General features: G+C 64.6%; 109 protein-coding genes, 1 tRNA gene and 1 riboswitch (2 of these 111 running past the window's edge). Of the genes, 51 read left to right on the top strand and 59 right to left on the bottom strand.

The genetic code is table 11. The annotated features are described in order from the left end of the window. The 5 genes in view from PZ895_RS01310 to paaI are tightly spaced (at most 58 nt apart) and all read right to left on the bottom strand, a layout consistent with a single transcriptional unit that may run on beyond the window. Positions 1 to 735 carry the 5' portion of a S8 family serine peptidase gene (locus PZ895_RS01310; RefSeq protein ID WP_275837221.1) on the bottom strand. Its footprint begins 537 nt before the window's first position, so 735 of the gene's 1272 nt are visible here — the first part of the coding sequence; it begins with the start codon at positions 733 to 735; its stop codon lies off the left edge, out of view. 58 nt (positions 736 to 793) lie between these two features. Beyond that, positions 794 to 1696, bottom strand: coding sequence for a PaaX family transcriptional regulator C-terminal domain-containing protein (locus PZ895_RS01315; protein ID WP_275837222.1), 903 nt, complete (start codon positions 1694 to 1696; stop codon positions 794 to 796). Positions 1697 to 1736: 40 nt separating this feature from the next. After that, entirely contained in the window at positions 1737 to 2330 is a 594-nt protein-coding gene (locus PZ895_RS01320; RefSeq protein ID WP_275837223.1) for a TetR/AcrR family transcriptional regulator, read from the bottom strand. Beyond that, positions 2330 to 3640 carry a phenylacetate--CoA ligase PaaK gene (gene paaK / locus PZ895_RS01325; protein ID WP_275837224.1) on the bottom strand — a complete coding sequence of 437 codons (1311 nt, stop codon included), beginning with the start codon at positions 3638 to 3640 and terminating at the stop codon, positions 2330 to 2332. The genes PZ895_RS01320 and paaK overlap by 1 nt, the downstream gene beginning before the upstream one ends. Beyond that, positions 3637 to 4077 carry a hydroxyphenylacetyl-CoA thioesterase PaaI gene (gene paaI, locus PZ895_RS01330; RefSeq protein WP_275837225.1) on the bottom strand — a complete coding sequence of 147 codons (441 nt, stop codon included), beginning with the start codon at positions 4075 to 4077 and terminating at the stop codon, positions 3637 to 3639. The genes paaK and paaI overlap by 4 nt, the downstream gene beginning before the upstream one ends. 97 nt (positions 4078 to 4174) lie before the next feature. Here paaI and PZ895_RS01335 point away from each other — a divergent pair, with 97 nt between their 5' ends. Next, positions 4175 to 5419 carry a cytochrome P450 gene (locus tag PZ895_RS01335; RefSeq protein WP_275837226.1) on the top strand — a complete coding sequence of 415 codons (1245 nt, stop codon included), beginning with the start codon at positions 4175 to 4177 and terminating at the stop codon, positions 5417 to 5419. Positions 5420 to 5430: 11 nt separating this feature from the next. Beyond that, positions 5431 to 7458, top strand: coding sequence for a phenylacetic acid degradation bifunctional protein PaaZ (gene paaZ / locus PZ895_RS01340; RefSeq protein ID WP_275837227.1), 2028 nt, complete (start codon positions 5431 to 5433; stop codon positions 7456 to 7458). A gap of 3 nt (positions 7459 to 7461) precedes the next feature. On the opposite strand, the gene PZ895_RS01345 is transcribed toward paaZ, so the two are convergent. The 7 genes from PZ895_RS01345 to pobA are packed head-to-tail and all read right to left on the bottom strand — an operon-like array spanning position 7462 to position 12020. Further along, positions 7462 to 8523 (bottom strand): 3-carboxy-cis,cis-muconate cycloisomerase, encoded by a 1062-nt coding sequence (locus tag PZ895_RS01345; protein WP_275837228.1) that lies wholly within the window; start codon positions 8521 to 8523, stop codon positions 7462 to 7464. 8 nt (positions 8524 to 8531) lie between these two features. Next, positions 8532 to 9146: a protocatechuate 3,4-dioxygenase subunit alpha gene (gene pcaG / locus PZ895_RS01350; RefSeq protein ID WP_275837229.1), complete on the bottom strand. Its 615-nt coding sequence runs from the start codon at positions 9144 to 9146 to the stop codon at positions 8532 to 8534. Positions 9147 to 9156: 10 nt separating this feature from the next. Beyond that, a complete protein-coding gene (locus PZ895_RS01355; RefSeq protein WP_275837230.1) occupies positions 9157 to 9429 on the bottom strand; it encodes a type II toxin-antitoxin system RelE/ParE family toxin in 273 nt (90 codons plus the stop codon). Continuing rightward, positions 9407 to 9634 (bottom strand): ribbon-helix-helix protein, CopG family, encoded by a 228-nt coding sequence (locus PZ895_RS01360; protein ID WP_275837231.1) that lies wholly within the window; start codon positions 9632 to 9634, stop codon positions 9407 to 9409. Before PZ895_RS01360 ends, PZ895_RS01355 begins: the two co-directional genes overlap by 23 nt. A gap of 59 nt (positions 9635 to 9693) precedes the next feature. After that, complete coding sequence (gene pcaH / locus PZ895_RS01365; protein WP_275837232.1) at positions 9694 to 10449, bottom strand: protocatechuate 3,4-dioxygenase subunit beta; 756 nt, start codon at positions 10447 to 10449, stop codon at positions 9694 to 9696. Beyond that, on the bottom strand, positions 10446 to 10841 hold the full coding sequence (gene pcaC / locus PZ895_RS01370; protein WP_275837233.1) for a 4-carboxymuconolactone decarboxylase: 396 nt from the start codon (positions 10839 to 10841) through the stop codon (positions 10446 to 10448). Before pcaC ends, pcaH begins: the two co-directional genes overlap by 4 nt. Before the next feature lie 9 nt (positions 10842 to 10850). Further along, entirely contained in the window at positions 10851 to 12020 is a 1170-nt protein-coding gene (gene pobA / locus PZ895_RS01375; protein WP_275837234.1) for a 4-hydroxybenzoate 3-monooxygenase, read from the bottom strand. Between the two features lie 92 nt (positions 12021 to 12112). Between pobA and PZ895_RS01380 the strand changes: the two genes are divergently transcribed. Further along, positions 12113 to 13000: a helix-turn-helix domain-containing protein gene (locus PZ895_RS01380; RefSeq protein ID WP_275837235.1), complete on the top strand. Its 888-nt coding sequence runs from the start codon at positions 12113 to 12115 to the stop codon at positions 12998 to 13000. A 52-nt stretch (positions 13001 to 13052) separates the two neighbouring features. Here the strand turns inward: PZ895_RS01380 and PZ895_RS01385 are convergent, their stop codons facing one another. The 4 genes from PZ895_RS01385 to PZ895_RS01400 all read right to left on the bottom strand — a co-directional run bounded on the left by PZ895_RS01385 (position 13053) and on the right by PZ895_RS01400 (position 16665). Next, positions 13053 to 14048: an ABC transporter substrate-binding protein gene (locus PZ895_RS01385; protein WP_275837236.1), complete on the bottom strand. Its 996-nt coding sequence runs from the start codon at positions 14046 to 14048 to the stop codon at positions 13053 to 13055. A 23-nt stretch (positions 14049 to 14071) separates the two neighbouring features. After that, positions 14072 to 14938 carry an ABC transporter permease gene (locus tag PZ895_RS01390; protein WP_275837237.1) on the bottom strand — a complete coding sequence of 289 codons (867 nt, stop codon included), beginning with the start codon at positions 14936 to 14938 and terminating at the stop codon, positions 14072 to 14074. Then, positions 14935 to 15804 (bottom strand): ABC transporter permease, encoded by an 870-nt coding sequence (locus tag PZ895_RS01395; RefSeq protein ID WP_275837449.1) that lies wholly within the window; start codon positions 15802 to 15804, stop codon positions 14935 to 14937. The genes PZ895_RS01390 and PZ895_RS01395 overlap by 4 nt, the downstream gene beginning before the upstream one ends. Positions 15805 to 15870: 66 nt before the next feature. Then, on the bottom strand, positions 15871 to 16665 hold the full coding sequence (locus PZ895_RS01400) for an ABC transporter ATP-binding protein (protein ID WP_275837238.1): 795 nt from the start codon (positions 16663 to 16665) through the stop codon (positions 15871 to 15873). A gap of 112 nt (positions 16666 to 16777) precedes the next feature. Between PZ895_RS01400 and PZ895_RS01405 the strand changes: the two genes are divergently transcribed. Beyond that, positions 16778 to 17188 carry a cupin domain-containing protein gene (locus PZ895_RS01405; RefSeq protein WP_275837239.1) on the top strand — a complete coding sequence of 137 codons (411 nt, stop codon included), beginning with the start codon at positions 16778 to 16780 and terminating at the stop codon, positions 17186 to 17188. 54 nt (positions 17189 to 17242) lie between these two features. Here the strand turns inward: PZ895_RS01405 and hydA are convergent, their stop codons facing one another. The 4 genes from hydA to PZ895_RS01425 all read right to left on the bottom strand — a co-directional run bounded on the left by hydA (position 17243) and on the right by PZ895_RS01425 (position 21642). Next, complete coding sequence (hydA, locus tag PZ895_RS01410) at positions 17243 to 18694, bottom strand: dihydropyrimidinase (protein WP_275837240.1); 1452 nt, start codon at positions 18692 to 18694, stop codon at positions 17243 to 17245. A 70-nt stretch (positions 18695 to 18764) separates the two neighbouring features. Continuing rightward, on the bottom strand, positions 18765 to 20015 hold the full coding sequence (locus PZ895_RS01415) for a Zn-dependent hydrolase (RefSeq protein ID WP_275837241.1): 1251 nt from the start codon (positions 20013 to 20015) through the stop codon (positions 18765 to 18767). A gap of 8 nt (positions 20016 to 20023) precedes the next feature. Then, positions 20024 to 20314 carry a cupin domain-containing protein gene (locus PZ895_RS01420; protein WP_275837242.1) on the bottom strand — a complete coding sequence of 97 codons (291 nt, stop codon included), beginning with the start codon at positions 20312 to 20314 and terminating at the stop codon, positions 20024 to 20026. Further along, positions 20314 to 21642, bottom strand: a complete 1329-nt coding sequence (locus tag PZ895_RS01425) for an aspartate aminotransferase family protein (RefSeq protein WP_275837243.1) — start codon at positions 21640 to 21642, stop codon at positions 20314 to 20316. The genes PZ895_RS01420 and PZ895_RS01425 overlap by 1 nt, the downstream gene beginning before the upstream one ends. A 208-nt stretch (positions 21643 to 21850) precedes the next feature. On the opposite strand from PZ895_RS01425, the gene PZ895_RS01430 reads away from it, so the two are divergent. Beyond that, a complete protein-coding gene (locus PZ895_RS01430) occupies positions 21851 to 22489 on the top strand; it encodes a TetR family transcriptional regulator C-terminal domain-containing protein (RefSeq protein WP_275837244.1) in 639 nt (212 codons plus the stop codon). Between the two features lie 215 nt (positions 22490 to 22704). On the opposite strand, the gene PZ895_RS01435 is transcribed toward PZ895_RS01430, so the two are convergent. The 3 genes from PZ895_RS01435 to PZ895_RS01445 all read right to left on the bottom strand — a co-directional run bounded on the left by PZ895_RS01435 (position 22705) and on the right by PZ895_RS01445 (position 26468). Beyond that, entirely contained in the window at positions 22705 to 23625 is a 921-nt protein-coding gene (locus PZ895_RS01435; RefSeq protein ID WP_275837245.1) for a DMT family transporter, read from the bottom strand. Positions 23626 to 23707: 82 nt separating this feature from the next. Next, on the bottom strand, positions 23708 to 25021 hold the full coding sequence (gene preA, locus PZ895_RS01440; protein ID WP_275837246.1) for an NAD-dependent dihydropyrimidine dehydrogenase subunit PreA: 1314 nt from the start codon (positions 25019 to 25021) through the stop codon (positions 23708 to 23710). Between the two features lie 76 nt (positions 25022 to 25097). After that, positions 25098 to 26468 (bottom strand): NAD(P)-dependent oxidoreductase, encoded by a 1371-nt coding sequence (locus PZ895_RS01445; protein ID WP_275837247.1) that lies wholly within the window; start codon positions 26466 to 26468, stop codon positions 25098 to 25100. A gap of 162 nt (positions 26469 to 26630) precedes the next feature. Between PZ895_RS01445 and PZ895_RS01450 the strand changes: the two genes are divergently transcribed. Further along, the gene (locus tag PZ895_RS01450) at positions 26631 to 27326 is read left to right on the top strand and encodes a fumarylacetoacetate hydrolase family protein (protein ID WP_275837248.1); all 696 of its coding nucleotides are present in this window, start codon (positions 26631 to 26633) and stop codon (positions 27324 to 27326) included. 47 nt (positions 27327 to 27373) lie between these two features. Here PZ895_RS01450 and PZ895_RS01455 read toward each other — a convergent pair whose 3' ends face one another. Continuing rightward, on the bottom strand, positions 27374 to 27916 hold the full coding sequence (locus tag PZ895_RS01455) for a hypothetical protein (RefSeq protein ID WP_275837249.1): 543 nt from the start codon (positions 27914 to 27916) through the stop codon (positions 27374 to 27376). A gap of 332 nt (positions 27917 to 28248) precedes the next feature. Here PZ895_RS01455 and PZ895_RS01460 point away from each other — a divergent pair, with 332 nt between their 5' ends. Then, positions 28249 to 28380: a hypothetical protein gene (locus tag PZ895_RS01460; protein WP_275837250.1), complete on the top strand. Its 132-nt coding sequence runs from the start codon at positions 28249 to 28251 to the stop codon at positions 28378 to 28380. Positions 28381 to 28402: 22 nt separating this feature from the next. Here the strand turns inward: PZ895_RS01460 and PZ895_RS01465 are convergent, their stop codons facing one another. The 6 genes from PZ895_RS01465 to PZ895_RS01490 form a co-directional block, all read right to left on the bottom strand. Next, entirely contained in the window at positions 28403 to 30826 is a 2424-nt protein-coding gene (locus PZ895_RS01465) for an FAD-dependent oxidoreductase (protein ID WP_275837251.1), read from the bottom strand. A 117-nt stretch (positions 30827 to 30943) separates the two neighbouring features. Then, positions 30944 to 32482 carry a trimethylamine methyltransferase family protein gene (locus tag PZ895_RS01470; protein WP_275837252.1) on the bottom strand — a complete coding sequence of 513 codons (1539 nt, stop codon included), beginning with the start codon at positions 32480 to 32482 and terminating at the stop codon, positions 30944 to 30946. A gap of 148 nt (positions 32483 to 32630) precedes the next feature. Continuing rightward, positions 32631 to 35096, bottom strand: a complete 2466-nt coding sequence (locus tag PZ895_RS01475; RefSeq protein WP_275837253.1) for an ABC transporter ATP-binding protein — start codon at positions 35094 to 35096, stop codon at positions 32631 to 32633. A gap of 4 nt (positions 35097 to 35100) precedes the next feature. Then, positions 35101 to 36258: an ABC transporter permease gene (locus tag PZ895_RS01480; RefSeq protein WP_275837254.1), complete on the bottom strand. Its 1158-nt coding sequence runs from the start codon at positions 36256 to 36258 to the stop codon at positions 35101 to 35103. Positions 36259 to 36270: 12 nt separating this feature from the next. Next, positions 36271 to 37305: an ABC transporter permease gene (locus PZ895_RS01485; protein WP_275837255.1), complete on the bottom strand. Its 1035-nt coding sequence runs from the start codon at positions 37303 to 37305 to the stop codon at positions 36271 to 36273. A 98-nt stretch (positions 37306 to 37403) separates the two neighbouring features. Next, on the bottom strand, positions 37404 to 39068 hold the full coding sequence (locus PZ895_RS01490) for an ABC transporter substrate-binding protein (protein WP_275837256.1): 1665 nt from the start codon (positions 39066 to 39068) through the stop codon (positions 37404 to 37406). A gap of 277 nt (positions 39069 to 39345) precedes the next feature. Beyond that, a riboswitch (cobalamin riboswitch) is annotated at positions 39346 to 39550 on the top strand. 146 nt (positions 39551 to 39696) lie between these two features. On the opposite strand from PZ895_RS01490, the gene PZ895_RS01495 reads away from it, so the two are divergent. From PZ895_RS01495 to PZ895_RS01510, 4 genes are all read left to right on the top strand, one after another. Beyond that, positions 39697 to 41592: a TonB-dependent receptor gene (locus PZ895_RS01495; RefSeq protein WP_275837257.1), complete on the top strand. Its 1896-nt coding sequence runs from the start codon at positions 39697 to 39699 to the stop codon at positions 41590 to 41592. 203 nt (positions 41593 to 41795) lie between these two features. Next, positions 41796 to 42629: an ABC transporter substrate-binding protein gene (locus PZ895_RS01500; RefSeq protein WP_275837258.1), complete on the top strand. Its 834-nt coding sequence runs from the start codon at positions 41796 to 41798 to the stop codon at positions 42627 to 42629. An 8-nt stretch (positions 42630 to 42637) separates the two neighbouring features. Continuing rightward, a complete protein-coding gene (locus PZ895_RS01505) occupies positions 42638 to 43615 on the top strand; it encodes an iron ABC transporter permease (RefSeq protein ID WP_275837259.1) in 978 nt (325 codons plus the stop codon). After that, entirely contained in the window at positions 43615 to 44394 is a 780-nt protein-coding gene (locus PZ895_RS01510; protein ID WP_275837260.1) for a heme ABC transporter ATP-binding protein, read from the top strand. Before PZ895_RS01505 ends, PZ895_RS01510 begins: the two co-directional genes overlap by 1 nt. Here PZ895_RS01510 and glpK read toward each other — a convergent pair. The 7 genes from glpK to PZ895_RS01545 all read right to left on the bottom strand — a co-directional run bounded on the left by glpK (position 44391) and on the right by PZ895_RS01545 (position 51457). Beyond that, positions 44391 to 45878: a glycerol kinase GlpK gene (gene glpK / locus PZ895_RS01515; RefSeq protein ID WP_275837261.1), complete on the bottom strand. Its 1488-nt coding sequence runs from the start codon at positions 45876 to 45878 to the stop codon at positions 44391 to 44393. The genes PZ895_RS01510 and glpK overlap by 4 nt on opposite strands. A 24-nt stretch (positions 45879 to 45902) precedes the next feature. Continuing rightward, positions 45903 to 47408 carry a glycerol-3-phosphate dehydrogenase gene (gene glpD / locus PZ895_RS01520; RefSeq protein ID WP_275837262.1) on the bottom strand — a complete coding sequence of 502 codons (1506 nt, stop codon included), beginning with the start codon at positions 47406 to 47408 and terminating at the stop codon, positions 45903 to 45905. A gap of 84 nt (positions 47409 to 47492) precedes the next feature. After that, positions 47493 to 48257 (bottom strand): DeoR/GlpR family DNA-binding transcription regulator, encoded by a 765-nt coding sequence (locus PZ895_RS01525; protein WP_275837263.1) that lies wholly within the window; start codon positions 48255 to 48257, stop codon positions 47493 to 47495. A 56-nt stretch (positions 48258 to 48313) separates the two neighbouring features. Then, entirely contained in the window at positions 48314 to 49324 is a 1011-nt protein-coding gene (locus PZ895_RS01530; protein ID WP_275837264.1) for an aldose epimerase family protein, read from the bottom strand. Next, positions 49321 to 50325 carry an Ldh family oxidoreductase gene (locus tag PZ895_RS01535; protein WP_275837265.1) on the bottom strand — a complete coding sequence of 335 codons (1005 nt, stop codon included), beginning with the start codon at positions 50323 to 50325 and terminating at the stop codon, positions 49321 to 49323. Before PZ895_RS01535 ends, PZ895_RS01530 begins: the two co-directional genes overlap by 4 nt. Continuing rightward, the gene (locus tag PZ895_RS01540) at positions 50322 to 51254 is read right to left on the bottom strand and encodes a hydroxyacid dehydrogenase (protein WP_275837266.1); all 933 of its coding nucleotides are present in this window, start codon (positions 51252 to 51254) and stop codon (positions 50322 to 50324) included. Before PZ895_RS01540 ends, PZ895_RS01535 begins: the two co-directional genes overlap by 4 nt. A 2-nt stretch (positions 51255 to 51256) precedes the next feature. After that, positions 51257 to 51457 (bottom strand): hypothetical protein, encoded by a 201-nt coding sequence (locus tag PZ895_RS01545; protein ID WP_275837267.1) that lies wholly within the window; start codon positions 51455 to 51457, stop codon positions 51257 to 51259. A 161-nt stretch (positions 51458 to 51618) separates the two neighbouring features. Between PZ895_RS01545 and PZ895_RS01550 the strand changes: the two genes are divergently transcribed. Then, a complete protein-coding gene (locus tag PZ895_RS01550; RefSeq protein WP_275837268.1) occupies positions 51619 to 52401 on the top strand; it encodes a GntR family transcriptional regulator in 783 nt (260 codons plus the stop codon). Position 52402: 1 nt separating this feature from the next. Here PZ895_RS01550 and PZ895_RS01555 read toward each other — a convergent pair whose 3' ends face one another. The 4 genes from PZ895_RS01555 to PZ895_RS01570 are packed head-to-tail and all read right to left on the bottom strand — an operon-like array spanning position 52403 to position 56866. Continuing rightward, positions 52403 to 53515 (bottom strand): Gfo/Idh/MocA family oxidoreductase, encoded by a 1113-nt coding sequence (locus PZ895_RS01555; RefSeq protein ID WP_275837269.1) that lies wholly within the window; start codon positions 53513 to 53515, stop codon positions 52403 to 52405. A gap of 11 nt (positions 53516 to 53526) precedes the next feature. Beyond that, positions 53527 to 54924, bottom strand: coding sequence for a hypothetical protein (locus tag PZ895_RS01560; protein ID WP_275837270.1), 1398 nt, complete (start codon positions 54922 to 54924; stop codon positions 53527 to 53529). Further along, positions 54924 to 55964, bottom strand: a complete 1041-nt coding sequence (locus PZ895_RS01565) for a tagatose 1,6-diphosphate aldolase (protein ID WP_275837271.1) — start codon at positions 55962 to 55964, stop codon at positions 54924 to 54926. Before PZ895_RS01565 ends, PZ895_RS01560 begins: the two co-directional genes overlap by 1 nt. Further along, on the bottom strand, positions 55961 to 56866 hold the full coding sequence (locus PZ895_RS01570) for a PfkB family carbohydrate kinase (RefSeq protein WP_275837272.1): 906 nt from the start codon (positions 56864 to 56866) through the stop codon (positions 55961 to 55963). The genes PZ895_RS01565 and PZ895_RS01570 overlap by 4 nt, the downstream gene beginning before the upstream one ends. A 181-nt stretch (positions 56867 to 57047) precedes the next feature. On the opposite strand from PZ895_RS01570, the gene ugpC reads away from it, so the two are divergent. From ugpC to PZ895_RS01615, 9 genes are all read left to right on the top strand, one after another. After that, complete coding sequence (gene ugpC / locus PZ895_RS01575) at positions 57048 to 58133, top strand: sn-glycerol-3-phosphate ABC transporter ATP-binding protein UgpC (protein WP_275837273.1); 1086 nt, start codon at positions 57048 to 57050, stop codon at positions 58131 to 58133. Positions 58134 to 58183: 50 nt separating this feature from the next. Next, a complete protein-coding gene (locus PZ895_RS01580) occupies positions 58184 to 59443 on the top strand; it encodes an ABC transporter substrate-binding protein (protein WP_275837274.1) in 1260 nt (419 codons plus the stop codon). A gap of 63 nt (positions 59444 to 59506) precedes the next feature. Continuing rightward, positions 59507 to 60442 carry a sugar ABC transporter permease gene (locus PZ895_RS01585; protein WP_275837275.1) on the top strand — a complete coding sequence of 312 codons (936 nt, stop codon included), beginning with the start codon at positions 59507 to 59509 and terminating at the stop codon, positions 60440 to 60442. Position 60443: 1 nt separating this feature from the next. Then, positions 60444 to 61274 carry a carbohydrate ABC transporter permease gene (locus tag PZ895_RS01590; RefSeq protein WP_275837276.1) on the top strand — a complete coding sequence of 277 codons (831 nt, stop codon included), beginning with the start codon at positions 60444 to 60446 and terminating at the stop codon, positions 61272 to 61274. A 95-nt stretch (positions 61275 to 61369) separates the two neighbouring features. Then, positions 61370 to 63646, top strand: a complete 2277-nt coding sequence (locus PZ895_RS01595) for a mechanosensitive ion channel domain-containing protein (RefSeq protein WP_275837277.1) — start codon at positions 61370 to 61372, stop codon at positions 63644 to 63646. A 185-nt stretch (positions 63647 to 63831) separates the two neighbouring features. Continuing rightward, positions 63832 to 64053, top strand: coding sequence for a hypothetical protein (locus PZ895_RS01600; protein WP_275837278.1), 222 nt, complete (start codon positions 63832 to 63834; stop codon positions 64051 to 64053). A gap of 163 nt (positions 64054 to 64216) precedes the next feature. Beyond that, positions 64217 to 65707: a CHASE3 domain-containing protein gene (locus PZ895_RS01605; protein ID WP_275837279.1), complete on the top strand. Its 1491-nt coding sequence runs from the start codon at positions 64217 to 64219 to the stop codon at positions 65705 to 65707. Between the two features lie 31 nt (positions 65708 to 65738). Further along, positions 65739 to 66152, top strand: coding sequence for a response regulator (locus tag PZ895_RS01610; protein WP_275837450.1), 414 nt, complete (start codon positions 65739 to 65741; stop codon positions 66150 to 66152). A gap of 5 nt (positions 66153 to 66157) precedes the next feature. Continuing rightward, positions 66158 to 67210, top strand: coding sequence for a response regulator (locus PZ895_RS01615; protein ID WP_275837280.1), 1053 nt, complete (start codon positions 66158 to 66160; stop codon positions 67208 to 67210). A gap of 60 nt (positions 67211 to 67270) precedes the next feature. On the opposite strand, the gene PZ895_RS01620 is transcribed toward PZ895_RS01615, so the two are convergent. Continuing rightward, the gene (locus PZ895_RS01620) at positions 67271 to 68290 is read right to left on the bottom strand and encodes a DNA topoisomerase IB (RefSeq protein ID WP_275837451.1); all 1020 of its coding nucleotides are present in this window, start codon (positions 68288 to 68290) and stop codon (positions 67271 to 67273) included. Positions 68291 to 68507: 217 nt separating this feature from the next. On the opposite strand from PZ895_RS01620, the gene PZ895_RS01625 reads away from it, so the two are divergent. Together PZ895_RS01625 and PZ895_RS01630 are read left to right on the top strand one after the other, a co-directional pair. Further along, positions 68508 to 68738 (top strand): hypothetical protein, encoded by a 231-nt coding sequence (locus PZ895_RS01625; RefSeq protein ID WP_275837281.1) that lies wholly within the window; start codon positions 68508 to 68510, stop codon positions 68736 to 68738. Positions 68739 to 68854: 116 nt separating this feature from the next. Beyond that, positions 68855 to 70276: an amidase family protein gene (locus PZ895_RS01630; RefSeq protein ID WP_275837282.1), complete on the top strand. Its 1422-nt coding sequence runs from the start codon at positions 68855 to 68857 to the stop codon at positions 70274 to 70276. 4 nt (positions 70277 to 70280) lie between these two features. Here PZ895_RS01630 and PZ895_RS01635 read toward each other — a convergent pair whose 3' ends face one another. Then, the gene (locus PZ895_RS01635) at positions 70281 to 71015 is read right to left on the bottom strand and encodes an SIMPL domain-containing protein (protein WP_275837283.1); all 735 of its coding nucleotides are present in this window, start codon (positions 71013 to 71015) and stop codon (positions 70281 to 70283) included. A 120-nt stretch (positions 71016 to 71135) separates the two neighbouring features. Here PZ895_RS01635 and PZ895_RS01640 point away from each other — a divergent pair. After that, positions 71136 to 71211 (top strand) — tRNA-Ile (locus tag PZ895_RS01640). A 133-nt stretch (positions 71212 to 71344) separates the two neighbouring features. After that, a complete protein-coding gene (locus PZ895_RS01645) occupies positions 71345 to 71719 on the top strand; it encodes a DUF305 domain-containing protein (RefSeq protein WP_275837284.1) in 375 nt (124 codons plus the stop codon). A gap of 72 nt (positions 71720 to 71791) precedes the next feature. Here PZ895_RS01645 and PZ895_RS01650 read toward each other — a convergent pair whose 3' ends face one another. From PZ895_RS01650 to PZ895_RS01665, 4 genes are all read right to left on the bottom strand, one after another. Beyond that, positions 71792 to 72148 carry a hypothetical protein gene (locus PZ895_RS01650; protein ID WP_275837285.1) on the bottom strand — a complete coding sequence of 119 codons (357 nt, stop codon included), beginning with the start codon at positions 72146 to 72148 and terminating at the stop codon, positions 71792 to 71794. Between the two features lie 114 nt (positions 72149 to 72262). Then, a complete protein-coding gene (locus PZ895_RS01655) occupies positions 72263 to 72862 on the bottom strand; it encodes a GNAT family N-acetyltransferase (RefSeq protein ID WP_275837286.1) in 600 nt (199 codons plus the stop codon). Positions 72863 to 72865: 3 nt separating this feature from the next. Continuing rightward, positions 72866 to 73279: a ketosteroid isomerase-related protein gene (locus PZ895_RS01660; RefSeq protein WP_275837287.1), complete on the bottom strand. Its 414-nt coding sequence runs from the start codon at positions 73277 to 73279 to the stop codon at positions 72866 to 72868. A 67-nt stretch (positions 73280 to 73346) separates the two neighbouring features. Then, positions 73347 to 73793 (bottom strand): YcgN family cysteine cluster protein, encoded by a 447-nt coding sequence (locus tag PZ895_RS01665; RefSeq protein ID WP_275837288.1) that lies wholly within the window; start codon positions 73791 to 73793, stop codon positions 73347 to 73349. A gap of 179 nt (positions 73794 to 73972) precedes the next feature. Here PZ895_RS01665 and PZ895_RS01670 point away from each other — a divergent pair, with 179 nt between their 5' ends. Then, positions 73973 to 75877 carry an OmpA family protein gene (locus PZ895_RS01670; RefSeq protein ID WP_275837289.1) on the top strand — a complete coding sequence of 635 codons (1905 nt, stop codon included), beginning with the start codon at positions 73973 to 73975 and terminating at the stop codon, positions 75875 to 75877. Between the two features lie 104 nt (positions 75878 to 75981). Here PZ895_RS01670 and PZ895_RS01675 read toward each other — a convergent pair whose 3' ends face one another. Then, positions 75982 to 77643 (bottom strand): Na/Pi cotransporter family protein, encoded by a 1662-nt coding sequence (locus PZ895_RS01675; protein ID WP_275837290.1) that lies wholly within the window; start codon positions 77641 to 77643, stop codon positions 75982 to 75984. Positions 77644 to 77952: 309 nt separating this feature from the next. On the opposite strand from PZ895_RS01675, the gene dnaG reads away from it, so the two are divergent. Then, positions 77953 to 79872, top strand: coding sequence for a DNA primase (gene dnaG, locus PZ895_RS01680; protein ID WP_275837291.1), 1920 nt, complete (start codon positions 77953 to 77955; stop codon positions 79870 to 79872). 326 nt (positions 79873 to 80198) lie between these two features. Beyond that, positions 80199 to 82217, top strand: a complete 2019-nt coding sequence (gene rpoD / locus PZ895_RS01685) for an RNA polymerase sigma factor RpoD (protein ID WP_275837292.1) — start codon at positions 80199 to 80201, stop codon at positions 82215 to 82217. A gap of 45 nt (positions 82218 to 82262) precedes the next feature. On the opposite strand, the gene PZ895_RS01690 is transcribed toward rpoD, so the two are convergent. Continuing rightward, positions 82263 to 82862 (bottom strand): TetR/AcrR family transcriptional regulator, encoded by a 600-nt coding sequence (locus PZ895_RS01690; RefSeq protein WP_275837293.1) that lies wholly within the window; start codon positions 82860 to 82862, stop codon positions 82263 to 82265. A 69-nt stretch (positions 82863 to 82931) separates the two neighbouring features. Between PZ895_RS01690 and PZ895_RS01695 the strand changes: the two genes are divergently transcribed. The 5 genes from PZ895_RS01695 to PZ895_RS01715 all read left to right on the top strand — a co-directional run bounded on the left by PZ895_RS01695 (position 82932) and on the right by PZ895_RS01715 (position 84755). Next, complete coding sequence (locus PZ895_RS01695; protein WP_275837294.1) at positions 82932 to 83354, top strand: VOC family protein; 423 nt, start codon at positions 82932 to 82934, stop codon at positions 83352 to 83354. A 118-nt stretch (positions 83355 to 83472) separates the two neighbouring features. Beyond that, on the top strand, positions 83473 to 83763 hold the full coding sequence (locus PZ895_RS01700; protein ID WP_275837295.1) for a GYD domain-containing protein: 291 nt from the start codon (positions 83473 to 83475) through the stop codon (positions 83761 to 83763). 52 nt (positions 83764 to 83815) lie between these two features. Continuing rightward, positions 83816 to 84244 carry a GFA family protein gene (locus tag PZ895_RS01705; protein WP_275837296.1) on the top strand — a complete coding sequence of 143 codons (429 nt, stop codon included), beginning with the start codon at positions 83816 to 83818 and terminating at the stop codon, positions 84242 to 84244. Between the two features lie 57 nt (positions 84245 to 84301). After that, positions 84302 to 84580, top strand: coding sequence for an HlyU family transcriptional regulator (locus PZ895_RS01710; RefSeq protein WP_275837297.1), 279 nt, complete (start codon positions 84302 to 84304; stop codon positions 84578 to 84580). Further along, complete coding sequence (locus PZ895_RS01715) at positions 84573 to 84755, top strand: hypothetical protein (protein WP_275837298.1); 183 nt, start codon at positions 84573 to 84575, stop codon at positions 84753 to 84755. The genes PZ895_RS01710 and PZ895_RS01715 overlap by 8 nt, the downstream gene beginning before the upstream one ends. Positions 84756 to 85036: 281 nt before the next feature. On the opposite strand, the gene PZ895_RS01720 is transcribed toward PZ895_RS01715, so the two are convergent. Continuing rightward, positions 85037 to 85486, bottom strand: a complete 450-nt coding sequence (locus PZ895_RS01720; protein ID WP_275837299.1) for a GatB/YqeY domain-containing protein — start codon at positions 85484 to 85486, stop codon at positions 85037 to 85039. Between the two features lie 295 nt (positions 85487 to 85781). Between PZ895_RS01720 and carA the strand changes: the two genes are divergently transcribed. After that, positions 85782 to 86981 carry a glutamine-hydrolyzing carbamoyl-phosphate synthase small subunit gene (gene carA / locus PZ895_RS01725; RefSeq protein WP_275837300.1) on the top strand — a complete coding sequence of 400 codons (1200 nt, stop codon included), beginning with the start codon at positions 85782 to 85784 and terminating at the stop codon, positions 86979 to 86981. A 119-nt stretch (positions 86982 to 87100) separates the two neighbouring features. On the opposite strand, the gene PZ895_RS01730 is transcribed toward carA, so the two are convergent. After that, positions 87101 to 88009, bottom strand: coding sequence for a neutral zinc metallopeptidase (locus PZ895_RS01730; RefSeq protein ID WP_275837301.1), 909 nt, complete (start codon positions 88007 to 88009; stop codon positions 87101 to 87103). A 126-nt stretch (positions 88010 to 88135) separates the two neighbouring features. Further along, complete coding sequence (locus PZ895_RS01735; protein WP_275837302.1) at positions 88136 to 88669, bottom strand: TetR family transcriptional regulator; 534 nt, start codon at positions 88667 to 88669, stop codon at positions 88136 to 88138. Positions 88670 to 88762: 93 nt separating this feature from the next. Here PZ895_RS01735 and PZ895_RS01740 point away from each other — a divergent pair, with 93 nt between their 5' ends. From PZ895_RS01740 to PZ895_RS01765, 6 genes are all read left to right on the top strand, one after another. Then, complete coding sequence (locus tag PZ895_RS01740; protein ID WP_275837303.1) at positions 88763 to 89083, top strand: multidrug efflux SMR transporter; 321 nt, start codon at positions 88763 to 88765, stop codon at positions 89081 to 89083. A 161-nt stretch (positions 89084 to 89244) separates the two neighbouring features. Further along, positions 89245 to 92724, top strand: a complete 3480-nt coding sequence (gene carB, locus PZ895_RS01745) for a carbamoyl-phosphate synthase large subunit (RefSeq protein ID WP_275837304.1) — start codon at positions 89245 to 89247, stop codon at positions 92722 to 92724. A 242-nt stretch (positions 92725 to 92966) separates the two neighbouring features. Then, positions 92967 to 93800: a hypothetical protein gene (locus tag PZ895_RS01750; protein ID WP_275837305.1), complete on the top strand. Its 834-nt coding sequence runs from the start codon at positions 92967 to 92969 to the stop codon at positions 93798 to 93800. Between the two features lie 53 nt (positions 93801 to 93853). Next, positions 93854 to 94189 carry a hypothetical protein gene (locus PZ895_RS01755; RefSeq protein ID WP_275837306.1) on the top strand — a complete coding sequence of 112 codons (336 nt, stop codon included), beginning with the start codon at positions 93854 to 93856 and terminating at the stop codon, positions 94187 to 94189. Then, complete coding sequence (locus PZ895_RS01760; protein WP_275837307.1) at positions 94186 to 94440, top strand: hypothetical protein; 255 nt, start codon at positions 94186 to 94188, stop codon at positions 94438 to 94440. Before PZ895_RS01755 ends, PZ895_RS01760 begins: the two co-directional genes overlap by 4 nt. A 155-nt stretch (positions 94441 to 94595) precedes the next feature. Continuing rightward, positions 94596 to 96632 carry an elongation factor G gene (locus PZ895_RS01765; protein WP_275837308.1) on the top strand — a complete coding sequence of 679 codons (2037 nt, stop codon included), beginning with the start codon at positions 94596 to 94598 and terminating at the stop codon, positions 96630 to 96632. A 315-nt stretch (positions 96633 to 96947) separates the two neighbouring features. Here PZ895_RS01765 and PZ895_RS01770 read toward each other — a convergent pair whose 3' ends face one another. Then, on the bottom strand, positions 96948 to 97781 hold the full coding sequence (locus PZ895_RS01770) for an IclR family transcriptional regulator (RefSeq protein WP_275837309.1): 834 nt from the start codon (positions 97779 to 97781) through the stop codon (positions 96948 to 96950). A gap of 127 nt (positions 97782 to 97908) precedes the next feature. On the opposite strand from PZ895_RS01770, the gene dctP reads away from it, so the two are divergent. The 4 genes from dctP to PZ895_RS01790 all read left to right on the top strand — a co-directional run bounded on the left by dctP (position 97909) and on the right by PZ895_RS01790 (position 101671). Then, positions 97909 to 98967, top strand: a complete 1059-nt coding sequence (gene dctP / locus PZ895_RS01775; RefSeq protein ID WP_275837310.1) for a TRAP transporter substrate-binding protein DctP — start codon at positions 97909 to 97911, stop codon at positions 98965 to 98967. A gap of 63 nt (positions 98968 to 99030) precedes the next feature. Continuing rightward, a complete protein-coding gene (locus PZ895_RS01780) occupies positions 99031 to 99582 on the top strand; it encodes a TRAP transporter small permease subunit (protein WP_275837311.1) in 552 nt (183 codons plus the stop codon). Continuing rightward, positions 99579 to 100895 (top strand): TRAP transporter large permease subunit, encoded by a 1317-nt coding sequence (locus PZ895_RS01785; RefSeq protein WP_275837312.1) that lies wholly within the window; start codon positions 99579 to 99581, stop codon positions 100893 to 100895. The genes PZ895_RS01780 and PZ895_RS01785 overlap by 4 nt, the downstream gene beginning before the upstream one ends. Before the next feature lie 8 nt (positions 100896 to 100903). Continuing rightward, complete coding sequence (locus PZ895_RS01790; protein WP_275837313.1) at positions 100904 to 101671, top strand: aminoglycoside adenylyltransferase domain-containing protein; 768 nt, start codon at positions 100904 to 100906, stop codon at positions 101669 to 101671. Positions 101672 to 101681: 10 nt separating this feature from the next. Here PZ895_RS01790 and PZ895_RS01795 read toward each other — a convergent pair whose 3' ends face one another. Then, positions 101682 to 102578, bottom strand: a complete 897-nt coding sequence (locus PZ895_RS01795) for a LysR family transcriptional regulator (protein ID WP_275837314.1) — start codon at positions 102576 to 102578, stop codon at positions 101682 to 101684. A 38-nt stretch (positions 102579 to 102616) separates the two neighbouring features. Continuing rightward, entirely contained in the window at positions 102617 to 103588 is a 972-nt protein-coding gene (trxB, locus tag PZ895_RS01800) for a thioredoxin-disulfide reductase (protein WP_275837315.1), read from the bottom strand. Between the two features lie 252 nt (positions 103589 to 103840). Here trxB and PZ895_RS01805 point away from each other — a divergent pair, with 252 nt between their 5' ends. Continuing rightward, positions 103841 to 104311, top strand: coding sequence for an Lrp/AsnC family transcriptional regulator (locus tag PZ895_RS01805; RefSeq protein ID WP_275837316.1), 471 nt, complete (start codon positions 103841 to 103843; stop codon positions 104309 to 104311). A gap of 1 nt (position 104312) precedes the next feature. Here the strand turns inward: PZ895_RS01805 and PZ895_RS01810 are convergent, their stop codons facing one another. Next, on the bottom strand, positions 104313 to 105116 hold the full coding sequence (locus PZ895_RS01810; protein WP_275837317.1) for a glycosyltransferase family 25 protein: 804 nt from the start codon (positions 105114 to 105116) through the stop codon (positions 104313 to 104315). A gap of 82 nt (positions 105117 to 105198) precedes the next feature. Between PZ895_RS01810 and PZ895_RS01815 the strand changes: the two genes are divergently transcribed. After that, positions 105199 to 106146, top strand: a complete 948-nt coding sequence (locus PZ895_RS01815; RefSeq protein WP_275837318.1) for a hypothetical protein — start codon at positions 105199 to 105201, stop codon at positions 106144 to 106146. Continuing rightward, positions 106124 to 106858, top strand: coding sequence for a glycosyltransferase (locus PZ895_RS01820; RefSeq protein ID WP_275837319.1), 735 nt, complete (start codon positions 106124 to 106126; stop codon positions 106856 to 106858). Before PZ895_RS01815 ends, PZ895_RS01820 begins: the two co-directional genes overlap by 23 nt. Here PZ895_RS01820 and PZ895_RS01825 read toward each other — a convergent pair. The 3 genes from PZ895_RS01825 to PZ895_RS01835 form a co-directional block, all read right to left on the bottom strand. Beyond that, positions 106837 to 108087 carry an O-antigen ligase family protein gene (locus PZ895_RS01825; RefSeq protein ID WP_275837320.1) on the bottom strand — a complete coding sequence of 417 codons (1251 nt, stop codon included), beginning with the start codon at positions 108085 to 108087 and terminating at the stop codon, positions 106837 to 106839. The two genes, PZ895_RS01820 and PZ895_RS01825, sit on opposite strands and share 22 nt — an antisense overlap. Positions 108088 to 108261: 174 nt before the next feature. Beyond that, positions 108262 to 108735 (bottom strand): transcription elongation factor GreA, encoded by a 474-nt coding sequence (greA, locus tag PZ895_RS01830; RefSeq protein WP_275837321.1) that lies wholly within the window; start codon positions 108733 to 108735, stop codon positions 108262 to 108264. Between the two features lie 173 nt (positions 108736 to 108908). Continuing rightward, positions 108909 to 109259 carry a DMT family protein gene (locus tag PZ895_RS01835; RefSeq protein ID WP_275837322.1) on the bottom strand — a complete coding sequence of 117 codons (351 nt, stop codon included), beginning with the start codon at positions 109257 to 109259 and terminating at the stop codon, positions 108909 to 108911. 121 nt (positions 109260 to 109380) lie between these two features. Between PZ895_RS01835 and PZ895_RS01840 the strand changes: the two genes are divergently transcribed. From PZ895_RS01840 to PZ895_RS01855, 4 genes are all read left to right on the top strand, one after another. Beyond that, positions 109381 to 109806, top strand: a complete 426-nt coding sequence (locus tag PZ895_RS01840) for a DUF3775 domain-containing protein (RefSeq protein ID WP_275837323.1) — start codon at positions 109381 to 109383, stop codon at positions 109804 to 109806. Between the two features lie 68 nt (positions 109807 to 109874). After that, positions 109875 to 110777 (top strand): extensin family protein, encoded by a 903-nt coding sequence (locus tag PZ895_RS01845; protein WP_275837324.1) that lies wholly within the window; start codon positions 109875 to 109877, stop codon positions 110775 to 110777. Between the two features lie 88 nt (positions 110778 to 110865). Further along, positions 110866 to 111693 (top strand): extensin family protein, encoded by an 828-nt coding sequence (locus PZ895_RS01850; RefSeq protein ID WP_345803514.1) that lies wholly within the window; start codon positions 110866 to 110868, stop codon positions 111691 to 111693. A 48-nt stretch (positions 111694 to 111741) separates the two neighbouring features. Further along, positions 111742 to 112552, top strand: partial view of a hemolysin family protein gene (locus PZ895_RS01855; RefSeq protein WP_275837325.1) — the 5' portion only. It continues 482 nt past the right edge of the window; 811 of the gene's 1293 nt are visible here — the first part of the coding sequence; its start codon is at positions 111742 to 111744; its stop codon lies beyond the right edge, outside the window.

Raw genomic sequence — 112552 nt, forward strand, 5'->3', positions numbered from 1 at the left:
CACGACGTCGAACGTGTCGGCCGCGTCGTTGCCGCTCGCATCCTTGTGGAATGCCTCGGCGGCGACGATCCGCGCGCCCGAAAGCAGCCCCGGCGTGCGCGTATCCGCCCGGCCAGCCATCAGGATGGCGACCGCGGTGCCGTGAACCGCGCCGCCCGGCTGGCGCCCGTCGGCGATGACCGGAAACGTCTCGATCGGCACGTCGGCCAGCGCGGCGTGGTCGCGATTGACGCCGGTGTCGACCATGCCGATCACCGTGTCGGCTGGGCAGCCATGGGCGGCGCTTTTCCATCCGATCAGGTCGAAGGCGGCGCAGCTCTCTTCCCCGCACGGCATTTCCTCGGGCCGGTAGATCGCATTGACGTCGAAGATCGCCGCCGGCACCAGCCCGGCGATCTGCTGGCGCGCCTGTTCGATGGTGAGGTTCGCAGGCACCACGAAGCGCGCGAGTTCGGATGCCGTCGCGGCGATGCTCGCCTGCGAGAGAAGGTCGTAACCTTCAGCCGAGATGGCGGCGATGGCTGCGGCATCGGGCGCGCTGACGACGATTTCAGGGCGGGGCGGCGGCGGGGCGGCGCGCCGTGCCGGTCGCGCACGGCGAACCGGTGCGCTGAACGACACGGACGATGCGTGCGCCCGTCCCAGCGACATCAGGACCGGCGTCGAATAGACGGCCCCGGCCGCAAGGCCCAGGCGCATCAGCGTCCGCCGGCGGCTCGGGTCGAATTCGGTCATGGCTGTGCTCCCAGGGTTCACGGCCCGCAAACGGATATAGCGCAGCTTTATTCCCGCGTCAGGACACGAGGTCTTGAGGGGCCGGCAGGGACGCGCCGCCCGCAAAGCGCTGCGGCCCTTGCGGCGACGGCAGCCCGGCATCGTCGAGCCAGTCTTCGCTTGGCGCGTAGAGCGCGCCGTAGATTTGCCGGACTCCTCCCCGTGCCTCCTCGCCGGGCCAGTCGGCCGGCAGGAGATCGATCGGCAGGCCGGGGTCGCGCAGGACGATGCGCCGCCAGTTGTGGATGACGAGGATGCGCGCCGCCATCGCGTCGACGCCCGAAAGCCGCGCCCCTCCGTCAAGCGCGGCTTGCAGCGGCATCAGTGTCGCTATCAGCGTGCGATACGCCTCGGCGATCTCGCGCGAGGGCCAGAGTTCATGAAACGCTTCGGGGTGCTCGGCGCTTTCGCCATGCACGATCAGCGCGCCGGCAAGCGCATCGTCGAGCCCGATCGCGCCTTCGGTTTCAGGCCGCAGATAGACGCCGCCATTGATCCGCACGAAACCGAGCCCCGTCGCATCGGCCAGAACATCCGTCTCGCCATTGGGCGGCGCGATCGCCACCGTCCAGGCGCCGTTCCAGGCCGGCGGTCCCCTGGAATAGATGCGCCTTGTCGCCAGATCGAAGGCGTGCCGGCCTTCCTCGGCAAGCCGGTAGTGCGAGTTGCGCCCTTCCCGCTCGCGGATGACCCAGTGGTCGGAGGCAAGGCGCGACATCGCGGTGCGCAACGCTCCGGGCTCGATGCGCAACCGGCCCATCACGTTCTGGAGCACGCCGAGCGGCACCTGTCCGCCGCGCGGAACCACCGCGTCGCCGAACATGGTGATGACGAGCGACCAGACCCGCAGCCGGCCCCTGGCATGGAGCCGGTCGATCAGGCTTTCGAGCGCCTTTTGCGCCGGATTGTGATGTACGCCCATCTTTTCGCATTCGCACGGCGCAACGCCGCCTGCAAGGATGTCAGAGCGATTTGACGCCGCCGACGAGAATTCGCGTGGCAAGCCTTGCATAGTCGGCGCGGCTGACCGGCCCGCCCTCGCGGAACCACATATAGAACCAGTTGAGCATCCCGAAGAGACTCATCGTCACCGGCTTGATCAGCGGCCGACCATCGAAAAGCGCAGGGTGAAGCGTGCGGATCGCTTCGGCGAAGATCGCGACGAGTTCGCGTTCGAGCGCTTTCAGCCTCTCCTGGTCCTCGGCGGGCAGGAGCCGCAGCCCGGTTATCTGAACCTTGTGCTCGGCATCGGCATCCCGATAGGCTTCGAGAAGCGCCGAAACCAGGGCTTCGAGACGCCGCTCGGGATCGAGTTGCGGTTCGTCCGCCTCGCTGACGGCCGTGACGAGATCCTGCAAATGGCTCTCGATGATGTCGAAGAGCAGCGCCTCTTTTGACGCATAATAGTGGTAGAGCAGCGCCTTGGAGACCCCGCATTCGGTGGCAAGCTGCGCCATCGAGGCGCGGTCGTAGCCGTCGCGCGCAAAGACGATCGCCGCATGGTGCAGCATCGCCTGGCGCTTGTCGTCATAGTCCTTGGCGCGGGTGCGGGCCATCAGTTCTTCGGCCGGTTGTCGACGATGCGCTGCGCCTTGCCCTGGCTGCGCGCGATCGTCTCCGGCGCGCCGACATCGACGCGAACGGTCACGCCGACGATGTCCTTGATGAGGTCGCGCAGGCTCGCGGCATTCGCCTTGCGCGCGTCGTCAGAAGCTGCTCCCGCCGTCGCCTCCACATGGACGACCATCTCGTCCATCCGCCCCTCGCGCACCAGCTCGACCTGGAAATGCGGGCTGAGGCCCGGCACTTTCAAGATCTGCTCCTCGATCTGCGTCGGAAACACGTTGACACCGCGCAGGATCATCATGTCGTCGGAGCGGCCGGTGATCTTTTCCATGCGCCGCATCGAGCGCGCCGTGCCGGGCAAAAGCCGCGTCAGGTCGCGTGTGCGGTAGCGGATGATCGGGAAGGCTTCCTTGGTCAGCGAGGTGAAGGCGAGCTCGCCCTTCTCGCCATCGGCGACCGGCTGGCCGGTCTGCGGATCGATGATCTCGGGATAGAAATGATCCTCCCAGATGTGCAGCCCGTCCTTGCTCTCGACGCATTCGTTGGCGACGCCCGGACCCATCACTTCCGACAGCCCGTAAATGTCGACCGCGTGCATGTCGAACGCTTCCTCGATCTCCGAGCGCATGGCGTTCGTCCAGGGCTCCGCACCGAAGATGCCGACCTGCAACGGGCTCTTCCGGGGGTCCAACCCCTGCGCGCGGTATTCATCGAGGATCGACAGCATGTAGGAGGGCGTGACCATGATGGTCGAGGCCCTGAAATCCTCGATCAGCGTCACCTGCCGTGCCGTCATGCCGCCCGAGACCGGCACCACCGTGCAGCCGAGCCGTTCGGCGCCGTAATGCGCGCCGAGCCCGCCGGTGAAGAGCCCGTAGCCATAGGCGATGTGGACGATGTCGCCCGGTCGCGTGCCCGACGCGCGCATCGACCGTGCGACGCATTCCGCCCAGATTTCGATGTCGTTCTTCGTATAGCCGACGACAGTCGGCTTGCCGGTCGTGCCCGACGAAGCATGGATGCGTGCCACCTTCTCGCGCGGGACGGCGAACATGCCGAACGGATAATTGTCGCGTAGATCCGACTTCACCGTGAAAGGAAAACGGGCGAGGTCGGCAAGGTCGTTCAAATCATACGGATGGACGCCCGCCGCATCGAAGCTCGTCCTGTAGAACGGCACGTTGTCATAGGCGTGCTTCAGCGACCATTTCAGACGGGTGAGTTGAAGCGCCGCAATCTCGTCGCGCGAGGCGATCTCGATCGGGTCGAGGTCCTCGCGGCGTGGCGTCAGATCCTTCATTGTCCATCCTCCCCGAAATGCCTGCCCTCGATGGCGCGCGAGGCGCCGCGGAACTCGGCGATCACCTTGCCGGTATCGTCGGTGACGCGAACGTCGTAGAGCCCGCTGCGCCCCGACCGCGTCACCTCATGCGCCTTCGCCGTCAGCCGCGCGCCGAGCCGGCCCGGCCGCAGGAAGCTGATCGTATTGTGCTGCGCGACGACGAGTTGATTGTAGGAATTGCAGGCGAAGGCGAAGGCGCTGTCGGCCAGCGTGAAGATGTAGCCGCCATGGCAGATGTCGTGGCCATTGGTGTGATGCCGCTCGACCGTGAAGGAGGTCGTCGCCGTCCCCGGACCCACAGCGTCGAGGCTCATGCCGAGCCATTTGGAGGCGTCATCGCGCGCCCACATCGCCTCCGCGCTCTTGCGCGCGATCTCTTCAGGGCTCAGCGTCATCGTTCCTCCCCGCCTCTCCTAGAGGAAAGCTTGCATAAACCGGCCGGACGGTCAATAATACATCCGTCGATGCAGGAGGCGTCGCGAGGAGGATCGATTGGCGGACCAACATTCGCAGACGCAGGCGCACGACGGCGATCAAGCACTCGCGCGCGATTTCGATATCGGCGCAGTGACGAGAGCCTTTGCCGACGACCCCTTCCCCACCTATCGCGCGCTTCTCGAGCACGCGCCCGTCAAGCGCTTTGCGGACGGATCTGTGATGCTGTCGCGCTATGCCGATCTCGATCGCGTCTACCGCGACACCAGGGCGTTCTCGTCCGACAAAAAGGTCGAGTTCAAGCCCAAGTTCGGCGACACCCCGCTTTACGAGCATCACACGACGAGCCTCGTCTTCAACGATCCGCCGCTTCATACGCGCGTGCGCAAGATCATGATGGGCGCGCTGACGCCGCGCGCCATTGCCGCGATGGAACCCGGCCTTATCGCGCTCGTCGACGGCCTGCTCGATCGGATGGCGGAGAAGGGAAAGGTCGACCTGATCGAGGATTTCGCCTCGGCGATTCCGGTCGAGGTGATCGGCAATCTCTTCGTCATGCCGCACGAGGAACGCGGGCCGCTGCGCGAATGGTCGCTGGCGATCCTCGGCGCGCTGGAGCCGACGCTGACGGCTGAGCAGCGGGATTGGGGCAACCGCTCCGTCACCGAATTCAAGGCTTATCTTGCAGACCTCGCCGCACGCCGCCGCGCCAATCCCGGCGATCCCGCGACCGACGTGCTCACCCGCCTCATCAACGGCAATGAAGGCGAGCAGTTGTCCCACACCGAACTGCTGCAAAACTGCATCTTCATTTTGAATGCCGGCCACGAGACGACGACGAATCTGATTGGCAACGCGCTCTACGAACTCCTTGAATGGCCTGAAGAAAAAGCGCGGCTAGAAGCCGATCCGTCGATGATCGACACCGCCATCGACGAGTTCCTGCGCTTCCAGTCGCCCAACCAGCTCGGCAACCGGCTGGCGGTCGAGGACGTCGTGTTCGACGGCGAAGCGATTTCCGCCGGAACCCGCATCCATTTGTGCATCGGCGCCGCCAACCGCGACCCGCGCCAATACGACCGCCCCGACACGCTCGACCTCTCCCGCAAACCCAACCGTCACCTCGCTTTTGCCCAGGGCCCGCATCTGTGCGCCGGCTTCTCGCTCGCCCGCATGGAAGGCCGCATCGCGATTGCGCGGTTCCTGAAGCGTTTTCCGGATTATCGGCTGGGTGGTGAGGCGCGGCGGACAGGGCGCGTAAGGTTTCGCGGGTTTGCGACGCTGCCGGCGAAAGTGAACTGAAAGGATCAAACATGACCCTCTCCCTCCAATCCTTCGCCGCCGGCAAATGGATCGCCCCCTCCGGCAGGATCGCGCAACTGAAGAGCGCCGTCACCGGAGACATCATCGCCGAACTCGGCTCCGGCGATCTCGACTTCGCCGCCATGGCCGATCACGCCCGCACCATTGGCGGGCCGGCGCTGCGCGCGCTTACCTTCCACCAGCGCGCCCATCTCCTGAAGGCGGTCGCGCAACATCTCAACGAGCGCCGCGACGCGCTCTACGAACTCTCCTTCGACACCGGCGCAACCAAACCCGATTCGATGATCGACATCGACGGCGGCATCGCCACGATGTTCGTCTATTCCTCGAAGGGCCGGCGCGAACTGCCTGACGACACGATCTATATCGACGGCGGCCTCGAACAACTTTCGCGCGGCGGAAACTTCGTCGGCCAGCACGTCGCCACCTCGCTTCAGGGCGTCGCCCTCCACATCAACGCGTTCAACTTCCCCGTCTGGGGGATGCTGGAGAAACTGGCCCCCACGCTGCTCGCCGGCGTGCCGGCCATCGTCAAGCCAGCCTCCTCCACCGCCTGGCTTGCCGAAGCCGCCTTCCGCATGATCGTCGAGTCCGGCATTCTGCCGGACGGCGCGGTGCAGTTCATCGCCGGCTCGACCGGAGACCTGATCGATCGGCTGACCTGCCAGGACGTCGTTTCCTTCACCGGGTCGGCCGCGACCGCCTCGATGCTGCGCGCCAATCCGCACCTGATGAAGAACTCCGTCCGCTTCGTCGCCGAGCAGGATTCGCTCAACGCCTCCATCCTCGGCCCCGACGCCGAGCCCGGCACCCCCGAATTCGACGCCTTCATCAAGGAAGTTCATCGCGAGATGACGGCCAAGGCGGGCCAGAAATGCACCGCCATCCGCCGCATCATCGTGCCCGGCGCGCACCGCCCGGCGGTCATCGAGGCGCTGTCCGACCGCCTCGCCAAGACGACCATCGGCAACCCGCGCGACGAGGCGACCCGCATGGGCGCGCTCGCAAGCCTCGCCCAGCGCGACGACGTGCGCGAGAAGGCCGGGCAACTGGCGCGTGACGCGCAACTCGTCTTCGGCGCGCTCGACCATGTCGAGGTCGCCAATGCCGACGCGAAGGCCGGGGCGTTTCTTTCGCCACTGCTCTTCGATTGTGCCGATCCCGATCGCGCCACGACCGTCCACGAGGTCGAGGCTTTCGGCCCCGTATCCACCGTGATGGGCTATCGCGATCTCGGCCATGCGCTCGCCATCGCCAATCGTGGCGCCGGCTCGCTCGTCGCGTCGGTCTTCACCCATGACGGCGCCATCGCGCGCAAGGTCGTCGAAACGGCTGGCGCGTTCCACGGCCGGCTCTATTTCGCCAACCGCGACACCGGCAAGGAGGCCACCGGTCACGGCTCGCCGCTCCCCCACATGGTCCATGGCGGGCCGGGCCGCGCCGGCGGCGGCGAGGAAATGGGCGGCATCCGCGGCGTCATGCACTACATGCAGCGTACCGCGATCCAGGCGAACCCGGACCTGATGACCGCGATCACCAGGAACTGGACGGCCGGATCGAAGACCGTCGAAAAGGACACGCACCCCTTCCGCATGAGTTTCGGCGATCTCGACATCGGCCACACGATCTGGACCGAACCGCGCATCGTTTCGCTCGAAGACATCGAGCATTTCGCGGACTTCACCGGCGACACTTTCTACGCCCACATGGACGAGGAAGCGGCGAAGGCGAACCCGTTCTTCCCCGGCCGCGTCGCGCACGGCTACCTGATCCTCAGCTTCGCCGCCGGCCTCTTCGTCGAGCCCGCGCCGGGGCCGGTGCTGGCCAATTACGGCCTCGATAATCTGCGCTTCATGAAGCCGGTCTCCCCCGGCGACAGCCTGAAGGTGCGACTGACGGCGAAGCAGAAGGCCCGCCGCAACGACGAGTATGGCGAAGTGCGCTGGGATGTCGGCGTCTACAATCAGGACGGCGACCAGGTGGCGGCTTATGAACTTCTGACGATGAACGCGATGTAGCGATCAGTCGAGCGGCCGAAACTCCAGCCCATCCAGCAGCGCACCCGTATTACGCAGCGCCACGCCGGTCGCCACCGCCATCTGCGGCAACAGCATCCATTCGAGCGTCCAGGCAGCGCCCGAGCGCTCGTTCTCGTGGACGAGCGACTGGTGCATTCCCGCAAGCAAGGTCGCGTTGAACCGCGCGAGCGTGACCAGCACCTCCGCGCCGACCGGGTTCTGCTTGTGCGGCATGGCGGACGACCCGCCGCCGCTGGCAAGCTTGACCGCGCCGACCTCATTTTGCGCCATCAGCGCGATGTCCTGCCCCATCTTGCCAAGGCTGCCCGTCACCAGCGACAGCCAGTTGGCGAGCGCCGCCTGCCCGTCGCGCTCCGAATGGTGCGGATGCTCGACGTCACGAAGGCCGAGCACGGCAGCCATCCGCGCACGGACCGCCGGCCCCTTGTCGCCGAGCTTTTCCAGTGTTCCGGCAGCCCCGCCGAATGTCAGGACAAGCACGTCGCGGCGCACCGTTTCAAGCCGGTCGAGATGCCGTTCAAGGGGTAGCCTCCAACTTGCAATCTTACGCGCGGCTGTGACAGGGATCGCCGCCTGCATCCGCGTATGCGCCATCACCTCCACGCCGCCCTGCGCGGCTTCGAGGCTTTGCAGCATGGCGACGACGCCGCGCAGCCGCTCTTCCAAAATCCCCAGCACATCGCCCAGCCGCAGCGCTAAGCTCGTGTCGATCGCATCCTGACTGGTCGCGCCGAAATGCACCTTCTCGCCGTGCGGATTGCCAACGGCCTGTCGCATCGCCTCGACCAGCGCCGGTATCACCACGCCGTCCTGCGCCACGCCGTCACGCAAGGCAGCGAAATCAGGCTTGAAATCGGCGAGCCCCCGCTCAATGGCATCGGCTGCATCCGCACCGATCACACCTGCGTCCGCCTCCCCCCGCGCCAAGGTGATCTCGAACCGCACCATCGCCGCGATATCGGCCTTTGCGCTGAACTGTGCGGAAATTTCCGCATCGCCCAGGAGACCGGAAAGAAACGGATGATCGAACGGCAATGCGGTCACGTGGAGCCTCAGATGTCGAAAAAGATCGTTTCCTTCTCCCCCTGGAGATGGATGTCGAAGCTGTAGGTCGAACCCTCGCGCGGCGCAATCAAGGTCGCGACGCGCACGCGATGCTCGACGCGCGCCAGCACCGGATCTTCGCCGTTCGCCTTCTCCTCGTCGCCGAAATACATCCGCGTGTGGAGGCCGATATTGATGCCTCGCGCCACCACCCAAAACGTGATGTGCGGCGCTTGGCTGCGTCCGTCCTTGAAAGGCACGCGGCCGGGCTTGATCGTCTCGAAGCGGAACTCGCCCGTGTCCATGTCGGTCGGGCAGCGGCCCCAGCCGGTGAAATTGGCGTCCGCCGAGCCGCGCATCTCCGACGGCGAATTGTAGAGCCCGTCCGCATCGGCCTGCCAGACCTCGACCAGCGCATCCCGAAGCGGCGTGCCCGTGCCGTCAAGCACGCGGCCGACAATGGTGATTCGCTCGCCCTTGGTCTTGTCGTTGACCATCGACGTGCCGAGGTCTTGCGAATAGACGCCGCCGATTTCGGCGAAGTTCGGCGTCAGGCCGATATGCACGTAAGGCCCCGCCGTCTGCGACGCGCTTTCCTTGAGCTGGTTCAATGGCTGGACCATGATGTTCCTCCTAGCGGTAAACTTTCGAGCGGCGCTCGACATCGATGACGACGACGACCACCCGATGATCGTGTATCTCGCAGATCACGCGATAGTCGCCGACCCTGTAGCTCCAGTACTCGTCCATATTTCCCTGGAGCGGTTTTCCGATCGCGCGTGGATCGGCGGCACCCGCGATCCGCTCGAGCAGGAAACGGGTGACGCGCTTCGCAACGCTTCGATGGAGCTTTGAAAGCTGCCGCTCGGCAGCGACGGAGACTTCAATCGTCCAGGCCGAGTTCACGCATCACCTGCTCCAGGGGCTTCGTTGTCTCTTCTCCACGCCGGATACGCTCCGAAACTTCCTCAGCACGGTAATACGCTTCAAGGTCGTCGAGACCTTCTTCGATGAGGTGCCTTAGATAATATGCCTTCGTGCGTCCGGTCTTTTGAGCAAGCGCGTCGAGGCGGGCTTCAGTCTCCGGCTCCAGTCTGATCGATGTGGGCATATCAGCCTCCATAGTGAATACATGTATTCAATGTATTCACTATCCGTGATCTACGCAAATCAATTCCCGTCCATGCGGTTCTCGAACAGCGTCGAGCGTCTCCCGCGCAGCACCATGTCGAACTTGTACGCCCGCGAATCCATCGGGATCGTCGCGTTCATGTCGAGCGCGGCCGTCAGCCCCTCGATCGCCGCGCGGTCGTTGATCGTCTTCACGATCGGGCATTTCCAGATTAGTGGATCGCCCTCGAAATACATCTGCGTGATGAGGCGCTGCGCGAAGCCGTGGCCGAAGAGCGAGAAATGGATATGCGCGGGGCGCCAGTCATTGACGCCGTTCGGCCAGGGATAGGGCCCCGGCTGAATGGTGCGGAAGGAATAATTGCCGTCCTCGTCCGTGATGGTGCGCCCGCAGCCGCCGAAATTCGGGTCGAGCGGCGCGACATACCCTTCCTTGCGGTGGCGATAGCGCCCGCCGGCATTGGCCTGCCAGAATTCGAGCAGCGCGCCCGGCACGCCCTTGCCGCGCTCGTCGAGCACGCGGCCATAGACGATGATGCGCGGGCCGATCGCCATCTCGCCCGGCTTGGCGAAATTGGTGATGAGGTCGTTGTCGCGTTCACCGAGAATGTTGTGCCCGAAGACCGGTCCGGTGATCTCCGACAGCGTGTTGTCGAGCGAAAGCAGTGCCTTTTGCGGCGAGCGCAGGACGGATGTCTTGTACCAGGGCGTATAGGCCAAAGGATGCCATTCGCGGTCGCGCTGGAAGAACGCGCCCGTTTCCGGCTTGCGGTTGGAAATGTGGCTGTCGCTCACGGGTTCTGCCCTCCGTCCATCTCGTCGAGAACCTGTTTGACGATCTTGATCGCGTGGTTGGCGCGCGGCACGCCGGCATAGATGGCGACATGCAGCATCGCCTCCATGATGTCGTCGCGCGACGCGCCGGTATTGGCGGTGGCTCGCGTGTGCAGCGCCAGTTCCTCGAAATTGCCGAGCCCGGCGAGCAGCGCCAGGGTCATCATCGAGCGCTCGCGCTTGGTGATCGTGTCACGCGACCAGACATGGCCCCACGCGGCTTCCGTGATCAGCGTCTGGAACGGCTCGTCATAAGTGCTCGATTTTTTGGTGGCGGCGTCGACATAGGATGCGCCGAGCACGGAGCGGCGCGTCGCCAGGCCCTGATGATAGCGTTCTGATTTTTCGGTCATCTCATCTCCTCAATAGGGAAGACCCACATAATTCTCGGCGAGCGACGACGAGGCCGCGCGAGAGCCGGCAAGATAGTCGAGTTCGGCTTCCTGGATACGCTGGCCGAACGGACCGGTATCGGGAAAGCGATGCAGGGTCGAGGTCATCCAGGCCGAAAACCGCTCCGCCTTCCAAACCCGCGCCAACGCCTTTTGCGAATAGGCGTCGATGCCCGCATCCGACTTCTCGGCGTAATGCTCGCGAAGCCCGTCGAAGAGGTAGCGCACGTCGCTCGCTGCAAGGTTGAGCCCCTTCGCCCCGGTCGGCGGCACGATATGCGCGGCGTCGCCGACGAGGAAGAGCCGCCCGAACCGCATCGGCTCGGCGACGAAGGAGCGCAGCGGAGCAATCGATTTCTCGATCGACGGACCGGTCGTCATCTTTTCGGCGGTCTCCGGCGGCAGCCGCCGGCGCAATTCGTCCCAGAAGCGCTCGTCCGACCAGTCCTCGACCTTGTCGTCGAGCGTACACTGGACATAGTAGCGGCTGCGCGTGTGCGAGCGCATAGAGCAGAGCGCGAAGCCGCGCGGATGGTTGGCGTAGATCAGTTCGTGATGGACCGGCGGCACCTCGGCGACGATGCCCAGCCAGCCGAACGGGTAGACCCGCTCGAAAGTCTCCAGCCCCTTGCCCTCGACCGCCTTGCGCGAGGCGCCGTGAAACCCGTCGCAGCCGGCAATGAAATCGCAGTCGATCCGATGCCTTGCGCCGTCCTTCTCGTAAGTGACGTAAGGGCTGCCGCCATCGAAATCGTGTGGCTCGACGCCGTCCGCCTCGTAGATGGTGACGCCGCCGGTCGCAAGCCTCTTGTCCATCAGGTCGCGCGTAACCTCGGTTTGCCCGTAGACCATGACGCGCTTGCCGGTCAGTTCGTGCAGGTGGATGTTGTGCTGGCGTCCGTTGAATGTCAGGTCGAAGCCGTCATGCGGCAGGCCCTGCGCGTGCATCCGTTCGCCCGCGCCGGCTTCGTCCAGCATGTGCGTGGTGCCCTCTTCGAGCACGCCGGCACGGATGCGCCCCAGCACATAGTCGCGCGTCTGTCGCTCGAGGATGACGTTGTCGATGCCGGCATTCGTCAAAAGCTGGCCGAGCAGCAATCCCGACGGGCCAGAGCCGATGATGGCGACCTGCGTGCGCAAACGAAATCCTCCCTGTTCCTCACGACGAGCAATGCCGTATCGCGACTTGCCGCTCAATGGACATTCGCCGCATCGGATTGCACAATCCGAACATGACGACGATCCGATCCAAGATTCCTTCCTACCGCCTGTTCGGCGAACATCAGGACGATCCGGCCGATTTCTGGCTCCATTGCGAACCGATTCCCGAACGCACGCACCTGCACAATTGGGAGATTGCACTGCACCGCCACGAGCAGTTCTTCCAGCTCTTCCTGCTGCCGCAGGGCTCGGGCGAGATCGTCTCGCAGACGGGCATCCTGCCGTTCACGGCCCCCGTCATCCTGTTCATCCCGCCCGATGCCGGCCACGGCTTCCGCTTCACCCGCGACATCGACGGGCTGGTCGTGACGGCGCTGGCCGACCGGTTGCGAAGCCTGGCGGCGGCCGACCGCGAGATCGCGCGTTTCGCCGAAAAGCTGCGCATCGTGACATTGACAGGCAAGGACGGCGGCCGCGCTGCCGAGGCGATCGAGCGTATCGATGCCGAACTTTCGGGACGGGCGATCGGCCGGACCCTGCTTCTGGAACCCCTGATGACGCAGGCTCTCGTCGCTCTGACGCGGGCCTCACGTCCCGGCGACCGCCAGCAGGAACAGAGCCGGGACCTCGCGCGCATCGAGGAACTGCTGACGATCGTCGACACGCATTTCCGCCGACGTCTTCCCATCACCTTCTATTCAGAGAGGCTCGGCGTCTCAGCCGCGCATCTGAACCGCATCACCCGCAGCGCGACGGGCCTCTCGATCCAGAACCTGATCGACCGGCGAACCCTCGAAGCCGCACGGCGCGACCTGATCTTCACACCGACGCCGATCAGCAAGATCGCCTATTCGCTCGGCTTTGCCGATCCCGCCTATTTCAACCGTTTTTTCCGCAAGCAGACCGGCCTCACCCCCGGCGCCTTCCGCGACCGCGAGCGCCGGCGACTGGCGGATTGAACGAAAAAGGGGCGGTCGCCCGCCCCTTCCGAACTGTCGATGCGGCCGGGCCTTACTGAAGCTGGTCAGTGACCACTGTCGAGAACGCGCCTTCCGGCTCCGTGGTGATCGCCGGATTGTCGGGCGAGACGGCGGAGAGCAGCGTCTGCACCGTCTGCTCGTAGGCGGCCGGATCGAGCGCCGCGCTGTCGCCGACGAGGCCGGCGGCGACTTCCACCTGCCAGAGCTGGCTTTCCTCGGTCAGCGCACCGGAGAGATCGTTTTCGAGCACGATCCCGGCGGCCTCTTCGATGTTTTCTCCGGCATATTCCCAGCCGCGCATCGAGGCGCGCACGAAGCGAACCATCTGGTCGACGAACTCCGGATCGTCGAGACGATCTTCCATCACGTAGAGGCCGTCTTCGAGCATACCGACGCCTTCGTCGGCATAGTTGAAGACCTTGAGGCTGTCTTCCGGCACGCCCGCGTCAAGCAACTGCTTGAACTCGTTGTATTGCATGGTTGAGATGCAGTCGGCTTGGTTCTGTAGGAGCGGGTCGACATTGAAGGCCTGGCGAAGCACTTCGACGCCCTCTTCGCCGCCTTCGGTCGGCAGGTCGAGCTTGGCCATCCAGGCGTAGAACGGATATTCGTTGCCGAAGAACCAGACGCCGAGCTTCTTGCCCTTGAAATCGTCGGTCGATTCCACGCCGCTTTCTTCCGAGCAGACGAGTTGCAAAGCCTGATTGGCGAAGGGCTGGGCGATGTTGACCAGCGGCACGCCGCGTTCGCGTGCGGCCAGACCTGCCGCCATCCAGGTCGTGATGACGTCGGCGCCGCCACCGGCGATCACCTGCTCGGGCGCGATGTCCGGCCCGCCCGGATTGATCGTGACGTCGAGCCCCTCTTCCTCGTAGAAGCCCTTGTCCTTGGCAACGAGATAGCCGGCGAACTGGCCCTGATTGACCCATTTCAACTGGAAGGTGATCGGATCGAGATCCTGCGCCATGGCCGGCAGAGCGGCCGTGGCGACGGTGGAGGCGAGAACCCCCGCAATAAGCTTCATCATGTCATTCCCCTTTTTTCTTATGTTCACGTCTTTCCACCACGGATCGACGGATGCCAGAAGGTCACGCCGCGCTCGATGAGCGCGATGAGACCGTAGAAGACCGAGCCGGCAAGAGCGGCCACCGCGATTTCAGCCCAGACCATGTCGACGTTCAAGCGCCCGATTGCGGACGAGATGCGGAATCCCATCCCCACGACCGGCGTGCCGAAGAATTCGGCAACGATCGCGCCGATCAGCGCCAGCGTCGAATTGATCTTGAGCGCGTTGAAGATGAAGGGCCACGCCGCCGGCAGCCGCAGCCGGAACAATGTCTGCCAGTGGCTCGCCGCATAGGTGCGCATCAAATCGCGCTCCATCTGGTTCGACGCGTTGAGGCCGGCGACGGCGTTCACCAGCATGGGGAAGAATGTCATCACGACCACGACCGCCGCCTTCGACTGCCAGTCGAAGCCGAACCACATGACCATGATCGGCGCGATGCCGACGAGCGGCAGGGCGGACACGAAATTGCCCACCGGCAGCAGTCCGCGTTTCAGGAATGGCGATCGGTCGATGAGGATGGCGACGAGAAGCCCGGCAAGGCAGCCGATCGCATAGCCGGGCAGAACCGAGCGGATGAAGGTCTGGTGGAAGTCGGCCCAGAGCGTCGGCACGGACGAGGTGATCCGCGCCCAGATCGCGCTCGGCGGCGGCAGGAGCACCGGCGGCACATTGAAGCCCCGCACCAGCCCCTCCCACAGCACCATTAGCGCCGCGCCGAAAAGCAGCGGCACGATGAAGTTGATCGCGCGCGCGGCCGATCCCTTTGCGCGCAGGCGCACCAGCCACTCGTTGATCGCCCAGGCGACGAGCCAGAAGGCGACAGCTCCGAAGACGAGCGATCCGTTCATGGTCGTGCTCCGGTGCGTGCGAGGACGATGCGCTGGACGACGCCGATGGCAAGGATGAGCATGGCCGACAGCGCCGCCGCCATCAGGAGCGCAGACCAGATCTGCACCGTCTGCCCGTAATAGGAGCCGGCCAACAGTCGCGAGCCGAGACCGCCGGCAGCCCCTGTCGGCAGTTCGCCGACGATGGCGCCGACGAGACTTGCCGCGACGCCCACCTTCATCGAGGTGAACAGATAGGGCAAGGCGGACGGAAAGCGCAGCTTCCAGAAGGTCTGGCTCTGGCTCGCATGATAGGTGCGCATCAGATCGAGTTGGATCGTGTCGGGACTGCGGAAGCCCTTCACCATGCCGACGACGACGGGAAAGAACGACAGATAGGTCGAGATCAGCGCCTTGGGCACCAGCCCGGTCATGCCGATCGACGCGAGAACCACAACTACCATCGGCGCGATGGCGAGGATCGGGATCGTCTGGGAGGCGATGATCCACGGCATCAGCGAGCGGTCCATCGCGCGGTTGTGGACGATCAGCACGGCAAGCAGGATGCCAAGCACCGTGCCCATGACGAAGCCGAGCAGCGTCGCCGACAGCGTGATCCAGGCATGGTAGACGAGGCTGCGCCGCGAGGTGACATGCTGGCCGATGACGGTGTTCCACAGTTCCACCGCGATCTGATGCGGCGCGGGCAGAAGCGGCCGGTCCTGGCTCATCGTGCCGGCGAGGAAGTCGACCCAGGTCCAGTCGCCCTCGCCGCGCGCGAAGATCTGCAACTGCCACGCCGAGTTGAGCCAGACGGCGGCGAGATACCAGACTGCGAGGATCGCCATGACGACGATCAGCACCGGGACCGCGGTGCCCTGGCTCATGCGGGTCCAGATGCCGGAGCGGCCGATCGCCCCGCCGGGAACGGCAATCGCACTCATGCGCCGTCCTCACTCATAGCTGTGCCCCGCCCGCAACCCCTCGCGCACCCTCGCCGCAATCGCCAGGAACTCCGGCGTCTCGCGAATGTCGAGCGGACGCTCTTTAGGCAGCGTGCTTTCGATCACGTCGGTCACACGGCCGGGCCGCGGCGACATCACCACGATCTTGGTGGACAGATAGACGGCTTCGGGAATGGAGTGGGTGACGAAGCAGATCGTCTTGCTCGTCCGCGCCCAAAGTTGCAGCAACTGCTCGTTCAGATGATCGCGCACGATCTCGTCGAGCGCGCCGAACGGCTCGTCCATCAGCAGAAGGTCGGCATCGAAGGCGAGCGCGCGGGCGATCGAGGCGCGCTGCTGCATCCCGCCCGACAATTGCCACGGATATTTCTTCTCGAATCCCGTGAGGTTGACGAGGTCGAGCGTGCGCGCGACGCGCGCCTGTCGCTCTGCGCGCGAATGGCCCATGATTTCGAGCGGCAGCGCGACATTGCGCTCGATGGTGCGCCAGGGATAAAGCGCCGCGGCCTGAAAGACATAGCCATAGGCCCGGCTGCGCCGCGCCTCCTCCGGCGTCATGCCGTTGACCGAGATCGTGCCGGATGTCGGCTGTTCGAGATCCGCGATGACCCGCAGGAACGTCGTCTTGCCGCAGCCCGACGGCCCGATGAACGACACGAACTCGCCCTTGGCGATGTCGAGGTCGACATCGGACAGCGCGTGTACCGGTCCGTCATTGGTCTCGAAGGTCAGCCCGAGCCGGCTGGCGGAAATGACGGTATCGGAAATGGGTTTTATGAGCATGGATGACCGCTCTGGCGCGCGTCCGCCGGCCATTGACGGCGCGCGTTCTGGAAGGAATTGATGTGACGTTCGCATAGGCCATGCGCCGTGCCAAGAACAGCGAGGAGGAAGGATGTCCCCATCATCTGCCAGGGCCTGCCGGCTCGTGCGCGCGACGGCGAGTTTCGACGGGCGTCAGGGGCTGACCTATGCCGGGGGCATCACGGCCCAGAGCGTCGGCGCGACGGGCCTGTCGATGCACCTCGTCACCATCCCGCCCGGCGCGCGCGCCAAGGCGCATCTGCACGAAAGCCACGAGACGGCCATATTCGTGACGGCCGGCACGGCGCGCACCTGGTATGGCGAGCGGCTGGAGCACCATGTCGATATGGGTGCCGGCGACATGCTCTACATTCCGGCCGGTCTGCCGCATCTGCCGATCAATATCGGTAGTGAGCCCTGCACGGCCGTGATCGCGCGCACCGACGCCAACGAGCAGGAAGCCGTCAGGCTCCTGCCGGAACTTGACGCACTGGTGCCCTGAAACCCGATGCCGGAAGCGCCCGGCACCGAAGATGGTCCGAGCCGATCCCATGGATCAAACCCCGCTGGCCGGAATGCCCGAGCGCTCGATCTTGCGCGGCGCGACGACTTCCTTCCAGGTCGACAGCGCCTGGCTGACGGAGGTCTTCGCCTCGCGCGCCACGAACTTGCCGTGGCCGGGCTTCGCCTTCACCTCGCCATCCTCGATCGCAACCACGCCGCGCGTGAAGACCGTGCGCGGCAGGCCCTTCACCTCGATGCCCTCGAACACGTTGTAGTCGATCACCGATTGCTGGCTCGAAGCCGAGATCGTCTTTGTCTTCTCCGGGTCCCAGATGACGATGTCGGCATCCGCGCCTTCGACGATCGCGCCCTTCTTCGGATACATGCCGAATATTTTGGCGGTATTGGTCGAGGTCGCAGCGACGAATTCGTTCATCGTCAGCCGGCCGGTATTGACGCCGAAGGTCCACAGAACCGGCATCCGGTCTTCGAGGCCGCCTGTCCCGTTCGGGATCTTGGTGAAATCGCCGATACCGGTCCGCTTCTGCTCGGTCGTGAAGGCGCAATGGTCGGTCGCGACCACCTGAAGCGAGCCGGCCGAAAGCCCCGCCCACAGCGAATCCTGATGCTGTTTCGAACGGAAGGGCGGGCTCATCACGCGGCGCGCGGCATGGTCCCAGTCTTTGTCGAAATATTCGGTCTCGTCGAGCACCAGATGCTGCACCAGCGGCTCGCCATAGACGCGCATCCCTTTCTGGCGCGCACGGCGGATCGCCTCGTGGCTCTGCTCGCACGACACATGGACGACATAGAGCGGCACGCCTGCCATGTCGGCGATCATGATCGCGCGGTTGGTCGCCTCGCCTTCCACTTCCGGCGGACGCGAATAGCCATGCGCCTCGGGGCCGTTATTGCCGGCGGCGAGCAGCTTTTGCTGCAACTGCGCGACCACGTCGCCGTTTTCGGCATGGACCATCGGCAGCGCGCCAAGCTCGGCGCAGCGCTGGAACGACGAATACATCTCGTCATCGTCCACCATCAGCGCGCCCTTGTAGGCCATGAAGTGCTTGAACGAGGTGATGCCCTTCTCGACCACCGCGGGCATCTCATCGAACACCTTCTCCCCCCACCAGGTGATCGCCATGTGGAAGGAGTAGTCGCACGCCGCCTTGGTCGACTTGTTGTCCCACATTTGCAGCGCTTCAATCAGCGACTGCTCCGGCGACGGCAGGCAGAAATCGATCACCATCGTCGTGCCGCCGGCCAGCGCCGCGCGGGTGCCGCTCTCGAAATCGTCGGCCGAATAGGTGCCCATGAAGGGCATTTCCAGATGCGTGTGCGGATCGATGCCACCCGGCATGACATAGCAGCCGGTCGCATCGAAGGTCTCGTCGCCGGACAGGTTCTGGCCGATCGCGGCGATCGTCTCGCCATCGATCAGGATGTCGGCCTTCCAGGTACGGTCGGCCGTGACAATGGTGCCGTTCTTGATGACTTTCGTCATTCTCGTTCCCCTTTTTGATGAGCCGCTTCTTTGGCGAGCGGCTTCAAGGATTTCGTTCAGGCGATTGCGATTACTCCACGATCTCCGCGGTCTCGACGACGGCGTGGAAGAGAACGTCGGCACCCGCGCGCGCCCAGTCCTTGGTGATCTCCTCCGCTTCATTGTGCGAAAGACCGTCGACACAGGGGCACATCACCATCGCGGTCGGCGCGACGCGGTTGATCCAGCAGGCGTCGTGGCCCGCACCCGAGACGATGTTCCGGTGCGAATAGCCCAGACGTTCTGCGGCATCGCGCACCGCCTTCACGCAGCTCTCGTCGAAGGTGACGGGATCGAAATGCCCCACCGCCTCGACGTCGCAGGCGATGTCGAGCGCCTCGCAGATCGTCGCGGCACCGTCCTCGATCCGCTCGCGCATCTGCGTCAGCGTGTCGAGATCAGGCGAGCGGATATCGACCGTGAAGACGACCTTGCCCGGAATGACGTTGCGCGAGTTCGGATAGACCTCGACATGGCCGATGGCGCCGACCGCGTCGGGCTGGAAATCCATCGCCACTTCATGGACGAGTTCGGTGATCCGCGCCATGCCGAGGCCGGCATTGCGGCGCTTCGGCATCGGCGTTGAGCCGGTGTGCGAATCCTTGCCGGTCAGCGTGAATTGAAGCCACCAGAGCCCCTGCCCGTGCGTGACGACGCCGATGTCGATCCCTTCGTCTTCGAGGATCGGCCCCTGTTCGATGTGAAGCTCGAAAAACGCCTTCATCTTACGTTGGCCGACTTCCTCGTCGCCCTTCCAGCCGATGCGCTCCAGCTCGTCGCCGAAGCGCTTGCCCTTGGCGTCCATGCGGTCATAGGCCCAGTCGAGGTCGATTTCGCCGGCAAAGACGCCCGATGCGATCATGGCCGGCGCAAAGCGCGTCCCCTCCTCGTTCGTCCAGTTGGTCACGACGATCGGATGCCTGGTCTTGATGCCGAGATCGTTCAGCGTGCGAATGACCTCAAGCCCGCCCAGAACGCCGAGAACGCCGTCGAACTTGCCGCCCGTCGGCTGCGTGTCGAGATGCGAGCCGACATAGACCGGCAGTGCGTCGGGGTCGGTGCCCTCGCGCCGCGCGAACATCGTGCCCATCTGGTCGACGGCGACGGACATGCCCGCATCCTCGCACCAGCGCTTGAACAGATGACGCCCCTCGCCGTCTTCGTCGGTCAGCGTCTGGCGGTTGTTGCCGCCGGCAACGCCCGGCCCGATCTTCGCCATTTCCATCAGCGAATCCCACAAACGGTCTGGATTGATTCGCAGATTTTCGCCCGGCGCCGCCATGTCTCCCCCTATGCTTTCAGTTCGATCTCGACGAAGGACATCGTCGCATCGCCGTCATTGACGACATTGTGCTCGACGCCCTCGTTCCTGCGGTAGGCGTCGCCGGCCTTGAAGTCGACCCGGCGGCTCGTCCCGCCGGGTTCCTCCAGAAGCATGTTGCAGGGCGTCAGCGTCGTGATCACATAGTCCATGCCGTGCCGGTGCCACCCCGTCTCCGCACCGGGCGCGAAGTCCCAGCGTGTGACGCGCACCTTTTCATCATCGACCAGGACTTCGTGCGTCGCCTGCGCCCGCGCCATCACGCCACCTCGTTCAGCACCGTGCGCACGCAATCGACGATCTCGTCGATCTGCCCCCTTTCGATGATCAAGGGCGGCGAGAGCGCGATGATGTCGCCGGTGGTGCGGATCAAAACCCCCTTCTCGAACGCCTTGACGAAGGCCGAGAAGGCGCGCTTGGTCGGCTCGCCCGCAATCGGCTGGAGTTCGATCGCGCCGACGAGCCCGATATTGCGGATGTCGATGACGTTCGGTGCGTCCTTCAGCGAGTGAAGCGCGTCCTCCCAGTAGGGCGCAAGCTCGGCGCCGCGCGTGAGCAACCCCTCCTCCTTGTATGTGTCGAGCGTCGCGATCGCCGCGGCCGAGGCGATCGGATTGCCCGAATAGGTGTAGCCGTGGAAGAACTCGATCATGTGCTCGGGACCGGTCATGAACGCGTCGTGGATTTCCGACGTCACGAACACCGCGCCCATCGGGATAACGCCGTTGGTCACGCCCTTGGCCGTGGTGATGATGTCGGGCATCACGCCGAAATAGTCGGCCGCGAACGGGGTTCCAAGACGGCCGAAACCGGTGATGACCTCGTCGAATATCAACAGGATGCCGTGCTTGGTGCAGATGTCGCGCAGGCGCTTCAGATAGCCCTGCGGCGGTATCAGCACGCCGGTCGAACCGGCCACCGGCTCGACGATGACGGCGGCGACGGTCGAGGCATCGTGCAGCGTGACGATGCGCTCGAGCTCGTCGGCAAGATCGCCGCCATGCTCCGGCACGCCGCGCGTGAACGCGTTCTTTGCCGGCAGATGCGTGTGCGGCATGTGGTCGACACCGGTGAGCAGCGTGCCGAACATCTTGCGGTTGGTGACGATGCCGCCAACCGAGATACCGCCGAAATTGACGCCGTGATAGCCGCGTTCGCGCCCGATGAGGCGGGTGCGCGCCCCCTGCCCCTTCACGCGCTGGTAGGCGAGCGCGATCTTGAGCGCGGTATCGACGGATTCCGAACCGGAATTGGTGAAGAACACATGGTCCATGCCTTGCGGAGCGACGTCGACCAGCCGGTTCGCCAGTTCGAAGACGATCGGATGGCCCATCTGGAACGCCGGCGCGTAGTCGAGTTCGGCGACCTGGCGCTGCACCGCCTCGGTGATCTTCGGCCGGCAGTGGCCGGCATTGACGCACCACAGACCCGCCGTGCCGTCGAGAATCTCACGGCCATCGGTCGTGCGGTAGTGCATGTCCTTCGCAGATGCCAGCATACGCGGCGCCTGCTTGAACTGCCGGTTGGAGGTGAACGGCATCCAGAATGCGGAAAGATCGTTCGGCGCGACATTGAGCCGGTTCGACATGACCAAGCTTCCCCTTTTTCGTGTTCCCTTTTCGGCCAACGCTTGGTGTGTCGGACGCAGTCGTGCTACGCATTTTTGACCGATTGGACAAACGTTAGCACCGCCACCATGGCGGTCAAGGACATAGTAGGGGAAATGGCGCAGCATCCTCGCGCTCCACACGCGATGAGCAACTGGTCCAGTCAATTGGTCCAGTGGAGATGTCGCCATGGACGCTGAAACACCCGTTCGCAGGCGCCGCACGCGCATCCAGACTGAGAAGCGCGAACTGATCCTGGATGCCGCGCTCGACGTCTTCGCCCAGCACGGCTTTCGCGGCGCGACCATCGACCAGATCGCAGAGGCGGCCGGCATGTCGAAGCCGAACCTTCTTTATTATTTCCGCTCGAAGGAGGCGATGTTCACGACGCTGATCGAGCGCCTGTTGCAGACCTGGCTGGCACCGCTGCGCGAACTCGACGACATCGGCGACCCGGTCAGTGAACTGCGCTCCTATATCCGCCGCAAGCTGGAAATGGCGCGCGACTACCCGCGCGAAAGCCGTCTCTTCGCCAACGAGATTTTGCAGGGCGCCCCCCGCATCCAGCACCTGATCGAGGACGAGTTGAAGCCTCTCGTCGACGAAAAGGCCGCGCTCATCAAGGGCTGGATGAAGGCCGGCAAGATCGCGACGACCGACCCCTGGCACCTCATCTTCTCGATCTGGGCGACGACGCAGCACTATGCCGATTTCGACGTCCAGGTCCGGACGGTCCTCGGGCCGGACAGAGGCGGCGATGGCCGCTTCGAGGACGCGGCACGCTATCTGGAGCAGTTGTTTCTGGAGGGGTTGAGGCCGAAGGGGTGACGCTTGCGCACCTGCCTTGATCGATCTTTCTTACATTTCGCCAGAGATGCCCGCCACGTTGTTGAGTTGATCGAGTTTGCGGAGCGCAACCTTCTCGATCATTCGCCAGCTTCGCTGCCAGACTCCTTCGCCGAATAAAGCCTGTGTGTGCTTGTCTGCGAAGCTTCGGATCATGTTACGTTAGACATAACAAAGCGGATGACCATCTGCAACATCTAGCGGTCCGGCGCCATCGCCAGCACCACCAGCGCCGCCATCGTGAACAGTGCGCCGGCGGCCACCGCGCCACTCGCCCAGCCATGTCCAAGCAGCCCTTCATAGAGAATGATGAAGGACGGCGTCAGATAGGTGTAGGCCATCACCTTCGCCGCTGGCAGGCGCATCGCGCCGAACTGGACGAGAAACGTCGTGCCGGCCGTGGTGAAGACGGCGAGGTAGGCGACCGCGATCCAGACGATCGGCGGCAGCGTCGCCCAGTCGGTCCCGAGGAGTTCGGGCACCGAATAAAGCGTGATCCAGAGGCCGGTGCCGAACAGCGTCCAGAGCGTGAAGACCGGCAGCGCCTCGCCGCGATTGAGCCGGCGCACCAGCGGCGCATAGGCCGCGTGGCAGGCGACGCCGACGAGGAAGATCAGTTCGCCCAGCCCGAGGTCGAAGGCGAGCAACGCGCTCACGTCCCCTCGAAAGATGACCCAGATCGCCCCGCAGGCGGCGACGACGAGGCTGACGAGCACGATCGCGCGCGGCTTTTCGCTAAGAAAGATCAGCCCGAACCCCGCCGCCATCAGCGGCATCAGCGTGAACACGGCGCCCGTCGCCACCGGCGTCGTCAGCCGCAGCGCGATGAACATGGTGATGAAGAACACGGCCATCAGGAAGCCCAATACGCCGTAGCGCCAGATTTCGCGCGGCGCCGGAACGCGGCCCTTGTTCAGGAGCGCCACCACCGTCGCCATCACGGCAATGCCGAAGACGAAACGCACGGCATTGATCGCGCCCGGCCCGATATGAGAAGCAGCCATCGCGCCGATCGAATAGGAGCCGGAAACGAGCGCGGCGAAGCCGAGCATCGCCATATGCCCGATCATCTTGTCGCGGCCCTGCGCGTGCGTGCGCCTGATTGAAATATCCGCCACGCGGCCTCCTCGCCAATGCGAAATCGGGCGCGGATTTCCCGCGCCCGATGCACTTCACATGAGAACCATCCCGCCCGCAAGCCTACTCGGCGGCAACCTTTGCGGCAGGATTGTTCGGATGCGTGGTCCAGTTCGCATAGGTGGGAGAAACCGGCCTGTCGGTCCGCTGGTCCATGACGCCGGCCGCAAGCGGCTCCATGGTGATGCAGTTCTCGACCGGGCAGACATTGACGCACAGATTGCAGCCGACGCACTCCGCCTCAATCACCTCGAAATGCCGCTTGCCGTCCACCATGTTGGTGATCGCCTGGTGCGAGGTGTCCTCGCAGGCGATGTGGCAGCGCCCGCACTTGATGCACAAATCCTGGTCGATATGCGCCTTGGTGACGTAGTTGAGGTTCAGATACTGCCAGTCGGTGACGTTCGGCGTCGCGCGGCCGATGATGTCGTCGAGGTCGCGATGGCCCTTCTCGTCCATCCATTCCGAAAGGCCGGTGATCATCTCCTCGACGATCTTGAAGCCATAGGTCATCGCCGCCGTGCAGACCTGCGCATTGCCGGCGCCGAGCGCCAGGAACTCTGCCGCGTCGCGCCATGTGGTGATGCCGCCGATCGCCGAGATCGGCAGGCCGCGCGTTTCGGGGTCGCGGGCGATTTCGGCGACCATGTTCATCGCGATCGGTTTCACCGCCGGGCCGCAATAGCCGCCATGCGTGCCCTTGCCGTCGATGGTCGGCTCCGGCGCGAAGCTGTCGAGATTGACCGCCGTGATCGAGTTGATCGTGTTGATCAGCGAAACCGCATCCGTTCCGCCGGCAAGCGCTGCCCGCGCGGGCTTGCGGATGTCGGTGATGTTCGGCGTCAGCTTGGTGATGACGGGCATCCGCGTATACTGCTTGCACCAGCGCACGACCATTTCGATATATTCGGGAACCTGGCCGACGGCCGCGCCCATGCCGCGCTCGCTCATGCCGTGCGGACAGCCGAAATTGAGCTCGATGCCGTCCGCGCCGGTTTCCTCGACCAGCGGCAGGATCGACTTCCAGGCATTTTCCTCGCACGGAACCATGATTGACACGACCATCGCCCGGTCGGGCCAGTCGCGCTTCACCTGCTTGATCTCGCGCAGATTGGTCTGGAGGTCGCGGTCGGTGATGAGCTCGATATTGTTGAGGCCGAGCAGGCGCCTGTCCGCGCCCCAGATGGCGCCGTAGCGCGGGCCGTTGACGTTGACGACGGGCGGCCCTTCCTCGCCCAGCGTCTTCCAGACGACCCCACCCCAGCCCGCCTTGAAGGCGCGCACGACATTGTACGCCTTGTCGGTCGGCGGCGCCGAGGCCAGCCAGAACGGATTGGGCGACTTGATGCCGACGAAGTTCGAACGAATGTCTGCCATGCTCATGCCCTCACACCAAAGCATCGGACCGAAAAGTGGAAACCGGTTTTCGGACGGTTCCGATGCGCATTAGAAACTAGATCGCCGCAGGCGATCGGTCGCTGAGTGTCCGGTGAATGCTCTCGGCCGCTTCGCGGCCTTGCGCGACGGCGGAGACCGTCAGGTCGTCACCGCCGAGGATGCAGTCACCGCCGGCCCAGATCTTCGGCGCAGAGGTGCGGCCCTCATCGTCGACCTTGATGCGCCCGGCCTCCATCGCGATTGCCGAGCCCGAGCCGTTGAGCGGCATCGGATCGAAGGTCTGGCCGATCGCCTTGAACACCTGATCGGCCTCGATGCGCACCGTCTCGCCGGTGCCGGCAACGCGGCCGTCGCGGATTTCGGTGTATTCGAGCTCGATGCCGGTCACCTTGCCGTTCTCCGCAAGAATGCGCACCGGCTTCAGCCAGTGGCGGATGGTGACGCCCTTGGACGCCGCCAGGTCCTGCTCGAATTCCGAAGCGTTCATGTCATCCTTGCCGCGACGGTAAGCGATGGTGACCTGCTCGGCACCGAGCAGCTTCGACTGGACCGCGGCATCGACCGCCGTCATGCCGCCGCCGATGACGACGACGCGCCGGCCGACCTGCAATTGCGACAAATCCGGCGACTGGCGAAGCGTGGCGATGAAATCGACCGCGTTCTCGACGCCCTCGAAATCCTCGCCATCGGCCTGCAATGCGTTGACGCCGGTCAACCCCGCGCCGACGAAGACCGCATCGTAATTGGCGGCGAGTTCGGCAAGCGCGAAGTCGCGGCCCATCATCTGGCCGTTCTTGACCTCGATATTGCCGATGCCCAGCACATAATCGACTTCCGCCTGCGCGAAGTTTTCCGGCGCCTTGTAGGCCGCGATGCCGTATTCGTTGAGACCGCCGGACTTCGGCCGCGCCTCGTAGATGGTGACGTGGTGGCCGTGCATGGCGAGACGGTGCGCGCAGGCAAGACCTGCGGGCCCGGCGCCGACGACCGCGACCTTGCGTCCGGTTGATGCAGCCGGCTCGTAGAACTGCACGCCCCGCGCCATCGCGGTGTCGGTCGCATAGCGCTGCAAGCGGCCGATCTGCACCGGCTTGCCTTCGGCCACCTCGCGCACGCAGACCTCTTCGCACAAGGTCTCGGTCGGGCAGACGCGGGCGCACATGCCGCCGAGGATGTTCTGGTCGAAGATCGTCTTGGCCGAGCCGAGCGGATTGCCTGTCGAGATCTGCCGGATGAAGAGCGGAATGTCGATCGAGGTCGGACACGCCTGCATACAGGGCGCGTCGTAGCAGAAATAGCACCGATCGGATTCGACCAGCGCCTCATGCCTGTCGAGCGGCGGATGCAAATCCGCGAAATTCTTCGGATACTGATCGGAGGGAAGCCGCTGTGCGGCAATCCCCTCTTTGTAGAGGCCTTCAGCCATTCGGGTTCCCCATTATTGGTTTTCCCGGAAGGCTAGCACGGATTCTTTTTTTATCAATCGGTCAAAAATTGGCGCAGCGCACACAAACCACTGATTAATATGAGTATTTTTGTCCAGTTATTCCATCTTGGCGGACGCCGCTTATCGCGTTAAGCAAAGCGCATGTCAGAATTCGCCTTCGCCGCCCCCGCCCAGCCCTCGCTCGCCATCGCCGGCAGCCACCAGCGCTTTCCCATCCGCCGCATCTATTGCGTCGGCCGCAACTACGCGGCGCATGTGCGCGAAATGGGCAATGACGAGCGCGATCCGCCCTTCTTTTTCATGAAGCCCGCCGACGCCGCCTTCGACGCGGCGGGCGACATCCCCTACCCGCCCTTGACGGCGAACCTGCACCACGAAGTCGAACTCGTGGTGGCCCTCGGCAAGGGCGGCCGCGACATCGCACCCGAAGACGCGCTCGATCATGTCTGGGGCTATGGCGTCGGCATCGATCTGACCCGGCGCGACGTGCAGGAAGAGGCGAAGAAAGCCGCCCGCCCCTGGGAGTGGGCGAAGGCATTCGATCATTCCGCTCCGATCTCGCCGCTGGTGCCCGCAGGGCGCGTCGGCCATCCGGCGTCCGGCCGTATCTGGCTGTCCGTCAATGGCGAGCCGCGCCAGGAGGGCGACCTGGCCGAACAGATCTGGCCCGTCCCGGACATCATCTCGATCGCCAGCCGCTCGGTCGAACTGAAGGCCGGCGATCTGATCATGACCGGAACGCCGGCGGGCGTCGGGGCGCTCGTCCCCGGCGACGGCATCGAGGCCGGCATCGACGGCATTGGCGCGATCAGCGTGACGATGACCGGCTATCCCTGAGGTCTGGAACCGAACTGCATCAGGCGCCGCAGGTCGTTCACGGCCTTTCAGGAATTGTCGCCGCCGACCACGTCGCGCATCTTCTGCGCCTTGATGATCGAGCGGGCATACTGCTCCCAGGACGAGCGCAGGTGGAGCATCGTCGTCGTCAGATTCTCGGCCACTGCCTCGAGTTCTTCGAGCGCCTTGAGATTCTTGGAAAACTGCCCGGCGAGGTCTTCGGAAATGTCGCCCGCCTTGGTGGTGGCGATCATCGCCTTCAACGCCTTGCCGGTGTCCTGCGCCTGCGGAACGATCTTGGCCAGCGTCTCATAGGCCGCATCATATTGCAGTTCCGCCGCTTCGAGTTGCGGGCGCTGCTGGTCGAGAACGCGCAGCATGTTGCGCCAGTCGCGCATCCGCCGGTCGAGGTCCTCGCTCAGGCCGGCAAAGCCGCCGGCGATTCGGCGCGGCGCGCGTGCCTGGTCGCCGGGCGCACCCGGCAGGTTCAATTCGCGGCGCGGACGCGCCGGTTCGGAAGTCTTGGCGGCATCGATCCGAAGTGCTTCGGTCAATCCCGCGTCAAGCGTCTTGATTGTGCTCTGTTCCATAGCGAACTCCACTTGAATGAGGACTTGTCAACTCTCTCGGCGAAACTGCACACAAAAAGCTGAACGCGCAACGATAACGTTAAGGTCTGGTTAACATGCTGATTTTCATGCCCTTGTAGAGCAAGTAGAACGACCGGATTTCTTGAACTGCGGCCCACGCGGCATCACGATTTTTTTGCCTGTTTTCCCCATATTTATTGGCCTGGGCAGGCGACATTGGCGATGAGCTTCGTTAGCTTTCGTTAACCATTCGGGGGAACGGGGTCGTCGTGAAGCCTTGCACACATAACACATTGAATCTGCTTGCAGAAATGCAGGAAAACGAAGCCGCCATGTGGGGCCGTCGCGCGGGCGATGCCGCACGCTGGGGCCTGTGCGACGACCATGCCGACGCACGCAGCCGCGCGCAGTCGCACCGGATCGAAGCGCTTGCTCTGCGCGCCGGAATCGACAGCGGCGCCTGAGCGCCGGGCAGTCCTTAACCGCTCATCCTCTCATTCGGGCAAAGTCCGGGTCGAACAGCACCCCGCCAAGCCGACGCGCAGCGTGCCGCCGACCGAGAAACTCGATCTCGAAACCGTCCGTCTCCCCGGCGATTTCCTTCGGCAAATAGCCCATCGCGACCGACATTGCGCAATGGTGCGCATAGCCGCCGGACGTCACCCAGCCCCTGACCGCGCCGCGATGCCAGATCGGTTCGTCGCCGATGACGTCGGCATCGATCGCCTCGACGGCGAAACTGCACAGCCGAAGCTTGCCGCCATCCCGCTTCTCTGCCAGCGCCGCCTCCTTGCCGATGAAATCGGCCGCCTTGTCATAGGCCACGAAGCGGTCGAGCCCGGCTTCCAGCGGCCCGTAGATCGGCCGGAATTCGCGCGCCCACGAGCCATAGCCCTTTTCGAGCCGCAGCGAATTGAGCGCCCGCGCGCCGAAGAGCCCGACGCCGAACGCCTCGCCTGCGTCCAGCAGCGCGTCGAGCACTTGCCGCTGGTATTCCGGCGCCATCCAGAGCTCAAAGCCGAGATCTCCCGTATAGCTCACCCGCCCGACGAGGCACGGCGCCATCGCAACGTCCATCCTGCGGATCGCCATGAACGGAAACGCCCCGTTCGAGACATCGACGCGCGTGACCTTCTCCAGCACCCGCCGCGCCTCCGGCCCGGCGATCGACAGGCCCACCTTGCCGAGCCCCAGCGCCTCCACCCGCACCGACCCACCCTCGGGCAGATGGCGTTCGAACCAGCGCATATGGAACTGCTCGGCGATGCCGGAACCGAAGATGAGGTATTCACCGTCGAGGTTTGCCACCGTAAAGTCCCCGATCAGGCCGCCATCTTCCTTCAGCATCGGCGCCAGCGTCATCCGCCCCGGCTTCGGCAGCCGGCAGGCGAGCATCCGGTCGAGCCACGCTTGCGCCCCCGCGCCCGTCACGCGATACTTGGCGAAACTCGAGATCTCCGACAGCCCGACCCGCTCGCGCACCGTCGTGACCTCGCGCGCGACATGTTCGAAATCGGTCGAGCGCCGCCAGGAAAATTCGTCCTTCACGCCCGCCGGCGCATACCAGAGCGGCACTTCCAGCCCGTAGGCCGCACCCCATTGCGCGCCGCGTTCCGACAGGCGGTCATAGACCGGCGTCGTCTTGAGCGGCCGGCCGGCCGGCAGTTCCTCGTTCGGAAAGCGGATCGAGAAGCGGCGCGAATAATTCTCGCGCACCTTGGCGTTGGTATAGGCCATCGACGCCCAGTCGCCGTAGCGCGCGACGTCCATCGCCCAGATGTCGGCGCCCGGATCGCCCTCGATCATCCAGTTGGCGATGGCAAGCCCGACGCCGCCGCCCTGGCTGAACCCGGCCATCACCCCGCACGCGACCCAGAAGCCCGGCAGGCCGCGCACCGGCCCGACCAGCGGATTGCCGTCCGGCGCGAAGGTGAAAGGCCCGTTGATGATCTGCTTGATTCCGGTCGTCTGGAAGGCCGGGAAATGCCGGAAGCCGACTTCGAGCGAAGGCGCGATGCGATCGATATCAGGCTCCAGCAATTCGTGTCCGAAGCTCCACGGCGTCTCGACCTCCGACCACGGCTTGCCGGCCTTTTCATAGGTCCCCATCAGCATCCCGCCGCGCTCCTGGCGCAGGTATAGCTCGCCGTCGAAATCGACCGCATGGATGATTTCCCTGCCGGTCTTCGCGTTCCACTTCGTGACCTCCGGCATGTCTTCGGTGATGAGATACATGTGCTCCATGGCGAGCACCGGCAGTTCGAGCCCGACCATGCGCCCGACCTCGCGCGCCCACAGCCCGCCGGCATTGACGACGTGCTCGGCCACCACCTCGCCCTTGTTGGTGATGACGCGCCACATGCCGTCCTCTCGGCGCACGATGTCCTCGACCTTGTTGAAACGTTCGACGCTCGCCCCCAGCTTCCGCGCCGCCTTGGCATAGGCATGGGTGACGCCGGACGGGTCCAGATGCCCGTCCTCCTTGTTCTTCACGGCGCCGACGAATTCCTTCGGATCGAGAAGTGGCATCAGTTCGCCGGCTTCCTTGGCCGATATTTCCTCAAGCTCGATCCCCAGATAGCGCCCCTTGGCGACGAGGTTGCGCAGCCAGTCCATACGTGCTTCGGTCGCCGCCAGCAGCACGCCGCCGGTCAGATGCACGCCGGTCGCCTGGCCCGACAGTTCCTCGATCTCCTTGTAGAGTTCGATCGTGTATTTCTGAAGCTTGGCGACGTTCGGATCGCCATTGATCGTGTGCATCCCGCCGGCCGCGTGCCAGGTCGAGCCGGAGGTGAGTTCGTCGCGCTCCAGAAGGACGACATCCGTCCAGCCCGCGCGCGCGAGATGATAGAGCACGGAGCAGCCGACGACACCGCCTCCGATGACCGCGACCCTGGCATGTGATTTCATGGAAATTCCTGTGAATTCAGTTAGTTGGTTTGGCTTGTGGAATCGGGATGGGAAGTGGTTCAAACCGTGAATGTCTGCGTCCCTTCGCGCCCGGCGAGCGCTGACGATCAGCGAACATCAAGGCTCCCCACCTCCAATCGCTTTCCGCCGCTTCGCTACATAGTCATCGAGCTCCTCGCGAGCGCCCTCGTCCATCACCGGCTCGACATATTCCTCCAGCGCCTTTTTCCACACCGCCGTCGCGCGCTGCGTCGCATCCAGCCCGCCGGCCTCTTCCCAGCTTTCGAAATTCTGCCAGTTGGACAGGATCGGCTGATAGAAGGCCGTCGAGTAGCGTTCCAGCGTGTGCGCATCGCCGAAAAAGTGCCCGCCCGTCGGCACGCGGCCGAGCGCGTCGAGCGCCAGTTCCCCATCATCGACCGCGATGGGCTGCAAAAATTCCATCATGTGCTGAATCAGCTCGACGTCGATGACGAACTTCTCGAAGCTTGCCGTCAGCCCGCCCTCCTGCCAGCCGGCAGCGTGATAGACGAGGTTGCCGTGGCCGAGGATCGCGCCCCACAGAGCCATCATCGTCTCATAGGCGCCCTGCGCGTCGGCCGCGTTGGAGGCCGAGCCGGGGGTGGTGCGGTATGGCAGTCCGTATCTGCGCGCAAGCTGCCCCGACGCGATGTTGGCCTTGGTGTTCTCCGGCGTCCCGAAGGCCGGCGCGCCCGACTTCATGTCGACATTCGAAGTGAACGCGCCATAGATCGCCGGCGCGCCCGACCGCACGAGTTGCGTCAGCGCGATGCCGGCCAGCGCCTCGGCGTTCTGCTGCGCCAGCGCACCGGCCAGCGTCACCGGGCTCATCGCCCCCATCAGCGTGAACGGCGTCACGCAGACCGACTGGCCGTGTTCGGACATCGCGATCATGCCGTCCAGCATGTCGCCGTCGAAGCGGCGCGGCGAGTTGACCGAGATGATCGTCGTCACCGACGGATCGCCCCGCATCTGGTCCAGCGTCAGTCCGCGCGCGATCGCCGCCATCTTGATGCCGTCCAGCGCCCGGCCAGCGCCGATCGCCGAGACGTGAAACGCCTTGTCGGTCAGCGTCAGATTGGCGCGATAGGTGTCGAGATGGCGCGAATTGGCCGGCAGTTCGATCGGCGCGCAGACCTGGTTGCCGAGCATGTGGATGCAGTTGAAATGCTGCGCCAGCCGCACGAGGTCGCAATAGTCGCGGTAGTTCCCCGAGCGCCGCCCGCGCTCCATGTCGTGAACGTTGGGCGGGCCGGCGACGAGCGTGAAATTGATTGCATCGCCGCCGATCGTCAGCCGGTTCGTCGCATTGCGCGGCGTCAGGTGGAACGACGACGGCGCCCTGGCAACCGCATCGAGAACGAGCCCCCGGTCGAGCCGCACCAGCCCGGTCGAATGGTCCACTGTCGCCCCAGCAGCCCCGAAGATCGACAGCGCCCGCGCGCTCATGATCTCGACGCCGAAATTTTCCAGGATATGCATCGAGGCGTCGTGGATCGCCTCGATCTGGTCGGCCGAAAGCAGTTCCATCGGTGGATAGGGATTGCGCACCGCGCGCCGCGGCAGTTGCGCGATGCCCGCATCCTCGGATCGGCGGGCACGGTCGGCGGAACGGCGGCGGCGGGGCTGGGTCATGCCGCCAATGTGCAAAGGGACGAAAAGCGGCGCTAGAAGAAATACGACATCGAATTGTGGCGATCCAACCGGATCGCCAAACCCTGGAGGGATTGAATAAAAACAAAGCGACACGTCATGCCGCTCATTCGACAATGTCGGAAACCGATCAGCCCTTGTCGGTGTCGCCCGCCGGCCGCGCGCCGATGGCCCGGCGGGCCTCCTCGGGCGAAGCCGCCACGTCGACGGGCCGGCTCGGCTTGGGCTTGGCATCTGCTGCCTCGGCCTCTTCCTCGGCCGTCGCGCCGAACGCAGGCTTCACTTCGGCGCTCGCCGCCGACCGCCCCTCGCCCGCTTCCGTCAGCGATTTTTCCGGCGCCGAGTGGCCCGGCACGGCGGACATTTGTTTCGACGCCACGACCGGCGGCTCACTGCCCGGCGCCCCATCGTCAACCGGATGTTCGTCAGCATCCTGCACATGGCCGCGCGGGGCGTCCGCGGTCGGCGGCTGGCTGGCGGCATCGGCCTCCTTGCCCCCGTCGAAGCTGATCACCGGCTCCATCTTCGCCAGTTCCGCGTCGTCGAGCCAGCAAAGGCTCTTGTGTCCCCCACCGAGTTCGCGCAGCGGCGGCAATTCGGTCTCGCATTTGTTGCCCGGCACGAGATGCTTGTAGTTGCAGCGCGTCTGGAACGGGCAGCCCGAAGGCGGGTTCATCGCCGAGGGAATGTCGCCCTCGAGCACGATATGCTTCTTCACCACGCTCGTATCGGCGATCGGGATCGCGGACAGAAGCGCCTCGGTATAAGGATGGTAGGGCGGCGCGAAGATCTGGTCGGTCGTCCCCTGCTCGACGATATGGCCGAGATACATGACGACGACGCGGTCGGCGAGGTAGCGCACGACGGACAGATCGTGGCTGATGAACAGCATCGTCGTCTTGTTCTTGCGCTGGATGTCCATCAAGAGTTCGGTCACCGCCGCCTGCACGGACACGTCGAGCGCGGAGACTGGTTCGTCGGCCACCACCACTTTCGCATTGCCGGCGAAGGCGCGCGCGACGCCGATGCGCTGCTTCTGTCCGCCCGAAAGCTGGCGCGGCATCCGCGTGGCGAACGCGCGCGGCAATTTCACCAGATCGAGCAGTTCGAACATGCGCTGTTTGCGTTCGGCCGTGTTGCTGCCGACCTTGAATTTTTCCAGCGTGCGGATGATCTGCGCGCCGACCGAATGGCTCGGATTGAGCGTGTCGAACGGGTTCTGGAACACCATCTGGATCGACGAGATCGTCTCGGTGTCGCGCCCCTCGATCGCCGTTCCGCCGATCGGCTTGTTGTCGAGCGTCACGGTGCCGTCGGTCGCCGTCTCCAGCCCGAGCAGCACTTTCGCCAGCGTCGACTTCCCGCAACCGCTCTCGCCGACGATCGCGACAGTTTCGCTCTCGCGCGCCTCGAAGCTGATCTGCTCGTTCGCCTTGACGGTGCGCGTGTCGCCGCCGCCGAAGATGGCGTTGGCCGCGACCTCGTAGTGCTTCTTCAGCTTCTCGATCCGCAACACCGGCGCGCCCGGCTTCACCGCCTCTTTCTGCGTCTTCGCGCCCTCCGGCAGCGCCGTCCAGTCGATCTGGTCGAACCGCACGCAGCGGCTCAAATGCCCCTCGTGCCCTTCCACCATCACCATCGGGATTTCGGCGGCGTTGCACACGCCCTCCACGAAATGATGGCAGCGTGGGCCGAAATTACAGCCCTTCGGCCGCTCGTGCGGCAGCGGCAACTGGCCGGGAATGGCGATCAGCGGCCGCGAATTCTTGTCGGCGCCGGGCAGCGGGATCGAGCGGAACAGCCCCTGCGTATAGGGATGGCGCATATGGTCGAAGACGTCGCGGATCGAGCCCGTCTCCACCGCCTCGCCCGAATACATCACCGTGATCCGGTCGCAGGTTTCGAGGATCAGCCCCAGATTGTGCGACACGAAGATCATCGACGTGCCAAACCGCTTGCCGAGATCCTTGACGAGCTGGACGATGCCGGCCTCCACCGTCACGTCGAGCGCCGTCGTCGGCTCGTCGAGCAGCAACAGCGCGGGCTTCGACAAGAGCGCCATGGCGATGACGATGCGCTGCTGCTGGCCGCCCGAAAGCTGGTGCGGATACGACCCCATCATGCGCGCCGGATCGGGCAGCCGAACGGCCGTCAGCATGTCGAGCGCGCGATCATAGGCTTCCTTTTTGGAAACCTTCTCGTGGATGATCGGCACTTCCATCAACTGCCGCCCGACCTTCATGGCCGGGTTCAGGCTCGCCATCGGCTCCTGATAGATCATTGCGATCTTGTTGCCGCGAATGGCGCGCAGTTCGTCATCCGACATGTCGCCCATGTCGCGGCCCTGAAACCTGATTCGCCCCCCGACGATCTTCCCGACATTGGACAGGTCGCGCATGATGCCGAGCGAGACGGTCGACTTCCCGCACCCCGATTCCCCCACGATCCCCATCGCCTCGCCCGGCATGACCGAGCAGGAAAAGTCCATCACGGCGGGGATTTCCCCGCGCTTGGTGAAGAAGGAGATGGACAGGTTCTCGATTTCGAGGATCGGTTTTGCGTCCTCGACGACGGAGGATTTGACGGTCTCGTTCATGGCCTCAATCCTTCAACGACTGCTCGCGCAGCGCATCCGCCAGGAGATTGAGCCCCAAGACGAAACTCATCAGTGCAATGACGGGCGGAAGCGCCGGATGCACATAGGCGCGCAGGAGCCGGCTCGCATCCTTGATCGCCGTGCCCCAGTCGGGACTTTCCGGCGACAGGCCAAGGCCGAAATAGCCGAGCGTGCCAAGCAGGATGGTCGTGTAGCCGATGCGCAGGCACGCATCGACGATCAGCGGCCCGCGCGCATTGGGCAGCACTTCCCACAGCATGATGTACCAGGGGGTCTCGCCGCGCGTCTGCGCCGCCGCCACATAGTCGCGCGTCTTGATGTCCATCACGAGGCCGCGCACGATGCGAAAGACGCCGGGGCTCGACGCGAACACCACCGCCACGAAGATGTTGAGTTCGTTCGGCGCGATCTGGATGAAGCCGAGCGGATCGGCGTTGAACACCAGCCCCGCATAGATCCAGCCCCCGATCGCCACCGTCAGTCCAAGCTGGATCGCCAGCAGGCCCGGCCGGTGCTTGTTGCGTGTATAGAAGAGCGTGGCGAAGAAGATGATCGGGAACAGGAAGAACACACCGGCCATCGTATAGGGGATCGGCGTCTCCATGATGCCGGGTGTGACCAGCAGGTAGAACAGCAGGATGACCGGGAAGGCGAGGACGAGATTGGCGAGGAAGGACAGGATCGAGTCGATCCGCCCGCCATAATATCCGGCAGGAAGGCCGAGCGTCGTTCCCACCATCAGCGCGAAACCGGTCGCCGCCGGCGCGATCAGAAGCACGATCTGGCTGCCATAGATGGTGCGCGAGAAGATGTCGCGCGCCAGCCGGTCGCCGCCGAAGAGATAGGCCTGGCCCGATTCCGTCTCGATCGCGCCGGGCAGCGCATCCTTCATCATCAGCATCTGGCCCAGCGGGTCGAAGGGTGCAATCGTGCCGGCGAAGATCGCCGTGAACAGCCAGAAATAGCAGATCGTCACGCCGACGACACCGACCCCATTGCCGAAGAGTTCGCCGTAAAGCCCGAGCCGCTTGCGAAAGGCGAAGCTTGCCCCCAGCACGATGGCGAGCGCGATCCAGACCGGCCAGAATCGGGCAAGAACGCCTGTCAGGATCTGCAAGCCACTCAGATATTCGTGTTGCATACGCGTCTTCCCCTACTGAACGCGGATGCGCGGATTGAGATAGGCATAGCCGACATCGGAAATGAGCTGTGTGAACAGCACCACGAAGACCGAGACAAGCGAGCAGCCGAGAAGCATGTCGATGTCGTTGTTGCCCGCCGCTTCCACCAGCGTGAAGCCGAAGCCCTGGTAGCGGAACATCACCTCGACGATGACGACGCCGGTCAGAAGCCACGGAAATTGCAGCATGATGACGGTGAAAGGCGCGATCAGCGCGTTGCGCAGCGCGTGCTTGACGACGACGGCCGAAAAGCCGAGCCCCTTGAGTCGCGCGGTGCGGATATATTGCTGCGTCATCACCTCGACCATCGAGGCGCGCGTCATGCGGGCGATGTAGCCGATGCCGTAGATCGCCATCGTCATCACCGGCAGCGTGAAATTGTTGAAGGTGATGCCCTGGTTGGTCGCGCTCGCCGCCGATCCGTTCAGCCAGCCGAGCCACGAGGCGAAGATCACGGTGAAGATGACGCCCGAGACATATTCGGGCGTCGCCGTGGTGGTGATCGCGGCGACCGAGAGACTTCGGTCCGTCCGCGTGCCCTCGCGCATTCCCGCAAGAATGCCCATCAGGAGCGCGATGGGCACCATCGTCACCATCACCCAGAACATCAGCTTGCCCGTCGCCGCCAGCGCCGGGAACAGCCGGTCCTCGACCGAGGTGCGGAACTTCGTCGAACAGCCCCAGTCGCCTTGGAGAATCCCCGAATAGCCCGGCTCCATCGGGCCGGAACAGTAACTGAAGCGCGGCTGCGGCTCGCCGGCGGCGTTCGTCGCCGGCTGCTTCGGCACCACGCCGAGCCATTGCCCGTAGCGCACGAAGAACGGCTCCCGATAACCGTTGTTCACCAGCCATTGCTCGATCTGCGCGTCCGAGGACCGCATGTCGATCTGGCTGATCGACAGGCGCCGCAAATTCGGCTCCAGATTGACGAGGAAGAACACCACCAGCGTCAGGCAGACCATGGTGAGTGCCATGACGCCGAGACGCCGCAAGATGAATGACAGCATTGGCCCCCTGCCGTTCTGGTTGGGGTTTTGTTTTTATGTTCCCGATGAAGTCCGGCGAAGGCCGCGATGCGGCCTCCGCCTGTCTCGTATGCGACCGGTCAGGCGCCTTCGGCCAGCCAGACCTTGCCCAGGTCGATCTCGAAGGTCGGGTGCATCCCGTGGTTCTTCACCGCCTCGACCGAGTGGTTGTAGAGCGTGCGCCAGTAGGGCTGGATGATGATGCCAGAATCCTGGATGATCGTCTCGATCTTCCCCATCACTTCCTTGCGCTCTTCCGAATCGCCGATCGCCAGGCCCTGGGTGATCAGGCCGTCGAGCTCTTGGTTCGCATAGGCCGTCTCGTTCCAGCTACCGCCCGAGCGATAGGCGAGCGCGATGACCTGGATGCCGAGCGGACGCATGTTCCAGTTCGTCGCCGAGAAGGGATATTTCGTCCAGTCGTTCCAGAAGGTGGAGCCCGGAAGAACGGTGCGCTTGACCTTGAAGCCGGCGTCGCGAAGCTGCGCGGCCACCGCGTCGCATGAATTGCGGTGCCAGGTCTCGTCGACCGAGATGATCTCGTGCTCGAAATCCATCTGGCCGGCTTCTTCCATCATCTGTTTGGCGCGCTCGACGTCGCGCTCATGCGTGGCGATCTCGACATGGTCCGGCTGGATCGGCGAGACGTGGTAGTTGTCGGCCTTCGCGCCGGCATTGTCGATGCCGAGCTGGAGGATGACGTTGTTGTCGACGCCGTACTGCACGGCCTTGCGCACGTTCTGGTCGTCATAGGGTGCGTTGTCGACGTTCATGCGGATGCACAGCGTCGTGCCGGTCATCACTTCCGAGCGCACGAGCCCGATGCCGTCCATGATGTCGAGATAGTCCGAGGTCGTCTCGTAATTGGTGTGAACTTCGCCGGATTCGAAGGCCGAGACCATCGCCGCCGGGTCGGTGCCGTAGTCGATGAACTCGATGCCGTCGAGATAGGCTTCACCGTCCCACCAGGAGCCGTTCTCGCGGCGCTTGAAGACGATGCGGTCGCCGACCGCATAGGAGACGAGTTCGAACGGTCCGGTGCCGATCGGGTTCGCCACCCAGTCCGCGCCGGTCTCGTCGAAGGTCGGATGGACGATCAGAGCGGGGTAGTCGGCGAAGCCGGGAATGATAGACACGTCCGGCTCGGGCAGCGTCAGCTTGACCGTATAGTCGTCCACGCGCTCGACGGCCCCTTCGCGCAGCTTCTTGGTTTCCGGGTCGATCAACGAGGAGACGCGCGTGGCCATCGAGTTGCCTTCGGCGTCCTGATCGGCCCAGCGTGTCAGGTTGTAGATGACGTCGTCGGCGTTGAATTCGTCGCCATTCGTCCAGGTCACGCCCTGGCGCACGTTGAGGATATATTCGGTCGCGTCCTCATTGACCTCCCAGCTTTCCAGAAGCCGGCCCTCGAAGGTGAAGTCACGAGTATACTTGACGAGCGGCTCGAGCGACTGGCGCATTCCGTTGGCGATCTCGGACCAGTCGGCCGTCCGCGGGTCCTTGTTGGCCTTGACGAACATCGCCACGCGCAGTGTGCCGCCGGTAACGGGCTCGCCTGCGTCCTGCGCCAGCGCCCTGCCGGGCGCCGCCATGCCGATCATCGAATAGGCAAGCGCGGTCGTCGCGCCGAAGGTGCTGGCCAGCGCCAGGAATTCGCGACGGTCCAGATCGCCGGCCTTGGCCTCGTCAGCCATCTTTTCGATATGCGCGGGAACGCGATCGCCTTCGCTCTTGAAGAACCTCATGACTGTCATCTCCCATTATTTTTGCCTGAACCCCTAGCATCCCGTATCGGCCCGCCATTGTCAAAAACGGTGCCGGATCAGGATGTTCGGCGCTGAATGTGCCCCGCAACGCCTGCCGCGAACCGCGCAAATGCGACATGGATGACGCTTTTTCGTCACTCGCGCGACAAAAACTGACGTTACGTCGCTCGCGCTGGCGTTGCGGGCTCGCCACAGGAGCACGCCCGGATAACATCTTGGTGACAGTGCCGATTGACGCCGGCTTTCCCGCCCTGCTACCCATCGTCCAGCTTGAGGTGCCTTGCGTCGTCGGACGCGGGCTAAGAGGGAATACGGAAGGACGAAGCCTCGTCCGAGCCGTGGCTGCCCCCGCAACTGTAAGCGCCGAGGACATTCGAACGACCACTGGGCCACCGGTCCGGGAAGGTGAATGATCCGCCGAAGCGCGAGCCAGGAAACCTGCCTTGAGTGTCACCTTTGCCGGATGCGGGGCGCGTTCGGGGCTGTGGTTTCGCAGTGGTGACTTCCGTCATCGCTGGCGATATCGGGGCTGCAACGGTTCCTTTTCCCAGCATCGTTGAGAAGCTTGAGCTGCCGCCCGCGACACGCGGCCGGCATGGGGGACCGAATGCATATTTCCAATCTTGGCACAGCTTGCGCCGTCTCCGCCCTCGCCGTTCTGGCGAGCCTTCCCGCACACGCCCAGTTCACCGAACTGCCGCAGATCGTCGTCACGCCCAACCGCGCGCCGACCGATGCGACCAGGACCGGCTCGCGCGTCGAGACCGTCTCCCGCGAGGAGATCGAAGAAAAATCGCAGCCGCTCGTCATCGACTATCTCGGCCGCCTTCCCGGCATCTCCATCTCCACCCCCGGCGGCCCCGGCGGCGAGGGCTCGCTTTCGGTTCGCGGCGCGCCGCGACGCTACGTGAAGACGCTCTATAACGGCATCGACATTTCCGACCCGACCAGCCCGCAGGTCCAGACCTCCTATCAATACCTCCTGTCGTCCGGTATCGACACGATCGAGGTCTTGAAGGGCTCGCAATCGACGCTCTACGGCTCCGACGCCATCGCCGGCGTCATCAGCCTGTCCACACTGGGCGACATCGATCCGGGCGTCACGCACCTTCTTCACGGCGAAGGCGGCTCCTTCGGCACCGCGCGCGGTGCCTACGGCCTGCGCGCCGCCAATGAGGACGCCAAGGCCGCGATCAACATCGCCGGCTTCCGCACCGACGGCATCTCGGCGGCGGCTTCCGGCACCGAGCGCGACGGCTACGAAAACGTCACCTTCGACGCCGCGGGAGAGTATCGCCTCAACGATGCGGTATCGGTATTCGGCTCGCTGCTCTATATCGATGCGACGGCGGAATATGACGAGGACTTCGCATCGCCTCCGGCTGACGATCCGTTTGGGATTAACCGCAATCTCAGCAAACAGTTGGCGGGACGCGCCGGCTTCAATGTCGATTTGTTAGATGGGCGTCTCAAGAATCAATTCTCCGTACAGGCATTCGACCTTGATCGCCGCATCCGTTCAGCCGGACTGAACACGACCAATGACCGGACTTCGTTTGACGGCGACTATTTGGGCAATCGCGTGAAGCTGGACTGGAACGGTAGTTTTGCGGCTACCGATTTGTTCACTATTCAGTATGGCGCTGACTATGAGCGGCAAGAAGCGAAGACAGCTACAGTGTCTGTGTTCCCGCCGTTCCCTGACAGTATCGGCAGTTCCAATGAACGATCGTCACTGACCGGCGTCTGGAGCCAGATCATCGCTGAACCGGTCGCCGGTTTCGTCCTCACCGGCGGCCTGCGTCACGACAAACACTCCGAGTTCGGCAGCTACACGACCTATCGCGCAACCGGCTCCTACGCGTTCGATACGGGCACGCGCATTCACTCTTCGGTCGGGACCGGCTTCCGCTCGCCCAGCCTCTTCGAACTCTACGATCCGTTTTCGGGCAACGACACGTTGCAGCCGGAAGAAAGCTTTTCCTTCGACATCGGCGTGGAACAGCGATTCCTCGACGACCGTGCGCTCGCCGACGTCACATTGTTCCATCTCGATATCGACAATCTGATCGACTTCGTGGGCTTCGGCTACGTGCAGACCCCCGGCCGCTCGCGCCAGCAGGGCGTCGAGGCGTCGGTGCTCTATGACGTCAACGAGTGGCTCGCCTTGGGCGCGGCCTACACCTACACTTCCACCCGCGACGCCAACGGAAACCGCAACGTCCGCGTTCCCCGCCACGAAATCGGCCTGTCGGCGGCCTACCGCCCGGCCGAAAAATGGACGATCTCCGCCGACGCCAAGATCGCTGTCGACACGGTCGACAGCGGTGCTTTCAAGCTCGACGACTACGTTCTGGTCAACGCCAAGGTGGCCTATCAGGCAACCAAAAGCACGGAATTCTACGTCCGCGCGGAAAACCTTTTGAACCAGGACTACCAGACCGTCCGCGGCTACAACACGCCCGGCCTCGCCGCCTTCGCCGGCTTCAAGTCGAGGTTCTGATGCGTGGATGTCCGGCAGATCGTGAAGGTCGGCGCTCCGTCGCACGCCCCTCTGTCCTGTCGGACATCTCCCCCGCGAGGGCGGAGATCAATCTCGTCCTCGCCGCGGATAATCTTCCCCCCTGCGGGGGGGCCGTAGGACGGGCCGAGACCCGTGGCTCGGGCCAGGGCGTCTGGCAGCCCAGAGGGGGGCGCCGCAGGGCAATGCTGCTGACGGCTATCGTCAGCGCCCTGTCATCAACAGCCCCCGCCGCCGACCTCCCTCGCATCATGTCGATGAACGTCTGCACCGATCAACTCGTCCTCCTCCTCGCCGAGACCGAGCAGATCGTTTCCCTCTCCGACCTCTCCCTCGACCCCTCCCTCTCCTACCTCCACGCCGAGGCCGCACCCTACCCGAAGAACAGCGGCCGCGCCGAAGAAGTCTTCCTCGCCAGGCCCGACCTCGTCGTCACCGGCACCTTCTCGCTCCACAACACGACGAGCCTCCTCGAAACGCTCGACTTCGCCGTCGAGGAATTCGCCTACGACCAGTCCGTCGACACCATCCCCGGTGAGATCCGCCGCATGGGCGCACTCATCGGCCAGGACGCCAGGGCCGAAACCATCGCATCGGCCTACGAGCGCGACCTCGCCGACCTGCGCGCCCGCCAATGCACCATGAAGCCGACCGCCATCGCTTACGAACAGAACGGCGTCGTCCTCGGCGAAGGCACGCTCGCCGACAGCGTCATCGACGCCGCCGGCTTCACCAATCTGGCGACCGAACTCGGCTATTCGGCCATGACGCCGCTGCCGCTCGAACACCTCGTCTCGCACCAGCCCGACATCGTCGTCGTCTCCGAGCCGATGACTGATGCCCCTGCCCTCGCCGACCAGATCGCTCACCATCCTGCCTTGCGCGCGCTCGAAACCTCGCGCATCGGCGCCTTCGTGCCGCGCGGTGCCTGGGCCTGCGGCGGGCCGTTCGTCATCGAGGCGGTGCGCGCCTTGACCGAGTTGCGCGAAGAGATCGCTTCCTGCGATCCGGCGCGGTAGAAGGCGCGATGCTGAACGCGATCCTCGGCCTTGCCTGCCTCATCCTGACTGCCGCCTCGCTGCTCGTCGGCCCCGCCGATCTCGACCTCAGGTCGAGCTTTTCCGGCCTCTTTGCCGGCGGCGACGAGGCGGCGATGATCATCATGCAGGAAATCCGCCTCCCCCGCGCGCTCCTCGCGCTCACCATCGGCATCAGCCTCGGCCTCGCCGGCGCGGTGCTTCAGGGCTTGCTGCGCAATCCGCTCGCCGAGCCCGGCCTGATCGGCGTCACCTCGTCGGCTTCCTTCGGCGCCGTCGCCATCTTTTACACCGGCCTTGCCGGCGCCTCGCTCTATGCGCTGCCGGCCGGCGCGCTCGCGGGCGCGGCCCTGTCCGTCGTCCTTCTCCTCGCCATCGCCGCGCGCAACGGCGCGACGCTCACGCTCATCCTCGCCGGCGTCGCTCTGACAAGCCTCACCGGCGCGCTGACCTCGCTGGTGCTGAACCTTTCGCCCAACCCCTTCGCCTCCTACGAGATCATCTTCTGGCTGCTCGGCTCGCTGCGCGACCGCTCGATGAGCCATGTCTGGCTGGCGCTGCCGCTGATGGCGCTTGGCTGGCTGCTGCTCGCCGCCTCCGCCCGCGCGCTCGACGCGCTGTCGCTGGGCGAGGAAGCTGCGTCCAGCCTCGGCATCCGCCTCTCGGCGACGCGGCTTCTGGTCGTGCTCGGCACCGCCCTTGCCGTCGGCGCGGGCACGGCGGTCGCCGGCGCCATCGGCTTCATCGGCCTCGTCGTCCCACATCTCGTGCGTCCCTTCACCGACCGCCTGCCCTCGAGCCTCCTCGTCCCCAGCGCGCTCGGCGGCGGTGCGCTGCTTCTGGCCGCCGACATCGCCGCGCGCCTCGTCGTGCCGACGCGCGAGCTCAATGTTGGCGTCCTGACAGCGCTGATCGGCGCACCCTTCTTCCTCTGGCTCGTCGTGCGCGCCCGGCGGGAGCTCTTCTGATGCTCGCCGCCCGCAACCTCTTCGTCAGCCTCTCCGGCCGCGCCATCCTTCATGACGTTTCCATGGCACTGGAACCCGGCGAAGTGGTCGGCCTTCTCGGCCCCAACGGCGCCGGCAAATCGACTTTGATGCGCGCTCTGTCCGGCCTGCTTCCCTTCTCCGGCACCGTCGAACTCGACGGCGACAACCTCGCCGCCATGAGCGACCGCGCCCGCGCGCGCCACATCGCATTCCTGCCGCAGGCCCGCGCCATCGCCTGGCCGCTATCGGTGGAGAACGTCGTCCGCCTCGGCCGCAGCCCTTGGCGCGGCCTCGGCGCGCTGTCGCAAAAGGACCTCGCCATCGTCACAGATGCCATGGAGGCCATGGATGTCGCGGCACTTGCGGATCGCCCCGTCACCGAACTCTCCGGCGGCGAACAGGCCCGCGTCCTCGCCGCCCGCGCGATGGCGCAGACGACGCCGGTCCTGCTTGCCGACGAACCCGTCTCCGGGCTCGACCCCGCGCATCAGATGACGATGATGGCCGCCTTGCGCCGCCTCGCCGGCCAACGCCGCGCAATCCTCGTCTCCCTCCACGACCTGACCCTCGCTGCCCGCTGGTGCGACCGTCTCGTCGTGATGGCGGAAGGCCGCATCGTCGCCGAAGGCAGGCCCGCCGACATCATGACCGGGGAGCGCCTGCGCGACGTCTTCGGCATCACCGCCCACATCGCCCATGACGAATGCGGCCTGATCTTCGCGCCGACGGGTCTGGCTGCGCTGGAGCCGAAGGGCTAGCTCAACGTCCGCCTAACCGCATCCCGCCACCCCGCCAGCTTCGTCTCCCTAAGTCCGTCCGCCATCGCCGGCTCGAACCGGTGATCGAGCTTCCACGCCTGCGAAAACTCCGCCATCCCCGGCCAGACCCCGGCGCGCGATCCCGCCAGCCATGCCGCTCCCAGCGCCGTCGTTTCCAGGATCGTCGGCCGGTCGACCGGCGCGTCGAGGATGTCGGCGAGGCGCTGCATCGTCCAGTCGGAGGCGACCATGCCGCCATCGACCCTCAGCACCGTCTGCCCCGAGGCATCCGCCCAGTCCTTCCTCATCGCGTCGAGCAGGTCGCGCGTCTGGAACGCGACGGATTCGAGGGCGGCGCGGGCGAACTCTGCCGGGCCGGTGCTGCGCGTCAGGCCGAAAATCGCGCCGCGCGCATCCGCGTCCCAGTGCGGCGCGCCGAGCCCGACGAAGGCCGGCACGAGATACACCTGTTGGCTCTCGTCCGCCTCGGCCGCCAGTTGTCCGCTTTCCTCGGCCTTGCCGATCACCCTGATCCCGTCGCGCAGCCACTGCACCGCGGCGCCGGCCACGAAGATCGAGCCTTCCAGCGCATAGGTCGTGCGCCCGTCGAGCCGATAGGCGATGGTCGTCAACAGCCGGTTCTTCGAGCGCACCAGCGTCTCCCCGGTGTTGAGCACGGCGAAACAGCCCGTCCCATAGGTGGATTTCATCATGCCCGGCTGGAAACACGCCTGGCCGATCGTCGCCGCCTGCTGGTCGCCGGCAACGCCCAGGATCGGGATCGCCGCGCCGAACAGCGACGCCTTCGTCACGCCGAAATCGGCCGCGCTGTCCATGACCTCCGGCAGCATCGAAAGCGGCACGTTCAGCAGCCCTGCCAGTTCGTCATCCCATGCATTCGTCTCGATATTGAAGAGCAGCGTGCGCGAGGCGTTGGTCGCGTCGGTGACATGCGCCGCCTCGCCCGTCAGTTTCCAGATCAGGAAGGCATCCATCGTGCCGGCCAGAAGTTCGCCCGCCTCGGCCCGCGCCCGCGCACCCTCCACATTGTCGAGCAGCCAGGCGAGCTTGGTGCCGGAAAAGTAAGGGTCGAGCAGCAACCCGGTCTTTTCGGCAAAGACCTCTTCGAGGCCCTTTTCCTTCATCTCATGGCAGATCGCGGCCGTGCGCCGGTCCTGCCAGACGATTGCGTTGTGAATGGGCCTGCCCGTCGCCTTCTCCCAGACGACGACTGTCTCGCGCTGGTTGGTGATGCCGATCGCGGCGATGTCGGATGCGCCGATGCCAGCCTTGTCGAGCGCCGTCTTCACCACCGCGACGACGCTCTCCCAGATCTCGTCGGCATCGTGCTCGACCCAGCCGGACTGCGGGAAATGCTGCGTGAATTCCTGCTGCCCGACGCCGGCGATCTTCATCTCGCCGTCGAAGACGATCGCCCGGCTCGATGTCGTGCCCTGGTCGATCGCGAGAACGAACCCGCCCATGAAATTCTCCCCGATTCTGGTCTGTCAGGCCGCCTCGGCAAGCCCGCCCATGAAGGTCTGAAGTCGCGCGACATCGCCTTCGGACACCACCAGACCGCGCTTGGTGCGTCGCCACAACACGTCCTCGGCGGTCATCGCCCACTCATGCGCCATCAGATAGCAGATTTCCGCCTCATAGAGGTCGGAGCCGAAGTGACGCCCCAGATCGTCGCGCGATGTCGCCGAACCGAGGATCGTGCGCACCCGCGTGCCGTAGAGCCGGGTCAGCCGCCGCGCGTGATCCTTGCCTAAAAACGCATAATCGGCTTGCAGCTTGCGCACCGTCTCGTCGAACGTGCCGACCGCGAAGTCGCCGCCCGGCAGCGTCGTATTTTGCGTCCAGGGTCGGCCCTTGGTTCCGATCAGTCCCTCGATCTTCGCCAGCATGGATTCGGCCAGCCGCCGATAGGTGGTGATCTTGCCGCCGAAGATGTTGATCAGCGGCGCGCCGTCCGTATCGGCTTTCAACACATAGTCGCGCGTCGCCTCCTGCGCCTTCGACGCGCCGTCGTCATAAAGCGGGCGCACGCCCGAGAAGGTCCAGACGATGTCCTCGCGCCGCACCGGCTCGGCGAAATATTCGCTCGCCGAGGCGATCAGATAGTCGATCTCCGCCTCGCTGATCGCGACGTCCTTCGGGTCGCCGTCATAATCCTGGTCGGTCGTCCCGATCATGGTGAAGTCGTCGTGATAGGGAATGGCGAAGATGATCCGCCCGTCGGCATTCTGGAAGAAATAGGCGCGGGGATCGTCGAACTTCTTCCTCACGACGATATGGCTGCCCTGGACGAGCCGCACGTTGTGAACGTCCCCACGCCCCACCGTCTCGGCGAGCACATGGTCGACCCACGGCCCGCCAGCATTGACGAGAAGCCGCGCGCGCACCGCCTCGCGGCGGCCCGTCTTCTGGTCCTCGATCCCGACCGACCAGCTATCGCCCTCACGCCTTGCCGAAACCACCTTGGTCCGCGTGCGGATGACCGCGCCCTTGTCGGCGGCGTCGCGCGCGTTGAGCACGACGAGCCGCGCGTCATCGACCCCGCAATCCGAATACTCGAATGCCTTCGAGAAAAGCGGTTTCAAAGGCCGGCCTGCCGGATCGGTCGTCATGTCGAGGACGCGCGTTTTCGGCAACAGCTTGCGCCCGCCGATATGGTCGTAGAGGAAAAGACCGAGCCGCAGGAGCCAGGCCGGTCGCAAGCCCCTGTGGTGCGGCAGGACGAAACGCATCGGCCAGATGATGTGCGGTGCGTTCGCCCAGAGAATTTCGCGCTCTTCCAGCGCTTCGCGTACCAGCCGGAACTCGTAATGTTCGAGATAGCGCAGCCCGCCATGGATCAGCTTGGTCGACCAGGACGAGGTGCCGCTCGCCAGATCGTTCATCTCGGCCAGAAACACCGAATAGCCGCGACCGGCGGCATCCCGCGCGATCCCACATCCGTTGATGCCGCCACCGATGATGAAGATGTCGTGGGTCGTCTCGTCAGGCACGTCGATTATCCGATTTCGAAATCAAACGAAATCTAAATGAAACATCGTCGAAATCCAAGGGGCGCGCCGCCGCCGGTCCCTGCGCTATTGGCTGGTTTCCACCAATTGCACGCCGGCTTCCTTGCAAACGCGCCTGATCTCGCCGTTCGGGCACCTGTCGGTGACGAAGCTCGAAACCTGCGACAGATGCGCGATGCGAACAGGCGCGGTGCGCTCGAACTTGGTCGAATCGGCGACGAGGATGACGTGCCGTGCATTGGCGATGATCGCCTGCGCGACTTTCACTTCGCGAAAGTCGAAATCGAGCAGCGCCCCGTCCTCGTCGATCGCGGAGGTTCCGATCACCGCATAGTCGGCCTTGAACTGGCGGAAGAAATCGACCGCCGCCTCGCCCACCACGCCGCCATCCGAGCCGCGCACCACGCCGCCCGCGATCACCACCTCGATCGAGGGCTGCACGCGCATCCGGTTGGCGACGTTGATGTTGTTGGTGATGACCATCAGCCCCTTGTGGTCGCCCAGCGCCTCGCTGACGGCTTCGGTCGTCGTGCCGATATTGATGAAGAGGGAGGCGTTGTCGGGGATGAGGGCCGCGGCCGCACGGCCGATCGCCTGCTTCTCGTCGGCCGCGATCCGGCGCCGCGCCTCGTATTCCATGTTCTCGATGCCCGACGGGATCACCGCCCCGCCATGGATGCGCGCGAGAAGACGCTTGTCGCAAAGCTCGTTCAGATCCTTGCGGATCGTCTGCGGCGAGACGTCGAAGCGAACCGCGAGGTCATCGACGAGGACGCGCCCGCTGTCCTTGGCGAGTTGCACGATTTCGGCATGACGAGGAAGAAGAAACATGGCCGCAGTCTGCTTTCGTTTTCGATTGTTCTAATGCAGTTCGAAAGCGAATGCACCTATTTCGAGAACCGGTATTCGGTCGCCTGCCGGTAGACCTCGCCCGGCCGCAGCAGCGCCTGCGGAAAGTCGGGATTGTTCGGCGCATCGGGCCATATCTGGGGTTCTAGGCAAAGGCCGGAAAATGCGCCGTAGCTGCGCCCGTCCAGCCCGCCCCCTTCGATGGCGAGTTTGTGGCCGGCATAGAACTGGAGGCCCGGCTCGCTCGTCCAGACCTCCATCGCCAAACCTGACTGCGCGCCCTCCAGCCGAGCCGCGCGCGTCAGCGGTCGTCTTGCATCGGCGAGACACCAATTATGGTCGTAGACGAAAGGTACGCTGTCCTGGTCCCACGCGATCCTGCGGATCTGTCGAAAATCGAACGGTCCGCCCGCGACCGGTTCCGTGCCGCCTGTCGGAATCCACTCCTCGTCGACGGGCACATAGCGCTCGGCGTCGATCATCAGCCGATGGTCGAGCACGTCGCCCACACCGCCATCGTCGAGGTTGAAATAGGAGTGATGGGCCAGATTGCACAGCGTCGGGGAGTCGGTGCGGGCCGTCAGTCCCACCTTCAGCGCGCCATCCTCGAGCCTGTAGACACATTCGATGTCGAGATTGCCCGGAAAGCCCATCTCGCCATTGCGGTCGGCAAGCGTCAGCCGGACGAAATCGGAACCCGCCTCCGCGATCGACCAGACGCGCTTGCCGGTTCCCTTGACGCCGCCGTGAAGCAAATGCTTGCCGAGGAAATTGGTGTCCACCTGCACGGTCCGGCCATCCAGTTCGAACCGGCCGTGCCTGATCCGGTTGGCATAGCGTCCCGCAATCGCGCCGAAGAAGGGCGAGCGGACGGGATAATCCTCGAAGCGCTCAAAGCCGAGCACCAGTGGCGGTTCATGGCCGGCAAGGCGCAGATCCTGCACCAAGGCGCCCCAGGTCAGAACCTTGGCCGTCAGTCCGCCGCCAGCGATGGTGATCCGCTTGACTGTCTCGCCATCCGGCGTGCGGGCGAATTCCTCGATCCTCATGCGGCACTGATCGCGCCGATCTCGTCGATCAGCGCCTGCTCGACTGCAATGCCGTCCGCCGTCAGTCTTTCGCGCAGCGCGATGCGGCGATGTCCGGGTACGCGCGCGCCCGCGCTGCCTGCGATTTGATCCGCCATTTCGGCGAACCGCGCCAGCGCGTGAGCGCCGAAGACGCCCGGATCGATGGCGATGATCGCCTGTCCCGTCCCCGGCGGATCGCCCGCCGCGTCGAAGAACGAGGTCTGCTCATAGCCGTAATTCGCACCGGTCAGCCCGGCGCACAAGAGTTCGACCATCAGCGCCAGTGCCGTGCCCTTGGCGTCGCCGAGCGGGATCATCGTGCCGGAAAGCGCCGCCTTGGCGTCGGTGGTCGGCCTGCCGTCGGCATCGAGCGCCCAGCCTTCGGGAATGGCCTCGCCCTTCTGGTTCGCGGCCATGATCTTGCCGCGCGCCACCTTGGAGAGCGACACGTCGACGACGATCGGATCGCCGCCTTCGCTCGGGCAGGCAAAGGCGATCGGATCGGTGCCGAAGAGCGGGCGACGCCCGCCCCATGGCGCCATCGCCGCCGGTGCATTGGCGAACATCAGCGCCACCAGCCCACGCGCGGCCAGCGCTTCCACGGCAAGCCCGGCGACGCCGGCATGGTGCGAGCGGCGGATGCCGGCAATCGCGATCCCCTGCCTTGGTGCCATCTCGGCGAGTTGCGCATTGGCGAGTTCCAGCGCCGGATAGGCAAAGCCGAACCCGGCATCGATCTTCACCGCTCCCGGCCGCACGCGCTCGGCGCGCACCGCCGCATGGCCCTTGACCTTGCCGGCCCGCGCCTGCGCCGCATAGGCCGGCACCCGCCTCAAACCGTGCCCGCCCTGCCCGACCAGTTCTGCGCCGACCAGCGCCCGCGCGACCGCATCGGCGTTCTCGACCGACGTGTCCGACGCCGTCAGTGCGGCGGCGATCAACGCGTGTGCCTCGCCGACCGTCAGCACCTGCTCGTTCATTCCTGCGTCTCCAGATGCGCGATCACGAGATCCGCGATCATGTCGGAGACGCGCACATTCGATTCCTCCGTCACGCCCGCGATATGCGGCGTCAGGACGAGATTGGAAAGCCCCTTGAACTTCGCGCCGTCCTCTGCCGTCAGCGGCTCGGCTTCGAAGACGTCGAGCGCAGCCCCTCCAAGCTTCCCGTCACGCAGCGCATCGGCCAGCGCCGCCTCGTCGACGACGCCGCCGCGCGCGGCATTGATCAGGATCGCGTCGCGCTTCATCAGCCCGAGCCGCCGCGCGTCGATCATGTGCCGCGTCGCCTCGGTCAGCGGCACATGCAGCGAAACGACGTCGGCAAGCTCCATCAGCCCGTCGAGCGAAACGTTGCGGGCCACCTGCCAGGCCGGATGGCCTGCATCGAGATGCGGGTCGTAGGCGACGAGGCCCATGCCGTAGTCATGCGCCCGCCACGCCACTTCCTGCGCGATCGCGCCGAAGCCGATCAGGCCGAGCGTCTTGCCGGCGAGTTCGCGCCCCATCATCTTCTGGCGCGGCCATTTCCCCGCCGCCACCGCTTCGCTCGATGCGTAGGCCCGGCGCAGAAGCAGCATCGCATTGGCAATGACATATTCGGCGACGGCGAGATTGTTGGCCCCGGTCGCCGGATGCACGACGATCCCGCGCGCCGAACACGCCTCCATGTCGATATTGTCGAGCCCGACGCCCAGCCGGCCGACGACCTTGAGGTTGCCGGCTCCGTCCAGAAGCGCACCGCGAACCTGCGTCCGGTTGCGCACGACCAGCGCCCGCGCCGGCCGGACAGCCTCGGCCAGACGCTCCGGCACGTCGACCAGTTTCGGATCGTAGAGCGTGTCGAACCGCGCCGTCAGCCGCGCGACCGCCGCTTCGTCCATGAATTCGCAGATGACGATGTCGGTCATGTTCACGCGCTGCGATAGAGGTTGGCCATCGGAAACTCGCGGCACCAGAGCGCCTCTGCCGCCATGTTGCGCCCGTTGACCTTCAGCCCGAAACTGGAATGATCATGCATGACGACGGATTGCATCTTCGTGCCCGCCGTCAGCCCTTCGATGGCGACGGCATTGTGCTGGGGCCCGTCAACGGGCAAACGGGGGATCGCCATCCTGACCTCCTCGAAAAACGCAAAGCCGACGCTGGCAGCACGGCGATGGCTCTTGTATAAGATAAAAGACCCACGACGCAATCCGTCGGACATGCACCCGGTTTCGTCAAGGGGTTCGTCGAGCCAGGCGGGGAATCGAAGGTTACTTGGCGGAGAAGCGGATGACTGGTGCGCAGATGGACGAAACGGACGGCGATGTCCAGGAAGCGCGCTTTCGCGCCGAGCGGACAGGCAAGCTCGGCTATCAGCCGCTCTACAAGCGTGTGAAGGCGCTGCTCGTCGCCCGCATCGCTGATGGCCGCTGGCAGCCGGGCCAGTCGATCCCCAACGAATTCCAGATCGCCGAGGAACTGAACGTCTCCCAGGGCACCGTGCGCAAGGCGCTGCACGAAATGACGCTCGACAATCTGCTCGTCCGCCGGCAGGGGCGCGGCACCTTCGTCACATCCTATGACGACGAACGCATCCTGTTCCAGTTTTTCAAGCTGACGGCCGATGAAGGCAAGCGCGAGTTTCCCGACAGCACGGTCCTGTCACTGGAAAGCGGCGCGTCAAATGCGTCGGAGGCCGACGCGCTGGCGATCGCTGCGGATGAGCCCGTCTGGCGTCTCGTCCGCCGCCGCACGCTCGGCGAAAAGCCGCTGATCATCGAGCGCATCGTCCTCCCCGCCGAAATCTTCCCCGAACTCGACCGCTTCGAGACCATCCCCAACAATGTCTACGGCCTTTATTCCAGCCGATACGGCGTCACCGTAGCGCGCGCGGTGGAGAAGCTGAAGGCCGTCGGCGCCGACGCGCACGACGCCCGTCATCTCAATTGCCCGTTCGGGATGCCGCTGCTCGAAGTCGACCGCCGCGCCGTCGGCCTCGACGACCGCATCGTCGAATGGCGCATCTCCCGCTGCCTCACCGAAGCGCATCATTATCTGTCGGATTTGAAGTAGATCACGCGACCTGACGGTCGCGCCACCCTTCCGCAAACTCCACCGCCTGCCCCGTGCGCGCGGAAAGTTCCGCCGCCGCGCCCATCTCGACCGAGCGCAGCCCATCCTCCAGCGACACTTCCGGCTCGCCGCCGTCCAGCACCATCTGCCGGAACAGGCGATGCTGATAGAAGGTGGAGCCGTGATGGTCGCCGGCGGCGAGGATTTCCGGGTCGACCTCGATCACGCGCCGCTGTGGCCCCTTCGGCTCACGCGGCGAGATGACGATCTCGGCCGCGCGCTCGCCCGTGCCCGGCCAGAACCGCGCCGGCCCCGGCACGAAGGCTTCGATCTTGCCCGCAGAACCCATTGCCGAGACATGCTCCTGGAACCAGCTTCCTTCCGAAAACATGCACAATTCCAGCATTGCGCGCATCCCGTTGGCGAAATCGGCGATCACATAGGCATTGTCGAGAATGTCCGGCGCGCGGCCGTCATAGGTCTCGTCCTTGTGGTTCACGTCCTGCCCCCCCGACGCATAGATCCGCACCGGTTCCGACTGCGTGACGAGCCGCATCAGGTCGAAGAAGTGGCAGCATTTTTCCACCAGCGTCCCGCCGGTCTCGGCCGCAAAACGGTTCCAGTGCCCGACCTTGTGCAGGAACGGAAACCGGTGCTCGCGGATCGTCAGCATCCTGGTCTCGCCGATCGTCCCGGCGCGGATTTCCTCGATCATCCGCGCGATCGGCGGCATGTAGCGATATTCCATCGCCACCCAGACCGGCGCCTTTCGCCCCGCAGCCGCGGCGAGGATGTGCCGGCTCGTCTCGGCCGTCGAACAGAGCGGCTTTTCGACCAGGATGGGCAGGTCCGTCGGCAGAACGTCGAGCAGGATGTCGTGATGCGTATGGTTGGGGCTGGCGATGACCAGCACGTCGGCGAGCCCCGCATCCATCAGCGCGCGATGGTCGCTGAACTGCCGCGCCCCGCCGGCAAGCGCCGCTGCGCGCTCGCGCATTCCCTCGTCCGGGTCGCTGACGGCGACGATTTCCGCCTCGGGCAGAAGCATGATGTTGCGGATATGCTCCTGCCCCATCATGCCCGAACCGATGATCGCATAGCGCAGTTTCGACATGGGATTTCCTTTTAGAATTCGATAACCGGCAGGCCCATCTCGGCGCCGAGCGCCCGCAGTGCCGGCCGGTGGTCGCCATAAACGAGACTGAGGTGATGCTCGAGCCCGGCCCCCACGATCGTCTCTGCTACCGTTTCGACCGGCGCATCAAAGGCGAGCACGCCCGCCGTGCCGGAAAATGCCAGCGGCCGGCGCAGCATCTCGCCACCCGCGATCACCATCGTCGGATGCCCGCGCGCCTGGCTGATCCGCGCGAAGGTGACGCGGCCGGGCTTCAGCGGAAACTCGAACAGAAGCGGCATCTTGCGGTTGGAATGGATCGCCGTCTTCGCCGTCACGCTCTCGTCGCGCATCGAAACGGGCGCCTGCCCGCAATGCCAGACGACGCCGGTGCCGTCCTGCGCATCGAGGTCGACGAGATCGACGAGGAATGCGGCGTCGCCGGTCATCTCCTGCAAAAGGAGATTGGTCAGCGCGCCGTGAACGTCGGCCTCGCAGGCGCACGGCACGCGCCGCTCGCCCATCATTCCGACCGGCCCGCAGACCGCGCCGCCATAGTGCGTGAACATTTCCGGCCAACAGCGCACAGCGAAGGCCGAATAGCCGCCTGTCGCGCGCACGTCCTCCAGCGCCGCGCGCAGGCGCAGCGACCGGTCGAGCTGCTCCTGGTCGACACTGTCGAGATCGGCGAGCGTCGCGCTGGCCTCTGCCCGTGCCTTCCTTACATCACTTTCGCCCGCATCCCGCGCCGCCGCGAACAGCGCGTCAAGCGCGATCGGCTCGACCGAGACGCCCGCAAGGCTTTCGAGCCTTTCGGGGTCGTAATCGCAGGTGAAGAACCCGTCCGGCCGCTCGCCGATCCGCCCGATCCGGCTGCCGGCGATCCGCGCCAGAACCGCCCGCGCGCCGGCCCGCTCGGTCTCTCCCGCATCCGCTCTCGCCAGCGGCAGCGCCTTCGCCTGCCGCTTCCCGGCCAGAAGCTCGGCGGCCAGCGCGCCGACATCCGCCATGGCCGGATCGGCATGGACCCAGCCGAACGCGACATCGTTGAGCCCCAGCGCATGGGCGGCGAGATTGAGCCCGCAAAAGGCGTTGAGCCGCAGCCGTCCGCCGGTTCGCGGCTCGGGAAACGACCAGATCGCAAGCGGCGCATCCGCCGCCTCCGCGATCTTCACCGTCATCGTCGCATCGGTGAACGTCACCTGCACGATCAGCAGCAGGTCGAGCCCCCGGCCCTTCATCGCCGCCAGCGCTCCCTCGGTCGCCGGCGCGTCGAACAGCAACGCCTCGCCGCCGACCATCTCATGCCCCGCAACCGAAAGTCCTTCCCTCAGCTTGCCGTAAAGCTCCTCGGCGTAAGGCACGTCGAAAGTCGCGCGTGCCAGCGGCAACAGCCCGATCCGCGCCATCACGCGCCTCCCATGCCGGCATACGAATGCCGGAACGAAGCGTCCGCGTGGGCGATCCCGGCCTTGCCGCCGTAAAGCGGCGTCTCGAACCACGGCGTCGCGCTTTGGTCCGTCAGCGCATTGATCCGCTTCACATAGGGCAGGCTCGTCTGCCGCAATCCCGAGCGAATGCCGTCCCAGTCGGGAAACGCCTTGAACGGCTCCGACCAGATCGCACGGCCGGCCAGATAGCCCGACGCCCCCGCCGCATAGGCGTGCTTCAGCACCGCCTCGAACTCCGCCATTCCCGCACCCGCCGAAAGCATCACCCAGGGCCGGCCGGCGATGCGGCCCATCTCGTCGAACAGCTTCTGCGTCGCCGCATCCGTCCCCTCGCCGATGCCCTTGGCCGGCACCGGACTTTCCAGCTTGAAGATGTCGATGCCGAAGGCTGGGTCGGCGAAGCGGCGCACGCTTTCGAGCACGTTGTCGGCCTGCTTCGCGGCCATCTCGACATAGTCCTTCGTCTGCTCGGCCTCGCCCGGCAGCGGATAGACGAGAAGCTCGAAAAGATACGGAATGTCATAGGCTTGGCAGGCTTCCCCGATTCGCTTCGCGAAATCCTCCTGCGCCCGGCAATTGGCCGGGTCCGCGTCCGGCCGGTACCAGGCGAGCACCTTCACCGCATCGCCGCCGGCGCGCTTGATCTTCTCCACCGACCAGTCGTCGATCTCGTCCGACAGCCGTCCCGTTGCCGTCTCGCGGAAGATCGAATCCTCCAGCGTCACCACCATGCCCTTGGCGGGCGAGGCGACGGAAAGCCCGCGCGGCAGCGCGAAATGCGGGTCCATCAGGACGGCCGAAGTCTCGGCCTGCAATTCCTCCACCAGCATCAGCTTGAAGCCGGCCACGTCCTCATAGGGCGCTTCAGCCGTGCCGCGTATCGTCATGATCGGATTCTTGATCGGCGGCCGCTGGTCCACCGCCAGCATCTTGAACCGGCCCTTTGCGTCGGCAAGCCGGCGCAGGCCCCAGAGCTTGCCGGCCGAAAGTGTGGTCATGCCTGCGATCCTTCGTGTTCGTCCAGAAATCGATCGAGTTCGGGGCGCGTCGGAATGCCCGCCCGCCCGCCGAATTTCGTGCATTTGATTGCCGCAGCCGCCGAGGCGAAGCGGATCGCCGCGCGCGTTTCCATGCCTTCGGCGAGCGCCACGGTCAGCGCGCCATGCCAGACGTCACCCGCCCCGAGCGTGTCGACGACCTCGACCGTGAAGGCCGGCACATGCGCGATATCGGCGCCGTCGAAAAACAACGTCCCCTCCGCCCCGATCGTCACCGAGAGATGCGCGGAACAGCGGTCGCGCAAGCGCAGAAGCCCTTCCCGCGGATCGTCGGTCCCACTCATTTCACGCAGCGCCTGCGCCGACAGCGCGACATGGCTTGCGGCATCGAGCAGGCTCGCATCGAAGGGCGGCCGGTCGACGTCGAGCACGGCGGGCAGGCCCGCCGCGCGCGCAAGACCGAAAAGGTGCCGCGCGCCCTCCTCCCAGCGAATGTCGCCCATCACCGCGCCGGTTCCAGCCGGCAGTTCACTCGGCAGCCAGTCGGTCGAAGTCGGGATCGACCAGTCGCCATAATTGACGATCATCCGCTCACCCGCCTTGTCGACGAAGACCGAGGACAGTGGCGAGCGATGCCCGGCGAAGCGCCGCAACCCGGTGCAGTCGACGCCCTCGGCCGCAAGCCCTTCGATGATCTGCGTGGCCACGACATCATCACCCAAACGCCCGATCATGTGCGCCTTGTGCCCGAGCCGGGCCGCCGTCGCCGCCGCGTTCGCGGCCAGCCCGCCGCCCACCACCCGCATGTCGCGGGCACGGTATTTCTCGGCGCGGTCCGGCATCCGGACGACCGAAAACACATAGTCCACGACCGCGATGCCGATGAAGAAGATGTCGCTCATGGACCTGTGTCGCACTGTTCGCGCGGATGACCTGCGCTATCTGAAAGCGCCCTTGATGAGCGGAACGGTAACAGGTCTTGTATCTTTTACAAGACATGGCATGATCCCCATCGAGCGTCGCCCTTTACGGCGCCGCGGATAGGATTATGGTCCCGCCAAGAGGGCTGTCTGGGAGGTATGCGTGGCAGGCGTCGAAATCCGCCGGGTCGTCAAGCAATATGGCCGCGTCGAGGTGCTCCACGGCGTCGACCTTTCGGTGCGCGACGGCGAATTCACCGTCCTCGTCGGCCCCTCCGGCTGCGGCAAGTCCACGCTTTTACGCATGATCGCGGGACTGGAGGGCATCACCGGCGGCGAGATCGCCATCGACGGCACCGTCGTCAACGACATGCCGCCGCGCGAGCGCGACATCGCCATGGTCTTCCAGGACTACGCGCTTTATCCGCACAAGAGCGTCTACGACAATATGGGCTTCGGCCTCAGGATGCGTGGCGCCGCAAAATCCGAGATCGAGACGCTTGTCCACGAGGCGGCCGACATCCTCCAGATCAGGCACCTGCTCCAGCGCCGGCCCGGCCAGCTCTCCGGCGGCCAGCGCCAGCGCGTCGCCATGGGCCGCGCCATCGTGCGCCGGCCGAAAGTCTTTCTGTTCGACGAACCGCTCTCCAACCTCGACGCGCAGTTGCGTGCCGAAATGCGCGTTGAGATCAAGAAACTGCACCAGCGCTTCGGCACCACCATCGTCTATGTCACCCACGACCAGATCGAGGCGATGACGCTTGCCGACCGGATCGCGATCATGAAGGATGGCTATCTCCAGCAATATGGCAGCCCGGACGAGGTCTACAACCGCCCGGCCAACCGCTTCGTCGCCTCCTTCATCGGCGCCCCGCCCATGAACATGACGCCCGCCAGCGTCTCGGCCGATGCGCGGATGATCCGGCTGCCGTCCGGCATGGACGTTACCCCGCGCGGTGCGAACCTTTCCGCCTGCGCCGGCCGCGACATCGTCATCGGCCTGCGCCCCGAACATGTTTCGCTTGGGGATGATCCCGCGCGCACGCCCGTTGCCGGCAAGGTCGAGCTGGTCGAGCCGCTGGGTTCCGAAACGCAGGCGACCGTGCGCGTGGGCGATGCCCGCTTCACCGGACGCTTCTCGCCGGAGGCCGGGCTGAAGCACGGTCAGGACGTGACGCTCGGCCTCGCGCTCGACCGCGCCCATTTCTTCGACGCCGAAACCGGCGAGGCCATCCGCCTCGCCGCATGAAACATGCCTTCCCGCCCGCATGTCGGGCCTGCAACATCAGGGAGAGAGAGATGACGAGACTGATTACCGGAACCGCGCTCGCCGCGATCATGACCTTGTCGGCCGGTTCGGCCTTCGCGCAGACCGAACTGCGCATCTTCACCGGCGGCCAGCAGCGGCCCGACGTGATGCGCCAGATCCTCGACGCCTATCAGGAGCAGAATCCCGACGTGACCGTCGAGATCGAGGTCGGCGGCGCGACGTCCGAGCAACAGCAGCAATATCTCAACACCGTCCTCGCCTCGCAGGATTCGACGCTCGACGTGGTGCTGATCGACGTCATCCGCCCGGCGCAATGGGCCGCCGCCGGCTGGGCCGAACCGCTCGACGACTATCTCGGCGACGAGCGCGATGCGATCATGGAGCGCTATCTACCCGCCTATCGCGAGGCCAACATCGTCGACGGGCAGGTCATGGCGCTGCCCTATTTCGCGGATTCGCAATTCCTCTATTACCGCACCGACCTTCTCGAAAAGCACGGCATCGAGCCGCCGAAAACCTGGGACGAGTTGAAGGAAGCCGCGCTCAAGATCAAGGAAGCCGAAGGCAATCCCAACCTCGCCGGGTTCCTGACTGCCGGCGCGCCGATCGAGGGCACGGTCTGCACCTACCTCGTTCCCTATTGGGGCGCGGGCGGCGAACTCGGCGGCGAAGGCGGCGCGATCACCCTGTCGGCCGAACAGGCCGCACGGCCCTTCGAGCTTTGGGGCGACTTCAAGGAAGCCGGCGTCCTGCCGCCGAACATCGCCGAAATCCCGACCGACCGCATCCGCCAGGACTTCCAGGCCGGGAACGCCATCTTCGCGATGAACTGGGGCTATGTCTGGAACCGCGTCCAGAACGACGAGGACAGCCAGGTCAAGGGCAATGTCGGCGTCGTCACCCTGCCCGGCTTCACCGCCGACACGCCGGCGACCTGCATCGGCGGCTGGCAGCTTGCCGTCTCCGCCTTCTCGGAGAACAAGGAAGCCGCCGTCGATCTGGTCAAATATCTCTCCAGCCCGGAAGTCTCCAAGCAGCAGGCGATCCTCGCCTCGCACATGCCGGTCTTCCCCGAGGTCTACACCGACGCCGAGGTGCTGGAGGCCAATCCGTGGTTCGAGGATGCGCTGCCAGTCGTCGAAACCGCCCGCTCGCGCCCCGTCAGCCCGGCCTATCCGCGGGTCTCGGAAGTCGTCCGCACCAACATGAACGCCTTCCTCGCCGGAACCCAGGACGGCGCGACGTCCCTGCAAGCCATCGAGCAGGGGCTTTCCGAGGTCATGCAGTAAGTCTCCAGCGCGGCCGGAGCCATCCGGCCGCCTTTTCCATCTGAAAGGCAGAGGACCGAGCCGATGGCGCCACGCACGGGCAAGACAGTGGCTCTGAAGCCCCTCCCCCTCACCCGCCTCGAAAAGTCCGAGCGCCGCCTCGGCCTCCTGATGATCCTGCCGGCCTTCCTGCTCCTGTTCGCCGTCGTCCTCTTCCCGATTGGCCGCCTTCTCGTCACCTCGACGCAGCAACTGCGCCTCACCGAACCGTGGCTCGGCACGCCCTTCATCGGTCTCGCGCACTACCAGAAGGCGCTCGCCGATCCGCGCTTCTGGGAAACGACGCTCAACACCTTCATCTATATCGCTGTCACCGTGCCCGGCGCTATCGTCGTCGGCCTCGGCCTCGCGCTCCTCGCCAACCAGCCCTTCAGGGTCAAATGGCCGGTGCGCCTCGGCCTGCTCCTGCCCTGGGCGCTGCCGCTGGTCTTCGCGGGCCTGATCTTCCGCTGGTTCTTCGAGTTCAACCAGGGCATCGTCAACAACATCCTGATGTGGGTCGGCCTGCCCAAGCTCGCCTGGCTCACCGATCCCTTCCTCGCCACCGTCGCCATCTGCATCGCCATCATCTGGAAGACGTCGAGCTTCGTCGCGCTGATCCTGCTTGCCGGCCTCCAGACGATTCCGAAATCGCTCTACGAGGCGGCCGAGATCGACGGCGCGTCGAAATGGCAGCAATTCATCGAGATCACGCTGCCCATGCTGCGCCCCGCGATCATCGTCGCCGCCATCTTCCGCACCATCACCGCGATCCAGACCTTCGACATTCCCTACGCCATGACCAATGGCGGGCCGGGCAATTCGACCGAGACGCTCGCCATGTACATCCACAAGACGACGATCGACTTCCTCGACCTCGGCTACGGCTCGGCGCTGGCCGTGCTGATGTTCGTCGTTTCGCTCGCCATGACCGCCGGCTATTTGCGCTACACGCGCCGCGACCCGCGGCAGGAGGCGTGAGATGATGCGCTTCCCCCGCCCTCGCGTCATGGTGCTGATCGCCGGCCTCATCGTCGTCGTCAACGGCTTCGTGCCGGCGATCTGGATCGTGCTGACCTCGCTCAAGACCGAGGCCGAGCTTCTGCGCCTGCCGATCACCATCCTGCCCGACACGCTGACCTTCCAGAACTACACGCGCGTCTTCACCGACCAGCCGATCCTGACCTTCATGTGGAATTCGGTCGCCGTCGCGACACTGTCGACGCTGCTTTGCGTCACGGTCTCGGCGCTCGCCGCCTATGCGCTGGTTCGCCTTCGCCTGCCCGCGCCCGGTCTCATCCTGTCGCTCTTGATGGCGATTGCGATGTTCCCGCTGATCTCGCTGATGGTGCCGCTGTTCCAGGTCATGCGCACGATCGGCCTGCTCAATACATGGTGGGCACTGGTCTTTCCCTATGCGGTGCTCTCGATGCCGGTCTGCACGATGGTCCTGATCTCCTTCTTCCAGGACATCCCGAAGGACCTCGAAAGCGCCGCCATGATCGACGGCTGCTCGCGCCTCGGCGCGCTGTGGCACGTCGTCATTCCGTTGACGGCGCCCGGCGTCTTCACCGCCGGCATCCTCGCCTTCGTCAATGCCTGGGACGAGTTCCTTCTGGCGCTGACGCTGTCCTCGCGCGTGTCGAGCCGCACGCTGCCGGTCGGCATCACGCTTTATCAGGGCGAGTTCTCGTTTCCCTGGCCGATCATCTCCGCCGCGCTCGTCGTCGCCATCGTGCCGATCTCGATCATCATCGCCCTGTTCCAGGAACGCGTCGTCGGCGGGCTGACGCAGGGCGGCATGAAGGGTTGAACGCCAAAATTGGCCGGGCGGGGGTTGACCTGCGCATTTGCCCCGCCATGCTTACGGGTCTCTCCGCCTTCCGATCATCGAGACCTTCGTTCCAGATGCGATTCCTTGCCTGCGCCTTCCTCGTCCTGTTCCTCGCCATGGGGGGCGCGAGCGCCCAGTTCACTGCTCCTGCGGAGCCGGCTGCGGCTGATGAGGCACCCGCGGCGAGCGTCGATAATCTCATCCGGCTTCTCGAAAACGAGACGACCCGCAACGAATTGATCGAGCGCCTGCGCGCGGCAGGCGGCAGCGAAAGCCGCACAGATGCACAGGCGGCCGAAGGCACCTCCGACCCGACCATCGCGCGCCAGATCGCCGAATACACGCGCGAGATCGCGGAAGGCGTTTCCGCGACCATTGGCGCGGTCGTGGAATTGGGCTCCGATATCGGCAACGTCTTCTCGTCCGCCTCCACCCGCGACTATGGCGAGATCACGCGGGTTGCGACGAATGTCGCGATCCTCGCGATCGCCCTGTTCGCCAGCTATTTCTTCCTGCGCGCCTTCGCGATCCAGGGACAGAAGGCGATTTCGAACCGGGTCGCCGGGCACGGCTGGCTGGCGCGCCTGCTGGGCATCGTCGGCGCGACGGCGATCGGCGTCGCAGCGGTCGCTGCGGCCTGGGCGATCGGCTATGCGATCTCGCTTTATTTCCTCACCGGCCCGACGGGGCGCATGGGCATCAACCAGACCCTGCTTCTCAATGCCTTTCTGGTCGTCGAACTGACCAAGGTGGTCGTGCGCGCGGTGTTCGAGCCGCACGGCCCGGCGCTGCGTCCGCTCCCCATGAACGACACGACCGCGGCCTACTGGTATTTCTGGTTCTCGCGCATCATCAGCCTCATCGGCTATTCGTTCATGTTCGTCGCGCCGATCCTCGCCGACATGGTCAGCCCCACCGCCGCGCAGGCGCTACGCGTTCTGGCCATGATCACCGCCGTCGTCATCGGCATTCTGATCGTGCTGCAAAACAAGGCCGCCGTGCGCCATGCCCTGACCTGGCGCGCCAATAATGGCCGTCAGGACGCCCTGTCGAAGTCGCTCGCCTTCCTCGGCGCCTTCTGGCACATGATCGCCATCGCATACATGGTCATCATCCTGATCGCCTGGCTGGCCCATCCGCAAGGCGCCCTGCCCTACATGCTGCGCGCCACCGTCCAGTCGATCGCCGCCATCGTCGTCGGCGTGGTCATCATCTCGTTCATCTCGCGCTTCATCCATGTCGGCGTGCGCCTTCCCGACGAGATCAAGCAGCGCCTGCCGCTGCTCGAAACCCGGCTCCACGCCTTCGTGCCGCGCGTCATGCAGGTGGTCCGCACCGTGACGCTGATCGGCGTCGCCATCGCCATCGCGCAGGCGTGGGGCCTGATCGATTTCCTCGGCTGGGTCGCATCCGAAGGTGGCCAGCGCGTCACCGGCTCGGTCATCTCGGCGGCCGTCATCCTGCTCGTCGGCTTCCTGATCTATCTGGCCATGTCGTCATGGGTGGAGTACCGCCTCAATCCCAATTTCGGCACGGTGCCGACGGCGCGCGAAAAGACGCTGCTGTCCCTGTTCCGCAATGCCTTCACGGTGGGGCTCGCGATCTTCATCTTCATGCTCGCCCTGGCCCAGATCGGCATCAACATCGCGCCGCTTCTGGCCGGCGCGGGCGTGCTCGGCCTTGCGATCGGCTTCGGCGCGCAGAAATTCGTCCAGGACATCATCACCGGCATCTTCATCCAGCTCGAGAACATCATGAACGAGGGCGATGTCGTCAGCGTCGGCGCGACCTCTGGCGTGGTGGAGAGGCTGACGATCCGCTCCGTGTCGATCCGTTCGCTGGACGGCACGCTGCATCTGATCCCGTTCTCCTCGGTCGACATGGTGTCGAACTCGATGAAGGGCTTCTCCTACCATGTGGCCGAGATCGGCGTCGCCTACGACAGCGACATCGCGGAGGTGAAGGAAGCGATGCAGGAAGCGTTCGACAATCTGATGCAGACGGACGCCAGGACGGCCATCCTCGAACCGCTCGACATGCAGGGCGTCACGCTCTTCGGCGATTCCGCGATCAATGTCCGTGCGCGCATCAAGACCCTGCCCGGTTCGCAATGGGGCATCGGCCGCAAGTACAACGAATTCATCAAGGACGCATTCGAGCGCCGCGGCATCGAGATTCCGTTCCCGCAGGTCACCTATCACGTCAGTTCCGACAGTTCGTCGGACGCCGCGCTTCCGCAATCCAGATCACGCAGGACGCGCAAGCAGTCGGGCGAAAGCCTGACGACGCCGAGCACGGACAATCCTGAAGAAATGGTCGAGGGCGACAATGCTGAAGACGCACCGCGTTGACGCCAGCGTCGGAATCTTATGCACGCTTTCTATGGATCGCGAAGCCGGATGCGAAGCGCAACCCGCTTGATTAGCAGGAACCAAAATGCCCGATCGCACATTATTGCAGCGCGAAAAGGGACATCGCATCCGCCGCAAAGACTGATCCGCCGGTGGAATGCCCATGAATTTGAGAGGAAATACCAATGTCTGATCGTGGACCGACGATTATCAATACGGGTCGCGGCGGCGGTGGCGGAGGCGGCTGGGCCGTCGCGCTGCTCCTTGCGGTCGTCGTCATCATCGGCGGCGTCTGGCTGCTCGGCGGCTTCGGCGGCGGCGGAACCGGCGCGAACGACGTCAACGTGACCATCGACACCCCGGACATCGATGTGCCGGATGTCGACGTCACGACCGAAGGCAACTGATCTGCTGGCGAATGCCAGCTATCAAATGATTGAACGAAACGCCCGCCGGTTCAGCCGGCGGGCGTTTTTTTGGTGTTTGGCGCCGGGTTGTTAAAAAATCTGGTGGCGTTTCTTGGATCGATGCGCCATTGCTCGGTCGGGGACTTTGAGCCGAACGATCTGAATGCCGATTGCAAATAAAAATTTCGTCAGGACCACCGCGATCCTGCTGCTCATCGGCATGTTCGCGCTGGTGGCCATCGTCGGCACGTCGATCTGGCTCGTCGAGCAGACCCAAAATCATTTCGACGAGGTGATCGAGGCCCGCCAGGCCCGGTCCGCCACAGTCGATCTGCGCAGCGCCTTGCAGGATATCGAGACCAGCCAGCGCGGCTACATCCTGACTCAGGAAGAACGCTACCTCGAACCCTACGACGCCGCGCGCGGCACGATCATGGAGCGCTACGAGAAACTGCGCACGATCCTTCTGCCCTATCCGCAGGCCACCGAGCCGATGGCGCGCCTTTTGGAAGGCATCGAACTGAAGATTGCCGAAATCGACGAAACGATCGACCTCGTCCGCCAGGGCGAAGTCGCGGAAGCCGTCGCGATCGTCAGGACGGATCGCGGCAAGGCGGTCATGGACGAGGCGCGCGAGCTCTTCGCCGCCATCGTGCGTGCCGCCGACGCGCGTCTCGACACCGGCGCGGAGCGCCAGCGCGAAACGGCGAACTGGCTGCGTCTGACGACGTTTCTCGGCGCGCTCGTCATATTCGCGGTGGTCGGCATGGCTGTCTGGATGGCGCTGCGCTACACGCGCGAGCTTCTGAACGCGCGCGAGGAGGTCAAGGCGCTCAATGTCGGCCTCGAGCAGCGCATCGCCGAACGCACCGAAGATCTGGTTCGCGCGAACGAGGAAGTGCAGCGCTTCGCCTATATCGTCACGCACGATCTGCGCGCGCCCCTCGTCAACATCATGGGCTTCACGAGCGAGCTCGACGCCACCATGAAAACGATCCAGACCTACGTCCTGGCCGATGGCGACCCGCTGAACGAGCAGGAGATCAAGGATGCGCGCCTTGCCGCATCCGAGGACCTTCCCGAGGCGATCGGCTTCATCCGTTCGTCCACCCGCAAGATGGACGCGCTGATCAACGCGATCCTCAAGATTTCCCGCGACGGCCGGCGCCCGTTGAAGCCCGAGCGCATCGACCTGAAGGAACTGATCGAGGCCAACGCCAACACGATGCAGCATCAGGTCGCCGACAGCGAGGGCCGCATCGATGTCGACGTCGCGGTCCCGCCGATCCTGTCCGACCGCCTGTCGCTCGAGCAGATCATCGGCAATCTTTTGGACAATGCGGTGAAGTACCGCGCGCCCGACCGACCGATCGAGATCGACGTCTCCGCCCGCAAGATGAACGGTCGCCAGATCGTCATCGACGTGAAGGACAATGGCCGCGGCATCGCCGAACAGGATCACCAGCGCGTCTTCGATCTTTTCCGCCGTTCCGGCACGCAGGACAAGCCTGGCGAAGGCATCGGCCTCGCCCATGTCCGCACGCTTGTTCGGAACCTTGGCGGCGATATCACCCTTGAGTCCGAGTTCGGACGCGGAACCACGTTCCGGGTGACGCTGCCCGAAAAACTTCCCACGGTTCAAAGGAGTGCATGAGTTGACCGACGGACAGCCAGTGACGATCATCATGATCGAGGACGATGAAGGCCATGCGCGCCTGATCGAAAAGAACATTCGCCGCGCCGGCGTCAGCAACCAGATCATCCCGTTCACCGACGGCACGTCTGCGCTCTCTTATCTTTTCGGTGCCGACGGTTCGGGCGAGGACAGCGCCCGCCGCCAGCTCCTGATTTTACTGGATCTGAACCTGCCGGACATGACCGGCGTCGACATTCTCGAAAAGATCAAGAACAACATCCACACCAAGCGTTCGCCGGTCGTCGTGCTCACCACGACGGACGACCAGCGCGAAATCCAGCGTTGCTACGATCTGGGCGCCAACGTCTACATCACCAAACCGGTCGACTATGACGGGTTCGCCAATGCGATCCGCCAGCTCGGCCTGTTCTTTTCGGTGATGCAGGTCCCGGAGACCGCTTGAAGCCGATGACCGACCCCGTCCGCGTCCTTTATGTCGACGACGACCCGGCCCTTGCGCGCCTGGTGCAAAAGCGGCTTGAGCGGCAGGGTTTCATCGTCGAGCATTCCGGCGACATCGTGGACGGTCTGGCCCGCGTCGACGCGCAGACCTTCGACGTCGTGGTGCTGGATCACTATCTGGCATCGGGAACCGGGCTCGACATGCTGGCCGCCCTCAAGAATCGGACGGCCGCGCCGCCGGTCGTCTATGTCACCGGCTCCTCCGAAGCGACCGTCGCGGTGGAGGCGCTGAAGGCGGGCGCGGCCGACTATGTTCTCAAAAGCGTCGGCGACGAGTTCTTCGTTCTGTTGTCGAGCGCCATCGACCAGTCGATCGAGAAGGCGCGTCTTCAGAGTGAGAAGGACCGCGCCGAACAGGAGGTTCGCGACGCGCGCGACCGGGCCGTCATCCTGCTCGCCGAAGTCAACCATCGCGTCGCCAATTCCCTTGCGCTGGTCGCCGCCCTCGTGCGGATGCAGACTTCCGCCGTGGCCGAGCCGAAGGCCAAGGATGCGCTTGCCGAAACGCAGGCGCGCATCTCCGCCATCGCCGGGCTGCATCGGCGTCTCTATACGTCCGACGACGTGACGATGGTCGATCTCGATGCCTATATCTCGACCCTGATCACCGAACTCGACACCTCGATGAAGGCGGCGGGCCACGCCTCGCGCATCCGTGCCGATCTGGAACCCTTGACGGTTCCCACCGACAAGGCCGTCTCGATCGGCATGATCGTCACCGAACTCGTCACCAATGCCTACAAATACGCTTATCCGGGCGATGCCGAGGGCGAGGTCCGCGTCTATATCCGCCGCGCGGGCTGCGATTCCGCTATCCTGCGGGTCGAAGACGACGGCATCGGCTGGAATGGCGAAGGCCAGCCGAGGGGCACCGGCCTCGGCTCGCGCATCGTCAAGGCAATGGCGACCAGCCTCAACACGTCGATCGTCTATGGCGACGGCGTGGGCGGCACCCGGCTGACGATGGATCTGCCGATCGGCCGGCCGGTTCAGCACTGAATTCACGCATTGCACAGCAAGCGCAGGGACCTGCGGTTTGCAGGCCATCCAGGCCAAGATTCAGCCTGACAGCCAGCGCAGGACCAGCGCCTCTTCCTCGTCAAGCCCTTCGATCGGCGTGCGGTAGCGCTTGCGCGCCTCCGCCAGTTCTTCCATCAGCCGCCCGGTCGACCAGGAATCGACCACGCGCGGGTGGATGTAGCAGCGCCGGCAGACCGCCCGCGTATTGCCGAGCCGCGCCGCCACCTTGTCGATCAGTGCGTTGAGCACGCGCGCCGTCTCGGTCTTCGTCTCCGGCAGGTCGACGGTCGAAAACAGCGCGGCCGCGCTGGTCGTCCCGCCCCAGGTGCGGAAGTGCTTGGAGGAAAACTCCGCGCCCGTCGCCTCGCGGATATAGGCGTTGACGTCCTGCGAGCGCACCATGCGCCGCTCGCCCTCCTCGTCGCGATACTGGAAAAGATGCTGGCCCGGCAGGTCGAGGATGTCCTTCATGATCCGCGCCATGCGCCTGTCGACGAGCTTCAGGTTCCATTCCTTGCCCGACTTGCCCTTGAAGGCGAAGCGCAGCTTCGAGCCCTCCACCTCGACATGGCGCGCCCGCAGCGTCGTCAGGCCGAAGCTCTTGTTCTCACGAGCATAGGCCGGATTGCCGACGCGGATCATCGTGTTGTCGAGCAGCCAGACGATCGAGGCGAGCACCTTCTCGCGCGGCAGCCCGCGCTTGCGCAAATCCGTCTCCATCCTGTCGCGCAGCCGCGGCAGCGCGGTCGCGAAGTCGACGAGGCTCTGATACTTCACGTCGTCGCGATATTCGCCCCAGCGCGCGTGATAGCGATATTGCTTACGGCCCTTCTGGTCGCGCCCGGTCGCCTGGATGTGGCCGAGCGGATCGGGCGAAATCCACACATCGGTCCAGGCCGGCGGGATGACCAGCGCCTTGATCCGCGCGATCTCGCTTTTGTCCGTCAGCTTCGCCCCTTCCGGCGTCAGGAACGAAAACCCCTTGCCGGCGCGCTTTCGCCTTATGCCGGGCTCGGCGTCGCTGACATAGGCAAGGTCGTCCGGCCGACGCAATGCCATCGGCAGGTCGCTGTCATCCAGCCCGTTCTGCTTGGAAACGGCTTCAAGCACTCAACATCGCTCCTGATCGGTTTCGCCAAATGCGCCGGAGGCGCGGAAGGTTCCTCTCGGGAAGCGCGTTATGCGGGAACCCGCTCCGCCTTTGCGCGTTTCCGTTCGCCCACCCAATGGGCCGACCGAAAAAGACGATCACAAGAAGACATAGGCATACCCCCTCATGGACCATCGCGACCGGCTCATTCTCGCACTGTCAGCCCTGATCCGCGCGGAGCGCGAAGCCCGCAACGCCTGGGACTCGGCGATCGCCGCCAACGCTCTGGCACCCGAAATCATCGACGCCATCGGTGACGATCCGAAACGGCTGATCGGACATGAAGACCTCGAACTGGCGGAGGCGTTCGTCTCGCCGTCTTCGTCGCGCAGCCGCGCCACCGCACGCTTCGCCTGATCCTCAGAAGATCGCGCGTTCTGGCCCGGCGGTTTCGCCGGGCTTTTTGCTGTCTGGCCCTTGGATGCCCCGCCCCGCCTCGTTATCAGGGGCAGGCACAATTGGGAGGCGCATGAATGACATCCGAACTGATCCGCAAATCCGCCTGTGAAATCGTCGACGGCCTTCGCGCCGAAAAATGGTCGCCGCGCCAATTGCTCGACGCGCTGGAGGAGCGGATCGCCGCCGTCGATCCCGCCGTCAATGCCTTGCCCACTCTCGCCTTCGACCGCGCCCGGAAACATGCCGACGACCTCGCCAAACGACCCGTCGCCGAACGAGGCCAGCTTGCCGGCGCACCCGTCGCCATCAAGGACCTGACCGAAGTCGAGGGCGTGCGCACCACCCATGGCTCGCGCATCTTCGAGAACCACATTCCCGCCCGCTCCGACCTCATGGTCGGGCATCTGGAGGACGAAGGCGCCATCGTCTACGCCAAGACCGCGACGCCCGAATTCGGCGCCGGCGCCAACACCTTCAACGACGTCTTCGGCGCGACGCTCAATCCGTGGAACACGTCCCGCTCCGCCGCCGGCTCGTCGGGCGGCTCGGCCGTGGCGCTCGCCACCGGCATGGCGTGGCTGGCGCAGGGCTCCGATCTCGGCGGCTCGCTGCGCAACCCGGCCTCCTTCAACGGCATCGTCGGCCTTCGCCCCTCACCCGGCCGCGTCGCCGCCGATCCGGGAATGCTCGTCGACGATATCCTCTCGGTCGAAGGCCCGATGGCCCGAACCGTCGAAGACCTCGCGCTTCTCCTCGACGCCATGACCGGCGAGCATCCCGCCAATCCGATCTCCCTGCCGCGCGACGGCATCAGCTTCCGCAAGGCCGCGCAGAGCCGGACCCTGCCGAAGTGCGTCGCCTTCTCGGCCGATCTCGGCGGCATCACCCCAGTCGATCCGGAAGTCGCCGACATTTGTCGCGCCGCCGCCTACCGCTTCACCGAACTCGGCGTCGAAGTCACCGATGCCCATCCCGATCTGTCGGATGCGCGCGAAACCTTCCAGACGCTGCGCGCCGTCAGCTTCGCGACCGGCCACGCCGCCAAGCTCGAAACGCATCGCGATCTTCTGAAGCCCGAAGTGATCTGGAACATCGAGAAGGGCCTGGCGCTCACCGTCGGCGACGTCGCCAGGGCCGAGGCCCGCCGCGCCGGCATCATCACGCGCGCGCTTGCCTTCTACGAGGACTACGACCTCCTCCTGACGCCGGCGACCATCGTCGCGCCCTTCCCGGTCGAGAACCGCTACGTCACCGAATGCGCCGGCGTGAAGTTCGACACCTATATCGACTGGCTGACCATCGCCTTCGCCATCACGCTGACGACCGGCCCGGCCCTCTCGCTGCCCTGCGGCTTCACCCGCGAGGGGCTGCCGGTCGGGTTGCAGATCGCGGCGCGCCCGCGCGGTGAAGCGCGGCTCCTGGCGGGAGCCGCCGCACTCGAGCGCCATCTCGATCTCGGCACTGTCGAGCCGATCGATCCTCGTCCGGGCAACTGACGGTCTATTCGGGCGTCTCGCCGCCGCCGATGGCGAACGTCACGTCGACATGGACGACATAGTTGTTCTCGCCGGTCTCGACGGGAACCGACCCGCCCGCGTCGGCCGCCGACATGCGCATCATCGCCCGCTCCTGCATCGGCATCGGCGGCGGCGCGGTGCGCTCCGACATCTCGATCACGTCGCCGAGCGTCACGCCCGCCGCCTCGGCCAGCGTCCGCGCCCGCCCCATCGCGTCCTCGACGGCCTTGCGGCGCGCCTCGGCGGTCGCTGCCGACGGATCGTCATTGACGAAGGAGATCGACCCGCCCTGATTGACGCCCAGCGTCACCGACTGGTCGAGAATTTCGCCCACCTTCTCGATGTCGCGGATGCGGATCGTCAGGTTGTTGGTCACCTGATACGCGACGATGCGCGGCTGTTCCGTGCCGTCATTGTTCTGCGGATAGACGTAGCGCGGATTGATCGACAGCCCCGCGGTCTGAAGATCGCGGTCCGCGATGCCCGCCTCCTTCATCGCTGCGATCACGTCCGCCATCGCCTCGTTGTTGTCGTCGAGCGCCGCGCGCGCCGTCTCGGCCTCGCGCAGCACGGCGAGGTTGATGATCGCCATGTCGGGCGCGACGGCGGCCTCGCCCTTGCCGGAGACGACGATCTTGGGAAAGGGTCGCTCGTCCTGCGCCTGTGCGGCGAGCGGCAGGGCGAGCGCAAGGATGGCGGTCGAAACGAAAAGGCGCATGAAGAGAACTCCCGGAGAATGCGGATCGAGCATCCACGCCTATGCGTCGATTATGGGCGCATTGCGGCGCACTGCGGCTTGTGCGAGGCGTCAAAAGCCACTAATCCCAACAGCCGTGTGGGGCCTGTAGCTCAATGGTTAGAGCCGGCGGCTCATAACCGCTTGGTTGGGGGTTCGAGTCCCTCCGGGCCCACCACCTTATCCTCTATATGGCTCGCCGCCCCGCATCCCGGTCCCCTTCGATGCCGGCCGATGAAATTCCGGTTGAGCTTCCACCTGCTGGAACTTCTATCCTGCGAGCATCGCATCGAACACGAGGATGGTTCCCGATGAAGCTTGCCCGAACTATCGCACTGACGTCCCTGCTGGTCGTCGGCGCCGCCGGCGTCCACGCGCAGACCTCGCATGACGGCCATGCCGGTCACGCGTCCGGCCAAAGCGAATCCGCATCCACGACGGCCTATCGCGAGGCGATGGACAGGATGCACGAGGACATGGCGGCGATGGCCTATTCGGGCGATGCCGACATCGACTTCGCGCGCGGTATGATCCCGCATCACCAGGCCGCGATCGACATGGCGCGCATCCAGTTGGAGGAAGGCGACGATCCAGAAATGCGCGCGCTCGCCGAGGAGATCATCGCGGCGCAGGAGCGCGAGATCGCGCAACTCGAAGCCTGGCTCGAGGCGAACGACACCGAATAGGCTGAACGCGCGAAAGGCGCCGGACAGGTGGGTCCGGCGCCTTTCGTCTTCCGCGGATCAGTCTCGCGGGTCTTACCTGATCACCGGGCAGTTCGGCGCGCGGGCGAAGACGATCGCCGTGCGGCCGTAACGCCAGGCGCGGCCGGCGACGCGGATCACGTTGCGGTTGGCGTTGACGACGCGCGGATTGCGCAGGCCCATGCGGGCGGCCTTGTGAACGGCCTGGCCGGGCGTGCAGGCCTGGCGATGGTGACGATGTCCGCCGCGGTGCCAGCGGTCGCCGCGATAGCCTCCGCCCCACTGGACGGTGACCGTTCCGGCATTGCCGTGAAATTGCAGGCTGGTCGCATTGGCCTGCGCGGGCGCTGCGGCAAGCGCGCCAAGTCCGATCAGAGCGGAAAGGGCCGCTGTCTTTGCGAATTTGAACATCTCTTTTCTCCTCGTCGATGATGCGGATCAGGACATCTCGTGTCGCTCAAGGCGATGGGAGGAGAATGGCGCCGGGAAACTGAACATGTTTGGAACCTCGCATTCATGCGCGGTTCATGTCGCGGGATCGAGATCCTTCATCCAATATTCCATCGGCTTCTCGGTCGCTTCCGGGGCGCCGACATCGCGCCACGAAAATCTTGTCACCAGGCCGTCCAGCCTGCGATAGCCACGCTTTTCCCAGAACCGGTCGAGCGGGACGTGATCATGTGGTCGCATCGGATGGTCCGCCGGACGAATGACGGCGGAAAAGATGCATTTCGAAAAGCCGGCGTCTTTCGCGGCGCGCTCGCGCTCCTGGAAGAAACGAACGCCGATGCCCCTCCCCCGATAGCCCGCCTTGAGAACGGATTCGCCGAAATAGAAGAAGCTGTCCACCTCCAGCCCGCGTTCGGCAAAGGGAGCGGCGAATTCGTCGTGATGCTCGCCGAGCGGCGAGGCCGTCGCCGCGCCGGCCAGCGCCTCGCCATCGAACGCGCCGATCACCACCGCGCCCGGCGCTTTCGCATATGTCGCCAGATAGTCCCGCTCATAGCCGGCATCCCCGTCATAAAGATAGGGAAAAGCCCGGAACACCTCGATACGCAGCGCAGCCAGATCGTCGATCCGCGTTTCGATTTCGGCGCGCGACAGGCGCCGGACGGTGACGGTCACGGTTCAGCCTTTCGAGACCGCTTCGATCCAGTTCTTGAGATTATAGTAGGTCGTCACCCGCGAGATGCGCCCGCCATCGACCTCGAACAGGATCGCGCCGGGCACCGAATAACGTTGCCCGTTCGCCTCGGGCAGCCCCTCCGCCGTGGCGAGATATTCGCCGTGAACGGTGAACTCGGCCGCGCCGCGGCTGCCCGTCTCGTTGGTCATGATGACGATGTCGGCCAGTTCTTCCTTGTAGTGGCGGTCCATCATGCCGAGGAACCACTTGAACTTGTCCTTGCCGATCTCGCGCCCGCCCTCGTTGATGTCGTGCGCCACGTCCTCGTCGAGGCAGTCGAGCATCCCCTGGCTGTCGCCGGCATTGAACGCTTCGAGATAGCGTTCGATCAGGACTTTGGTTTCGGTCTGGCTCATGGGGGATTCCTTCGTTCGAATTCGAAGCATTGCGGATAGGCCGGGCGGCCTTGTCCGCGCAAGCGCCTTATGGTTCCTCGTCGAGTATATGGTCGAAATAGTCGTCGACTCTCGCCATGTCGGTTTCAAGCGCCGTCACCTTGCCGCGCACCGAAATGCCGGCCTCGTGCACGCTCTCGCGCGAGCCGGAGACGAGATGGTGCCACCATTTCAGATCGTCGCCATTTGCGATCAGCCGGTAGGCGCAGGTCGAGGGCAGCCAGGGCAGCGTACGCACCTTTTCCGGCGTCAACTTCACGCAGTCCGGCACCTTGGCAAGCCGGCCGGGATAGTCCGAACATCGGCATTTGGCGGCATCGAACAGCCGGCAGCCGATGCTGGTCCAGTAGATGTCGCCGGTGTCCTCTTCCTCCAGCTTCGACAGGCAGCATTTGCCGCAGCCGTCGCACAGCGACTCCCATTCGGACGCCGTCATCGCTTCGAGGGTCTTCGTTTTCCAGAAGGGCGTGGACATGGCGCGGATGTGGACCCGCGTCCCGCCGCGGTCAAGCGGATGTGGTCCGGCAATCGTCGATTTGCCGCGTCATTGCCGTGAAATGGCCCCGGCAGCGCCTGTTTTCCCGCCAAACCGGAACAAAAAGCTGGTCTTTCTGTTGAAGCCGGGTTGGGACCTACTTTCAGGAGCACACTCTAATGAAGAGACAGTCGCGGATATTGGCCGGGACCGCCCTCGGGCTGATCATGGCTACCGCTCAGTTGAGCGCGGCGCCTTACGCCGGCGCACAGGCCGATTTCGACGCCTTGCAGAAGGATGGGCAGCTTAACGCGCCGGTCATCCTCGCACAGGCGACAGAGGAAACTGAAGAAGAGCGTCTCCAGCGCGAGGCGCAGGAAGCACAGGAAGCGGCCGAGGAGGCCGAGGAAGAAGCCGTAGAGGAAGCCCCTGCTGAGGAAGCGCCCGTCGAAGAAGCGCCGGCCGAGGAACCCCCTGCGGAAGAGCCCCCGGCGGCTGAAGAGCCGGCGCCGGAGCCGGAGGCCGCTCCGGCCGAAGAACCTGCCGCTGAAGAAGCGCCCGCCCCGGAAGAGACGCCCGTAGAGGAAGCGCCGGCCGAAGAGCCTGCCACCGAGGAGCCCGCAGCCGAGGAAGCTCCGGCCGCCGAAGAAGCGCCGGCTGAACAACCCGCCGCCGAGGAGGCCCCGGCTGCCGAAGAGCCGCCAGCGGAAGAGCCGGCTGCACAGGATGCCCCAGCCGAACAACCCGCTGCCCAAGAAGCGCCCGCAGAGGCTCCGGCCGCCGAAGAGGCGCCCGCTGAAGCTGCACCCGCTCCAGAAGCGCCGGCCGATGCTGCTCCGGAAGCGGCACCTGCCGAAGAGGCGCCGGCCGAAGGCGCGGCCACCCAGCCGGCCGAGCCCGGCGAGGCGCTCCAGGTCGAGATCCCGCCCGAACAGGCATTCGAGGAGAGCGACGATCTCGCGCCGATCCTCGATTCGCAGAAGGTCGATCCCGCCGAAGCCGAGGCCGCGTTCGAAGCCGAGGCTGCCGCCGAGGGCGAGACACCCGAGCAGATCGAGCAGGAACGCGCGCGCCGCGCACGCCCTGCCGGCCCTGCCCCGACCTCCGAGCAGGATTCGCAGGCTCTCGAACAGCCGATCGAGATCCAGTCCCTGCGCGCCGAGGAAGGCCGCCGTCTGGAGGAAACCGAAATCCGCGAGCGTCGTCGTGAACGCCGCGAGGGAGCCGAAGTCGTTCGCGAGATCGACAACCGCTTCATCATCAACTTCAACAACACGACCGTCATCCAGAGCGACGACCGTCCGCGTCTCGTCCGCGAGTCGGAAGTGTATTACGAGGAACTGCCGCGCGGCCGCACCCGCGAAGTGATCGTGCGTCCGAACGGCGTCGAGATCGTCACGATCCGCGACCGCTATGGCGATGTGATCCAGCGCTCGCGCTTTGAGCCCGATGGTCGCGAATACGTCCTCGTCTATGCCGACGACCGCCGCTTCGACTACGATCGGCCCCGCCGCTGGCGCGACCCGGCTCGCGATCTTCCGCCGCTGCGACTGACGATCCCCGTCAGCCAGTACATCCTGGAAGCCAATCGCGTGGAAGATCCGGACATCTACTACGAGTTTCTGGATCAGCCGCCGGTCGAGCAGGTTCGTGAGGTCTACACGATCGACGAGGTCAAGTACTCCTCGCGTGTCCGCGACATCGCGCGGCGCGTCGATCTCGACACGCTGACCTTCGATTTCGGTTCGGCGACCATCCCGCAGAGCGAGGTCGGCCGTCTCCAGGGCATTGCCGACGCGATGACGCGTATGCTCGACGAGAACCCCGCCGAGACGTTCCTGATCGAGGGTCACACCGACGCCGTCGGCTCGGAAGCCGCCAATCTGGCGCTTTCCGACCGGCGTGCCGAAGCCGTAGCCATCGCCTTGACGGATTTCTTCGACATTCCGCCGGAAAATCTGGTCACTCAGGGCTATGGCGAGCAGTTTTTGAAGGTGAACACGCAGGAGGAAGAGCGCCGCAACCGCCGCGTCGCGATCCGCCGCATCACCCAGCTTGTCGCCCCGGTGGCACAGGCCCGGTAGGATACCTAGATAAAAGGTTCCCTGCCCCATCCCCCTCGGGCTTCGGGCCCGGCGGGGAGAGGCACCAGAGCCCGGTCGTCCTCCAGCGACCGGGCTCTTCTCGTTCAGATCGCCTTGAGTCGGCTGTCGCGCAGCAGGCCGTGTTCCTCGAGGACCGGATAGGCAATCGACGCCAGAAGCGAATTGATCTGCTTCAGGTCGCGGATCGTGTCGAGATGGATCGAGCTCGTCTCGACGCTCTCGGCCGTCCCGAGGCGCAGCCGGTCGAAATGACGCTGGCTGGAGCTCTTTTCGAGATCGCGCAGCCGCTCCTTTTCCTGGACGAGCTGGCGTGCCGTCTCTCGGTCGCGCGAGACGAGAACGTTGAAGGCGAGCCGGGCATTGGCGAGCACCGCCGCGTGCATCTCGTGCAGTTCGTCGAGCCCGTCATCGGAAAACTTCACGCCGCGCTCCAGCTTCTTCTTCACCTGCGCCAGCATGTTGCGCACGATGATGTCGCCCACCTGTTCGAGCTTCACGCAGGCGCCGAGCAGTTCCTGGTAGCGCAACGCCTGGTCCTCGCTCATCTGCGAAGCGCTGATGCGCGCAAGGTAGAGCTTGATGGCCGCATGGCGCTCGTCCACCCGGTCGTCCAGCGCCGTCAGCGCCGCGATCTTCGGCTTGTCGGCGTCCTCGTAAAGCTCCATCACATTGGTCAGCATGATCTCGACCGTATCGCAGATCGCCATCACCTCGCGCGTGGCATTGCCGAGCGCCAGCGGCGGATTGTCGAGCACGGCAGGATCGAGCGAGGAAACCGGCTGGTCCTCGAGGTCGATCACCGCTTCCGGCTGCATTGCCGTCAGCGCCCCCGCGACCAGTCGATGCACGATGCCCGCCAGCGGCAGCCCGATGATCACCAGCGCCAGGTTGAAGGCGATATGCGCGTTGACCAGTTGCACCTCCGGCGAGCCGCCGAGAAGGTCGAGCGGCGGATGGACCAGTGCGATGACGATCAGCGCCGTCACCGCGCCGATCCCGCGCAGGACGAGATTGGCGATCGGCACGGAACGTCCCGCCGGCGCCATGGTGCGCGACAGCATGGCCGCGATCAGCCCGCCGCCCAGATTGCAGCCGAGCACCATGACGATGCCGAGTTCGACCGGAACGAGATCGCGCGCGGCAAGCGCCACGATCAGCAGGATCGCCGCGACGCTGGAATGGAAGAGCCACGTCATGATCGCCGCGATGATGAAGGCGGTGATCGGATCGGCGGCGAGGAAGTCGACGACGACCGGCAGCAGCCGGCTTTCGCGAAGCGGCTCCGACGCGTCCCCGATCAGCCTGAGCGACAGGAGCAGGAGGCCGACACCGACGAGGATGCGGCCGAACTGCCGCCAGGAGCGCCGCTCGGTCGCCAGGAAGATCGCCGTCCCGGCAAAAAGACAGATCGGAACCAGAAGGCTGAGATCGAAGGACAGCATCTTGACGACGATGGCCGAGCCGAGATCGGCGCCGAGCACGGCAACGAGCCCGGCCGCGCCGCCGACGATGCCCGATCCCACGAACGAGCCGACGAGAAGCGCCACCGCCGTCGCGCTTTGCAGCGCGATCGCAAGCCCGGTGCCCGCGACGACGCCCGCCAGCGGATTGCGCAGCGTCGCGCGCAGCCGCCGGCGCAGCACCTCGCCATAGGCGCGCTCGACGCCGGTTCGCACCATGCGCGTCGCCCACAGGAGCAGCGCCACTGCTCCGGCCAGATTGAGGAGGACGAGGGAGCCGCTCACGATCCCGTCCTGCGCGATTGCCTCGTGCGACGGGAATTTGCGGAAGGCCGAAGCCCGTTGCCTATGTGAAGGAAAAACATGAGATCAGCTTTGCTCTGTCGCGGTTTGTCCGCGGCTTTTTCTTTAGTCGATTAACAGGAATCGCACGGCCGGCAAAGGCACGCAAGCGCGCCTTCATGGGCCAATGCCGATCGCGCGAACCTTGTCTGCCCTGGGTGCCCGCGCCTGTGAATGTCGGGTATGACCGGCGCAATCGCTCGCACCTTTTTGCGCCACGCTCTATATGCAGATGAAAGCGAGTTGTCCCAGATGAGATTCCCCCCTTCCTTTCTCGACGAGATCCGCGACCGGGTGCCGATCTCTTCGGTGATCGGGACGCGCGTGACGTGGGACCGGCGCAAGACCAATGCGCCGCGCGGCGATTTCTGGGCCTGCTGCCCCTTCCATGGCGAGAAGTCCCCCTCCTTCCACTGCGAGGACAAAAAGGGCCGTTACTACTGTTTCGGCTGCGGCGCTTCCGGCGACCATTTCCGCTTCCTGACCGAGCATGACGGCCTCGCCTTCCCCGAGGCGGTCGAGCGCATCGCCGACATGGCCGGCGTGCCCATGCCCGCCCGCGACGTTCAGGAGGAACGCCGCGAGCGCGAGCGCGCCTCGCTCTCCGACGTCATGGAAATGGCGACGCAGTTCTTCCAGGATCGGCTCCAGGGCGCCGACGGGGCGAAGGCCCGCGCCTACTTGCGCGAGCGTGGCCTGTCCGGCCCGACCCAGCAGAAATTCCGCCTCGGCTATGCCCCCGAAAGCCGCAACGCGCTGAAGGAGCATCTGGCGGGCAAGGGCATCGACAAGGGCCAGATCGAGGCTTGCGGCCTCGTCGTCCACGGTTCCGACATCCCCGTCTCCTACGACCGCTTCCGCGACCGCATCATGTTCCCGATCGAGGATGCGCGCGGCCGCGTCATCGCCTTCGGCGGCCGCGCCATGGCGGCCGATGCGCCCGCGAAATACCTCAATTCCAACGACACCGAACTCTTCCACAAGGGTCAGGTGCTCTACAATCTGGCCCGCGCACGCTCCTCCCTCGCGCGCGGCGGAACCGTGATCGCCGTCGAAGGCTATATGGACGTCATCGCGCTCGCGCAGGCCGGCGTCGAGAACGCCGTTGCCCCGCTCGGCACGGCGCTCACCGAAAACCAGCTCGAACTCCTCTGGCGCATGTCGGGCGAGCCGGTGCTGTGCTTCGACGGCGACCAGGCCGGTATGAAGGCAGCGTTCCGCGCCGCCGACCTCGCTCTGCCGCTCGTCCAGGCCGGCCGCACGCTTCGTTTCGCCCTCCTGCCCAACGGCCAGGACCCCGACGATCTGGTCAAGACCGAAGGCGCCGAGGCCTTCCGCGCCATCGTCGCGGAGGCCCGCCCGCTTGCCGACATGCTGTGGCAGCGCGAGACGGCCGGCTCGACCTTCGAAACGCCCGAGCGCCGCGCCGAACTCGAAAAGCGCCTGCGCGAATTGACCTTCCAGATCAGGGACGAGGACGTGCGCCGCCACTACCAGCAGGAGATGCGCGACCGCGTGATCCGCTTCTTCGGCGCGACCCGCCCGCAAAACCCGCGCTTTCAAAAAGGCGGCGGCCAGGGACGGCCCGGCGCGGCCGACCAGATGGGCAAGCAGCGCTTCGCCGTCTCCGAAACCCTCGCGCGGTCCTCCATGGTGCGTCGCGCCGCTTCGGCCATGCCGCTGCGCGAGACGTCGATCCTCGTCACGCTCGTTCATCACCCCGATCTCGTCGACGAGTTTTTCGACGAGATCGACCGGCTGTCGATCACCAGCGCGGAACTGCGTCAGTTGAAGGCTTGCATCGTCGATGCCGCTGCGCACGGGCTGACGGGCAAGGCCGGCACGCTGGTCGCCCATGTCCGATCCTGCGGCATCGCGGAAATCTGGGAACGCGCTTTGTTGCAGGTCAAGGGCGCCGGCCTGTGGACCGCTTTCCCCGAGGCCGCGCTCGACGACGCCCGCAACGCCTTTCAGCAGGCGCTATACTTGCAGCAGGCGGCTCAGTCTCTACATAGGGAGTTGAAAGCAGCCGAAACCGCGCTTGCGACCGAGCCAACGGATGAGAATTACCGTCATCTGGTCGACGTGCAGTCGCAGTTGCGGGACGTGCAGGCCACCGAGGCGCTGATTGAAGGCTTCGGGGTCCAGTCGGGTCGCGCGGGCCGGGCCTGACGAAAAGTCGGTCGGACCGCCGGGCCGGCAATTGATTCGCTTTTTTGCGGCGAATCATGTCACAGCGCTTGACCTTCCGCCGGAATGACGGAATCAGGACGACCACGAACCTTAACGAGCGGCTTGCCCGCATTGAAGACGGATGATGGGACGGTACACTGGTTTTGAGCGGGTTGGGCACGCCGGTTTCGATACCAGGGTTAACAGCGCATTTACGTGAACGCGCGTATGCGCGGTCGAGCGCGCCTCTTGCGCATCCGCATCCATGTCCGTGACGAGAGCCGCTGAGGCTTCCAATGGCCTGATGGCCGCCTGGAGAACAACATATGGCGACTAAAGAGAAGGAAGAGGTCGAGAACGAGCGCGAAGGCGGGACCGACGGTCCTCTGCTCGACCTTTCCGACGACGCAGTCAAGAAGATGATCAAGCTCGCCAAGAAGCGCGGCTTTGTCACCATGGACGAACTCAACGCCGTGCTTCCCTCCGAGGAGGTCACCTCGGAGCAGATCGAAGACACGATGGCGATGCTGTCCGACATGGGCATCAACGTCGTCGAGGATGACGAGAACGCCGAAGACGGCGATCGCGAGAAGGAAGGCGACGCCGAGGAAGACGCCAACGAGCTTGCCGAACAGACCGGCACGGCCGTCGCGGCGACCACGACCAAGAAAGAGCCGACCGACCGCACCGACGATCCCGTGCGCATGTATCTGCGCGAGATGGGTTCGGTGGAGCTTTTGTCGCGCGAGGGCGAGATCGCCATCGCCAAGCGCATCGAGGCCGGTCGCGAGACGATGATCGCGGGCCTGTGCGAAAGCCCGCTGACCTTCCAGGCCATCATCATCTGGCGCGATGAGCTCAACGAGGCCAAGGTCCTGCTGCGCGAGATCATCGATCTGGAAGCCACCTATGCGGGTCCCGAGGCCAAGCAGGCGCCGATCGTCGAACGCAATCCCGACGAAGACAACAAGCCCAAGGTCGACGAGAAGGCCAGGCGCCGCGAGGACGACGACATCACCAATGTCGGCGGCGACACGCGCGGCGAAGAGGAAGACGACGAAGAGGACGAGGCCAACCTGTCGCTGGCCGCGATGGAAGCCGAACTGCGCCCGCAGGTCATGGAGACGCTGGACGTCATTGCCGGCACCTACAAGAAGTTGCGCAAGCTTCAGGACCAGCAGGTCGAGGCCCGCCTCGCCCAGACCGGCGCGCTGTCCTCCAGCCAGGAGCGGTCCTACAAGAAGCTCAAGGACGAACTGATCACGGCGGTCAAGTCGCTGTCGCTCAACAATGCGCGTATCGAATCGCTGGTCGAGCAACTCTACGACATCAACAAGCGGCTCGTTCAGAACGAGGGCCGGCTTTTGCGTCTTGCCGAAAGCTACGGCGTGCGTCGCGAGGATTTCCTCCAGCAGTACCAGGGCTCGGAACTCGATCCGAATTGGATGAAGTCGATCGCCAATCTGTCGGCGCGCGGCTGGAAGGAATTCGCCAAGAATGAGAAGGACACGATCCGCGACATCCGGACCGAAATCCAGAACCTCGCCACCGAGACTGCGATTTCGATCCTCGAATTCCGCAAGATCGTCAATCAGGTCCAGAAGGGCGAGCGCGAAGCGGCGATCGCCAAGAAGGAAATGGTCGAGGCCAATCTGCGTCTCGTCATCTCGATCGCGAAGAAATACACGAACCGCGGCTTGCAATTCCTTGATTTGATTCAGGAAGGCAATATCGGCCTGATGAAGGCGGTCGACAAGTTCGAGTATCGTCGCGGCTACAAGTTCTCGACCTATGCGACATGGTGGATCAGGCAGGCGATCACCCGGTCGATCGCCGATCAGGCGCGCACGATCCGCATCCCGGTCCACATGATCGAGACGATCAACAAGATCGTGCGGACCTCGCGTCAGATGCTGCACGAGATCGGCCGCGAGCCGACGCCCGAGGAACTGGCCGAAAAGCTCGCCATGCCGCTCGAAAAGGTCCGCAAGGTCCTGAAGATCGCCAAGGAGCCGATCTCGCTCGAAACGCCGGTCGGCGACGAGGAGGATTCGCACCTCGGAGACTTCATCGAGGACAAGATGGCGATCCTGCCGATCGACGCGGCGATCCAGGCCAATTTGCGCGAGACGACGACGCGCGTCCTCGCCTCGCTCACCCCGCGCGAGGAGCGCGTTCTGCGGATGCGCTTCGGCATCGGCATGAACACCGATCACACGCTGGAGGAAGTCGGCCAGCAATTCTCGGTCACGCGCGAGCGTATCCGCCAGATCGAGGCCAAGGCGCTGCGCAAGCTGAAGCACCCCAGCCGCTCCAGGAAGCTGCGCTCCTTCCTCGACAGCTGACCGCTGATCGACAAAACTTACAAGGGGCGCCTCGGGCGCCCTTTTTCATGAATGTCGGGTTGCCAGCCCTGCCATGATGGCGTCGATCGCCTGCTTCTTGTCCGCCTCCGACGCCCCACCGGCAACATCCAGCGCCGCCCGGTCGAACATCGCCGACAATAACGTGGCCACCGCGTCGAGCGGCAGGCGGCGGATTGCACCTTGCCGCATCGCGATCGCAAGCCCTTCGCGCAAGGTCCGGCCACCATGACGGGCATCGATCTCGTCCATCGCCTTGCGGCCGAGCACGGCCGGGCCGTCGAGCAGCAGAAGGCGCGTGCGGCCGGGCTGCGACATTGCCGCCATGAAGGCTTCGCCGCCTCGTATCAACGCGTCGAGCGCCGGCAGTTCCTCAGGCGTCAAAGCTGCGATCTCGCCTGCGACCGCCTCGGATTCCACTTCGACCACGGCGCGGAACAGCGCCTTCTTGTCGGCGAAATGGTGATAGAGCGCGCCGCGCGTCACCCCTGCCTTTTCCACGATCTGCGGTGTGCCGGTCTCGGCATAGCCTTGTTCGACGAACAGCGCTCGGGCCGCTTCGATAAGCGCGCTGCGCGTCCCTTCCGTCCGCGCATGATTGGAACGGCGCTCTGATTCCTGTTGCATACATACAGCCTGTATGTTAATTGAATGACACATACAGACTGTATGTTTTTTCAACAGGGAGTGAAAGCCATGAAATCGACGAGCTACTATCCGGTGATCATGACCGACGACGTCGCCGGCACGACCGCCTTCTACGTCACGCATTTCCGCTTCAAGCCGGTCTTCGAGAGCGACTGGTATGTGCATCTGACCTCAAGCGAGGACCGTCGCGTCAATCTCGCGATTCTCGACGGAACCCATGAAACGATCCCCGCCATCGGCCGCGGGCGCGTCTCGGGGCTGATCCTGAACTTCGAGGTCAAGGACGTCGATGCCGAATATGCGCGCGCGCAGGCGGCGAGCCTGCCGATCCACCTTGCCATTCGCGACGAGGCGTTCGGCCAGCGCCATTTCATCACCGCCGACCCGAACGGCGTCCTGATCGACATCATCAAGCCGATTCCGCCCAGTGCCGAATTCGCCGCGCAATATGCGCCGGACGCCATGCCATAGCCTGATCGATGGATCGCGCCGGGATTGCGATCGGCGCATACTCCGCGCGTTCCAACTTCAAGCCATGTCGGCGCCGCAGCGTCATCTCGCACCTCTGCGGCACGCAGAAAGGTGCAGCATGACGACCTACATCGTTCTCGTGAACTGGACGGATGAAGGCATTCGCAATGTCGGCGATTCCCCGAAGCGTCTCGACGCAGCCCGCAAGCTGCTGGCGGATATGGGCGGAACGTTTCGCGACATCTGGATGACGATGGGCGAGCACGACCTCGTCGCCATATGCGAAGCGCCCGACGATGCGGTTGCAGCCCGTTTCGCGCTCATGCTCGCCAAGGGCGGCAGTATCCGGACACGCACGCTGAAGGCATTCCCGGAAGCCGCCTATCGCGAGATCATCGCCAAGCTCTAGACTTGCGACGCGCGCCACGCCGGTCCACCTTGTGGAAAGCAAGGGACGCCGCATGGATCAAGATGCATACGAGACCGTGGAAGGCGGATGCCATTGCGGTGGCGTCCGGTTCAGGGCGCATCTCGTCGATGGCCTGAACACCGCACGGCGCTGCACCTGCTCGCTCTGTGCCATGCGCGGGGCCATCGCCGTCTCGGCGCGGGTGGAGGATTTCCAAGTCGAAAAGGGCACCGAGTTGCTGACCCTCTACCAGTTCAACACAATGGTGGCCGAGCACTGGTTCTGCTCGGTATGCGGTATCTACACCCATCACCGCCGCCGCTCGAGACCGACCGAATTCGGCATCAACGTCGCCTGCATCGACGGGCTCAGCCCGTTCGATTTCGCCGAAGTCGTCGTCAATGACGGCCAGACCCATCCCAACGACCGCCCGCCGGGCACGGATGGCATTACCGGCATCCTGCGTTTCGATCCTCGATGAACGCCGGATTTTCACCAATCACGCCTCTATGCTAGATCTCGAATCGAGGAGAAGAAAATGTCGTTTTTCAGAAAGCTGTTCGGTGGCGGCCCCGCCGCACCGGCGCCTGCGGCCGAACCTCAGGACTACAAGGGCTTCACCATTCGCCCGACTCCGTTTCAGGAAGGCGGCCAGTATCAGACCTGCGGCATCATCTCGAAGGAGATCGACGGCATCGTCAAGGAGCACAAGCTGATCCGCGCCGACCGCTTCCCATCCCTCGACGACGCGACGGAAACGACGGTCCGCAAGGCGCGCCAGATGATCGACGAACAGGGGGAGCGGATCTTTGGCTAGGCTCGCGCTTGTGCTGATGATTCTCGTTCTGCCGGGCTGCGCGGTGTTCGGCGGCGCGGGAAGCGCGACGCTCGGCGACGGTCGCATCGATGCGCGCGGCAGTGGCGCCGCGGCCGGCATCGGCGCGTCCGGTCCCTATGTCGGCGCGACTTCGGGCCGCGTCATCGTCCGGTGAGGCGCGACCTGCAACCTCAACGCGATCGGTCGGTTGTATGGAAAAAACGGGAGTCGCTAGGGGCCTAGACGACTCCCGTAGAGGTCAGAAGGCCCGTCTTGCCCTCCCAAAATCGCATATGGCGGTACGGCCTGGGAGAGTTCGAGAAAAGCGAATGCTTCGAACCCTGAGGAAATGTGCCGGTTTCTTCCGCAGGTTGCATCACCCAAACGGGTGAATGTTTGCGTTCAGACAAAAAAGCGCGACGCCAGCGGCATCGCGCCCTCTGGAACGCTGAACGTTTATTTCAGCATCGTCTTTACCATTCCGCTGGCCTTGGAAAAATCCATCTGGCCGGGAAACTTCTCCTTCAGCGCATTCATGCACTTGCCCATGTCGCGCAGGCCGTCGGCCCCGACCTCGGAGATCACCTGTGCGCAAGCCTGCCGCGTGTCCTCCTCGCCGAGTTGCTTCGGCAGGAAGTCGCGGATGATATCGATTTCGTGCCGCTCCTGCTCGGCCAGTTCGAGCCGGTTGCCCTCTTCGAAGGCGCGCGCCGAGTCCTCGCGCTGCTTGACCATCTTGGCCAAGATCTGCGTGATCTCGTCGTCGCTGACGGCGTCCTTGCCCTGCCCGCGATTGGCGATGTCGCGATCGGTGATGGCAGCCTGGATCAGCCGCAGCGTCGAGGTGCGCCGCTTATCCTGGCTCTTCAGGGCCGCTTTCAGTGCCTGGGCGATTTTCTCGCGCATGGCTTGTTCTCCTGTGACGGATGCGGAACATACCGCCCGCCGACTGCCGAAGCAATCGTATCCGTCTGTAACGCGTTGATTTGATTGATTCGTGTCAGTTCGAATTGCAGCTTCCGGCAATTGACCCGGCTTTCGCCTTCACCTATTGTCCGCCACCTGCATGGACCGACTTGAGTCTTGCACGGGATGTTCCCACCTGGGAGCATGGCCCGTGCGTTTCGTTGCGACATATGGCCCGGAACGCACCTCATTTCAAGGGCAGAGCCTGCCCGCGCGACGTTGACTGGAGATATGTATGGCTGCTGCAACCGCCCCCTGGAGCATCGAGAAACCCACCGCAGTCCTCGTGCTCGCCGATGGCACGGTGATCAAGGGCAAGGGCGCCGGGGCCACCGGCGAACGCGTGGCGGAAGTCGTCTTCAACACCGCGTTGACCGGCTATCAGGAAATCCTGACCGATCCGTCCTATGTCGGCCAGATCGTCACCTTCACCTTTCCACATATCGGCAATATCGGCGCCAATGACGAGGACATCGAGGATTTGAGCCCTGCCGGGCGTCACGGCGCGGTCGGCGCGATCTTCAAGGCCGACATCACGGCGCCGTCCAATTATCGCTCAGTCGGCCATCTCGACGAGTGGCTGGCAAAGCGCGGCATCGTTGCGATTTCCGGTCTCGACACGCGCGCGCTGACCGCCCTCATCCGCGAGCGCGGGGCGCAGAACGCCGTCATCGCGCATGATCCGTCCGGCAATTTCGACCTCGCCGCGCTGAAGGCCAGGGCCGCCGCGTGGTCTGGCCTTCTCGACCTCGACCTCGCCAGGGACGTCTCGTCCGGCCAGTCATCCGTCTGGTCCGAGACGCCCTGGGTCTGGAACGAGGGCCATGGCAGCCAGAGCGAGCCCGCCATGCACATCGTCGCCATCGACTATGGCGTCAAGCGCAACATCCTGCGCCTGATGGCCGGGCTCGGCGCCAGGGTCACGATCGTTCCCGCCACGACCGACGCGCAGGCGATCATCGCCATGCAGCCGGACGGCGTCTTCCTGTCGAACGGCCCTGGCGACCCGGCCGCAACCGGCAGATATGCCGTGCCGGTCATCAAGGATCTGATCGCCGCCAACCTGCCGGTCTTCGGCATCTGCCTCGGCCACCAGATGCTGGCACTAGCCGTCGGCGCGAAGACCGAGAAGATGCACCAGGGTCACCACGGCGCGAACCACCCCGTCAAGGACCACACCACCGGCAAGGTCGAGATCGTGTCGATGAACCACGGCTTCGCGGTGGATTCGAAGTCCCTGCCGCAAGGCGTCGAGGAGACTCACGTTTCGCTCTTCGACGGCTCGAACTGCGGCATCGCGCTCACCGGCAAGCCGGTTTTCTCGGTCCAGCATCACCCCGAAGCCTCACCCGGCCCCCAGGATTCGCACTACCTCTTCCGCCGTTTCGTGAACCTGATCCGCGAACGCAAGGGCGAGCCGGCACTGGCGGAGTAGCGTCTGCGTTGCCCGGCGCTCGAAAGCCGCCGCGCTGGTTGGTGGTTCGAGGCTCGGATTGCTGTGCTTGTCACAGGAATCCATGCTTCAACGGTTGCGCAACCCTCGACCTCGCCGAACTAAATCTGCCCCGAAAACGTATCGCAATCCTGCCAGCGGCCGCTCTCATAGCCGCGTATGAACCAGGTCTGGCGCTGTTCGGACGAGCCGTGAGTGAAGCTGTCGGGCACCACCTGCCCCTGCGTGCGCCGTTGCAGCGTGTCGTCGCCGATCTGGTACGCGGCATTCAGCGCCTCGTCGATGTCGCCGTCCTCGAGCAGGCCCTTCTGTTCCGTGAAATGGGCCCAGACGCCGGCATAGCAGTCCGCCTGTAGCTCGACGCGCACCGACATCTCGTTGGCCTCGGCCTGGGTCATCCTTTGCCGCTGCTGGTGGAAGCGCGGCAGCACGCCGGTCAGGTTCTGGACGTGATGGCCGACTTCGTGCGCGATGACGTAGGCTTGCGCGAAATCGCCCGATGCACCGAATCGGCTGCCGAGTTCGTCGAAGAAGGCAAGGTCGATATAGACTTGATTGTCATTCGGGCAGTAGAACGGCCCCACCGCCGAGGACGCCTGCCCGCAGGCCGAATCCACCGCGCCCGAGAACATCACCAGCGTCGGCTCCTGATAGGTCTCGCCCTGCGTCTGGAAGATGCCGTTCCACACGTCCTCCGTCTCGGCCAGAACGACGCCGACGAACTGCGCCTGCTCGTCACCACCGACCGGACGCTGCTGCTGCGTCACCTGCCCGGAAGGCGGGGCCGAACCGCCGCCGCCCATCATGTCCATCGGGTTGATGCCGAGGAAAGAGAGGACGAGGAACACCACCACAAGGATGACGATGCCGGACATGCCGCCCGCACCTGCGCGCCCAATGGGAATTGGAATGCGCGGCCCGCCCCGTCCGAAGCCTCCCGGCATCCGTGCAGGTCCCTGCCCACGCCGGTCCTCGACATTGCTGCTTTGACGACGACCTCTCCAACGCATGGCAATCCCCTCATAGACGCAGTAAAGCGCATTTCAACGGAATGCCCGCCCTCCGGTTCCGTCAAGGAGAAAATCGGACCTGACGGTGCGTTCGGAGTTACGCGTGCGAGAGCGACGAAATCCCGTTCAGTTTTCGTTCGCCAGTTGCGCGATGTCGTCGAAGATCGCGTCCCACTCCTTCGCGTCGATATCGAGGATGCCGAGCCCGCGCAGCATGAAGATGCCCTCACAAGCCAGAAACGCCAGCCGCCGCCGGCGCCCCTCGGCATCGTCGCGGAAACTGTCGAGCCAGCCGCGATAGTCCGCGCGTAGCGGCTCCGCCTCGTCACCGACTTCCACCAGCGCGGCCATCAGGCTCGCCGCCCGCGCCGCCATCGCTTCGCTCTCGTCGCGCGTGGCATCGATCCGCGCCTTGAGACGATCGCCCTCGCCGGCAGCGTGTCGTGCCGCAACCTCGGCCTCGAACCGTCTCAGGTCCCGCTCCATCATCGCCGCGATCAGCGCCGACTTGCTGGCGAAGCAGTAGAGCACGCCGCCCTTCGACACCCCCGCACGCGCCGCCACCTGATCGAATGTGAGTTGCCCCGCCCCCGCCTCGCTAACGATGGCCTCGGCGGCGTCGAGAATGGCATCGCGGTCGATCGTGCGCTTGCGTCCCATTCAAAATTCCTCTTTTCAATCCGTCTGGTCGGATATATATAAGCTCTGTCCGGCCGCCTGTCACGCGGCCTTTCCTTTGTGATGGAGACTATCATGGCATGGGTTTTTCTTGGGTTTGCAGGGCTGTTCGAGGTCGTCTGGGCGACTTCGATGAAAATGTCTGCGGGCTTCACGAAGATCGGCCCGACGGCGATCACCATTCTGGCGATGATCGTTTCCTTCACCTTCCTGTCCCTGTCGCTGAAGGCGCTGCCGCTCGGCACCGCCTATGCGATCTGGACCGGCATCGGCGCGGCCGGCGCCTTCGTCGTCGGCGTCATGTTCATGGGCGAGGCGCTGACTTTCGGCCGTGCGATCTCGATCCTGCTGCTCGTCTCGGGCATCGTCGGCCTCAAGCTGTCGTCCGGCGTGTGAACAGGCGGCGCGCGCCGTCCACAACCCGCATTTTCGGGGTTACGTTCGCGCGCGCCTTTCCCTATAAGGCGCCCTTAGCCTGACATATGAAATCCTTCCGCCGCACCGGTCGCCCCGCGCGCCCGGCCTTCGCGGCAGAACGCGCGCGAGACGGACGCTCCATGCCAAAACGCACCGACATCAAGTCGATCCTGATCATCGGGGCCGGCCCCATCGTCATAGGCCAGGCCTGCGAGTTCGACTATTCGGGCACCCAGGCTTGCAAGGCGCTGAAGGCCGAGGGCTATCGCATCATCCTGGTCAATTCCAACCCGGCCACGATCATGACCGACCCGGAGCTGGCCGACGCCACCTATGTCGAGCCGATCACGCCGGAAGTCGTCGCCAAGATCATCGCCAAGGAGCGCCCCGATGCGCTGCTGCCGACCATGGGCGGCCAGACCGCGCTCAACACGGCCCTGTCGCTGCGGCGGATGGGCGTGCTCGAACGCTACAATGTCGAGATGATCGGCGCCAATGCCGAGGCCATCGACAAGGCGGAAGATCGCTCGCTCTTTCGCGAGGCGATGCAGAAGATCGGCCTCGAAACGCCCAAATCCATGCTCGCCAACGCCTCCGAGGCGAAGGATGCCGACAAGCGCGCCCATGAAGCCCGCCGCGCCGAACTCAAGGCGTCCAACCCCGCCGATCTCGACGCCGCGCTCGACGCGCTCGAAACCGAATGGAACCTCGGCGAAGGCGACCGCAAGCAGCGCTACATCTCCCACGCCATGGGCATCGCCGCCCAGGCGCTCGACGCGGTCGGCCTGCCCGCAATCATTCGCCCCTCCTTCACCATGGGCGGCACCGGCGGCGGCATCGCCTACAACCGCGCCGAATTCTTCGACATCGTTTCCTCCGGCCTCGACGCCTCGCCGACGACCGAAGTCCTGATCGAGGAATCCGTCCTCGGCTGGAAGGAATACGAAATGGAAGTCGTCCGCGACCGCGCGGACAACTGCATCATCGTCTGCTCGATCGAGAACATCGACCCGATGGGCGTCCACACCGGAGATTCCATCACCGTCGCGCCTGCGCTGACCTTGACCGACAAGGAATACCAGATCATGCGCAATGCCTCGATCGCGGTTTTGCGCGAGATCGGCGTCGAGACCGGCGGCTCCAACGTCCAGTTCGCCGTCAATCCGGCCGACGGCCGTCTCGTCGTCATCGAGATGAACCCGCGCGTCTCGCGCTCGTCGGCGCTCGCCTCCAAGGCCACCGGCTTCCCCATCGCCAAGGTCGCCGCGCGCCTCGCCGTCGGCTATACGCTCGACGAACTCGACAACGACATCACCGGCGGCGCGACGCCCGCCTCGTTCGAGCCCTCGATCGACTATGTCGTCACCAAGATTCCGCGCTTCGCCTTCGAAAAGTTCCCCGGCGCCGAGCCGACGCTGACCACCGCGATGAAGTCGGTCGGCGAGGTTATGGCCATCGGCCGCACCTTCCAGGAGTCGCTGCAAAAGGCCCTGCGCGGCTTGGAGACCGGCCTCACCGGCCTCGACGAGATCGAGATTCCCGGCCTTGTGGAAGGCGACGAGAAGAATGCCATCCGCGCCGCTCTCGGCACGCCGACGCCCGACCGCCTGCGCATGGTCGCCCAGGCCATTCGCATGGGCACCTCGCTCGAGGACGTCCATCAGATGTGCCGGATCGACCCGTGGTTCCTCGAGCAGATCGGCGCCATCATCGCCATGGAAGCGCGTATCCGCGAGCACGGCCTGCCGCAGGACGCGCAGAATTTGCGCATGTTGAAGGCCATGGGCTTCTCCGACGCCCGCCTCGCGTCCCTGGTGAGGAAAGACGAGGAAGACGTTCAAAAGCTGCGCGAAAAACTCGACGTTCACCCCGTCTACAAGCGCATCGACACCTGCGCCGCCGAGTTCGCCTCGCCCACCGCCTACATGTATTCGACCTACGAGACGCCCTTCGCAGGCAGCCTCGCCGACGAGGCAAAGGTCTCCGACCGCAAGAAAGTCGTCATCCTCGGCGGCGGGCCGAACCGCATCGGCCAGGGCATCGAGTTCGACTATTGCTGCTGCCACGCCTGCTTCGCGCTGGCAGACGCCGGCTACGAGTCGATCATGATCAACTGCAACCCCGAAACCGTCTCGACCGACTACGACACCTCCGACCGCCTCTATTTCGAATCGCTCACCGCCGAGGACGTCCTCGAAATCCTGCGCGCCGAGCAGAAGGCCGGCACGCTCCACGGCGTCATCGTCCAGTTCGGCGGCCAGACCCCGCTCAAGCTCGCCGACGCGCTCGAAAAGGCCGGCATCCCGATCCTCGGCACCTCGCCCGACGCGATCGACCTCGCCGAAGACCGCGACCGCTTCCAGAAGCTCCTCGTCAAGCTCGGCCTGAAGCAGCCCAAGAACGGCATCGCCTGGTCGGTCGAGCAGGCCCGCACCGTCGCCTCAGAGCTCGGCTTCCCGCTGGTCGTGCGCCCGTCCTATGTGCTTGGCGGCCGCGCCATGCAGATCATCCACCACGAATCGATGCTGCAGACCTACCTGCTCGACACCGTCCCCGGCCTCGTGCCGGAGGACATCAAGCAGAAATACCCTAACGACAAGACCGGCCAGATCAACACCCTGCTCGGCAAGAACCCGCTTCTCTTCGACACCTATCTGTCCGAAGCGATCGAAGTCGACGTCGACTGCCTGTGCGACGGGCACGCCACCTACGTCTCCGGCATCATGGAGCATATCGAGGAAGCCGGCATCCATTCGGGCGATTCGGCCTGCTCGCTGCCCGTCCACTCGCTCGACAAGGCGATGGTCGCCGAGCTCGAACGCCAGACGGCGGCACTCGCCAGGGCGCTTAATGTCGGCGGCCTGATGAACGTGCAATATGCGATCAAGGACGGCGAGGTCTACGTCCTCGAAGTGAACCCCCGCGCCTCGCGCACGGTCCCCTTCGTCGCCAAGACCATCGGCCGCCCCATCGCCAAGATCGCCGCGCGCATCATGGCCGGCGAGACCCTCGACGAAGCCTTCGGCCATTACGGCACCAAGCCCGACGCGGCCGATCTCGGCCACGTCGCCGTCAAGGAAGCCGTCTTCCCCTTCGCCCGCTTCCCCGGCGTAGACACGCTTCTCGGCCCCGAAATGCGCTCCACCGGCGAAGTCATGGGCCTCGATCGGGACTATGCGCTGGCCTTCGCCAAGGCCCAGCTCGGCGCCGGCGTCGACCTGCCCCGCTCCGGCACGCTCTTCGTTTCGGTCCGCGACGAGGACAAGGCCCGCGTCCTCCCCGCCGTCAGGCGCCTCGCCGGTATCGGCTTCAAGATCCTCGCCACCGGCGGCACCGCGCGCTTCCTCAAGGAAAACGGCGTCGAGGCCGAAAAGATCAACAAGGTCCTCGAAGGCCGTCCCCACATCGAAGACGCCATCCGCAACCGCCAGGTCCAGATCGTCTTCAACTCGACCGACGGCCAGAAAGCCGTCTCCGACTCAAAATCCCTCCGCCGCGCGACCCTGATGCAAAAAGTCCCCTACTACACCACCATGTCCGGCGCCGAAGCCGTCGCCGAAGCCATCGCGGCGCTGAAGGCGGGGAGTTTGGAAGTGCGGCCGTTGCAGGCGTATTTTTAGGGCAACACCCCAACCGCGCATGATCTCCCCCCTTGCGGGGGGTCCGAAGGACGGGCCGAGACCTGTGCTCGGGCCAGGGCGTCCGGCAGGACAGAGGGGGGCGCTGTCCCGCAAACCTATCCGCGCTAACGTATCGCGTCGGCTTCCGACGTGATTTCAACCGTTCGACCGCATATATTTTGCTTTCCAAGTCGCGGACCGTCAGCTTAGCTCTCTGCTTATCTGAGGCGAAAGGTGAGGCTATGACCGCTATAGCCATTTGGCGCAACGATGAGGTCGAAGGAAACCCGTCGCTATGGGCTGCTGCCGATAGCAGAGTGTCCGGGGTGGACGGCAATCTGCTTATTGCCGATGCAGTGAAAATCTTGTCGCTTCCGATCATTTGCCGACGGCCGGGACCGAACGGATTCTTCAGCGAGACCTATTTCGTTCACACGCTCGGTTACTGCTTCGCGGGCAGTACGCTTATGGGACAGAACGCCTATCTTGGCCTTGCGCCGCTACTCTCGAACCTAATATCGGCGACGTCATATATTCCCTCGATCGAGGACATCACCCGCCAGATTTTGGCGTACCTGAAAGTTACTTTCGAGGACTACAGACCGATAGGGGCGCAACAATCGCTCTTTGAAGTGGCCGTGTTCGGCTATTGTCACAGGACGCAGCAGTTGGAGATTGTCCATTTCCGCCCCAAACTCGTTCAGAACGTCTACGAGGTAGGCATAGAAGCCCACCAGAATTTGCACGCCCACGACTTCGTATACCTAGGGAACGACGGCGCAGCGCTTCGGGAAGAAATCAAGAACGCCTTTAACGGTGAAGCGATACCGGGCCGCCCTATTTCGCGCGCGCCGCGTTTTGTCATTCAAGACCTTATAGCAAGTAATGAAAGCCTTACGATCGGCGGCGATCTTCAACTCGCCATCGCCGACAGGTTCGGCTTTCGACCGTTCGCATTGGTAAGACCTTATGTCCTGGGGCAGCCTGCCGCCTACACTAGCTATCTTGGTCGTGAACTAACGGACGATTTGACAACCGTCGGCGAAGCGCGGACGTCGCCTATGATGATCGTATAGCGCCGCCGCATCCGTGAGATTTTGAGGCGAGGATTGCAAAGCATCCGGTTAGTATGGCTGCTTCTTCACATTGCCATCCGAAAGTCGCCATTCCGCTTTCCTCCAATTTCGCCGCGTCGGATTTCCTGATCATACTGAACAAACGCCTCAACGCTTGCCGCAACCCGCTCACCTGCTACACTCCCCCCATGACCAAGCTGGAAAAGATCGAAGAGTCCGTCGCCGCCCTCTCCGACGCGGAGCTGAAGCGCTTTGCCGCCTGGTTTGCGGACTATCAGTGGGAGCGCTGGGACCAACAGCTTGAGCAGGACGTCGAAGCGGGCAAGCTGGACAATCTCGCCGATCAGGCGCTGGCCGACTTCGACGCCGGGCGCACCCGGTCCCTTTGAAGCATCACACCAACCCCGCCTTCTGGTCGCATTACGACCGGCTGGAACCCGAAATCCGGCGGTTGGCCGACAAGAATTTCGCATTGCTGAAGGCCGATCCGCTGCATCCATCGCTTCGCTTCAAGCGCGTCGGCCGCCTGTGGTCGGCGCGCGTCGGCCTCAACCATCGCGCGCTTTGCGTCAGGCGCGACGATGACTGCGTCTGGTTCTGGATCGGAACGCACGCCGAATATGACCGCCTGATCGGCTGACGCCCACAAAAACTTATCCCCCCGCGGCCACCTCCACGCGCCCTTGCCCTTGCGGCAACTCCATGTGAAGCTTTGCGCCTCGGGAGGAAACCGCGACGGCCGCAGGCCGGCCGCCGCCGATGGCGCGAAAAGCGCTTCAGACGGGAGGTCGGATCATGGGTAAACGCGCCGGAGAACGACGCACGGGACCGAAATGCATCGCCATTGTCGGTCCCTTCGCAAGCGGCAAGACCACGCTTCTGGAAGCGATCCTCGCCCGAACCGGCGCGATCCCCCGCCAGGGCGCCGCCGGCCAGACGGTCGGCGATTTCTCGCCCGAGGCCCGTGCCCACGCGATGAGCGTCGAGGCCACGGTCGCCACCACCGATTTCATGGGCGAAAGCCTGACCTTCATCGATTGCCCCGGCTCCGGCGAGTTCGCCTATGAGGCGGTGCCGGTGCTGAGCGCCTGCGACCTCGCCATCGTCGTCGCCGAACCCGACGAGAAGAAGATTCCCGCGCTGCAACTGATCCTGCGCCAGCTCGACGATCTGGGCGTGCCGCGAATGCTCTTCCTGAACAAGATCGACAAGGCCACCGCCGGCGTGCGCGACACGCTGAAGCTGTTGCAGCCGGCCAGCCGCACCCCGCTTCTGCTGCGCCAGATTCCCTTGCGCGAGAACGGCATCGTCGTCGGCTCGATCGACCTCGCGCTGGAGCGCGCCTATGTCTATCGCGAGCACGCGCCGAGCACAGTCACCGACATTCCCGACGACCAGCGCGCCTCCGAGCTCGAAGCGCGCTTCCAGATGCTCGAGACCCTGGCCGACCACGACGACGCGCTGATGGAGCACCTGCTCGAGGAGATCGAGCCCCCGCGCGACGAGATCTTCGACGATCTTTCCGCCGATCTGCGGGACGGCTCCGTGACACCGGTCCTGATCGGCGCCGCCGAGCGCGGCAACGGCGTGCTGCGGCTCCTGAAGGCGATCCGCCACGACGCGCCCGACGTCGCGGCAACGCGCGAGCGCCTCGGCATGTCGTCCGAAGGCAAGCCGGTCCTGATGGTGCTGAAGACCGTCCACACGCCCCATGGCGGCAAGCTCTCCATCGCCCGCGTGCTGGCCGGCCAGATCGGGGATGCCGCCGAAATCTGGAACGCCCAGGGCGCGTCAGACAAGATTTCCGGCCTCTACCGGATGCTCGGCAAGGACCAGACGAAAATCGCTTCCGCCGGCGAAGGCGAAACGGTGGCGCTCGGCAAGCTCGATGCGATCGCGACCGGTGACACGATTTCGACGGCCAAGGGCGTGGCGGCGATCCCCGTGCAGTCTCCTGCCGATCCGGTTCACGCCATCGCGCTGCGCTCGAAGGAGCGCAGGGACGACGTCAAGCTCTCCGCCGGCTTGCAGAAGCTGGTGCAGGAAGACCCCTCGCTCACCATGGAGCAGAACCAGGAAAGCGGCGAGACGATCCTGTCGGGCCATGGCGAGATGCATCTGCGCGTCGCCATCGAGCGGCTGGAGAACAAGTACCAGATCGCCATCTCCGCGAGCGAACCGGCGATCCCCTATCGCGAGACGATCCGCAAGCCCGTCTCGAAACGCGGCCGCCACAAGAAGCAGTCCGGCGGGCACGGCCAGTTCGGCGACGTGGTGCTCGACATCCGGCCGCTCGCCCGCGGCGCGGGCTTCGAGTTCACCGACACGATCACCGGCGGCGTGGTGCCGAAGCAGTATTTCTCCTCCGTCGAAACCGGCGTGCGCGACAGCCTGAAGACCGGTCCGCTCGGCTTCCCGGTCGTCGACATCGCGGTCAACCTGGCCGACGGCTCCTACCACAATGTCGATTCCTCCGACATGGCGTTCCAGCAGGCCGCTCGCCTTGCGATGAAGGAAGCGCTGGCCGAGGCGTCCGCCGTCATGCTGGAGCCGATCTTCAAGGTCGAGATCGTCACCCCCTCGGACGCCACCGCCCGCATCACGGCCATCGTGTCGCAGCGCCGAGGCCAGATCCTCGGCTTCGACGCGCGTCCCGGCTGGGAAGGATGGGATGTCGTGGAGGCAATGATGCCGCAGGGCGAAATGCGCAATCTGATCGTCGAGTTGCGCTCGGCGACGGCCGGCGCGGCGACCTATGTGGCGCGCTTCAACCACATGGCCGAACTCACCGGCCGGCAGGCCGAGGAACTGAGCCAGGGCAAGGCAGCCTGACGCACCACGCATGAAGCAAAAAAAAGCCGGATCGAAAGATCCGGCTTGAAGTATGGAAGTGCCTTTTCAGGCGAAACCTCCAGAGGGGAACACTCGCGGGCACCAATGGGAGGAGGAACGTGCCCGGGAGATGATCGTGATATGTGCTCGGAATGCCCAAAGATCAAGCATTGTGTTTTGCATTGCACCCATGCAGTTTTGCATGGACGGCTTCTGATCAATTAAGCGGCTGTTTTCGTTCATCGCTTCATCATCTGGCTCAATCGCCAGGCAATCCGTGACACCCTACTTTTTCCTTGCGCGCCCATGAAAAGTTCATCGGCCACGACCGTTCAGCGCCGCCTCCACGCTGCGAACGAGGTCGCGAATCGCCGGTCCGACCTCTTCGTGCATGAATTTTTCGGTGAACTGATAGGGCGGCCCGCCACAGTTGAACGCATAGACGCCCGACCCGTCGGCGGCGGAGAGCGGCGCTGCGACGGCATGGATTCCCGGCCGCCAGGCACCCGCCGAGATCGCGTAGCCGCGCTGGATGCAGGCGTCGATCTCCGCCCGCATTTCCCGTTCGAGTTGCGGCCACTCCGCGCCATAGCGCGGCGCCATCTCGGCGATGGCGCGCTCGCGCTCGTCCTGCGGCATGACGGCAAGCAGCGCCCGGCCCATCGCGGACCGGGCGAGCGGGATGCCCGAACCGATATCGAGCTGGAAGGTGATCGCCGCCGAGCCGCGGGAAATGTCCACGTAGAGCGCCCGGTTGCGGTCGCGGATGCCGAGCGCCACCGGCGCGGCGAGCCGTTCGGCAAGCTCGTCCATATGCGCCCGCGCGATCTGGCGGATTCCCAGATTGGCCAGCGCCGAGTAACCGAGCGTGATGGCCGAGGGCGCAAGCTGGTATTTGCCGGTACGCGGCATCTTCGTCAGATAGCCGAGCGCGCAGAGCGTATAGGTCAGGCGCGTTACGGTCGGTTTGGGCAAACCCGTCCGCTCGGCGATCTCCTGATTGCCCAGAAAGCCGTCGCGCGGCCGAAAGGCGCGCAGCACCTCGAGGCCCCGTGCCAGCGCGGTCACGAATTTGCGGTCGCCGCCATCCTCGACATCCACAGCCTCCTCCGTTGATTGTATCCGTGCCTGTTCGGTTGCGGTTGACATGGCTCCTCCATTCCCCAAGGATACCGAATTGTTGCGAAAGTCAATTTCGCAGTGCGAAATTAAGGAGGCTGCCGGAAGGATCCGGCGGCAAAATGGCTTCGGCCTATTCGAAGTGGAGGAAACACGAATGTCCTATTTCAGCCGTCTGGCGCTCGCGCCGGCCGTCGCCGTGGCGTTGTCCGTCAGCGCCTTTTCCGCCAGCGCGCAGGAAAGCGTGACCTGGCGCGTCCAGTCGCACTGGCCGCAATCGTCGAGTTCCTATGCCGACAGCCTGGAATATCTGCGCGACACGCTCGACGAGCGCACCGGCGGACGGCTGAAGCTGGAGCTCCACCCGGCAGGCGGCCTTTTCGGCGCCGACGAGATCTTCAATGCGGTGCGTCGCGGCGTCATCCAGATGGGCACGATCTCGCCGGCCTATGCGATGGGCGAGATGGAAACGGCGGGCATCGCCTTCGGCCTGCCGGCGGCCTTCGAGAACGAGTGGGAAGCGCAGTATTTCTTCAAGACGCTCGGCTTCGAGGACATGGTTCGCGAGGATGCCGCCCAGCACGGCCTCTATTATTCGACGGACAAGGTCTTCACCAACGAACTCGTTCTGACGAGCCGTCCCGAGACGCCGGCGGATTTCAGCGCGCTCACCCTGCGCTCGTCCGGCACCTTGCAGAACTACCTGACCGATGCCGGCGCCGCGGTATCCTCGATCCCCGGTTCCGAGCTCTATCAGGCGCTGTCGTCCGGCGTGGTCGACGGTGCCCATTGGGGCGCGGTCCAGGGCGCGCTCTCGATGAGCCTCTACGAGGTCGCGAAATATCACGTCCGCCCGCCGCTCAGCGTCGGCGGCATCGATGCCTTCATCGTCAATCAGGAGGCGATCGACGCATTGCCGGAGGACGTTCAGCAAATCCTCTACAACACGCTCGACGAGCAGTTCTGGCGCCGGACCAACGAGTACATCTTCGGCGAGCAGCGCGCTCTTGCGCGCGCTCAGGCCGAGCATGATGTCGAGGTCATCGAGTTGCCGCAGGAAGTCCGCGACCAGATGTTGCAGGCCGCGCAGGTGAGCTGGCAGCGCGAGCGGGACCGCGGCGAACGCGCCGCCGCCGCGATGGACATGCTCGAGGAATTCCTCGCAGAGCTCGGTCGTGCGCCCACCGGCACCGGCGAAACTGAAGAAGCCGAATAGGCCCTGCCGCGCCGGGCCTTTGGCCCGGCGCCCTCCCTTTCCCTCATATCAGCGGGTCATGCCATGAAGGTCCTTGGCGCGAGCGCAGGCGCGATCACCTGGCTGAACGAATGGGTCGGGCGCATCACCGCCCATCTCGTCCTGTTCATGTTCGTCTTCCTGTTCGTCGAAGTGCTGCTTCGCTATTTCTTCCGCGCGCCGAGCAACTGGACCGGCGAGCTGTCGCAGCTCATCTTCGGCGTTTACGCGCTGCTCGGCGGCGGCTATCTCTTGATCAGCAACGGCCATGTCAATGTCGACCTGATCTATGGTCGCTGGTCGCGGCGCACCCGCGCCGCTGTCGACATCGCCACCTCCGTCCTTTTCTTCGTCTTCATCGTCGTCCTGCTCTGGCAGGGCTGGTCGCTCGCCGCCGATTCCGTCGCGCGCTGGGAGCGCTCGCAATCGGCCTGGAACCCGCCGGTCTGGCCGGTCAAGGTGATGATCCCGGTTTCGGCCGCGCTTCTGCTTCTTCAGGGCCTCGTCAAGCTGGCCAACGACATCCTGATCGTCGCCGGCCGCGAGCCGATCGTCCCCGACGCAAAACCCCATGACGGCGCGGGAGACACGCTGTGAGCATCGAACTCCTGACCGTCCTCTTCTTCGGCTCGCTGATCGTCTTCCTGATCCTCGGCCTGCCGCTCGCCTTCGTCCTCGGCGGCGTCTCGACCGCCTTCCTCTATTTCACCTGGGGACCGGACGCCTTCTACATCGTCGCCTCGCGCATGTGGACGACGATGAACAATTTCACGCTCATCGCCATCCCGCTCTTCATCCTGATGGCGATGCTTCTGGAGCGTTCCGGCGTCGCCCAGAACCTCTACCGCATGATGCATCTGTGGTGGGGCGGCGTGCGCGGCGGGCTTGCCATAGGCACGGTCGGCATCTGCGGCCTCTTTGCCGCCATGTGCGGCATTTCCGGCGCGGCCGTCGTGTCGATGGGCACGATCGCGCTCCCGAACATGCTCAAGCGCGGCTACGACAAGGAACTCGCGCTGGGAGCCATCAATGCCGGCGGCGGCTTTGGCATCCTGATCCCGCCCTCGATCCTGATGGTGCTCTATTCGCTGATCACCGGCGTCTCGGTCGGCCAGCTCTTTGCCGCCGGCATCGTCCCCGGCATCCTGCTGATGGTGCTCGTTTCGCTCTACATCGCCATTCGCTGCTTCATCCAGCCGCATATGGGCCCGGCCCTGCCCCCCGAGGAGCGCGGCGACTGGGGCGAGAAGATGCGCGCGCTCGGCTCCGTCCTGCTGCCGATCTTCATCGTCATCATCGTCCTCGGCTCGATCTTCGGGGGTCTCGCGACGCCCACCGAGGCCGCCGCCATCGGTGTCTTCGGCGCCATCGTCGCCGCGCTCGTCAATCGGCAGTTCTCGTTCAAGATGCTGAGCGAAGCCTGTATGCGCACCTTTCGCCTGACCGCGATGGTCATGTGGATTCTCTTCGCCGCGCACGCCTTCTCCACCGCCTACAATGCGATGGGCGCGCAAAGCTTCATCTTGGAGATGATGGAATATGTGCCTGGCGGCGCATGGGGCGCGCTCGCCGCGATCCTCGTCATCCTGTTCCTGCTCGGCATGGTGCTCGATCCGGTCGGCATCATGCTCATTACCCTGCCGGTCTTCCTGCCGATCATCCAGGCGCACGGTTTCGACCCGATCTGGTTCGGCATCGTCTTCATCGTCATGATGGAGATCGGCTACATGACCCCGCCCTTCGGCTTCAACCTGTTCTACCTGAAGGGCGTCGCGCCGCCGGAAGTGACGATGGGCGACATCTACCGCTCGGTCATTCCCTATACGCTGGTCGAACTCCTCGGCCTCGCCATCATCATCGCCTTCCCGGCACTGGTGCTGTGGTTGCCGGCACTGGTCTATGCACGCTAGAAGCGCGCATGGCCAGATCGGATATCCCGCATGAGGCGGTGCAGACGCTCGGCGTCCTGCGGACAGTCTTCGGCGAATCGCTACAGGCCGTCTGGCTGCATGGATCGGCTGTTGAGAAGGGCTTGCGACCCGACAGTGACGTCGACATCCTTGCCGTTGTCGACAAGGCAACGGTCGCGGCCGAGCGCAGGCGTCTGGTCGACGAACTCATGCTGATCTCAGGTCCCCCGCGCGATGAAGGTCCGCGCCCCGTCGAATTGATCGTCGTCCGCCGGGCTGATTTGGCGCCGACCGCCTTCCCCGCGCGCAGCGAGTTCGTCTATGGCGAATGGCTGCGCGAGGACTTCGTCAAGGGTTTCGTGCCCGAATCTCACGCCGATCCTGAGATGACGCTGATCCTCGCGCAGGCGCGCCGCACCGCCCTCGCGCTGTTCGGCACGAACTCTGATGCGCTGCTACCTGACATTTCGCCAGCGGATGTCCGTCGTGCCATGAGCGTCGCCCTTCCCGCCCTGCTGGGCTCCTTGCAGGGCGACGAGCGCAACGTGCTCCTGACCCTGGCGCGCATGTGGTACACGGCTGAAACGGGCAGGTTCGCCTCCAAGGATGACGCGGCCGAATGGGCCGCTGCGCATCTCGACGAAGTCTCGGCCGACCTGCTGGGCTACGTGCGGCGAGCCTATCTGGGCGAGATCGTTGACGACTGGAGCGGGCGCCGGCAGACCGCCGAAAAGGTCGCCGACCTGCTCGCCGGTCGCCTGAAGCCGGCGCTTTGAATGCCGCCCCTCAATAAGCCCAGCTTCTTGCCTTCGCGATCAGAAAGTCCCGAAACACATGCAGCTTCACCTGATTGCGCATGGCGTCGGGGTAGCAGAAATAGGTGTCGAAGGACGGCACTTCGGTTTCCGGCATGAGTTGCACCAGCGGCGAGCCCTGCTCGATCGTGTAATCGGGCAGCATACCGATGCCGGCTCCCTTCTCGATCGCCGCCTTGATCGACAGGATGTTGTTGATCTGGAGGCTTGCAATCCGCTTGGAGCCTTCCGGCTTGCCCGCCGTTTCCAGCCAGTTCATGTCGGCCAGATGCGAGGGCACCGGCTCGCCGAAAGTGACGATGCGGTGCTTGTCGAGATCGGTGATCGAATTCGGCTTGCCGTGCTTGGCGATGTAGGCTGGTGCCGCGAACAGGTGGAAATGGACCGTGAACAGCCGGCGCTGGATCAGGTCGGGTTGCTGCGGCTGGCGCAGCCGGATCGCGCAGTCCGCCTGGCGCAGCGTCAGGTCGAGCTCCTCATTGGCGAGGACGAGCTGGAGCTGGATGTCGGGATAGAGATCGAGGAATTCCTGCACGCGCTCGGTCAGCCAGCCGGAGCCGAGCCCGACCGTCGTCGTCACACGAAGCGCGCCGGACGGCCGGTCGGTCGTCTCGGTGAGCTGCGCCTTCACCTGTTCGAGCTTCATCAGCACGTCGTGCGCGGTGCGATAGAGCATCTCGCCCTGCTCGGTCAGCACAAGCCCGCGCGCGTGGCGATGGAAGAGCGCAACGCCGACATCCTGTTCGAGCGCACTCACCTGCCGCGAGATCGCCGACTGCGACAGGCGCAGCGTCTCGGCGGCATGGGTGAACGACCCGGCCTCCGCCGCCGCGTGAAACACGCGCAATTTATCCCAGTCGAGCGCCATTTTTCCCCTCGTATGATTATGCTCTTTCGGCGCGTAAGTTATTCGGCGGCTTCGCGGTGAACCTCCAGTTCGGCGATGTAGCGTTCGGCTTCGAGCGCCGCCATGCAGCCCATGCCGGCCGCCGTCACCGCCTGGCGGTAGATGTCGTCGGTCACGTCACCCGCCGCGAACACGCCCGGAATGTTGGTGGCGGTCGAATCCGGTGCCGTCCACAGATAGCCGTTCGGCTTCTGCTTGAGCTTTCCGGCGAAAAGCTCGACGGCCGGCGAATGCCCGATCGCGACGAAAATGCCGTCGATCGGCATCTCGCTGATCGCGCCTGTCTTCACATGCCGCAGCTTGAGCCCGGTGACCGAAGGCGGCATCGGCGCCTTCTTTTCGCCGGTGATCTCCTCGACCGCGTGGTCCCAAATCACCTTGACGTTGTCCTTGGCCATCAGCCGGTCGCGCAGGATGCGCTCGGCGCGGAATTCATCGCGCCGGTGGACCACGGTCACCGACTTCGCCAGATGCGAGAGGTAGAGCGCTTCCTCGACCGCCGTATTGCCGCCGCCGACCACCACCACGTCCTTGCCGCGATAGAAGAACCCGTCGCAGGTCGCGCAGGCCGAAACCCCGAAGCCCATATAGGTCTGTTCCGAAGGCAGCCCGAGCCATTTCGCCTGCGCCCCGGTCGCGATGATCAGGGCGTCTGCCGTCCACTCCTGGCCGGAATCGGTGCGCAGACGGAACGGGCGAATGTCGAGATCGACCTCGGTCACCAGATCGCTGACGATTTCCGTGCCGACATGCTCGGCCTGTTTGAGCATTTGCTCCATCAGCCACGGCCCCTGAATCGGGTCGGCGAAGCCGGGATAGTTCTCGACATCGGTCGTGATCATCAACTGCCCGCCCTGCTGCATTCCGGCGATCAGCACCGGCTTCAGCATCGCCCGCGCGGCGTAGATCGCGGCGGTGTAGCCGGCCGGGCCGGAACCGATGATGAGAACAGGTGCGTGACGGCTGCCCATGGCAAGACCCCTCGAAAGAACCGCGCAGTGCCCCGCGCCAAAAACCCAAACGTCGATCTAAGTATGACCATGGGTACCGTGCAAGGCGGCAATGTCATTTCACACAGTTGCGTCGGCATGGTGACAGTGCCCCGCATTTCCCTTTGCGCCAATCCGGCAGAGCGTCGCACGCGCGCCATTGCCAAAAATCGCCATTTGGGTAATTTCCTTTCGTTACCACGAAAGATTCGTGCGCAGCCGAAAGAAACCGCGATGAAAGCCGATCTCGATGCCATCGACTGGAAAATCCTGGCCGAGTTGCAGTCGGACGGGCGGATGACGAATGTCGAACTCTCGCGCCGCGTCGGCATTTCGGCCCCGCCCTGCCTGCGCCGGGTCAAGCGGCTCGAGGATGCAGGCGTCATCCGCGGCTATCGCGCGCTTTTGAACACCCAGGATCTGGGCCTCCACGTCGTCGCCTTCTGCCTCGTCGGGCTCAACCACCAGTCCGAATCCGACCTGAAGGCTTTCGCCGAAAAGACCCGCGCCTGGCCGATCGTGCGCCGCGCCTGGATGGTCTCGGGCGAGAGCGACTTCATGCTCCACTGCGTCGCCAAGGACCTCGCCGCCTTCCAGGCTTTCGTCATCGAGGAACTCACCTCCGCGCCCAATGTCGACACCGTCCGCACCGCGCTGACCATCCGGCAAGTCAAGGACGAGGGCCTCGCGGCGATCGGAGAGTAAATCACCGAAAGGGAATGCGGCCCCAGCGCGTCGGGCCGAACAGCGTCCTCGTCCGCCCCGCGATCGCAATCGCCCCCTTGGAAATGCCCGACACGATCTCGCGCCTGATCTTCGCCAGCGTCCCGAGTTTCCGCCGTGTCGTCAGGCGCTCGTCATAAAGCTGGCTTTGATAGGTCCGCGCCTCGCCCTCGATCCGCTTCAGCTTGCCCAGCTTCAGCCCCTGGATCGCCACCGCCGGGACGAGTTGATGCACCCGCGCGCGCGCGAACGGCTCGCCTTCCGGGTCGAACAGGAAATCGTCCACCTGCCGGTCGATCGCCGCGCTCGCCTCGACCAGCATTCGTGCCGTCGCCGCGTCGAGCGCATAGGCCCCGGCGCCCAGATGCCTGCCCGTCAGCAGATGCACCTCCCGCCCCTCGACATTTGCGACCGGCGCCTTGGCGATCCTGGTCGGCGCGAGATACGTCTCCAGCTTGACGATCCCGGCTTCCTTCGGAAACCAGTCTGCGTTGAGAAAGAACGGAGCGGCGCCCTCGCCGAAAAACACATCGTCCTCCAGCACCACTCCATGGCTCTCGCCGCTTTCGACCAGCACCTGCCAGCAGCGGCGGTGGCTGATGAAGCAGGCGGTCTCGCCCCGGCTCAACCGTCGTCCTTCCAGCGCATTGACGCGGTCGTCGAGACCGAGCCCCTGCCCGTCGGTCGCCGCCAGCCGCGTGAACGCAACCCCGATGCGGCCGAACTCGCGACCCATATGCGCAAGGCGTTCGGGCGCGCGGTCGAGATTGATGACGAGAATCAGCATGAGCCTTCCTAAGTGACCGGCCCCGCAGATGACAAGTCTCGCGCGCCGCGCTAGACAGCGCTCGAAACGCAGCCGAGGCAATGTGAGCGAATCCGTCAGCGCATACCGGTTCAAGCCCGACGACCTCGGCGTCGGCCGCCGCCTGCCCGGCATCAGCATCTTCATGCGCGTGCGCAATGGCGCCGATTTCCTCGAAGTCGCGATCCGCAGCCACGCCGATGCTGTCGACGAGATCGTCGCGGTGCATAACCAGTGCACCGACGGCTCGGACAAGATTCTCCATCGCCTCGCCGCCGAGCTCGGCCCGAAGCTGCGCGTGATCCATTATCCGGGCCGGGTCTTCCCGCCGGGCAGCGAGGGCCATTCGCGCGAGGCGGCGGATTCGCCGGCGAGTTTCGTCAACATGTCGAATTTCGCGTTGGCGCAGACGCGCCACACCGTCGCGATGAAGCTCGACGACGACCATGTCGCGATCGACGACCGCTTCGCCCGCCTCGCCGCCCGCGTCAGTTCGAACGCGTTCCGGCTGAACGAAACGCTCTGCTTTTCCGGCATCAACCTTGCGCGCGATGCAAATGGCACGGTCGGCGTGCCAGCCCACGAACCGCTCGTCGGCACAGGCGATCATTTCCTGTTCGAGGTCCGCCCCGACACCTTCTTTCGCCACGATCCCCGCTTCGAGCATTTCCACCATGCCGATACGCGCGTCTTCGGCGACATCACCTACTGGCACCTGAAATATCTGAAGGCCGGGCTCGGTTTTGCCAATTACGAGATGGACGAGGGCCCCAATCCGCGCTTCGAGCGCAAGAAGAAGCGGCTGATGGAAAACCGCAAGCTCCTGACCGTCGCGGAACTGGCCGCGCGCCAGCCCGCATGGGCGGGGCTTGCGCGCCACCTGCCGCTGCCCGAAAAGACCAGGCTCAAACTGGCGCGGGCCCAGGCCTTGCGCATCGATCCGCCGGCGCTCGACCGCGCTGCCCTTGGATCGGCCCTTGGAGAGACGCATGACGACCACGATCCCCGATAATGTGACGACCGTCCTGACGAGCTGCGGACGCTGGGATTTCCTCGTCGTCTCGCTCGACACCTTCCTCGCGCATCACAGGCCCGGCCGGTTCATCCTCGTCGAGGATTCCGCCGACCACGACTTCGCCACCCGAATCAAGGATCGCTATCCGCAGATCGAGGTGGTTCTGAACGACCCGCGCCTCGGCCAGCACAGGGCGATCGACCGCGTCTATGCGATGATCGACACGCCCTACATCCTGCATCTGGAAGACGACTGGCACTTTCTCGGCGAAATGGACATCGCGGACGGCATCCGGGTGCTGGAATCCGACCCGGCCGGCATCACCGCCGTCTGCTTCGCCCGCTTCACCGGCCTCAAGAAGCGCCAGCGCATCTTCGGCCGGAAGGTCGATCACGACGGCCGTCCCTACATGCATATGGGCCGCTCGCACCGCGAATGGCACGGCTTTTCCTTCTATCCGAGCGTGCTGCGCAAGGATTTGTGGGAAGAACACGGCCCCTATGCGAAGTTCCAGAACGAACGCGCCATCTCGAAGCACATGAAGGCGGCCGGCAAGGAAATGATCTACCGGTTGCCCGGCGTCGGCGTCCATGTCGGTTCCGGCAAGAGCGTCTACGACCCTGCCCGCGCCAACGAGAAACGCCGCGTCACCGGCGCCTTCTGGTCCCGCCTCTTCGGCCGCAAGCGTTACTTCTTCGACAAGGGCTGAGACAGGTTCCCGGATTCGGAACGTCGAAAGATCAGAAAATTTGCGGTTGCCGACCCGAAAATGAAAAGCGTGTCCATGATGTCATGATTTAGCATGATGTTGGACATGCCGCTTGTAACGAATGTCGCATGGATCGACAGCAGCATGGCGAAGCCGAAATTCGCCGCTTCGTCGCGTTGTCGGCGCATTGCCAGCCAAAGCGGGACCAGAATCATTGCAAGCATTGCAACGACGCCAATGAGCCCTGATTGAACGGCCGCGGTGACGATGAAATTGTGAAAGTGGGAGTAGCCCACCTCGGTCCCGGTGAGTTGCAGTACACGCTCCGCCATAAGGGCCGGTATATTGTTGGAACCATGCCCGATCAGCGGCTTGTCGCTCCACAGATCGAGCCCCGCTTCCCATATCAGGAGCCTTTGACCGATCGAGTTCTGGTAGTCGCTGTACTGGGTGATGCGTTCATGATCATGAGCAACTTCCATCACACGCTGGGAAACTCTGTCGTAAGACAAGGCCACCATGCCCGCGATCAGGATCACGCCGGCGATCATGGCTCGAAAGGATACGCTCGGGGCATGGTTTCGGCTGCGCGTGAACACGGCAATCATCGGTCCGATCAGGATGACCGGCCAGAGCCCCCGCATACCCGACAGCAAGAGCGCGCCTGCCGCGCAGCCCGCGGCCGCGATGGCCAGCGCCTGCGTCCAGCCGTGGCGCCGCGCCGCCGTGATCACGCACAGGCAATAGAGCAGCGCTGAGATCGACGCGAACGGCCCCGAATTGCCCGCCCCGCCCGAGGCCCGGTAGTCCCCCAGATAGACGACTTCGAACGCTGCGAAAATGAAAGTTGCAAGCGACCCTGAAACGGCACCCCATTGGACCGCTGCCGCAATGTCTTCTCGCCTGCATTTGCACAGCGACGCGTAGAACAGCGAGAATCCCAGGAAGGGCAGGTATTCGACGATCTTGACCAGCGATCTGGGGTGCGAATAATTGACCAGTTCCGCCATGGTGAGGGCGGCGAAATAGGCTGCGAAGGCGGCAGCCACCAGCCGCACCTCGAATTCCAGATCGAGAGCAAGCCGTCCTCTTGAAAGTTCAACGAGGTTCCAAAGCAGCGCGCCGGCCAAAAGCACCGTTATCGTGCTTCCAATGACGCCGCCCCAGCCGATGATGACCAGGGTGAACAGCCAGTTCGTCGCCGGATAGGTCGGCCGCCGAACTGCCAAGGTCATGTGGTCGTGGCCGCGAACCGGACCGGTGCGACCACAACCTGCGCAATGCCGTTCATGCTGTCCTGCTCCGATTTCAGGTCTGCTGACGGGCGAGCACGCCGGCTCGCCGCATTCCAGTGTATCCGCCGAACTCACGCACGCCGCGATGAAGCCGGCGCAAAGGCAAGGTCAAGCCCAGCGCAGTTCCACGATCTCGTATCCCCGCGCGCCGCCCGGCGCGTTGACCTCGATCTCGTCGCCTACGCCCTTGCCGATCAGCGCGCGCGCGATCGGTGAGGAGATGGAGATGCGGCCGGCCTTCACGTCGGCTTCCTGGTCGCCGACGATCTGGTAGGTCTTTTCCTCCTCGGTGTCCTCGTCGACGAGGACCACCGTGGCGCCGAACTTGATCGTGTCGCCCGACAGCTTCGACACGTCGATCACTTCGGCGCGCGCGGTCAGGTCTTCCAGTTCGTTGATGCGGCCCTCATTGAGGCTTTGCGCTTCCTTGGCTGAATGATACTCGGCATTTTCCGAGAGGTCGCCATGGGCGCGCGCTTCGGAGATCGCCTCGATGATGCGCGGCCGCTCTTCCTGCTGGCGCCAGCGCAACTCTTCCTTCAGCGTTTCGAAACCGGGGCCGGTCATCGGGACCTTGTTCATTTCATTCGACCTTTCGTCGTAATTCCTGTCGTTTCGTCTTCTTTCTCGACGGCGGGGATAACGCAAAAGGACGGCCCGGCAGCCTCGGCTAACGAACCGTCCAAATCCCTGATCCCGACAATATAGCAATCGATTGCCGATTTTCACGCAAATTCTGTCCTCTTCCCACCCGATCACGAACGAAAGATGATGGCGGCGCCCGCGGCGATCAGAACGAAGCCGGCGACATGGTTCAAGGTGATCGCTTCCTTGAGATAGAAGACCGAGAACAATACGAAGACCGAAAGCGTGATGACTTCCTGCATCGTCTTCAACTGGGCGGCGGAATAGGCTTCGTGTCCGATCCTGTTCGCCGGAACGGCGAGCCAGTATTCGAAGAAGGCGATGAACCAGGAAATCATCACCACCGCATAGAGCGGCGCGGCCTTGAACTTCAGGTGGCCATACCAAGCGAACGTCATGAAGACGTTCGAGGCGACGAGCAGCAGGATCGGCAGGACCTTTGCGGAGAGGATGGGGAGCATCGAAGGAGAACCGGTTGCGGGATCGCCTGCTTTCCGCCTGATCCCGTCATCTGTCAATTCCCGTCTTGTGGCACCCGTCCGTGATGCTGCTATAGTGCGTTTCATGTCTGGGAGAGCGAATGTGCAGCAGCGCTTGCAGCCTGAATTCGATCTGACGATCGATCCTGAAACGGTGCGCCAGTTCGTTCTCAAGGCGCGCGCCATCTCGGCCGCCCTCAACGACGACTACGACGCCGGCCACGAGCACGAGATCGAGATCGACGACCAGTCCCGCGACCGCCATGCCCATGACGGGCTGGCCGAGGAGGAGGAGCAGAATCTCACCGCCTCGGAACTGCGCGCCCTGATCGAGGATCTGAATGTGGACGAGGCCGCTGATCTCCTGGCCATCATGTTCATCGGCCGTGGCGATTTCGATGCGCGCGAATGGGATCAGGCGGTGGCCGAGGCGCGGCCGCGCGTCAACAAGCGCGTCTCGACCTATCTCCTCGGAATGCCGATGCTTGGCGAATGGCTCGAAGAGGGGCTCGAGAAGATCGGCGCCTGAATAAAGCGCGACACCAAAATTGAGGGGCAGCGCGGCATCGCTCGCCAAGCGGGGGCGTTGTTCATCCGATGCGCCCTTTTTTGATCCCCTCCCTGTCGGTCCTGCTTCTCCTGTCCGCCGCAGCGTTTTCGCAAGATGGCGGCGAGGTCGACTTGCCCGACGCGGCTCCCGTTCCGCAGGAATTGCCCGAAGGCGGGCGCGGGCCGGATGCACCGCCAGGCCGGCAAGTGGAGAGTGCCGCCGAAACGGCGGGCACGCAGCAGGAGAGCGGAGAGACCATGGACGAACCGCAGGAACTGCCCGAAACGCAAGCCGCGCCCCTGCCCTCGCCCCGTCCCGACGCGCTTGGGAACCCGGAGCCGGAGAGCAGGGCTGCCGATGAGGCGCCCGCCAGGAAACCCAGCCCGACCCGGCAATCGACCGCAATGCCCTCCGATGAAATCGCCTGCCGCGCCCGCCTTCGCGAACTCGGCGTCGCCTTTGAGGAACATCCGCCGCAATCCGAACCTGAAGGCTGCGAGATCGCCCACCCGCTCACCGTCTCCTCGCTGGGTGGCGGCGTCGCGCTGGAACCGGGAGGGATCATGAACTGCGCCATCGCAGAGGCCAATGCCCGCTTCGTGCGCGATCAGGCGCAGCAGCAGGCGACGCGCCATCTGTCCTCGCGCATCAAGGCGGTCAACCAGGTCTCCGCCTATGTCTGCCGTCCGCGCCACGGCACACGCAAGCTGTCCGAACATGCCTTCGGCAACGCGCTCGACTGGGGCGCGGTGGTCCTCGAGGATGACCGCCGCCTCGACGTGCGCGCCTATCGGCGCGGCTCGCCCGAAGCGACATTCTTCGCCGCCATCCGCAGGGCTGCCTGCGGGCCGTTCACCACCGTTCTCGGCCCCGGCAGCGATGCCGATCACGCCGATCATCTCCATTTCGATTTGGCGGAACGCGCCAACGGCTCGACCTATTGCCGGTGATCATGGGCCGTTAACCTCGCGGGCCAGACTTCATTTACCCTTTTTGCCTAACCTGCCTGCGACGGGACAGGAAGACGGGTTCAGTATCATGCGTAAAGCGTTCGGCGCGTATTTGCCGGGCAAGGTCCGCACCGTTGCGAGTGTTTTCGCGATTGCGGCAGGGGCCATTGCCTTCACTTCCTGTTCCGTCATCGACGTCATGTCGCCGGAGCCGCGCGCCGATGTCGGCTACACCTCGTCGATCGCATCCGTCACGCCGCGCGCCCCCGTCGCCTCCTCGTCGGGAATGCAGCGTCTCGTGCCGTCCAACCCGATGATGGTCGGCTATCCGCGCCTCAACCAGCCCTCCGCGCCGCAGGGCATGACGATGCCGGCCGCAGAAGCCCAGTGCAGGCAGCAATTGCGCCGCATGGGCGTCACCTATCGCGATCTCGCACCGATCAATGATGGCGGGTCTTGCCGCATCGACCATCCGATCCAGGTCTCGAGCCTCGCCGGCAACATCAGGATGCAGCCGGCTGCCACGCTCAACTGCCAGATGGCGCTCGCCTTCGCGAGTTGGACCCGCAACGAACTCGCGCCCTCGGCCCGCTGGCGGTATCTGTCCGGCGTCAAGACCATCCATCAGGGGTCGAGCTATTCGTGCCGCCGCATCGCCGGCACCAATACGGCGTCCGAACATTCCAAGGGCAACGCGCTCGACGTCATGCGCATCGAACTCAACAACGGCCGCGACATCGACGTGCGCAAGCCCGGCTGGTTCGCCTTCCGCGAGAAGAGCCTGTTGACGAACGTGCGCCGCGGCGGCTGTTCCTACTTCACCACGGTCCTCGGCCCCGGCTACAACGCCGCCCATGCCGACCATTTCCATTTCGACTTGAAGGGCCGGCGCAACGGCTACGTCGCCTGCCGCTGATTTTGCCTCTCGCGCCGGGGCGCGCGCTTTGGTAGTGAGCAGGACATCATGCTCACAATCGAAATCGCGATCGTCGTCGTCCTCATCTGCGTCAACGGCGTTCTGGCCATGTCTGAACTCGCCGTGGTGTCGTCCCGGCCCGCCCGCCTGAAGGCAATGGCGGAAGAGAACGTCTCCGGTGCCCGGAGCGCCATTCGCCTCGCCTCGGATCCCGGCCGTTTCCTCTCAACCGTGCAGATCGGCATCACGCTGGTCGGCGTCCTGTCGGGCGCCTTTTCCGGCGCCACGCTGGGTCTTCGCCTGTCGGCCTGGCTTTTGGACGCCGGCTTGCCCGCCTCCGCGGCCAACCCGCTCGGCGTCGGCATCGTCGTCGCGCTCATCACCTACGGCTCGCTCATCATCGGCGAACTCGTTCCCAAGCAGATCGCGCTGAAGAACCCCGAGCGGGTGGCCGTCAGGGTCGCGCCCATGATGAAGCTCCTATCCCGCATCGCGCTGCCGCTGGTTTGGCTGCTCGACGTGTCGGGAAAGGCGGTGCTGAAGCTGCTCGGTCAGGATTCGCAGGACAGCCGGAAGGTTACCGACGAGGAGATCGCCGCGCTGATGGCGGAGGCCGAAAGCTCCGGCGTCATCGAGACCGACGAGCGCCGCATGATCGCCGGCGTCATGCGCCTTGCCGACCGCTCGGTGCGCTCGATCATGACACCGCGCCTCGATGTCGACTGGCTCGATGTCGACGCCGCGAAGGAAATCGTCCGCCGCAAGCTGATCGAAACCCAGCATTCGCACCTGCCCGTCGCCGAGAACGGCATCGACGGGATGCTCGGCATCGTGCGCACCCGCGACGTTCTCTCGCATC

This window comes from Mesorhizobium sp. YIM 152430 (assembly GCF_029210365.1).
Classification (GTDB): domain Bacteria; phylum Pseudomonadota; class Alphaproteobacteria; order Rhizobiales; family Rhizobiaceae; genus Aliihoeflea.

Coding starts and splice junctions, on each gene's coding strand:
- PZ895_RS01460 (WP_275837250.1), top strand. CDS start 28,249: ATGTGGGGCCGTCGCGCGGGCGATGCCGCACGCTGGGGCCTGTGCGAC.
- PZ895_RS01360 (WP_275837231.1), bottom strand. CDS start 9,634: ATGCCCACATCGATCAGACTGGAGCCGGAGACTGAAGCCCGCCTCGAC.
- PZ895_RS01620 (WP_275837451.1), bottom strand. CDS start 68,290: ATGGCATTGCGTCGGCCGGACGACCTTGCCTATGTCAGCGACGCCGAG.
- PZ895_RS01510 (WP_275837260.1), top strand. CDS start 43,615: ATGCTCGCCGCCCGCAACCTCTTCGTCAGCCTCTCCGGCCGCGCCATC.
- PZ895_RS01525 (WP_275837263.1), bottom strand. CDS start 48,257: ATGTTTCTTCTTCCTCGTCATGCCGAAATCGTGCAACTCGCCAAGGAC.
- PZ895_RS01625 (WP_275837281.1), top strand. CDS start 68,508: ATGGACCATCGCGACCGGCTCATTCTCGCACTGTCAGCCCTGATCCGC.
- paaK (WP_275837224.1), bottom strand. CDS start 3,640: ATGAAGGATCTGACGCCACGCCGCGAGGACCTCGACCCGATCGAGATC.
- PZ895_RS01590 (WP_275837276.1), top strand. CDS start 60,444: ATGATGCGCTTCCCCCGCCCTCGCGTCATGGTGCTGATCGCCGGCCTC.
- PZ895_RS01605 (WP_275837279.1), top strand. CDS start 64,217: ATGCCGATTGCAAATAAAAATTTCGTCAGGACCACCGCGATCCTGCTG.
- PZ895_RS01645 (WP_275837284.1), top strand. CDS start 71,345: ATGAAGCTTGCCCGAACTATCGCACTGACGTCCCTGCTGGTCGTCGGC.
- PZ895_RS01425 (WP_275837243.1), bottom strand. CDS start 21,642: ATGTCGAACCGGCTCAATGTCGCGCCGAACGATCTTTCCGCATTCTGG.
- PZ895_RS01795 (WP_275837314.1), bottom strand. CDS start 102,578: ATGGCGCTCGACTGGGATAAATTGCGCGTGTTTCACGCGGCGGCGGAG.
- PZ895_RS01540 (WP_275837266.1), bottom strand. CDS start 51,254: ATGACCGACATCGTCATCTGCGAATTCATGGACGAAGCGGCGGTCGCG.
- glpK (WP_275837261.1), bottom strand. CDS start 45,878: ATGGGCGGGTTCGTTCTCGCGATCGACCAGGGCACGACATCGAGCCGG.
- PZ895_RS01405 (WP_275837239.1), top strand. CDS start 16,778: ATGTCCCCATCATCTGCCAGGGCCTGCCGGCTCGTGCGCGCGACGGCG.
- PZ895_RS01555 (WP_275837269.1), bottom strand. CDS start 53,515: ATGTCGAAACTGCGCTATGCGATCATCGGTTCGGGCATGATGGGGCAG.
- PZ895_RS01390 (WP_275837237.1), bottom strand. CDS start 14,938: ATGAACGGATCGCTCGTCTTCGGAGCTGTCGCCTTCTGGCTCGTCGCC.
- PZ895_RS01545 (WP_275837267.1), bottom strand. CDS start 51,457: ATGGCGATCCCCCGTTTGCCCGTTGACGGGCCCCAGCACAATGCCGTC.
- PZ895_RS01430 (WP_275837244.1), top strand. CDS start 21,851: ATGGACGCTGAAACACCCGTTCGCAGGCGCCGCACGCGCATCCAGACT.
- PZ895_RS01635 (WP_275837283.1), bottom strand. CDS start 71,015: ATGCGCCTTTTCGTTTCGACCGCCATCCTTGCGCTCGCCCTGCCGCTC.
- PZ895_RS01490 (WP_275837256.1), bottom strand. CDS start 39,068: ATGAGGTTCTTCAAGAGCGAAGGCGATCGCGTTCCCGCGCATATCGAA.
- PZ895_RS01735 (WP_275837302.1), bottom strand. CDS start 88,669: ATGGGACGCAAGCGCACGATCGACCGCGATGCCATTCTCGACGCCGCC.
- dctP (WP_275837310.1), top strand. CDS start 97,909: ATGTCCTATTTCAGCCGTCTGGCGCTCGCGCCGGCCGTCGCCGTGGCG.
- paaZ (WP_275837227.1), top strand. CDS start 5,431: ATGACCCTCTCCCTCCAATCCTTCGCCGCCGGCAAATGGATCGCCCCC.
- hydA (WP_275837240.1), bottom strand. CDS start 18,694: ATGACGAAAGTCATCAAGAACGGCACCATTGTCACGGCCGACCGTACC.
- pcaG (WP_275837229.1), bottom strand. CDS start 9,146: ATGGTCCAGCCATTGAACCAGCTCAAGGAAAGCGCGTCGCAGACGGCG.
- PZ895_RS01570 (WP_275837272.1), bottom strand. CDS start 56,866: ATGAGCGACATCTTCTTCATCGGCATCGCGGTCGTGGACTATGTGTTT.
- PZ895_RS01420 (WP_275837242.1), bottom strand. CDS start 20,314: ATGGCGCGGGCGCAGGCGACGCACGAAGTCCTGGTCGATGATGAAAAG.
- PZ895_RS01465 (WP_275837251.1), bottom strand. CDS start 30,826: ATGAAATCACATGCCAGGGTCGCGGTCATCGGAGGCGGTGTCGTCGGC.
- PZ895_RS01470 (WP_275837252.1), bottom strand. CDS start 32,482: ATGACCCAGCCCCGCCGCCGCCGTTCCGCCGACCGTGCCCGCCGATCC.
- PZ895_RS01765 (WP_275837308.1), top strand. CDS start 94,596: ATGGGTAAACGCGCCGGAGAACGACGCACGGGACCGAAATGCATCGCC.
- PZ895_RS01550 (WP_275837268.1), top strand. CDS start 51,619: ATGACTGGTGCGCAGATGGACGAAACGGACGGCGATGTCCAGGAAGCG.
- PZ895_RS01615 (WP_275837280.1), top strand. CDS start 66,158: ATGACCGACCCCGTCCGCGTCCTTTATGTCGACGACGACCCGGCCCTT.
- PZ895_RS01505 (WP_275837259.1), top strand. CDS start 42,638: ATGCTGAACGCGATCCTCGGCCTTGCCTGCCTCATCCTGACTGCCGCC.
- PZ895_RS01535 (WP_275837265.1), bottom strand. CDS start 50,325: ATGAACGAGCAGGTGCTGACGGTCGGCGAGGCACACGCGTTGATCGCC.
- PZ895_RS01805 (WP_275837316.1), top strand. CDS start 103,841: ATGAAAGCCGATCTCGATGCCATCGACTGGAAAATCCTGGCCGAGTTG.
- PZ895_RS01395 (WP_275837449.1), bottom strand. CDS start 15,804: ATGAGCCAGGGCACCGCGGTCCCGGTGCTGATCGTCGTCATGGCGATC.
- PZ895_RS01755 (WP_275837306.1), top strand. CDS start 93,854: ATGGCTGCTTCTTCACATTGCCATCCGAAAGTCGCCATTCCGCTTTCC.
- PZ895_RS01650 (WP_275837285.1), bottom strand. CDS start 72,148: ATGTTCAAATTCGCAAAGACAGCGGCCCTTTCCGCTCTGATCGGACTT.
- PZ895_RS01445 (WP_275837247.1), bottom strand. CDS start 26,468: ATGGCTGAAGGCCTCTACAAAGAGGGGATTGCCGCACAGCGGCTTCCC.
- PZ895_RS01705 (WP_275837296.1), top strand. CDS start 83,816: ATGGATCAAGATGCATACGAGACCGTGGAAGGCGGATGCCATTGCGGT.
- PZ895_RS01750 (WP_275837305.1), top strand. CDS start 92,967: ATGACCGCTATAGCCATTTGGCGCAACGATGAGGTCGAAGGAAACCCG.
- carB (WP_275837304.1), top strand. CDS start 89,245: ATGCCAAAACGCACCGACATCAAGTCGATCCTGATCATCGGGGCCGGC.
- dnaG (WP_275837291.1), top strand. CDS start 77,953: ATGAGATTCCCCCCTTCCTTTCTCGACGAGATCCGCGACCGGGTGCCG.
- PZ895_RS01630 (WP_275837282.1), top strand. CDS start 68,855: ATGACATCCGAACTGATCCGCAAATCCGCCTGTGAAATCGTCGACGGC.
- PZ895_RS01455 (WP_275837249.1), bottom strand. CDS start 27,916: ATGGAACAGAGCACAATCAAGACGCTTGACGCGGGATTGACCGAAGCA.
- PZ895_RS01320 (WP_275837223.1), bottom strand. CDS start 2,330: ATGGCCCGCACCCGCGCCAAGGACTATGACGACAAGCGCCAGGCGATG.
- PZ895_RS01710 (WP_275837297.1), top strand. CDS start 84,302: ATGTCGTTTTTCAGAAAGCTGTTCGGTGGCGGCCCCGCCGCACCGGCG.
- paaI (WP_275837225.1), bottom strand. CDS start 4,077: ATGACGCTGAGCCCTGAAGAGATCGCGCGCAAGAGCGCGGAGGCGATG.
- PZ895_RS01700 (WP_275837295.1), top strand. CDS start 83,473: ATGACGACCTACATCGTTCTCGTGAACTGGACGGATGAAGGCATTCGC.
- PZ895_RS01400 (WP_275837238.1), bottom strand. CDS start 16,665: ATGCTCATAAAACCCATTTCCGATACCGTCATTTCCGCCAGCCGGCTC.
- PZ895_RS01740 (WP_275837303.1), top strand. CDS start 88,763: ATGGCATGGGTTTTTCTTGGGTTTGCAGGGCTGTTCGAGGTCGTCTGG.
- PZ895_RS01560 (WP_275837270.1), bottom strand. CDS start 54,924: ATGGCGCGGATCGGGCTGTTGCCGCTGGCACGCGCGACTTTCGACGTG.
- PZ895_RS01530 (WP_275837264.1), bottom strand. CDS start 49,324: ATGAGGATCGAGGAATTCGCCCGCACGCCGGATGGCGAGACAGTCAAG.
- PZ895_RS01385 (WP_275837236.1), bottom strand. CDS start 14,048: ATGATGAAGCTTATTGCGGGGGTTCTCGCCTCCACCGTCGCCACGGCC.
- PZ895_RS01600 (WP_275837278.1), top strand. CDS start 63,832: ATGTCTGATCGTGGACCGACGATTATCAATACGGGTCGCGGCGGCGGT.
- PZ895_RS01580 (WP_275837274.1), top strand. CDS start 58,184: ATGACGAGACTGATTACCGGAACCGCGCTCGCCGCGATCATGACCTTG.
- PZ895_RS01500 (WP_275837258.1), top strand. CDS start 41,796: ATGCTGCTGACGGCTATCGTCAGCGCCCTGTCATCAACAGCCCCCGCC.
- PZ895_RS01380 (WP_275837235.1), top strand. CDS start 12,113: ATGACGACGATCCGATCCAAGATTCCTTCCTACCGCCTGTTCGGCGAA.
- PZ895_RS01495 (WP_275837257.1), top strand. CDS start 39,697: ATGCATATTTCCAATCTTGGCACAGCTTGCGCCGTCTCCGCCCTCGCC.
- PZ895_RS01730 (WP_275837301.1), bottom strand. CDS start 88,009: ATGCGTTGGAGAGGTCGTCGTCAAAGCAGCAATGTCGAGGACCGGCGT.
- PZ895_RS01585 (WP_275837275.1), top strand. CDS start 59,507: ATGGCGCCACGCACGGGCAAGACAGTGGCTCTGAAGCCCCTCCCCCTC.
- trxB (WP_275837315.1), bottom strand. CDS start 103,588: ATGGGCAGCCGTCACGCACCTGTTCTCATCATCGGTTCCGGCCCGGCC.
- carA (WP_275837300.1), top strand. CDS start 85,782: ATGGCTGCTGCAACCGCCCCCTGGAGCATCGAGAAACCCACCGCAGTC.
- PZ895_RS01780 (WP_275837311.1), top strand. CDS start 99,031: ATGAAGGTCCTTGGCGCGAGCGCAGGCGCGATCACCTGGCTGAACGAA.
- PZ895_RS01845 (WP_275837324.1), top strand. CDS start 109,875: ATGCGCCCTTTTTTGATCCCCTCCCTGTCGGTCCTGCTTCTCCTGTCC.
- PZ895_RS01595 (WP_275837277.1), top strand. CDS start 61,370: ATGCGATTCCTTGCCTGCGCCTTCCTCGTCCTGTTCCTCGCCATGGGG.
- PZ895_RS01660 (WP_275837287.1), bottom strand. CDS start 73,279: ATGAGCCAGACCGAAACCAAAGTCCTGATCGAACGCTATCTCGAAGCG.
- preA (WP_275837246.1), bottom strand. CDS start 25,021: ATGGCAGACATTCGTTCGAACTTCGTCGGCATCAAGTCGCCCAATCCG.
- PZ895_RS01450 (WP_275837248.1), top strand. CDS start 26,631: ATGTCAGAATTCGCCTTCGCCGCCCCCGCCCAGCCCTCGCTCGCCATC.
- PZ895_RS01850 (WP_345803514.1), top strand. CDS start 110,866: ATGCGTAAAGCGTTCGGCGCGTATTTGCCGGGCAAGGTCCGCACCGTT.
- PZ895_RS01610 (WP_275837450.1), top strand. CDS start 65,739: ATGATCGAGGACGATGAAGGCCATGCGCGCCTGATCGAAAAGAACATT.
- greA (WP_275837321.1), bottom strand. CDS start 108,735: ATGAACAAGGTCCCGATGACCGGCCCCGGTTTCGAAACGCTGAAGGAA.
- PZ895_RS01665 (WP_275837288.1), bottom strand. CDS start 73,793: ATGTCCACGCCCTTCTGGAAAACGAAGACCCTCGAAGCGATGACGGCG.
- PZ895_RS01720 (WP_275837299.1), bottom strand. CDS start 85,486: ATGCGCGAGAAAATCGCCCAGGCACTGAAAGCGGCCCTGAAGAGCCAG.
- PZ895_RS01415 (WP_275837241.1), bottom strand. CDS start 20,015: ATGGCGGCGCCGGGCGAAAATCTGCGAATCAATCCAGACCGTTTGTGG.
- PZ895_RS01770 (WP_275837309.1), bottom strand. CDS start 97,781: ATGTCAACCGCAACCGAACAGGCACGGATACAATCAACGGAGGAGGCT.
- PZ895_RS01670 (WP_275837289.1), top strand. CDS start 73,973: ATGAAGAGACAGTCGCGGATATTGGCCGGGACCGCCCTCGGGCTGATC.
- PZ895_RS01475 (WP_275837253.1), bottom strand. CDS start 35,096: ATGAACGAGACCGTCAAATCCTCCGTCGTCGAGGACGCAAAACCGATC.
- PZ895_RS01315 (WP_275837222.1), bottom strand. CDS start 1,696: ATGGGCGTACATCACAATCCGGCGCAAAAGGCGCTCGAAAGCCTGATC.
- PZ895_RS01690 (WP_275837293.1), bottom strand. CDS start 82,862: ATGCAACAGGAATCAGAGCGCCGTTCCAATCATGCGCGGACGGAAGGG.
- PZ895_RS01790 (WP_275837313.1), top strand. CDS start 100,904: ATGGCCAGATCGGATATCCCGCATGAGGCGGTGCAGACGCTCGGCGTC.
- PZ895_RS01485 (WP_275837255.1), bottom strand. CDS start 37,305: ATGCTGTCATTCATCTTGCGGCGTCTCGGCGTCATGGCACTCACCATG.
- PZ895_RS01565 (WP_275837271.1), bottom strand. CDS start 55,964: ATGACCACACTTTCGGCCGGCAAGCTCTGGGGCCTGCGCCGGCTTGCC.
- pcaC (WP_275837233.1), bottom strand. CDS start 10,841: ATGACCGAAAAATCAGAACGCTATCATCAGGGCCTGGCGACGCGCCGC.
- PZ895_RS01810 (WP_275837317.1), bottom strand. CDS start 105,116: ATGCTGATTCTCGTCATCAATCTCGACCGCGCGCCCGAACGCCTTGCG.
- PZ895_RS01835 (WP_275837322.1), bottom strand. CDS start 109,259: ATGCTCCCCATCCTCTCCGCAAAGGTCCTGCCGATCCTGCTGCTCGTC.
- rpoD (WP_275837292.1), top strand. CDS start 80,199: ATGGCGACTAAAGAGAAGGAAGAGGTCGAGAACGAGCGCGAAGGCGGG.
- PZ895_RS01695 (WP_275837294.1), top strand. CDS start 82,932: ATGAAATCGACGAGCTACTATCCGGTGATCATGACCGACGACGTCGCC.
- PZ895_RS01480 (WP_275837254.1), bottom strand. CDS start 36,258: ATGCAACACGAATATCTGAGTGGCTTGCAGATCCTGACAGGCGTTCTT.
- PZ895_RS01820 (WP_275837319.1), top strand. CDS start 106,124: ATGACGACCACGATCCCCGATAATGTGACGACCGTCCTGACGAGCTGC.